79 protein-coding genes and 2 pseudogenes are annotated in these 107049 nt (G+C 61.4%); 26 read left to right on the forward strand and 55 right to left on the reverse strand.

All coding sequences use genetic code 11. From position 1 onward, the window contains the following. Nucleotides 1–235: pseudogene (locus THIDRDRAFT_RS14160) on the reverse strand (transposase); the annotation flags it as partial. Nucleotides 236–749: 514 nt separating this feature from the next. Further along, nucleotides 750–1352: a biliverdin-producing heme oxygenase gene (locus THIDRDRAFT_RS14165; RefSeq protein ID WP_139058744.1), complete on the reverse strand. Its 603-nt coding sequence runs from the start codon at nt 1350–1352 to the stop codon at nt 750–752. Between the two features lie 208 nt (nt 1353–1560). On the opposite strand from THIDRDRAFT_RS14165, the gene THIDRDRAFT_RS14170 reads away from it, so the two are divergent. After that, the gene (locus THIDRDRAFT_RS14170) at nt 1561–5424 is read left to right on the forward strand and encodes a PAS domain S-box protein (RefSeq protein ID WP_007041550.1); all 3864 of its coding nucleotides are present in this window, start codon (nt 1561–1563) and stop codon (nt 5422–5424) included. Nucleotides 5425–5601: 177 nt separating this feature from the next. Here the strand turns inward: THIDRDRAFT_RS14170 and THIDRDRAFT_RS14175 are convergent, their stop codons facing one another. The 6 genes and pseudogenes from THIDRDRAFT_RS14175 to THIDRDRAFT_RS14205 all read right to left on the reverse strand — a co-directional run bounded on the left by THIDRDRAFT_RS14175 (nt 5602) and on the right by THIDRDRAFT_RS14205 (nt 10745). Continuing rightward, on the reverse strand, nt 5602–7707 hold the full coding sequence (locus tag THIDRDRAFT_RS14175) for a heavy metal translocating P-type ATPase (RefSeq protein WP_007041551.1): 2106 nt from the start codon (nt 7705–7707) through the stop codon (nt 5602–5604). Nucleotides 7708–7858: 151 nt separating this feature from the next. Beyond that, nucleotides 7859–8236 (reverse strand): hypothetical protein, encoded by a 378-nt coding sequence (locus tag THIDRDRAFT_RS14180; protein WP_007041552.1) that lies wholly within the window; start codon nt 8234–8236, stop codon nt 7859–7861. Nucleotides 8237–8410: 174 nt separating this feature from the next. Further along, the gene (locus tag THIDRDRAFT_RS14185) at nt 8411–8788 is read right to left on the reverse strand and encodes a magnetosome protein MamC family protein (RefSeq protein ID WP_007041553.1); all 378 of its coding nucleotides are present in this window, start codon (nt 8786–8788) and stop codon (nt 8411–8413) included. Then, nucleotides 8785–8985 carry a hypothetical protein gene (locus tag THIDRDRAFT_RS14190; RefSeq protein ID WP_159105416.1) on the reverse strand — a complete coding sequence of 67 codons (201 nt, stop codon included), beginning with the start codon at nt 8983–8985 and terminating at the stop codon, nt 8785–8787. The genes THIDRDRAFT_RS14185 and THIDRDRAFT_RS14190 overlap by 4 nt, the downstream gene beginning before the upstream one ends. A 652-nt stretch (nt 8986–9637) precedes the next feature. Further along, a pseudogene (locus THIDRDRAFT_RS24675) lies at nt 9638–9847 on the reverse strand (IS256 family transposase); the annotation flags it as partial. 529 nt (nt 9848–10376) lie between these two features. Further along, nucleotides 10377–10745, reverse strand: coding sequence for an HMA2 domain-containing protein (locus THIDRDRAFT_RS14205; RefSeq protein WP_007041556.1), 369 nt, complete (start codon nt 10743–10745; stop codon nt 10377–10379). 1374 nt (nt 10746–12119) lie between these two features. On the opposite strand from THIDRDRAFT_RS14205, the gene THIDRDRAFT_RS14210 reads away from it, so the two are divergent. The 5 genes from THIDRDRAFT_RS14210 (at nt 12120) to THIDRDRAFT_RS14230 (ending at nt 18444) form a co-directional block, all read left to right on the forward strand. After that, nucleotides 12120–13382 (forward strand): LbtU family siderophore porin, encoded by a 1263-nt coding sequence (locus THIDRDRAFT_RS14210; protein WP_007041558.1) that lies wholly within the window; start codon nt 12120–12122, stop codon nt 13380–13382. 268 nt (nt 13383–13650) lie between these two features. Continuing rightward, nucleotides 13651–14592, forward strand: a complete 942-nt coding sequence (locus tag THIDRDRAFT_RS14215) for a metal ABC transporter solute-binding protein, Zn/Mn family (protein WP_007041559.1) — start codon at nt 13651–13653, stop codon at nt 14590–14592. A gap of 23 nt (nt 14593–14615) precedes the next feature. Next, entirely contained in the window at nt 14616–15935 is a 1320-nt protein-coding gene (locus tag THIDRDRAFT_RS14220; protein WP_007041560.1) for an FGGY-family carbohydrate kinase, read from the forward strand. 36 nt (nt 15936–15971) lie between these two features. Continuing rightward, nucleotides 15972–17258 (forward strand): Vi polysaccharide biosynthesis UDP-N-acetylglucosamine C-6 dehydrogenase TviB, encoded by a 1287-nt coding sequence (gene tviB, locus THIDRDRAFT_RS14225; RefSeq protein ID WP_007041561.1) that lies wholly within the window; start codon nt 15972–15974, stop codon nt 17256–17258. A gap of 178 nt (nt 17259–17436) precedes the next feature. Continuing rightward, complete coding sequence (locus THIDRDRAFT_RS14230; protein WP_040844954.1) at nt 17437–18444, forward strand: NAD-dependent epimerase; 1008 nt, start codon at nt 17437–17439, stop codon at nt 18442–18444. Nucleotides 18445–18549: 105 nt separating this feature from the next. Here THIDRDRAFT_RS14230 and THIDRDRAFT_RS14235 read toward each other — a convergent pair whose 3' ends face one another. The 3 genes from THIDRDRAFT_RS14235 to ehuB all read right to left on the reverse strand — a co-directional run bounded on the left by THIDRDRAFT_RS14235 (nt 18550) and on the right by ehuB (nt 23941). Beyond that, on the reverse strand, nt 18550–19527 hold the full coding sequence (locus THIDRDRAFT_RS14235) for a recombination-associated protein RdgC (RefSeq protein WP_007041563.1): 978 nt from the start codon (nt 19525–19527) through the stop codon (nt 18550–18552). A 95-nt stretch (nt 19528–19622) separates the two neighbouring features. Further along, nucleotides 19623–23051, reverse strand: a complete 3429-nt coding sequence (locus THIDRDRAFT_RS23875) for a PAS domain S-box protein (RefSeq protein ID WP_159105417.1) — start codon at nt 23049–23051, stop codon at nt 19623–19625. A 44-nt stretch (nt 23052–23095) separates the two neighbouring features. Continuing rightward, the gene (gene ehuB, locus THIDRDRAFT_RS14245; RefSeq protein ID WP_007041565.1) at nt 23096–23941 is read right to left on the reverse strand and encodes an ectoine/hydroxyectoine ABC transporter substrate-binding protein EhuB; all 846 of its coding nucleotides are present in this window, start codon (nt 23939–23941) and stop codon (nt 23096–23098) included. 312 nt (nt 23942–24253) lie between these two features. Here ehuB and THIDRDRAFT_RS14250 point away from each other — a divergent pair, with 312 nt between their 5' ends. Beyond that, the gene (locus tag THIDRDRAFT_RS14250) at nt 24254–25528 is read left to right on the forward strand and encodes an HlyC/CorC family transporter (RefSeq protein ID WP_040844959.1); all 1275 of its coding nucleotides are present in this window, start codon (nt 24254–24256) and stop codon (nt 25526–25528) included. Between the two features lie 145 nt (nt 25529–25673). On the opposite strand, the gene radA is transcribed toward THIDRDRAFT_RS14250, so the two are convergent. From radA to THIDRDRAFT_RS14300, 10 genes are all read right to left on the reverse strand, one after another. Beyond that, on the reverse strand, nt 25674–27044 hold the full coding sequence (gene radA / locus THIDRDRAFT_RS14255) for a DNA repair protein RadA (protein ID WP_007041567.1): 1371 nt from the start codon (nt 27042–27044) through the stop codon (nt 25674–25676). Nucleotides 27045–27147: 103 nt separating this feature from the next. After that, nucleotides 27148–27603 carry an SRPBCC family protein gene (locus THIDRDRAFT_RS14260; RefSeq protein WP_007041568.1) on the reverse strand — a complete coding sequence of 152 codons (456 nt, stop codon included), beginning with the start codon at nt 27601–27603 and terminating at the stop codon, nt 27148–27150. 6 nt (nt 27604–27609) lie between these two features. After that, a complete protein-coding gene (locus THIDRDRAFT_RS14265; RefSeq protein WP_007041569.1) occupies nt 27610–28137 on the reverse strand; it encodes a J domain-containing protein in 528 nt (175 codons plus the stop codon). An 82-nt stretch (nt 28138–28219) separates the two neighbouring features. Continuing rightward, nucleotides 28220–30175, reverse strand: a complete 1956-nt coding sequence (gene yoaA / locus THIDRDRAFT_RS14270) for a DNA repair helicase YoaA (RefSeq protein WP_007041570.1) — start codon at nt 30173–30175, stop codon at nt 28220–28222. A 39-nt stretch (nt 30176–30214) separates the two neighbouring features. Then, nucleotides 30215–31057: a tetratricopeptide repeat protein gene (locus tag THIDRDRAFT_RS14275; protein WP_245535853.1), complete on the reverse strand. Its 843-nt coding sequence runs from the start codon at nt 31055–31057 to the stop codon at nt 30215–30217. A 47-nt stretch (nt 31058–31104) separates the two neighbouring features. Next, nucleotides 31105–33510: a penicillin-binding protein 1B gene (gene mrcB / locus THIDRDRAFT_RS14280; RefSeq protein ID WP_007041572.1), complete on the reverse strand. Its 2406-nt coding sequence runs from the start codon at nt 33508–33510 to the stop codon at nt 31105–31107. Nucleotides 33511–33885: 375 nt separating this feature from the next. Further along, nucleotides 33886–34539: a PEP-CTERM sorting domain-containing protein gene (locus THIDRDRAFT_RS14285; RefSeq protein WP_007041573.1), complete on the reverse strand. Its 654-nt coding sequence runs from the start codon at nt 34537–34539 to the stop codon at nt 33886–33888. A gap of 561 nt (nt 34540–35100) precedes the next feature. Next, the gene (locus THIDRDRAFT_RS14290; protein WP_007041574.1) at nt 35101–35889 is read right to left on the reverse strand and encodes an ABC transporter permease; all 789 of its coding nucleotides are present in this window, start codon (nt 35887–35889) and stop codon (nt 35101–35103) included. After that, a complete protein-coding gene (locus THIDRDRAFT_RS14295) occupies nt 35886–36824 on the reverse strand; it encodes an ABC transporter ATP-binding protein (protein ID WP_007041575.1) in 939 nt (312 codons plus the stop codon). Before THIDRDRAFT_RS14295 ends, THIDRDRAFT_RS14290 begins: the two co-directional genes overlap by 4 nt. 102 nt (nt 36825–36926) lie before the next feature. Beyond that, complete coding sequence (locus THIDRDRAFT_RS14300; protein WP_007041576.1) at nt 36927–37472, reverse strand: LEA/WHy family protein; 546 nt, start codon at nt 37470–37472, stop codon at nt 36927–36929. A gap of 32 nt (nt 37473–37504) precedes the next feature. On the opposite strand from THIDRDRAFT_RS14300, the gene THIDRDRAFT_RS14305 reads away from it, so the two are divergent. Both THIDRDRAFT_RS14305 and THIDRDRAFT_RS14310 read left to right on the forward strand, forming a co-directional pair. After that, nucleotides 37505–38266 carry a TSUP family transporter gene (locus tag THIDRDRAFT_RS14305; protein ID WP_007041577.1) on the forward strand — a complete coding sequence of 254 codons (762 nt, stop codon included), beginning with the start codon at nt 37505–37507 and terminating at the stop codon, nt 38264–38266. A gap of 73 nt (nt 38267–38339) precedes the next feature. Beyond that, complete coding sequence (locus THIDRDRAFT_RS14310; protein ID WP_007041578.1) at nt 38340–39158, forward strand: RMD1 family protein; 819 nt, start codon at nt 38340–38342, stop codon at nt 39156–39158. A 24-nt stretch (nt 39159–39182) separates the two neighbouring features. On the opposite strand, the gene THIDRDRAFT_RS14315 is transcribed toward THIDRDRAFT_RS14310, so the two are convergent. After that, the gene (locus tag THIDRDRAFT_RS14315) at nt 39183–39755 is read right to left on the reverse strand and encodes a hypothetical protein (RefSeq protein ID WP_007041579.1); all 573 of its coding nucleotides are present in this window, start codon (nt 39753–39755) and stop codon (nt 39183–39185) included. Between the two features lie 59 nt (nt 39756–39814). Next, nucleotides 39815–40846, reverse strand: a complete 1032-nt coding sequence (locus THIDRDRAFT_RS14320; protein WP_007041580.1) for an OmpA family protein — start codon at nt 40844–40846, stop codon at nt 39815–39817. A 162-nt stretch (nt 40847–41008) separates the two neighbouring features. Between THIDRDRAFT_RS14320 and mutS the strand changes: the two genes are divergently transcribed. Beyond that, nucleotides 41009–43588: a DNA mismatch repair protein MutS gene (mutS, locus tag THIDRDRAFT_RS14325; protein ID WP_007041581.1), complete on the forward strand. Its 2580-nt coding sequence runs from the start codon at nt 41009–41011 to the stop codon at nt 43586–43588. 109 nt (nt 43589–43697) lie between these two features. On the opposite strand, the gene THIDRDRAFT_RS14330 is transcribed toward mutS, so the two are convergent. The 5 genes from THIDRDRAFT_RS14330 to THIDRDRAFT_RS14350 all read right to left on the reverse strand — a co-directional run bounded on the left by THIDRDRAFT_RS14330 (nt 43698) and on the right by THIDRDRAFT_RS14350 (nt 47237). Beyond that, complete coding sequence (locus THIDRDRAFT_RS14330) at nt 43698–44477, reverse strand: PP2C family protein-serine/threonine phosphatase (RefSeq protein ID WP_007041582.1); 780 nt, start codon at nt 44475–44477, stop codon at nt 43698–43700. A 43-nt stretch (nt 44478–44520) separates the two neighbouring features. Next, nucleotides 44521–45255 carry a DsbC family protein gene (locus THIDRDRAFT_RS14335; RefSeq protein ID WP_007041583.1) on the reverse strand — a complete coding sequence of 245 codons (735 nt, stop codon included), beginning with the start codon at nt 45253–45255 and terminating at the stop codon, nt 44521–44523. A gap of 10 nt (nt 45256–45265) precedes the next feature. Beyond that, a complete protein-coding gene (locus tag THIDRDRAFT_RS14340) occupies nt 45266–45748 on the reverse strand; it encodes a YajQ family cyclic di-GMP-binding protein (RefSeq protein WP_007041584.1) in 483 nt (160 codons plus the stop codon). Between the two features lie 103 nt (nt 45749–45851). Continuing rightward, nucleotides 45852–46748 carry a site-specific tyrosine recombinase XerD gene (gene xerD, locus THIDRDRAFT_RS14345; RefSeq protein WP_007041585.1) on the reverse strand — a complete coding sequence of 299 codons (897 nt, stop codon included), beginning with the start codon at nt 46746–46748 and terminating at the stop codon, nt 45852–45854. 15 nt (nt 46749–46763) lie between these two features. Next, nucleotides 46764–47237 (reverse strand): methylated-DNA--[protein]-cysteine S-methyltransferase, encoded by a 474-nt coding sequence (locus THIDRDRAFT_RS14350; protein ID WP_007041586.1) that lies wholly within the window; start codon nt 47235–47237, stop codon nt 46764–46766. A 196-nt stretch (nt 47238–47433) separates the two neighbouring features. On the opposite strand from THIDRDRAFT_RS14350, the gene THIDRDRAFT_RS14355 reads away from it, so the two are divergent. Further along, complete coding sequence (locus tag THIDRDRAFT_RS14355) at nt 47434–47868, forward strand: YcgN family cysteine cluster protein (protein ID WP_007041587.1); 435 nt, start codon at nt 47434–47436, stop codon at nt 47866–47868. A gap of 50 nt (nt 47869–47918) precedes the next feature. On the opposite strand, the gene trhP is transcribed toward THIDRDRAFT_RS14355, so the two are convergent. Continuing rightward, complete coding sequence (gene trhP / locus THIDRDRAFT_RS14360; RefSeq protein WP_425358443.1) at nt 47919–49163, reverse strand: prephenate-dependent tRNA uridine(34) hydroxylase TrhP; 1245 nt, start codon at nt 49161–49163, stop codon at nt 47919–47921. Nucleotides 49164–49219: 56 nt separating this feature from the next. Further along, nucleotides 49220–50398 carry a ChaN family lipoprotein gene (locus tag THIDRDRAFT_RS14365; protein WP_007041589.1) on the reverse strand — a complete coding sequence of 393 codons (1179 nt, stop codon included), beginning with the start codon at nt 50396–50398 and terminating at the stop codon, nt 49220–49222. 133 nt (nt 50399–50531) lie between these two features. Between THIDRDRAFT_RS14365 and THIDRDRAFT_RS14370 the strand changes: the two genes are divergently transcribed. The 4 genes from THIDRDRAFT_RS14370 (at nt 50532) to THIDRDRAFT_RS14385 (ending at nt 55922) form a co-directional block, all read left to right on the forward strand. Next, on the forward strand, nt 50532–52625 hold the full coding sequence (locus THIDRDRAFT_RS14370) for a M1 family metallopeptidase (protein WP_007041590.1): 2094 nt from the start codon (nt 50532–50534) through the stop codon (nt 52623–52625). A 267-nt stretch (nt 52626–52892) separates the two neighbouring features. After that, nucleotides 52893–53546, forward strand: a complete 654-nt coding sequence (locus THIDRDRAFT_RS14375; protein WP_007041591.1) for a tyrosine-protein kinase family protein — start codon at nt 52893–52895, stop codon at nt 53544–53546. 105 nt (nt 53547–53651) lie between these two features. Further along, nucleotides 53652–54383 carry a hypothetical protein gene (locus THIDRDRAFT_RS14380; protein WP_007041592.1) on the forward strand — a complete coding sequence of 244 codons (732 nt, stop codon included), beginning with the start codon at nt 53652–53654 and terminating at the stop codon, nt 54381–54383. Nucleotides 54384–54458: 75 nt separating this feature from the next. Next, entirely contained in the window at nt 54459–55922 is a 1464-nt protein-coding gene (locus THIDRDRAFT_RS14385; protein WP_007041593.1) for an FG-GAP-like repeat-containing protein, read from the forward strand. A 171-nt stretch (nt 55923–56093) separates the two neighbouring features. Here the strand turns inward: THIDRDRAFT_RS14385 and soeC are convergent, their stop codons facing one another. From soeC to THIDRDRAFT_RS14420, 7 genes are all read right to left on the reverse strand, one after another. After that, nucleotides 56094–57071 (reverse strand): sulfite dehydrogenase subunit SoeC, encoded by a 978-nt coding sequence (gene soeC / locus THIDRDRAFT_RS14390; protein WP_007041594.1) that lies wholly within the window; start codon nt 57069–57071, stop codon nt 56094–56096. A gap of 72 nt (nt 57072–57143) precedes the next feature. Beyond that, nucleotides 57144–57866, reverse strand: a complete 723-nt coding sequence (soeB, locus tag THIDRDRAFT_RS14395) for a sulfite dehydrogenase subunit SoeB (protein ID WP_007041595.1) — start codon at nt 57864–57866, stop codon at nt 57144–57146. Nucleotides 57867–57951: 85 nt separating this feature from the next. Beyond that, nucleotides 57952–60849 carry a sulfite dehydrogenase subunit SoeA gene (gene soeA / locus THIDRDRAFT_RS14400; protein ID WP_007041596.1) on the reverse strand — a complete coding sequence of 966 codons (2898 nt, stop codon included), beginning with the start codon at nt 60847–60849 and terminating at the stop codon, nt 57952–57954. Between the two features lie 155 nt (nt 60850–61004). Next, entirely contained in the window at nt 61005–61280 is a 276-nt protein-coding gene (locus THIDRDRAFT_RS14405) for a hypothetical protein (protein ID WP_007041597.1), read from the reverse strand. A 409-nt stretch (nt 61281–61689) separates the two neighbouring features. Beyond that, nucleotides 61690–62775: a homoserine O-succinyltransferase MetA gene (gene metA / locus THIDRDRAFT_RS14410; RefSeq protein ID WP_007041598.1), complete on the reverse strand. Its 1086-nt coding sequence runs from the start codon at nt 62773–62775 to the stop codon at nt 61690–61692. A 260-nt stretch (nt 62776–63035) separates the two neighbouring features. Beyond that, nucleotides 63036–63887, reverse strand: a complete 852-nt coding sequence (locus THIDRDRAFT_RS14415) for a hypothetical protein (RefSeq protein ID WP_007041599.1) — start codon at nt 63885–63887, stop codon at nt 63036–63038. 172 nt (nt 63888–64059) lie between these two features. Next, complete coding sequence (locus THIDRDRAFT_RS14420) at nt 64060–65952, reverse strand: ATP-binding cassette domain-containing protein (protein WP_007041600.1); 1893 nt, start codon at nt 65950–65952, stop codon at nt 64060–64062. Nucleotides 65953–66177: 225 nt separating this feature from the next. Between THIDRDRAFT_RS14420 and THIDRDRAFT_RS14425 the strand changes: the two genes are divergently transcribed. The 6 genes from THIDRDRAFT_RS14425 to cydX all read left to right on the forward strand — a co-directional run bounded on the left by THIDRDRAFT_RS14425 (nt 66178) and on the right by cydX (nt 71359). Continuing rightward, entirely contained in the window at nt 66178–66885 is a 708-nt protein-coding gene (locus tag THIDRDRAFT_RS14425) for a Crp/Fnr family transcriptional regulator (protein ID WP_007041601.1), read from the forward strand. Nucleotides 66886–67195: 310 nt separating this feature from the next. Continuing rightward, nucleotides 67196–67603 (forward strand): DUF6858 family protein, encoded by a 408-nt coding sequence (locus THIDRDRAFT_RS14430; protein WP_007041602.1) that lies wholly within the window; start codon nt 67196–67198, stop codon nt 67601–67603. 48 nt (nt 67604–67651) lie between these two features. Next, entirely contained in the window at nt 67652–68035 is a 384-nt protein-coding gene (locus tag THIDRDRAFT_RS14435; RefSeq protein ID WP_007041603.1) for a NifB/NifX family molybdenum-iron cluster-binding protein, read from the forward strand. A 331-nt stretch (nt 68036–68366) separates the two neighbouring features. Continuing rightward, nucleotides 68367–69971: a cytochrome ubiquinol oxidase subunit I gene (locus THIDRDRAFT_RS14440; RefSeq protein WP_007041604.1), complete on the forward strand. Its 1605-nt coding sequence runs from the start codon at nt 68367–68369 to the stop codon at nt 69969–69971. A 17-nt stretch (nt 69972–69988) separates the two neighbouring features. Further along, nucleotides 69989–71131, forward strand: a complete 1143-nt coding sequence (gene cydB, locus THIDRDRAFT_RS14445) for a cytochrome d ubiquinol oxidase subunit II (protein ID WP_007041605.1) — start codon at nt 69989–69991, stop codon at nt 71129–71131. A 102-nt stretch (nt 71132–71233) separates the two neighbouring features. Then, nucleotides 71234–71359, forward strand: coding sequence for a cytochrome bd-I oxidase subunit CydX (gene cydX / locus THIDRDRAFT_RS24680; RefSeq protein WP_007041606.1), 126 nt, complete (start codon nt 71234–71236; stop codon nt 71357–71359). A 49-nt stretch (nt 71360–71408) separates the two neighbouring features. Here cydX and THIDRDRAFT_RS14455 read toward each other — a convergent pair whose 3' ends face one another. The 13 genes from THIDRDRAFT_RS14455 to nifH all read right to left on the reverse strand — a co-directional run bounded on the left by THIDRDRAFT_RS14455 (nt 71409) and on the right by nifH (nt 88352). Beyond that, nucleotides 71409–72086 carry a YiaD family glycine zipper/OmpA-like lipoprotein gene (locus THIDRDRAFT_RS14455; RefSeq protein ID WP_007041607.1) on the reverse strand — a complete coding sequence of 226 codons (678 nt, stop codon included), beginning with the start codon at nt 72084–72086 and terminating at the stop codon, nt 71409–71411. 258 nt (nt 72087–72344) lie between these two features. Continuing rightward, entirely contained in the window at nt 72345–73973 is a 1629-nt protein-coding gene (locus THIDRDRAFT_RS23880; RefSeq protein ID WP_007041608.1) for a glycosyltransferase family 4 protein, read from the reverse strand. Between the two features lie 274 nt (nt 73974–74247). Beyond that, complete coding sequence (hrpA, locus tag THIDRDRAFT_RS14465; protein ID WP_007041609.1) at nt 74248–78255, reverse strand: ATP-dependent RNA helicase HrpA; 4008 nt, start codon at nt 78253–78255, stop codon at nt 74248–74250. Between the two features lie 54 nt (nt 78256–78309). Then, nucleotides 78310–80259: a response regulator gene (locus tag THIDRDRAFT_RS14470; protein WP_245535854.1), complete on the reverse strand. Its 1950-nt coding sequence runs from the start codon at nt 80257–80259 to the stop codon at nt 78310–78312. Between the two features lie 383 nt (nt 80260–80642). After that, nucleotides 80643–81605: a hypothetical protein gene (locus THIDRDRAFT_RS14475; protein ID WP_007041611.1), complete on the reverse strand. Its 963-nt coding sequence runs from the start codon at nt 81603–81605 to the stop codon at nt 80643–80645. 33 nt (nt 81606–81638) lie between these two features. After that, the gene (locus THIDRDRAFT_RS14480) at nt 81639–82436 is read right to left on the reverse strand and encodes a 4Fe4S-binding leucine-rich repeat protein (protein ID WP_007041612.1); all 798 of its coding nucleotides are present in this window, start codon (nt 82434–82436) and stop codon (nt 81639–81641) included. 20 nt (nt 82437–82456) lie between these two features. Further along, the gene (locus THIDRDRAFT_RS14485) at nt 82457–82726 is read right to left on the reverse strand and encodes a DUF6129 family protein (RefSeq protein WP_007041613.1); all 270 of its coding nucleotides are present in this window, start codon (nt 82724–82726) and stop codon (nt 82457–82459) included. Then, nucleotides 82723–83430, reverse strand: a complete 708-nt coding sequence (locus THIDRDRAFT_RS14490; protein ID WP_007041614.1) for a dinitrogenase iron-molybdenum cofactor biosynthesis protein — start codon at nt 83428–83430, stop codon at nt 82723–82725. Before THIDRDRAFT_RS14490 ends, THIDRDRAFT_RS14485 begins: the two co-directional genes overlap by 4 nt. Nucleotides 83431–83557: 127 nt before the next feature. After that, nucleotides 83558–83758 (reverse strand): 4Fe-4S binding protein, encoded by a 201-nt coding sequence (locus THIDRDRAFT_RS14495; RefSeq protein ID WP_007041615.1) that lies wholly within the window; start codon nt 83756–83758, stop codon nt 83558–83560. Between the two features lie 52 nt (nt 83759–83810). Beyond that, nucleotides 83811–84029 (reverse strand): putative nitrogen fixation protein NifT, encoded by a 219-nt coding sequence (gene nifT / locus THIDRDRAFT_RS14500; protein ID WP_007041616.1) that lies wholly within the window; start codon nt 84027–84029, stop codon nt 83811–83813. 137 nt (nt 84030–84166) lie between these two features. Then, entirely contained in the window at nt 84167–85738 is a 1572-nt protein-coding gene (gene nifK / locus THIDRDRAFT_RS14505) for a nitrogenase molybdenum-iron protein subunit beta (RefSeq protein ID WP_007041617.1), read from the reverse strand. A 135-nt stretch (nt 85739–85873) separates the two neighbouring features. Continuing rightward, complete coding sequence (gene nifD / locus THIDRDRAFT_RS14510; RefSeq protein WP_007041618.1) at nt 85874–87358, reverse strand: nitrogenase molybdenum-iron protein alpha chain; 1485 nt, start codon at nt 87356–87358, stop codon at nt 85874–85876. A 118-nt stretch (nt 87359–87476) separates the two neighbouring features. Beyond that, entirely contained in the window at nt 87477–88352 is an 876-nt protein-coding gene (nifH, locus tag THIDRDRAFT_RS14515) for a nitrogenase iron protein (RefSeq protein ID WP_007041619.1), read from the reverse strand. Nucleotides 88353–88533: 181 nt separating this feature from the next. Here nifH and THIDRDRAFT_RS14520 point away from each other — a divergent pair, with 181 nt between their 5' ends. Continuing rightward, entirely contained in the window at nt 88534–89391 is an 858-nt protein-coding gene (locus THIDRDRAFT_RS14520) for an NAD(+)--dinitrogen-reductase ADP-D-ribosyltransferase (RefSeq protein ID WP_007041620.1), read from the forward strand. 132 nt (nt 89392–89523) lie between these two features. Here the strand turns inward: THIDRDRAFT_RS14520 and THIDRDRAFT_RS14525 are convergent, their stop codons facing one another. Beyond that, the gene (locus THIDRDRAFT_RS14525) at nt 89524–90213 is read right to left on the reverse strand and encodes a histidine phosphatase family protein (protein WP_007041621.1); all 690 of its coding nucleotides are present in this window, start codon (nt 90211–90213) and stop codon (nt 89524–89526) included. Nucleotides 90214–90675: 462 nt separating this feature from the next. Between THIDRDRAFT_RS14525 and THIDRDRAFT_RS14530 the strand changes: the two genes are divergently transcribed. Then, nucleotides 90676–92862: a methyl-accepting chemotaxis protein gene (locus tag THIDRDRAFT_RS14530; RefSeq protein ID WP_007041622.1), complete on the forward strand. Its 2187-nt coding sequence runs from the start codon at nt 90676–90678 to the stop codon at nt 92860–92862. Nucleotides 92863–93060: 198 nt separating this feature from the next. Here THIDRDRAFT_RS14530 and THIDRDRAFT_RS14535 read toward each other — a convergent pair whose 3' ends face one another. Then, nucleotides 93061–93993: an ROK family protein gene (locus tag THIDRDRAFT_RS14535; protein ID WP_007041623.1), complete on the reverse strand. Its 933-nt coding sequence runs from the start codon at nt 93991–93993 to the stop codon at nt 93061–93063. A gap of 313 nt (nt 93994–94306) precedes the next feature. On the opposite strand from THIDRDRAFT_RS14535, the gene THIDRDRAFT_RS14540 reads away from it, so the two are divergent. After that, the gene (locus tag THIDRDRAFT_RS14540; RefSeq protein ID WP_007041624.1) at nt 94307–94582 is read left to right on the forward strand and encodes a type II toxin-antitoxin system TacA family antitoxin; all 276 of its coding nucleotides are present in this window, start codon (nt 94307–94309) and stop codon (nt 94580–94582) included. Then, entirely contained in the window at nt 94579–95082 is a 504-nt protein-coding gene (locus THIDRDRAFT_RS14545; protein ID WP_007041625.1) for a GNAT family N-acetyltransferase, read from the forward strand. Before THIDRDRAFT_RS14540 ends, THIDRDRAFT_RS14545 begins: the two co-directional genes overlap by 4 nt. A 347-nt stretch (nt 95083–95429) precedes the next feature. Here the strand turns inward: THIDRDRAFT_RS14545 and THIDRDRAFT_RS14550 are convergent, their stop codons facing one another. Both THIDRDRAFT_RS14550 and THIDRDRAFT_RS14555 read right to left on the reverse strand, forming a co-directional pair. Continuing rightward, nucleotides 95430–99323: a right-handed parallel beta-helix repeat-containing protein gene (locus THIDRDRAFT_RS14550; RefSeq protein ID WP_007041626.1), complete on the reverse strand. Its 3894-nt coding sequence runs from the start codon at nt 99321–99323 to the stop codon at nt 95430–95432. Next, nucleotides 99262–100290: a right-handed parallel beta-helix repeat-containing protein gene (locus THIDRDRAFT_RS14555; RefSeq protein ID WP_007041627.1), complete on the reverse strand. Its 1029-nt coding sequence runs from the start codon at nt 100288–100290 to the stop codon at nt 99262–99264. Before THIDRDRAFT_RS14555 ends, THIDRDRAFT_RS14550 begins: the two co-directional genes overlap by 62 nt. 334 nt (nt 100291–100624) lie before the next feature. Here THIDRDRAFT_RS14555 and THIDRDRAFT_RS14560 point away from each other — a divergent pair, with 334 nt between their 5' ends. Next, nucleotides 100625–101284, forward strand: coding sequence for an ISAzo13-like element transposase-related protein (locus tag THIDRDRAFT_RS14560; RefSeq protein WP_007041628.1), 660 nt, complete (start codon nt 100625–100627; stop codon nt 101282–101284). Between the two features lie 85 nt (nt 101285–101369). Here THIDRDRAFT_RS14560 and THIDRDRAFT_RS24685 read toward each other — a convergent pair whose 3' ends face one another. Next, nucleotides 101370–106919 carry a DUF4214 domain-containing protein gene (locus THIDRDRAFT_RS24685; RefSeq protein ID WP_007041629.1) on the reverse strand — a complete coding sequence of 1850 codons (5550 nt, stop codon included), beginning with the start codon at nt 106917–106919 and terminating at the stop codon, nt 101370–101372. Nucleotides 106920–107049 lie beyond the last annotated feature (130 nt).

Consider the following 107049-nt stretch of genomic DNA (forward strand, 5'->3'; position numbering starts at 1 on the left):
CTCGCTGTAGAGGCGCTCCGGCGCACTCTGATCATCCGCAGGTTTCGCGCCCCCGTTTGGTCTCGAACAGCGTGCCGGCGTGCTCCAAGATCTCCTTCTTCCATTGCCCAACTTGAACCGGGTGCACACCGTGCTCCTGGCCAATCTCGTTGACGGTTTTCACCCCACGGATGGCCTCCAAGGCCACTTTGGCTTTGAACGCGGCGGCGTAGGTTTTGCGCTTTGCTTCACCCATTGTGATCAACCCTTTCGTGCCGGCCTGACAACTTAAATGACTGTCCGATTTTTAGGGTCCACTTTACGCAACCTGCAAGCCATGGAGGCCAGGTAAAGCGATCCAACCCATTGCTTGGGGCACCGCGAACAGCAGCACCTCGAGAAACGGTAGCAGTAAGAAGCGGGCCGGATGCGCTGTTGCCCAATTCAAAGCGACTGTGAAGAGGGGATAAGCCCTGCTAGCGCGGGCCGGATTGGTGCGATTCCAATCGTGGATCCAGTGATCCGCACGAACGGAGAGTCGATCAAAGGGATAGGTCCGGAATCTTTCCCAAGCCTTGCGCAGCCAAGATTTTCTATAGGAGACTTCTATCGTCATCGCTAGCTTTCAGTCAGAACCCGGTTGAACCGCAAGTCCGAGCGGTGGTTTACGGACCGATTGGTGCGAAAAACGGGGTGACTAAGGTCAACCCGGGGCCGACGAGCTGCCCGTGCGGCAAGTCCCAGGGCGATCGCTCTGGGATGTTTGCCTCTCACTGAATGCCAAAATGATCGCAATAGGCGTCCAGGTAACACCTGATGGCCTCGAATGTCGACACCGCACTCGCCGCAGCAACCTCCTGCTCATCGCCCGAACACTGCGCGTCGGCAAACTCCAGGAACTCGTCCCAGCGCTGGCGCGACAGCGGTCCGTAGCCCCTGAAAAATGCGGTCGGCACATTTGCTAGCGGGCCTTCCCGGAGGACGCGTGCGATGACTTGACCACCCTGCGACGCACCTTCGATGGTATAGAGTATCCCCACGAGTTCGGCCACGGATTGCGGCACGGGGACATGCGCGGCGAGCAGCACGGGCGTACGCCCGAGCACCGCCAAGTCCGCTTCCAGCGCCGGCAATTTGCGCCGTGCGCGGTAGTCGAACAGCCCTGGATGTTGGTCGAGAAACGTCAGAATGGCGGCTTCGGTATCGGTATGGATACCATGCAGTGCGTCGAGGGCGTTGGAATACTGATCCACCGACAGGTCCGGTCTGACCAGAGGAGCAAGCACCGGATGGTGATCGAGGACATGGTGGGACGATTTCGTTGCCTGTCGTAAACGGCGATGCAATGCAGAAGGTGGTGCTTCGTTCTTCATCGGCAACCCGTTATTGTGGTGACCGGCAGCGGCGCCGCTCCCGGTCATCGTTCGCGCGAACCATCGCCAGACAGCGATGAATCCACACATCAGGCTAACGCCAGGCGCGGGTCCCAGCAAGGGGCTGAAGTCATGAGTCGGCTGACCGCCGCCAGCCTCCTCGCCGTTCGCTGGCGAGCCTCTTTACAAGCCATTGAAGGTGTGCGCTATGGATCCCGAACCGGTAACGCCCCTTGACCTGTTAAGCTGTGAAAATGAGCCGATCCGCTTTACCGGTGCCGTGCAGCCGCACGGTGCGCTCCTGGTGCTCCAGCGCGAATGCGGACGCATCGAGGCCGCCAGTCAATCGTGCGAGGAACTGCTCGGGCTGTCGGCCGAGCGCCTGCTTGGGCGCCCGATCGGCCAGGTGTTCGGCGCAGAGGCTGAAACAGCCCTACTGGCTGAGCCCGTCGATGACTCGCCCCCGCTCCTGACCCTATCGCTGAACGGCCAGTCGTTCGCCGCCCGCGCCTGGCTCAATCAGGATGGGCAGGTGCTGGTCGACATCGAGCCCTGCGGACCGAAACCATCGGTCTTTCAGGGGTTGATCGAGCGCTATCGACGCGGGATCGATGGCTTGCGCCGGCTCGACGGCGTACCAGAGATCACGCAAGCCGCATCAGAGTTGGTGCGTACCCTCACCGGGCTCGATCAGGTGATGATCTATCGCTTCGACCCCGCCTGGAACGGCGAGGTGATCGCCGAAGCGCGGGCGCCCTGGGTCGAGTCCTATCTGGGGCTCAATTTCCCCGCTAGCGACATTCCCAAGCAGGCGCGAGAGTTGTTCCAACTCTGCAAGGTGCGCCAGATTCCCGATGCACTCTATACCCCGTCGGCGCTTCTGACGAACATGGATGCGCAAGGCATCGATCTGGGTCGTTCGACCCTGCGCAGCGTTTCGCCGATCCATCTCGAATACTTGAAAAACATGGGCGCGCGCGCCACGCTGGTGGGCGCACTGGTCGTCGAGGACCGCCTGTGGGGTCTGCTGTCCTGCCACCAAAAACACGAACCCAAGTGTTTCGCTCCAGCCGAGCGCGACCTCCTCGGCTGGCTCTGCGACGACCTCTCAGCGTTGATCGAGGCGCGACTGATCCGCGAGCGCCGCGCACATGAGCGCGATCTCGCCGCCCGCCGCCAGACGCTGATCGCGTCGATCCGCACGCTCGGTTTCAAAGCACTCATGCATACGGAGCACAATCCCGCTCTGCTCGGTGTCGTCAGCGCCGATGGCTTTGCTCTGATGGTCGAAGAGGCGATTCAGACCTGCGGCCATACCCCCAGTATCGACCGTATCCGTGAACTCTATCGACGTCGTCTCGCGCGTGAGCCTGACTCCACACTGTTTGCCACCAGCGCCCTGAACCACGATCTTGGTCTAGAGGCGGTTGACGACGGTGTCGCCGGGGCCTTGTTCATGTCTGTGTTGCGCAAACCACGGGTCACGATGATCTGGTTTCGCCGCGAGCGACACTGCTCAGTGAGCTGGGGTGGCAACCCGGATCGTCCACATCTCACCGACGATGCTGGACGCATCTCCCCGCGCCAGTCATTCGAGCGCTTTCTGCAAGAGATCCGTGGCCAGTCGCTACCCTGGTCGGCGGAGGAGTTGGAGTCGGCCGTCGAACTGCCCTCCTTGGTCGAGATCGAGGCGTTGCGCGAACGCGAAGCCTTCTCGCAGACCATTCTCGACTCGATGTCCGAGCACATCTCCGTGCTCGACGCGCACGGTGTCATCGTCACGGTCAACAGCTCCTGGAAACACGTTACCGAAGCCAACGCGACGTCAAACGTGGCCGAGACCCCGGTTGGAGTCCGCTACCGGGACGCCTGCTCGGCAGCAGGATTGCCCAGCGGAGACGAAGCCATCACGGCTTGGGCGGGAATCGAAGCGGTCCTGAAGGGTCAGCGCGACACCTTCACGCTCGACTACCGTTGTGACTCATCGAGCGAGCGACGATGGTTTCGGATGCACGTCTATCCGATGCTGCCACCAAGCGAAGGGGTGGTGGTGGTCCACGAAAATGTCACGCCACGCAAACTTGCCGAACAGGCACTGATCGCCAGCGAGGAACGCTATCGCGCCTTGCTCGAAGACCAGACCGAGCTGATCTACCGGTTCAAGACGGACGGCACCATCCTTTACGTCAACGACGCCTTTTGCCGGTTCTTTGGCAAACCGGCCGACACCCTGATCGGAAACCATTGGCAACCCACCGTCTGGGCCGAGGATCTGCCACTGATCAACGAGAAGCTGAAAACCCTATCGCCAACGAACCCCCTGGTCACGATCGAAAACCGTGTCCTCGACGCCAGCGGTGCAGTGCGTTGGGGACAGTTCGTCAATCGAGCCTTCTTCGATGACCAAGGCAACCTGACCGAAACTCAGGTCGTCGCGCGCGACATCACCGAGCGCAAGCAGGCCGAAAACAGACTCGCCAAGGTCTTGGAGGAACAACGTTCCATTTTGCAAAGTGAAGTGGTCGGCTTTGCCATGATTGCGAACCGCACGATCATCTGGGCGAACCGCGCCATAGCCAAGATGTTCGGATACAGCGAAGACGAACTCGTCAACCGCCCCACGCGCTGCTTCTATCAAGACGATGAATCCTACGAGGAGCTGGGCCGTCAGGGCTATGCGATCGTCACGGCCGGGCACGTCTTTCGCAGCCAGGTTCGCTGGCGGCGTAAAGATGGCTCTCTCGGTTGGTTCAACCTATCGGCCGCTCAATTGCGAGCCAATGACGAGACGTCGATCTGGGCCCTCGTTGATATATCGACGCAGAAACAAGCAGAATCGGAGCTGATTGAAGCAAAGCTCGCCGCCGAAGCGGCCAACATCGCCAAGAGCCGCTTCCTGGCCACCATGAGCCACGAGATCCGCACCCCCATGAACGGTATCCTCGGCATGGCGCAGTTGCTGATGATTCCTGCGTTGACCGAAACCAAGCGACAGGAGTACGCGCGCACCGTCCTCCAATCCGGACAAACGCTGCTGGCCCTACTCAACGACATACTGGACCTATCCAAGATCGAGGCCGGCCGCGTCGAGTTGGAATCTCTGGCCATGGACCCCGCTCAGATCCTGGACGAAACGCAGACGCTGTTTGCAGAACCGGCGCGCTGCAAAGGCTTACGCCTGACGTCAACGTGGCGAGGTCGCGTCGGACAACACTATCTGAGCGACCCCTATCGGTTGCGCCAGATGCTGTCGAATCTCGTGGGCAACGCCATCAAGTTCACCCATCAGGGCGAGATCCAGATCAGCGCGCACGAAGTCGAGCGCGCCGACGACTCGGCCGTGATCGAATTCAGCGTCTCAGACACGGGGATCGGCATTGCCGACGATCACCGTTCATCGCTGTTTCAGCCGTTCTCGCAAGTCGACAGCTCGACGACCCGCCACTATGGGGGAACGGGGCTCGGACTTTCGATCGTGCGCAGACTGGCCACCTTGATGGGCGGCGAGGTCGGCGTCGAAAGCGAGGTCGACTGCGGTTCGCGATTCTGGTTCCGTATTCGAGCCGGTCTGCTGGCATCCGGCATGGAGCGTCGAGCTGTGGAACCCCTCAAGGTCGACGATCGGCCCACCACGAGGCTGCCGCAATTGACGGGGCGGATCCTGGTGATCGAAGACACACCGATCAGCCGCCAGGTCTTAGAGGACATCTTGAACCGACTCGGTTTGACCGTGGTGTCAGTCGAGGATGGGCAACAGGGTGTCAAGGCGATCATGGACGGCGATACGGCCGATCTGGTGCTGATGGACCTGCGCACACCGGTCATGAACGGGTATGAGGCGACCAAGCGCATCCGCCAGTGGGAGGCTCATGAGCGCCGGGCACGCCGTCCGATCATTGCCTTGACCGCAGATGCAGGCGAGGACAGTCGTCAGCATTGCCTTGCCGCCGGTATGGATGGGTTTCTGACGAAACCCATCAGCATCAAGACGCTCGCGGCGACGCTGAGCCAGTATTTTCGCCCTGCCGCAGAGGATCATCCAGTGACTGCGGCAAATGCAGAAAGACCCTGATTACATCGGACCATCCTCTTGATTTCGTGATCGGCTCGAGGCGGAATTCGCCGTCGAGCAGATGCAAAATCCCGCTGTGCCGGGATGATGAACAGACGTTCCATGATCAACTCCACCGGGACCTTGGTGGAGCGGGAAGGATCTCGTGGAGGTGGGTCGCAACGGCTCGCAGGTGATTCAGGATTTCGCGATGAGCCTTGCGCGATCATCCCCCACGACACGCGCGCCACGGAGCGCATTCACGAGCACCGCCAGTGTCGTACCGTTGTGCAGAAGCGCGCTGGCGGCGGGTGAGAGCCGCCCCATCAAGGCGCCAGCCATTATGGCGGTATTGATACCGACGGTGGCGTTGAAGTTGGTACGGATGACGCTCAGGGTTCCTAGGGCGATTTCGCGGGCATCGGCAAGCGCGAGCAATCGGTCGTCGGTCAGCACGATATCGGCGCTGGCACGGGCGAGGTCCGCACCGCCCGACATGGCAATGCCAATGTCTGCCGCAACGAGCGCGGGGCCGTCGTTGATGCCATCGCCAACGAAGCCGACCCGCCGGCCGTCACGCTGCAGCGCCTTGATGAGTTCGGCCTTTTCCTCGGGCCGAACCTCGGCGTGGATGTCATCGAGCCGAAGCTCTCGCCCGAGGGAGTCCGCCTTCTCGCGGCGATCGCCGGAGATCATGACCAGCCGGTCAATGCCAAGCGTGCGCAGCTTGGAGAGGGCCGCCGCCGCATCGGTGCGCAGGGTGTCGCGCAGGGCGATCAGCCCTATGGGGCCACGCTCGTTCGCGATATAGAGCAAGATTTTGCCGTCGTTGATGAGCGAGGCAAGACGCGACTCATAGGCGTTGAAGTGAATACCCTCGTGCTCTTCGATGTAGTGCCGACTGCCGACGATGATCCGCCCGCCTTGGATCTCGGCCGAGAGGCCGTGCGCGACCAGATAGTCGACCTCGCCATGGGAGATATGCTGCAAGTCGCGCTCGCGCGCGGCCTCAACCACGGCCTGAGACAGCGGGTGACTGGCATGCTCCTCGACCGAGGCGACGAGCGCGAGCAGGGCCTCCTCGGAGTAGTCGCAACTGCGGTTCAGGACCACCACGTCGGTGACCTCAAGCGCGCTATAGGTCAGGGTTCCCGTCTTGTCGAAGACCAGGGTATCGATCTCGGCCAGACGCTCCATCGCCTCACCGCCCTTGATGAGGATGCCGCGTCTAGCCGCCTCGTAGAGACCAGACTTGAACGCCACTGGCGTGCCGAGCTTGAGCGCGCAGGAATAATCGACCAAGAACACCGACTGAACGCGCGTCAGATCGCGCGTCACCGCGTAGACCGCGCCAGCGGCCCCAAGCGTGAGATAGACGCGATTGTCCGCCAGGACATCCGCGAGGCGCTGCGTCTCCGAAGCTTGGTCGAGCGAGCTGCGGATGAAGCGCGAAATACGTGCGGCGGTGGTGTCCTCCCCCACTCGGATGGCTTTGATGCGCAGACGCCCCTCGACCAGCACCGAGCCGGCAACGACACGTTTGGGCGCCTCGCACGCAACGGGCACGTCCTCGCCGGTCACGGCGGCCTGATTGACCAGGGCGACCCCAGCGACGACCTGGCCGTCGACCGAGATGGTTTCACCGACACCAACGACGATGATCTCGCCCGTTCGGACCTGATCGCTGGCGACCTGGATGAGTTCACCGCCGCGCTCGACCCAGGCGGCCGTAGGCTGGGGACGCAGTAAGCGCCGGAGCATGCGATCGGACTGCTGTTGGGTACGAACTTCAAAATACTCGCCGAGCGTGAGCAGGAAATCCGTAACGTTCGCCGTATAAAGCTTACCCCGGCCCGCCGAGAGGCCGACGGCCAAGGCATCCAGGACCTCGACTTTGACCCCTTGATTGATGAGGGTATCGGCCCCCTTGAGAAGCTTGGTACCAATGTTCAAGAAGGTGGCGACCCGCTGAGCCGAGCTCGGCAGCAGAGGCAACAGCAGCAGGGTCAGCACGCTCCTCACAAGCGGTGTAATAGATGGATCATCCGACTCGGGGTGGAGATTTTGTTCCGTTGCGCTCTGAGGGCGGAAGGCGACCAGCCGATCCAGGATCCGCTCGCGCGGAACCTGCTGCGGATCGAACTGAATCACGAGGGTGCACGCACGCACATTGATACGAGCCTCCTCCACGCCGTCCAACATCTCCAGCCAGGAACGCAGGGTCTCGGTTAGACCGCCGCAAACGGTCGGCTGCACACGCACCCGCATCCGCCCGGGCAACTCGTGGAGGATACGATAGGGCATTGACGACATACTCGATTCCACGGTCAGCGGCCAAGGCTGCCGAATCAAAGGCTGCGAAAAGATGGTTCAACGCACACGACGTGGCAGCGCCACGTCGAAGTCCGCAGAACCATCAACTCAAACTGGAAATGGGGTGCTGGTCGCTCGCGGCTCAGCCGCCTTTTTTCTCGCTCGCGTGATGCAGCTCGGCGGCCGCGTCACCGAACTTTTCCTTCACTTCCTCGACCCCGCCCTGCAAAAGCGACCACACCTTGACGGCCCCCTTGATAGCCGTGCGCTGCACCTGCTCGTTGGTCAACAGATAGGTCGCTGCGGCACCAATCAGCATTCCTTTCAGGAACCGATCGTTGGGCAGACCGAGCGCGGAGCGGTTGGGCTGCTGATTGAACTGCTGACTGAACTGCTGGTTGGACGGATAGGCGGTGTGGTAGGGCATTCCGGGCTGAGCCTGACCGGAATAACCGCCGCCGACCGAACCACCGGGATATTGGCTTGCCCTTTGGCCCTGCTGATAATCGTTCTGGCTCATGCTGAGTCTCTCGTCGTTGCTTGAGTTGAGGGTTTGGTTTGAGGGGTCGTCGAAGCGCGTCGACCGAAAAGCCCGCGTAGAAAGAGTACCAGTGCGGCTCCAGCCAGGAAGCCACCAGCACCCTCGACCAGGTTCTTCGTCACACCGTGGCGGTGAGCCTGCCCCTGTGCAGTGTTACTCATAATCCACCTCGCCGCCGCCAAATCGGTCCTGGATGCCATAAACCACGACCGAGCCAATCAGGAACATGAGCCCTAGCCGCATCGCACCCTGCTCGGCCACACTGGAGGCAATGGCCCCAGCCGCTAAGGTCGCCAACCCAGCCGTAACGGCCGCCTTCCCGGTCTCCGCCAGCGCGGCATTCGGCATCTGTTCGCCCGCTCGAAATCGGCGGAACTGCTGCGCAGCAGCCGCACTGCCACCCACGACGGCGCCCATGGTCGCTAGGCGCATCATCGCCGAACAATCCGGTCCGGCGACCTGTTGCGGTTGAGCCGGATAGCTGGGATGGTATGGAATCAATTGGCTTTGCGCTTCATAGGCACCGCTCATTTCTCGGACTCCGCATCACCTGCCCCCTTTCCCGTCGACGCACCCGCTCGCCCGAACAGGCCCTGAAGCGAACCGCTGCTCAACACCAGCACGGCCGCCGCACCGACCAAAGCACCCTTCCAAAAATCCGGATCTTCGAAATTCAGCATCTTGGAGATCGTGGATAGACCGTTGCCGCCGTTCGCAACCTCGTTCATGAGGTCGCTCATAACCGGTCCACGGCCTGCTTCGGCCCCTGCACCAGGTCCATAACCCGGCGGATAGGAGGGAGGCTGTGCCCAATAAGGCACCTGCCCCGGAGGCATGCCAGGCACAAAGTGCGGCGGATAGGCGTGTTGGGCATAGGAGGGACCAGCCCAAGGTCCAAACTCTGGAGGCATGGGGGGCGTGTATCCATAACCGTAAGCAGCCCCCCCTTGAGCGAAAGACGGATGGGGCGATTGGTACCCGTTGACTCCGCCAGGTTGACCACTCCAAGCGCCATCATGACCCTGAGCAGCGGACGGGCCATGCCCCATACCTTCAGCTGAGGCAGAGACGCTCTCGCCATAACCGCTAGCATCACCCTGTTGTCCTGGTGCCGCGCCCCTGGCATCACGCGAATCGCCCGGTCCCTGAGAGGTAGGCCCGAGACCTGTATCTGGGGCGCTTCCTGGATGCTCACTCATTCGAAAATATCTCCAATACAGTTCAAATTGCTGGGATGGTTTTGCACGCAGAGGACTTCCAGGAAGCCCTCTTGCGGGTGCAACTGAAATGCTCCTCCTGGGCGACAAGCCTTGCTGGCTTGGCCATTTCAGTTGTCTGACGATTTAATGTCAAACCTGGGGTATGACCTCCATCAAGCGGCGATCCGATCCGATCTGACTGATCGTTCACTTGCGCTCCATCGCGGAACGGAACCTTGTTGACGACCAGTTCCAGTTTTCCAAATCCCTTGATGCGTCTCCAGTTCTCCTGCGCCGACTGGAGCAGCTTGAAAACCATCGCCAGCGTGGTCTCGCGCGCCCCGCAATTGCGGGTGCGGTTGGTGCGCAGGCGCACGGTGGTGTTGGCCGACCGCCCATCGGCCCGATCGCCGAGCTGCGTACCACCGCTCGGCGCCCATCCTCAAGACGCTGATCGGCATACCCAGCCAGAAAGCTCAGGCCAACTCTGCCTCGACGGCCTGAGCGATGAGTTCGCGCACCCAATTCCTGAGCGACGCATGCAGCGGGTTGTGCTCCTCGGTCATGGCGTATCCACCTCTGTCGTCTGTGATCTTGGTCGTGACCAGTCGACAGGATACGCCATCCCTCCTCGGGCGCCTGTACACCAGAAATCACAAGAATTCTTGACTGGCCGGTATCGCTTCGCAGGCACGGCTATTAGGCCGCAAGACCTTAAACTGCGACTGCGGGCGCGACACGGATCGGGATGATTGGCAACCATGCGGACGGTCCAAAGGGCGAACCCTTCGGTCATTGCAAGTGCTTGCCGCCACGACGCTCCGGCTTCGGCTTCTGTTGCGAGACCGAGCGACGATGGGATGTCGGAATCCAGACTCCGAGCGCACCCAAACGTCTAGCGCGGGTCCGGCGGCTCGTCGCTACAGGAAGGCGCCGACCAGTTTGAACGCCGAGCGCTCGACGGCTTTATTGATGACGGCCCCAACGAGCGCTTTCCCAAACATGGCGCCGGCCTTGCCCGCAACCGCCGACCGATTTGTCACATCGCGCTCCAGATCTGGAGTAGGACAGCCGAGCCCCTTCATCGCAGCCAGCAACTCCAGATGCGTGAGCTGCTCCGGGCTGTAGTGGACTGTAATGCTGCCGGCATGGGTGTTCAGCCGAACCTGGCGAACGCCTTCAAGACCAAGCAAAAACATCTGCGCTGCGCGCGCCTCCGCAGGTTGACAGCGAAAAGCAGCGGAGCGAACACGCAAACGTCCCGGAACGTGATGAATCGAGTGGCTCATGGCATTTTCTCGTGGTCGTGAAGCGAAAAATAATGCAACTGTTTCTCATTATATTTTTCGCCGAACGATAAATGCAACCAATTCTTATTACTTTGTCGAGACGGGAGATAAGCGAGAGCTTTTAGAGAACGATTAGCATTAGCAACAAAACCGAAAGTCACGTATCTTTACACCTCCAGGTACACCCTAACGAGTTGATTGAAGAGGCGAGGCGATGCTGTACTTACTAGGACAGTCCAGAGATACGCACTTGTTTACTGTCTGTCACCAGGTTTCCGGAAGAACCCGTCTGCGCGTGCCTGCCGTGATGCAGGATCCCAGTCTGGCGGCGCGGGCCGCCGCAGCTCTGCGTGAGTTGGAGGGGGTCTGTGAAGTGCGCGCTAACGCCGCCTGCGCGAGCCTCGTCTTGCGGCATCACCACGCATTTGCACCCTCGGCCACACGACTCGCACAAGCATTGCGGCCGGTACTCAACCAGTCGCTGCCTGAGGTCTGGAGCGACTCGGAACGATCAAAGCAACCGCCACCCATGAAGTCTGTGCAGCGCTCGAAGCAACCGCCACCCGTGAAGTCTGTGCAACGCTCGAAGCAACTGCTACCCGTGAAGTCTGTGCAGCGCTCGACCAGTGCCAGCTCGCAGCGCAAGACGCCGCCCTGTGCAATTTGCCAGCTGAAGCTTAAGGCCGTGCGCTGGCTCTTGGCAGATGTTTGGCAGTGCTGGCGCAAGTCTTGGACGCAACGCCTGCGCGAACGGACGGCCATGATCGTCGCAATGCGTAGCTCTTGAGTTCGAGTCCTGCCCGGCCCCCTGCCCGGCCCGATCGAACTGCTGGTCTATATCCGCCGCCAGAACCGGATGGCCTTGCCCGCCTTTTCCACAGAACGGCGGAACGGCCGAAACACCTGGCTCAGCGCTGACGAGACGCACGGACTCGGGCTGCGCACGATCCTCGCCCCCCTATCGGTAGCCTGATTCAACGACACCCTTCGGTGCTCGATTGACCTCGCAAGTATTACGGATTAACTTTACGTGTGATGTGGTCATTGCGAGACACTCGTGGCTTTACAGCCAAGATGCTTTTCGGTATAAATAACAACAATTATCGTTAACATCCACAGCGAGACTTGATACTTGGTTTCGAGACATCACTCGATCATGTCGGCCCTATCCCACATCCATAGGCTGACAAGTCGAGTCTCGACTGCAGGCATAAGACCCATCGCCAGTTATAACCGCTAGGCACCCGTCGCGGACGGCTGTTGCCCGATCTATTCGCGTCTTTTATACAACAAGATCCCAAACCCATCTCGTGGCAGCACCAAGCATCACGAGACCACCTGACACCAATCCTACGCATGCAGGAGTACGAAACCATGAGAATGCTGATGCTGCCAACGGCCATCGCGCTCGCGCTCGCCACCCAAAGCCCGGCTCATGCCGAAAGCGTCGAAACCCGGCTGGAACGGCTGGAGACCCAAAACAGCGCCTTGGAGGCACAGCTCAAGCGTCAGGAGGCACGGATCGCCGAACAGCAAGCCCAGTTGCAGGGCGCCCCTGGACGCGTAAAGGCGATCGAGGAGGACATGGAAGACAAGCGTCTCGCAGCCGCTCAGAGCGGCGCAAGCGCCTGGTTCCGTAACATCGAGATCGCAGGTCTGATCGAGGTCGAAGGCGCCTATATGTCGCCCTACGAGGGCGACAACGAGAGCGATTTCACCCTCGCGACCGTCGAGCTCGGCATCAGCTCCCAGGTCAACGACTGGGTCGAGGCGGGCATCTCCTTTCTCTACGAAGAGGACGACACCGACCTTGAGGTCGACACCGGCTACATCACCATCGCCAATGCCGACGTAACGCCCCTCTTCCTGACCGCCGGTCAGATCTACGTCCCCTTTGGCGCCTACGAGACCAACCTGGTTTCGGATCCGCTCACGCTGGAGATCGGCGAAACGCGCGAGAGCGCACTCCAGATCGGCTTCGCCCACGGCGATTTCTCGGGAAGTGCCTATGCCTTCAACGGCGACAACAAGGTCAAGGGCAAGAACCAGATCGACAGCTGGGGCGCAAACCTCGCCTACGCACATGAGGAGGCGGATCGAGCCTGGGCATTCGGCGTCGGCTACATCAACGATCTGGGCGATTCGGACACACTGCAGGACAGCATCAACGACAACCGCGTCGCAGCACTGGATGAAGCCATCGGGACCGGCATCGATACCAGCCACTACAGCGTCGATCCGACCGAGCGCACCGGCGGCTGGACCATCAATGCCGGGGCGAATTTCGGCCCCTTCAACCTCATCGGCGAATACCTCTCCGCTACCGAGGAGTACGACCCCATCAGTCTGAGCTTCAAGGACGGGGGCGCCAAACCCTCGGCCTGGAATGTTGAGGCCGGTTACAGCTTCTCGATCATGGGCCGCGAATCGACCGCTGCCATCGCCTATCAGGGCACGGACGAGGCCCTAGCGCTCGAACTGCCCAAGGAACGCTGGCTGATCGGCTGGTCGGTCGAGGTCTTCGACAACACCGCACTCTCACTCGAATGGGCGCATGACAAGGATTACTCCGGCAAGGACGGTGGAACTGGCGAGTCCGCCAACAGCGTCGTCGCACAGCTCGCAGTCGAATTCTGATGCCTGCCGCTGGGCGCCACCCAGGCGCCCAGCTCCCAGCTCCCAGCTCCCAGCTCCCAGCTCCCAGCTCCCAGCTCCCAGCTCCCAGCTCCCAGCTCCCAGCTCCCAGCTCCCAGCTCCCAGCTCCCAGCTCCCAGCTCCCAGCTCCCAGCTCCCAGCTGATTGTGATCGAGAATGTTATGTCATAACATTTGCCACGTTCAGAGAGCTCAAATCATCCATTCCAGGCGCGGCGATCCGAGTGTCGCGCTCCGCCAAGGGCAAACAGATGCGCCAACTCCAACAGCTGATTCTGCTTTTCATCCTGGGCCTGCCGCTCGCGGTCGCCGCCGAACCGCTGAAGGTGTTTGTCAGCGTCCTGCCCGAACAAACCTTCGTCGAGCGCATCGGCGGCGCACAGGTCCAGGTCGAATCGCTGGTGAAACCCGGCGACAATCCGCATACCTTCGAGCCGACGCCGAGCCAGATATCCCGACTAGCCGATGCCGACCTCTATCTACGCATCGGAATGCCGTTTGAATCCGCCTGGATCGACCGCATTCGCGGGGTCAATCCCGATATCCGTATCTTGGACCTGAGCGCCAACATCAAGCGGCGCACCCTGGAAGCGCACGATCACGACGATGATGCGCATCATGACCATGACGAAGAGCACGAGCACGAGCACGAGCACGAGCACGAGCACGAGCACGAGCACGAGCACGAGCACGAGCACGAGGCATCCGAACCCGATCCACACATCTGGACAAGCCCAATTCTGGTCAAGCGCATGGGACAGGCGATCGCGGCGGTTCTGAGCGAGATGGATCCAAGCCATACCGCAAGCTATGCCGCCAATCTCGCTGCCTTCGAAGCCGATCTGGACGCGCTCGACCGCGACATCCGCGAGATTCTGAAACCCATTACGCAGCGTCGTTTCATGGTCTTCCACCCTGCCTGGGGCTACTTCGCCGATGCCTATGGGCTCACCCAAATCCCGATCGAGCATGAAGGCAAGGAGCCCGGCCCCCGAAGCCTGGCCGCGCTGATCGACCAGGCGCGCCACACGGGGACTCGGGTCATCTTCGTCCAGCCCCAGTTCAGCCGCCGCGCAGCCGAGCAGGTCGCCAACGCCATCGGCGGGCGTGTCGAGTCGATCGACAACCTGGCCCCCGACTATTTCGCCAACATGAGGCACGTCGCCCAAGTCATCGCCGACGCCCAGCGATAAACGCAAGCGCGTACCATGAACCGATGAATCCCAATCGCGCATTCGTCGGGCTCGACATCGGCACATCCGGTTGCCGGGCCGTGGCGATCGACGACCAGGGCAACGAGATAGCCCAGGCCAGCGCCGCCATACCGGAGCCGCTGCGTCCTCGGTCTGGCGCGGTCGAGCAGGATCCCGAATGCTGGTGGCGAGCCGTCTGCCAGGTGCTGCGAACACTCGCCGACCCGCTGAAGGACTGCCCGGCAGCAGCCATAGGTCTGGACGCCACCTCGGGCACCCTGCTCCTCGCGAACAGTTGCGGGCTGCCGCTCGGACCGGCGCTCATGTACGACGACCGCAGCGCGGTCAAGGCGGCCGAGCGGATCGCCGAATTCGCGCCAGCCGACTCGCCGGCCAGAGGCCCGGGATCCAGCCTCGCCAAGGTCCTGGCGCTGGTCGAGCGGACCGAACCAACCTCGGAAGCGCTCGCGCTCCATCAAGCGGACTGGATCATCGGCCGACTCACCGGCCACCATGGCCTCAGCGACTGGAACAATGCGCTGAAGCTGGGATACGAAACGGAGCGTCTGCTCTGGCCCGACTGGGTCCATGCATGCATCCCGAACGGCATCCGGCTACCCCAGGTCCTGGCGCCCGGAAGCCCCATCGGCACCCTGGATCCCGCCATCGCAGAAGAGATCGGTTTCCCGGCCACAACCCAGGTACTCGCCGGCACCACGGACAGTACGGCGGCCGTCATCGCGGCAGGAGCGGCGAACCCCGGCGATGCCGTGACCTCGCTCGGCAGCACCCTGGTGATCAAAATCCTCTCCGAACGCCCGGTGACCGCCAGCCGCTATGGGATCTACAGCCACCGCTTCGGAGATCATTGGCTGGTCGGCGGCGCCTCGAACAGCGGCGGACGGGTGCTGCGCCAGTTCTTCACCGACGCCGAGATCGCCGCGCTCAGCCAGCGGATCGATCCGGAGACGAACTCGGGTCTCGACTTCTATCCGCTACCCGGCCCAGGCGAACGCTTCCCGCATCAGGACCCCCATCTGCGTCCCCGGCTGAATCCGCGTCCCTCCGACCCCGCCCGATTTCTCCAAGGGCTCCTTGAAGGGATCGCCGCGATCGAGGCCGAGGGATACGCGCGTCTGGCCGAACTGGGCGCCCCCGCGCCCACCCGTATCCTCAGCGTCGGCGGAGGTGCCCGGAATCCAACCTGGACCCGTCTGCGAGCACGTCGACTGGGCATCCCGGTCATCGCCGCCCAGCACAGGGAGGCCGCCTTCGGCGCAGCCCGACTCGCACTCGACTCGACCGCCAAGCTCGAACTGGCCAGCCATTCGGATCCCACCTAGAATCGCGTGACCAGCAGTCAATCAGGAGACAGGGGCATGGCGGTTTCTTTCACTCTGGATCGGGCACGAATCGGGATTATCGGTCTTGGCTACGTAGGACTCCCGCTTGCCGTCGAATTCGGCAAGGTCTATCCGACGCTAGGCTTCGACATCAGCAAGCCCCGCGTGGACGAACTACGCTCCGGGCGAGATTCATCGCTGGAGGTGGAGCCGGCTGACCTGATCGCCGCCACCCAACTCAGCTACAGCCTGGATGCGCAGGACCTGGCGGACTGCAATTGCTATATCGTCACTGTCCCCACCCCCATCAACGAGCACAAGCAGCCTGACCTCACCCCGCTCGAATCGGCCAGCCGCACGCTCGGCGGCATCCTGTCCGCAGGCGATGTCGTCATCTTCGAATCGACCGTCTATCCGGGTGCGACTGAGGAGGTCTGTATCCCCATCATCGAGTCGATTTCGGGACTGGTCTACAACCAGGACTTCTTCGCCGGCTACAGCCCGGAGCGCATCAATCCGGGCGACCGCGCGCATCGTCTGCCGACCATCAAGAAGGTCACCTCCGGCTCGACACCCGAGGCCGCGCGCTTCGTCGACGCGCTCTATGCCTCCATCATCACCGCCGGCACCCATCTGGCGAGCAGCATCCGCGTCGCCGAAGCGGCCAAGGTGATCGAGAACACCCAGCGCGACCTCAATATCGCGCTCATCAACGAGCTGGCGCTCATCTTCAACCGCTTAGGCATCGACACCCAGGAGGTGCTGGAGGCGGCCGGGACCAAGTGGAACTTCCTGCCCTTCCGCCCTGGACTGGTCGGAGGACACTGCATCGGCGTCGATCCCTACTACCTGACCCACAAGGCGCAGCAGATCGGCTATAACCCCGAGATCATCCTCGCCGGGCGACGTCTGAACGACGGCATGGGCGCCTATGTCGCCGGACAGGTCATCAAACTGATGACGCGCCGAGGCCGTCTCGGACCTGACTCCCGCATCCTAATTCTGGGTCTGACCTTCAAGGAAAACTGCCCGGATCTGCGCAACACTCGGGTGGTCGACATCATTGCCGAACTTCAGGACTACGGCATCCGCTGCGACGTTCACGACCCTTGGGCCAACCCGGCCGAGGCCGAGCACGAATATGGCATTCGGCCGATCGCCGAGCCCCAGGAGGCCTGCTACGACGCCATCGTCCTGGCGGTCGCCCACCACCAGTTCGCCGAGATGGGCGTCGAGCGGGTCCGTGCCCTCGGCAAGACGGATGCGATACTCTACGACGTCAAACAGCTCTTCCAGCGCGACGCGGTCGACGGGCGCCTCTGATCCTTCGTGCAGAGCATTTCGAACCGAAAAGGCGCCAAGAGCGCAAAGACACCGAAAATCAGGTAGAGCCACTCGAATGGGTCATGGTTTGGCCGAGCGGCTCATGTCCTCTCATCATCCTTCGCGTCCTTTGCGGTTCATCGCCATATCCTTCGCGATCAAAATCTACGGAGTCTCCATGAAAGTCCTCGTAACCGGCAGTGCCGGATTCATCGGATCGGCCCTGTCGCTGCGCCTCTTGGAACGGGGTGATGAGGTCATCGGTGTCGACAACCTCAACGACTACTATGACGTCAACCTCAAGCTGGCGCGGCTCGCCCGCACCCAGGATCACCCGAATTTCACCGATGCCCGGATCGACATCGAGGACGAGCAGGCGCTGAGCGAACTGTTCGCCACCCACAAGCCGGATCGCGTGGTCAATCTGGCAGCCCAGGCCGGGGTGCGCTATTCGATCGAGAATCCCATGGCCTACGTCCGCACCAATCTGGTCGGATTCGCCAACATCCTGGAGGCCTGCCGCCACAACGGCGTCGAGCATCTGGCCTACGCCTCCAGCAGCTCGGTCTACGGCTCCAACACCGAGATGCCCTTCTCGGTCCACCATAACGTCGACCATCCTCTGAGCCTCTATGCCGCGAGCAAGAAGGCCAACGAGCTGATGGCTCACACCTACAGCCATCTCTATCGCCTGCCGACCACCGGACTGCGCTTCTTCACCGTCTACGGCCCCTGGGGCCGTCCGGACATGGCGCTGTTCAAGTTCACCCGCGCCATCCTCGCCGGCGAACCCATCCAGGTCTTCAACTACGGCAAGCACCGACGCGACTTCACCTATATCGACGACATCGTCGAGGGTGTCATCCGGGTGCTGGATCGAGTCCCCCAGGGCAACCCGGAGTGGTCGGGAGCGGTGCCCGACCCGGCGACCAGCCAGGCGCCCTATCGGGTCTACAACATCGGCAACAACGCACCGGTCGAGCTGATGGAATACATCCGGGTGCTGGAACAGAGCCTGGGCCGCAAGGCCGAGATGGAGATGCTTCCGCTGCAGCCAGGCGATGTCCCGGACACCTTCGCCGACGTCGAGGATCTGGTGCGCGACGTCGACTACCAGCCGAGCACCCAGGTCGCGGTTGGCGTAGCACGGTTCGTCGATTGGTACCGAGATTTCTACAAGGTCTGATCGTCTGCGGATCGATTTCCGACCCAAGGATTCCCCGGATGAAGCGACAGCCGAATCCGGGGACTACGGAACCGGCGACCGGAAAGCCACCGCCGAACGGCGCTCTCAGAAAGGCGCATCCTGGCGGGTCGTCACAGCACTCGGCTCGGTCGGACTGGATTCGGTCGCACTGGCCGCAGCCAGACTCGCCGCAGACAGGACGAACAGCTCGTCGAAGCGGGCGATCAACTGGCGCAGCTGCAGGGCCAGGATGGCGAACTCGGCATCCAGACGCATCGCCGGGTCCAGATCATCGTCGTCGAGCTCCTCCAGCAGCGAGTCGCCAACCCGCAGACGCTTGAGCGACAGATCCTCGGCCAGAGTGAAGCTCAGACGCTCGTCCCATTCGAGGGCCAGCTTGGTCGCCCGCTTGCCGGCACGCAAATGGTTCAGGATCTCCTCGCTCGCCAGATCCTGCTTGCTGCAGCGGATCACCCCGGCATTGTCTTCCGCATCGCGCAGCTCGCAGGAATCACCCGCAACGAAATCGTCGGGCGCGGAGTCTTCCAGCAGCCAGTTCGTCATGATGGAGGTCGGAGTCTTGCTCGGGGCGGGAAGTTTCGCGGGGAGCGACTCCAGAGTCTCGCGCAGCAATGACACGATATCCTCGGCCTGTTTCTCGCTCGCAGCGTCGACCACCAGCCAGCCGGCCTCGGTGTCCACATAGAGCTGGGTGCGGCGCGAACGGGTAAAGGCCCGAGGCAGCATCTCGTTGATGACCTGCTCGCGCAGACGTCGGCGCTCGGCACGACCGATATCGCGCGCCTCGCCGGACTCCAGCTCGGCGACACGCTCATCCAAAGCCTCGGCCACCGCAGCGGACGGCAGCAACCGCTCCTGCTTACGCGCGCACATCAGGAAACAGCCGCCCACCGCATGCACCAACGCGGAGGTTTCCTCGCCGAGCGGCGAGGCCCAGCCCATCGTCGCTGTCTCGATGGGACCGCAGGGGCGGAAGCGCCGGGTCGCCAGACGCTCCTCCAGTTCGGTGGCATCCAGGCCGAAGGAGGTATCCAGACGGAAGAATCGAGCGTTCTTGAACATGGTCAGCCCCTGTCGAAAAAGGGCCGGAGTATGCCCGACTCGGCGCGAACTGCAAGGGGAAGTCGATCGAGCGCCCGCTCAATGCCGCACGAAACTCAGCGATCCAGCATCCGACGCAGCTCGATCTCCAGGGATTCGACCATGTCCGCCAGCTCGGCTGCCTGAGCGAAGGCGGCCTCCTGCCCCGCTTTGGCGGACCGTTCGGTCAAGGCGGCCTGCTCGACAATCCGGGCCGCCTCCAAATTGGCCGCCGTACCCTTGATGGAATGGGCGACGAAATCGATCTCGCCGAGATTTCCCGACGCGATTGCGGCGCGCAAGCGTCCGGGCGACTCGACAGTGACGCTCAGGGAGACACGAATCAGTTTCTCGACGAAGCCAGGCCGGCCCTCGAACCGGCGTGTCAGCCTATCCCAGTCGACACAGGCGCGCCCTGAGTCAAGCACGCATCCAGCTTCCGAATCCGGCATGCCTGCATCTTCCTGCTCGATCGCTCTGTCCGGCTGGGTCCGCGCGACATGGCCTAAAATAGCGGCCACAAGCGCATCCGGCTCGATTGGCTTGGAGACATGATCCACCATGCCGGCGCTCATGCACTTGGCACGCTCTTCGGGCAAGGCGTGTGCAGTCAGGGCAATCACCGGCAGATCGGGGGCCAGCGCGTGGATCCGACGGGTCGCCTCGTAGCCGTCCATCTCGGGCATCTGCACATCCATCAGCACCAGATCGAACCCTTGAGGTCCAGCCTTTCTCACGGATTCAACCGCCAGGCGACCGTTCTCGACCAATCGGCACCGAGCCCCCTCGTGCTCCAACAGATCCTCCAGGATCACCCTGTTCAGCTCCACGTCCTCGGCCGCGAGCACATGAATTCCGGCGAGCCGGCGTCCGGCCATTTCCGATTCGAACTTCGTCCGATCTTGAACTGGCTCGGCGATCGGCAACGACAGGCTCAACGTAAAGCGGCTCCCCTGACCCGGGGCACTCTCCACCAAGATTTCGCCCCCCATGAGCCGCGCCAGATTGCGGCTGATCGCAAGCCCCAGCCCGGTGCCGCCAAATCGGCGAGTGGTCGAGCCATCCGCCTGCTCGAACGGCGTGAAGAGACGTGCAATCTGTTCATCGCGCATCCCGACCCCCGTGTCCGTCACGTTGAATCGAATACAGGGACCGGCCACCTCAACGCGCAGACACACCTCGCCCCGCTCGGTGAATTTGACGGCATTGGAGAGCAGATTGACCAGAATTTGCCGCAGCCGTTGGGCATCGCCCATGACCCAACCGGGCAGATCGGGTGAGCACTCGATACGGTAATCCAACCCCTTGTCGCGTGCCACGCCGACTTGCAGATCCGCAGCTTTGGAGATTAGATCGACCAGCCGAAAGGCGTGAGACTCGAGCACGAAACGCCCTGCTTCGATCTTGGAATAATCCAGGATGTCGTTGATGACGCCAAGCAGATGCTCGCCGGCCATCAGGATACGCTCGAAGGTCGACCGAACCTTGAGGCCGAGGCTATCGCGCGCCCCGATTCGGGCCAACCCCAGAACCGCGTTGAGCGGGGTTCTGATCTCATGACTCATGTTGGCGAGGAACGCGCTCTTGATCCGCGCCAGGCGCTCGGCCTCGTTGCGCGCGGCGGCCAGTTCTGAGGTGCGGACCTCGACCAGCTCTTCCAAATGCAACCGATACTGCTCCAGCTCCGCGACCAAATGCTTCTGGTCCGTCACATCCATGTTGATACCGAACAGCCGCGGCAGACCCGAAGCGTCTCGCACCAGATGCCCCTTGGTGAAGATCCAACGCACCTCGCCATGCTCACGAAAGATACGGAACTCATCCTCGAAGAAGGGACTGGCGTCCGGATTCGCTAGCCAGCCCGAACGCAGACGCTTGAAATCCTCGGGATGCAGACAGGCGCCCCAATCGTCGATCCTGGAGAAACTATCCGGTGGCAAACCATAGAGCCTGTGGCACTCGGGCGAGCAATAGAGCCGATCCTCGGCCGGATCCCACTCCCAGATCCCAACCTGCGCCCCCTCCTGCGCCAACAGCAGACGCTGCTCGCTCTCGCGCAGCGACGCGAAGGCAGTCTCGGCCCGCTCGCGAGCGGCGATGGCCTCCTCCATCAAGCTGAGAGCGGCGATCTGAGCGCGTCGCTGTTCCTCGAGCGCCGCCGTTTGCTGCTCGAACAAGACGCGGTTGGCCCTCTTGCGCTCGCCGATATCGCGGATGAACACGAAGAGCCGGCCACCGGACGCAGGACTGAATGAGACGCTGACCTCCACCGGCCAAACCACCCCATCCTTGGTCCGGTGGCGGGACTCGAAGAGATCGTGACCAGAACGCTTGATGCGTGCGATACGCGGCGCGACATGTTCGGAGGTTTCCATCGCCTCAAGGTCGGCGACCCGCATCCCGAGCATTTCCTCGCGCCCATAGCCGGACCGCTTCAGATAGGCATCATTCGTCGCCAGGATGCGCCCCTCGGGATCGAGCATCCAGAAACCGTCGATTGACGTCGCGATCATGGCCTCGTAATGCAGGGTCTGCTCGGCCAGGGCGAGCTCGGCCTGCTTGCGGAAGGTGACGTCCTGCAAGGTGCCGCGCAGCGCCACGACCTCGCCCGAGCCATTGCGCAACGCCTCTCCGCGCATCGTAGCCCAACGCTGGTCGCCGTCGTGACACAGGATGCGCAGATCGCATTCGCATGCGACCCCTTCCACACGCACGCGCCTTAGCGCTTCGGAAAGAACGCCCCAACTCTCTGGATCGAAGAGATGCCGGAGCTCCACCAGCCGGGGTGCCGGAGAGGTCGGATCGAGCCCGCAGATCTCGTAAATCTCTTCGGACCAGACTGGATGCTTCCGATCCAGACTCCAGTGCCAATGGCCCAATCGAGCCAATCGCTTGGCCTCCCTCAGGTTCGACTCGCTCTCCCTGAGCGCGGCATCGCTCTGCTGGCGTGCCTGCAACCAGAGATGTTGGCGACGCACCGCCAGAATCACGATGCCGATCGTAATCATCAAGGCCAGAACCGCACCGGTCAGGGTAACGACGAAATTACGCTCGATCAGCCCATTGAGCGCGACCATGCCTTGCTCAACGGCCGCATCGGACTCCTCGGCCCGGCGCTCTAAATCACCATAGGCAACCCGTAGCGCGACCATGCGCGATGGATCGGGGGACGGATCCAGACGCCAACGATCCAGCAGATGCTCGAACTCGGAGGCGGCACGCTCGAAGGACTCCAAGGAATCTGTCGACGCGCTCCCGCGCGCCGCGAGTGCCCGTTCGAATGAGTCGATCGACTGATGCAGCAAGACGATCCCGGCATCGCGACTGAAAGGGGCGCCGGGACTGCCGGACAGGGACACCTGCAGAAAGCCCTTAGCGAGATCGATCTGGGCCTGACGCATCTCAGCGAGGCCCTGCACGACGCGCTGCATAGCCAGACGATGTTCCCAGTGCTGCCAAAAGAGAAGCACGCAGACCCCGATGGAGAGCAGAACCACAATAGGCACCGATCGGCTAAGACCGGCAGCAAAGGGTCTTGAGTGATTCGGTATCATCGGCGCGAATGAACCTCCGTATTCTGGAAACCGAATCCAAGCAGTAGACGACGATGGGCCTCGCTACCGATAAAAAAACGCTGCGCGGCATTCCAGGCCGAAACAAGCGCCCGATCCTCGAGTCTGAAGGCGAAGGCACCGACGCCATACGTATCTCCGAGCGCCAGAGTGGCGTCCTCGGCAGGAATGCACAATTGAGTCAGCCCCAATCGATGCGCGTTGGTCATCCAGCGCAACGTCGGCGCAGAAAGCATCAGGGCATCCGCAAAACCCGATTCGACGGCAACCCGTCCGGTGAGCGCATCCGGAACCCGGACGAGACGTTCCGGATCGACACCCAGTCGCTGAGACAACGACTCTTCCACCGAACCCGAGAGAACGGCCAGTCGCACGCTAGGGTCCTCGGCGATCTGACGAAATGAGTGCAGCCCGCGCGGATTGCCCTTGTAGACCAACAGATCAGGATGAACACGGAAGGTTGGGGTGGAAAACCGCACCCGACGCGCACGCTCCGGGGTGAAAAAGAGTCCGGCCGCGATCACATCAATCCGCCCGGCCTCCAACTCCGGGATCAGACTGCCGAACTCCATCTGACGCCATTGGATACGGCCGATACCCAGCGAATCCACGATCCGCTTCGCCACCTCGGGCGACTCTCCGGTGACCCGCCCGCGCGCGTCGATGAAGGCATAGGGCGGCTCGATGGCGTAACCGATACGGATGACGCCCGAACCGCGCAGACGCGACAGTGAGTCATCGCGTAGATAGGCGGCTCCGAGAAACACCAGGATGACGACCGCAGCCAGCAGGATCGCACACCAGACCCGTCCGTTCGTACTCACGCCACGACCTCGTCAGCATCGTGCGCCCGAGCGGCGGTTTTCTGGCCGATGGAGACCGGCACTCCCGTTGCTTCACCCAACGCGTCGCGACCAGAGATAACCATCGAATGCGAACCCTCGCGATGCCATCCAGAAGACTGCAGGATGTCAATATCGATCCCTACGTTCTACAAATGTAGCGTCAAACAGGGCCTCGAACCTGTGATGGCCTTGATATACCCGTCACACGCCAAAGACCTCCCCCCGCCCGATTCGCGGGCCACCGGGAGTTTCGCTAAAATGACCCCATCTTTCGCCATTGACCGGCCCCACGTGAACGATCTCCCCCTACCCGGACTCTTCTTCGCACTCTTCATACTCATCAACCTTTCGGCCTTTTTCTCTGGCTCGGAAACTGCGCTCCTGACCATCAACCGCTACAAGCTGCGGCACATGGCCGATCAGGGACACCGAGGAGCACGCATCGCCCGCCGACTGCTCGAACGCCCCGACCGGCTGATCGGGCTCATTCTGCTGGGAAACAACTTCGTCAACATCATGGCCTCCTCGTTGGCCACCATCATCGCCATCCGTCTCGGCGGTGAGGCGGCGATCGGCATCGCCGCAGGCCTGCTGACGCTCGTCATTCTCATCTTTGCCGAGGTGGCGCCGAAAACCTATGCCACGCTCCACCCAGAGCGTCTCGCCTTTCCGGCAGCCTATCTCTATCGGCCGCTGCTCAAGCTGCTCTACCCTATCGTTTGGTCCGTGAACTTTTTCACCAACGGGCTGCTACGCATGGTCGGTATCGTCCCGGAGGGCGCGCCGCCGACGGATCTGAGCCGAGAGGAGCTGCGCACCGTGGTCAGCGAGGCCGGTGCCATGATCCCGGAGCGCAGCCGTTCCATGCTGCTGGCGATCCTCGATCTGGAGCACGCGACCGTGCGAGACATCATGATCCCGCGCAACGAGGTCGAGGGCATCGACATCCAGGACGACGAAGAGGACATCATCAAGACGATCCGCAACGCGGGGTATACGCGTCTACCACTCTATGACGGCAGCATAGACAACGTCATCGGCATCTTCCACGCCCGCCACGCACTGCATGCGCTGCTGGAGAAGGGCCTGAGCAAGGAGCATCTGCGCAATTTGGCGCAGGAACCCTACTACGTGCCGGAGGGAACGCCGCTCTACCAGCAGCTGCTCAACTTCCAGCGCGGACGCCAGCAGATCGGACTGGTCGTGGACGAATATGGGGACTGTCTCGGACTCATCACCCTGACCGACCTCCTGGAGGAGATCGTCGGCGAGTTCACCACCGACCCCTCGGACCACACCGAAGAGATTCACCGCACCGAGGACGGCAGCCTCTTGGTCGACAGCAGCATCAGTCTGCGCGCGCTCAATCGGGCGCTACGCTGGGAGCTGCCGACCACCGGACCCAAGACGCTCAACGGACTCATCCTGGAATATCTGGAGACCATCCCTGAAACCGGCACCAGCCTCAAGCTGCACGACCATCCGATCGAGATCATCCAGACCTCGGACAACGCCGTGAAGACCGTCAAGATCATCCCGCGCCCCGTGCGCAAGGTAAGGCGCTGAGTTGGGGAGAGAGCCGCCAGCCGCCAGCCGCCAGCCGCCAGCCGCCAGCCGCCAGCCGCCAGCCGCCAGCGGAGAGTGTGCTGGAGTTGGGTGCGTCAGTCCCGGGCAATCGGTTGAAACCGACCTGCTCCTTGCCATTCAATCGTCAAGATACGGCGTCTAGCGCCTCGGCTAGGGTCCGCACGGCGGTGATCTCCAACCCCTCGACTCCCTCCTTGGGCACGTTGCCCTTGGGGACCACGGCCCGGCGGATGCCGTGCTTGACCGCCTCGCGCAGCCGGTCCGGACCGTTCGGCACCGGACGCACCTCGCCCGAGAGCCCCACCTCGCCGAAGACGGCCAGATCCAGCGGCAGCGGACGATCGCGATAACTCGACAGCACGGCCATGATGACCGGTAGATCGGCGGCGGTCTCGGCAATGCGCACGCCGCCGACGACGTTGACGAAGACGTCCTGATTGAACATCCCCACCCCGCCATGACGGTGCAGCACGGCCAGCAGCATCGACAACCGATTCTGATCCAACCCCAGCGCGACCCGGCGTGGATTGGCCAGCGGGCTCTCGTCGACCAGCGCCTGGACCTCGACCAACAGCGGCCGGGTCCCCTCGCGGGTGACCATGACCAGGCTCCCGGAGACCGGCGTGTCGTGACGCGAGAGAAAGATGGCGGATGGATTCTTGACCTCGCGCAGACCCTGATCGCCCATGGAAAAGACGCCCAGTTCGTTGACCGCGCCGAAACGGTTCTTGATCGAGCGTACGATGCGAAATGGACCGCCGTGCTCACCCTCGAAATAGAGCACTGTATCGACCATGTGCTCCAATACGCGCGGTCCGGCCAGCGATCCGTCCTTGGTCACGTGCCCGACCAGGAACACGACGGTTTCCTGCTGCTTGGCGAAGCGCACCAGCTGGGCTGCGGCCTCGCGCACCTGGGAAACCGAGCCCGGCGCAGACTGGAGCGCATCGGTGAAGAGTGTCTGAATCGAGTCCACGACCATGACGCGCGGACGCTCCCGAACCGCCTGTGCCAGTATCTGTTCGACGCAGGTCTCGGCCAACAGCCGGATACCACCACCGGAGAGACCCAGGCGGTGCGCGCGCAAACCAATCTGTTGCGGCGATTCCTCGCCGCTGACATAGAGGACGGACTGATCGCTCGCGAGCGCAGCGCAAGCCTGGAGCAGAAGGGTCGATTTGCCGATCCCCGGATCGCCGCCGAGCAGCACCACTGACCCCGTCACCAGGCCACCGCCCAGCACCCGGTCCAGCTCGCCGATCCCGCTCAGGATGCGCGTGCGTTCCTCTGGGCTGACCTCGGCCAGAACCTCGACCTTCGAGTCGATGACGACACCGGCATAACCACCGCCGCGATCCGAGGGACGACGCCGGATCTCGGCCGCCTCGGTCAGACTGTTCCAGGCACCGCAATCCGGGCACTGGCCAGCCCACTTGGGCTGACGCGCGCCGCAGGCATTGCAGACATAGGAGGTTCGGGTCTTGGTGGCGGCCATGGTCGTAATTACCTCTGGCCCATCGATGCGAACCACAACGACGCCAAAGACACCTTGATGCTTCGATCGGTCCGCGGCCGCACCGACCAGCACTCGCCTCCCATCAACATGGCTGGGGCACCACCTCAAGCTCGATCAGACCCTTGAGATTGACCATCATACGTTCGGAGGTCTCCTGGATCGCGCGTCGGACCATGCCCTCGAATGGTCGCAACGCACCGCTCAGATGCTCCAGCTCGAAGGTGAAGGCGATCTGGGTGCCACAGTCCAAAGGCTCGAAGCGATAGTCGATCAGATAGGAATCCGTGATCCCCTTGAAGGTGATCCGGCGGCCCGCCTCGAAGGTGGTGACACGAAACTGGCTATCGCTGCGTCGTCCGCGATCGAAGCGGATCTGACGACCGATCCAGCCGACCTGCATTGGCCCCTCGGTCACCGCCTCCAAGGAGCGGACCTCGGGCGACCAGCGTGGATAGTTACGCAGAAAATCCTCGGCGACGAACTGGAACACCAGCTCCGGTGGACGTGCGACATAGGTTTCCGCTTGGCTCGTCAACATGCGTTCTCATTCTCCCAGCAGCTGGCGTTTGGCTGCGTTGATCTTGGCTGCAAGATAATCGGATCCACCCCGGTCGGGGTGCAATCGCTGCATCAACCGTCGATGGGCAGCGCGGATGGTCTCGACCTCGGCGCCCGGCTCGACGCCCAGGATGGATCGGGCCTCGACGTCCGTCATACGTCCGTCACGACTCGACGAGGAACCGCCGGCGGATTGTTGCCCGGCACCGGCACCAGCAGCGGCCTCGCCGTTCGCCCAAGCCCCCAATCCCAGGCCGTTCAGCAGCTCGCGCAGCCCGGACACCGTGCGCAGCAGATAGACCACGCGCATCAGCGCCGGAACGGCTGCGGCCACGGCGGCGAGCAACGGATTCAGATGACCGAAAAGCACCGCGATCACCAGCAGTCCGAGGCCGCCCCACAACAGTGACTGGCGCAGCAGACGTCTGCGTCGCTCGATCGGCATGCGACGCCAGGCCTGGAACACGAAGAACATGACGGCGACCAGGATGAGCAGAATCAATACACGTGACATGGAGAGAATTCCTGAAAACCGTAACGCAAGGATTTGGACATCGAATCAGGCCGCGTCTTGAAGCGCGCCCAGGCGCACCGGATCACGGCCCAGCGGATGCCCCATGATCCAGAGACTGGGATGCGTCCGCCGAGTTCATCTCGAAGAACGCCCGCACATCCTCGATTTTGCGGGTGCGCGCCATCGGCGGCAGGCTGTCGAGAAAGGTGTAGCCGTAGGAGCGCGACAAGAGACGCGGATCGCAGACCACCAGCACGCCGCGATCCTCCACGCCACGAATGAGACGCCCTGCCCCCTGTTTGAGCGCGATCACCGCGCGCGGCAGCTGATAGTCGCGGAACGGATTGCCGCCGCGCTGACGCAACGCGTCGATGCGAGCCGAGAGCACCGGATCTCCCGGAGAAGCGAAAGGCAGACGATCGATCAGCACGCAGGATAGTGCCTCGCCGCGTACGTCCACCCCTTCCCAGAAGCTGGAGCTGCCGAGTAGCACCGCATTGCCGAGGGAGCGAAAGCGCTCCAGCAGCTCGGCGCGCGGCGCCGCCCCCTGGACCAGGATTGGATAGGGAATGCGCCCCTCCAACCCCTTCGCCGTCTCGCGCAACGCGCGGTGGCTGGTGAAGAGCAGAAAGGCGCGACCACGGCTGTAACCGATGATCTCGCAGGCCAGCTCCAGCACCTGGCGATTGTAGTCCGGCTCCGAGGGCTGAGGCAGACCGCGCGGAACGAACCAGAGCGCCTGGGTCGGATAGTCGAATGGACTGTCCCAGCGCGCAGTTTCAGCGTCCTGGATACCGAGCTGATGCGAGAAGTGCTCGAACCCCTTCCCCACCGCCAGAGTCGCCGAAGTAAAAATCCAGGCGCTGTCGTCGCGCCCGATCTGGTCGCGAAAGAGCTCCGCAACCTCCAATGGCGTCTGATGGAAGCGAAATCCGCGCCCCTGGATCTCGAACCAGCGCACCGCGTTCTCGGACTCGGGTGCGGTGAGGACATGCAGTCGTCCGAGCAAATCATTGGAACGCGCCTGGCAGGCATCGAGCCCCTTGTCGCGCCCGGCCAGTGCCTTGAGCCCATCGGCAAGGGCCGCGAGACGCCGATCCAAGGTCTCCAGCGCCCGCTTGATCGCCGGATTCTCGCCCAGTTCGCGCCAGGGACCACGTCGCTCGGAGTCGCCCAATTCCAGGCGCGCATCCTGAAGCACTCGCTTCAGACGCGCGATCCGTTCGATCAGATCCGGGGCATCCGATGCGACACGGTGGGCCTCCAACTCGGTGTCGCGGATCAGATCCATGAGCTGGCGGCTACTGAGCGAGACACCGAAGAAGTTCGAGGCGGTTCCTGGAAGCTGGTGAGCCTCATCGATGACGAAGCAATCGGCGCCGGGCAGGATCTCGCCGAACCCCTCATCCTTGAGCGCCAGGTCGGCGCAGAACAGATGGTGGTTCACCACCACCAGATCGGCGGATTGGGCCTCGCGCCGCGCGGCCACCAGATGGCAGTCCTGCAAATCGGCGCACTCCTGACCGAGACAGTTGTCGCTGCTGGAGGTCACATGAGGCCAAATGGACGCATCCTCGGGGATGCCCAGCTCGACGATATCGCCGCACCGGGTCGCTTTGGACCAGCGGGCCACCTCATTGAGCTGGGCGCGCTGATCGGCGTCCAGCGCAGCGGGATCGTCCAGCACCAGCTTAAGACGATAGCGGCACAGGTAATTTCCCCGCCCCTTGAGCAAGGCGATGGACAGCGGGCGCCCCAGCACCTTGCGGATCAGGGGCAGGTCGCGATGGAAGAGCTGGTCCTGCAGATTGCGGGTGCCGGTGGAGACGATGACCTTACGCCCCGAAAGCAGCGCCGGAACCAGATAGGCAAAGGTCTTACCCGTTCCGGTCCCGGCCTCGCAGATGAGCACACCTCCGCTGTCCATGACGGCGGCAATCCGCTCGGACATCGCCTGCTGCTGCTCGCGGTAGACAAAACCGGGGATCTGGCTCGCCAGCAGACCCTCCGGGCCGAAAACATGGGATAGGTCTGACATTGAGTCTGTAACGGATCGATCGAGGTCGCGCGCCAGCGATCAGTTGGCGTTCGCACGCTGCTCGGCGGCGCTGGCACCGGCCGCGTCGCCGGCACGCCGCTTGGCCTCGGCGATCATGCGCCAATTATCCCGCTTGACGTCCGCATCGCCACCGGCCAAGTCGTTGGAGCGCGACGCCAGATTACCCGCCTGAACCGCCTGCCCCTGCTCCATGCGTACCCGGGCCAGTCGATTCCAGAGATAGGCCTCACGCGGTGCAATGCGCAGCGAGCGTTCGAGCGAAGCGGCCGCGCCCGCGTAATCACCCGCCTGACGCTGCTGCTCGGCCTGGTTGGCCAGGGCTCGGGCGGCCGGGGCCAAACTCGGTGCAGCGACATTGGACGCGGGCAGCGGTGCCGGCGCGGGCTCCGCACTGGCGACCTGCATCGGCGGTGTCGGCGCCTCGGAGGAGGGCTGCGGCATGATCGGCGGCTTGGGCTTGGGTTTAGGCTTGGGCGGCTCTGCCTTGGCAACCGCCGGCTGAGCAGGGGCGCTTTCGGGCGCGGGCGTCCGAGCCGCCGCCTTCGGGGTCTCGGAGACAGGTGCCGTGGGACTGGATGGCGTGCCCTGAGAGGCTTGAGCTGGCGACTCTGGTTGAGCAGGCTCGGGAGGGGCTCCGGGATCCCGATAGGCATAGACCTGGGTCTCTTTCTTCTCCGGCTTGGGCGGCTCTGCCGGCTTCGGCTCGGGCGCGGGTTGCGCCGGCGTGGCGGCCGAGGGCGCGGCTGAACGCGGCGTCACCTGAACCACGGGCGCGGGCGGACCCTCTCGCGACGGCAGAGCACAGGCCGCGAGGATCAGAGTCGGAAAGAGGACCGAGAGGAATCGCAGACCGGATCGCACGAGAACGATTCGAGGCGCGACAGGACACCAATGAGCGACAGCTGACATCAGTTGTAGAAATCTCTCATGAAATGGTTGACGGGTTTGGACGGTTCCACCGGCTTGGGCTTCGGCGGAGGCGGCGGCTCCGGCCGAGTCTCTTCTTCCGCCTTCTGAGCAACGCGTTTCTCACCGCCATCGGAGGTCCGCTTGCCGGAGCCACCACCACAACCGCGTGCCGCCGCAGAGGCATCGCCGATGTAGGGAACGTCGGATCGGCCGCAGGCATCGGCGATCGTCACACCATCCGGTGGCACGTCGGGCAGCGGTTCGTTCTCCATAGCTAGCATGAACTCGCCCCAGACGCGCAGGGCTCCCGAACCGCCGGCGAGCCCCATCGGCTTGTAGTCGTCGCGACCGACCCAGACCACCGCAACCTTATCGCCCGAGAAGCCAGCGAACCAGCTATCGCGCATATCGTCGGTGGTGCCTGTCTTGCCCGCCATGGTCATGCCCTTGGGAAGCTGGCGGCCCAGCCATCTGGCCGTGCCATTGGTTACGACACGCTTGAGCGCCCAGGTGGTGAGAAACGCAGCCTTGGGATCGACCACCGCCTCGACCGCCAACGGATAGCGGTTCAAGGGGCGACCATGGGCATCCACGACTTCGCGAATCGCCCGCAGCGGGGCCCGGTAACCTCCGGCCGCGATGGTCTGATACACCTGCGCCACCTCCAACGGCGAGAGCGCCACTGAGCCGAGCAGCAAGGAGGGCACGACTCGAATCCGGCGCTGAGCACCGAGCCGGTAGAGCGTATCGGCCACCTTTGAGACGCCGACGCTTAGGCCCAGGTTCACCGTGGCGAGATTGAGCGACCGCATCAGGGCGTCGGACAGCATGACCGGGCCATTGACACGATGGTCGTAGTTCTTCGGCTCCCAGCGTTTGTTGCCGTCGGGCAGACTGACCGGCTTGTCCTGGATGCTGGTCGTCAGGGTATAGCGATCGGGCTGGGAAAGCGCGGTCAGATAGACCGCCGGCTTGACCAGGGATCCGATGGAGCGAACGCTGTCGAGCGCGCGGTTGAAACCCGCGTAGCCGGGCTGACGGCCGCCCGCGATCGCCAGCACCTCGCCTTGATTCACCGAGGTTACGACCGCAGCCGTCTCCAGGGTGCCAGGCTTCATGCGGCGGGACTTTTCGAGCTCGGCAAGCTTCTTGGGCAACGCCTTCTCGACCGTGGTCTGGACCAGCGGATCCAGCGTGGTGAAGATGTTGAGTCCCTCCGAGCGCAGGTCTTCGTCGCGGTAATCGCGCTGCAACTGGCGCCGCACCAGGGTGATGAAGTCCGGATATTCGCCGGCCGGACGCCCACCACCATCCTGGATACCGAGCGGCTTGGTCTTGGCCTCCTTGGCCTGCTCCGGACTGATGACGCCATCGCGCACCATGAGGTCTAGGACCAGATTGCGGCGTTTTAAGGCCGCCTCAGGATGACGTCGCGGATCCAGACTCGAAGGCGCCTGAACCATCCCGACCAACAAGGCCGTCTGCTGGATGCTCAGCGCGCTCAGCGGCAGATCGAAGAAGAACTGGCTGGCCAGACCGAACCCGTGGATGGCACGGCTACCATCCTGGCCGAGATAGATCTCATTGGCATAGGCCTCCAGGATTTCGTCCTTGCTGTAGCGACGCTCCAACAGGAAGGCCATGTAGGCCTCCTTGATCTTGCGCTCGAAGGTCCGGTCGGCACTGAGATAGAAGTTCTTGACCAACTGCTGGGTCAAGGTACTGGCGCCCTCGACCACGGCTCCGGCCTGGAAGTTGCTGATCGCCGCGCGCAGGATGCCTTTGGGATCGATGCCGAAGTGTTGGTAGAAATTGCGATCCTCAACCGCCATCAGGGTCTTGACCAGCAGATCCGGCAACTCTTTGCGGCGCACCAGCACTCGGTCTTCGTGATGGGTCGGATAGATGCTCGCGATCAGCATGGCGTCCAGCCGCACCAGGGCCGGATCCGGGTCCCCATCGGCCCCCTTAAGACTTGCCACCTTGCCGTCGGCAAACTGGATATCGAGATGCCGGCTCGGCTCCTGTCCGTCCCAGAAGCGGAAGGCGCGGGTCCGCACCAGAAAGCGGTCCTCCTCGCGGCGGTAGGTTCCAGGCGCACTGAGATCGGACGCCGTGTGATATCCCAAACGCTTCAGCTCATCCTCAAACTGACCGGGCTCCAGACGCCGCTCGGCATAGAGCTCCAACGGACGCGCATAGACACGCGCCGGCAAGGCCCAGCGCTGCCCCTCGAACTTGCCGCGCACCACCCGGTCGAGATGGATGCCGTAAACGACGGCCACCGCGCCACCGACGATCCCGAGCAGCAAGACCCAACCGAGGAGAAAGGGGAGAAGACGGAAACGCTTACGCCGGACCGAAGGTTTTCGGACGCGCGTGGAGGTTCGACGCTTATCGGCCACGGGTCAGCAACCGCCCGGCAGCGTCGAAACGCCACCATCCGTGTCGGACAAGGAAGGGGAAGGGTATGGATACATCCAGGGAGCTCGATCAGCCTGATTCAAAGACGGTTCAGCGGCTTATGGTCCCATTCGCGGCGCCTGGACACAACCGCTCGCAGCCGAGCGAAGACAGTGAGATGACAGAGCCGATCGCGGAAGGGAAAGACACGACGGGGTGGGATTATGGGGGCTCGGGGCGCGAACGGCAAAAGTCGCTGCGGTTTGTGATGACGCGGATGCAGCGTGGGGAAAAGACGGGAGAGACTTGCGGGAGGCCCAACCACCTCATCGGAATGAAGGCGGTCGGGACATGGATATCGATCGCTCAGGAACGGCTCAGGATACCGAAGCCACCTTCTGGCGACGCCGCCGACCGGCCCAGCCAACTAGGCCCAGACCACCGAGGAACAAAGGTGCGGCGGCCGGCACGGGAACCGAAGTGGGAGTGCAATCAAACGAAACCTTAGCCGATTTCAACGAGAAAACATTCGAAAAAAGATTCTCGCCTGTCTCATAGAACTTGAAATTCAACCCCGTATCATAATAAGTATTATGCTTATCGGACCAAGAATGATCTTCAGCATATGCAGCCAATGCCTCGACCACTTTCGCATCCAATTGCACAGACAACGAATTGCCAGTCAAGGCAATCGTCTGAACGACTGAAGAGCCATAAGAGCTAACCTCAACCTTACTCCAATTCTCTTTCCAACCATCAGTAAGCCCTCTATAACTCATATCGAGAAACACGCTCATCTCGCCATTCTTCGCGCTATTCTTCGCGGATTCCGTCCAGTCCCACTTCATTGGGGTCAAGTAACTAACACCAGACCCAATCCCAAGCAAATTTTTTTCCCAAACATCCTGCTTAATTGACACCGAGTTCTCCCAAGACGTACTCGGATCGCAATCCAAACAGGCTAAAGCGGAGCTCACTGGACCGAGCATCAACGCTACCGAACCAATAGCACCGAGAAAGAGTTTTTTCATCATCAAATTCCTTCGTTTATTAAATAAAAACTCGCAAACCAATATATTAGCGCCGAAATTCGATAAATGACCTCATTACCAATCGAATCCCGCAGCAATTGATTTCCCTGACCGGGGCACCGAGAGTCCTGTTAGCCGACGAATCTGGCGACTCTCAGCATATCTCAGGAACTCGAACCAGAAACCGGCTCAAAGGCAGATATCACAGGAATTCTTAAAGCAAAAAATGCACCACTTTCCATCAGCACAGTGAATCACATATATCTTAGGGAAACGCTGATCCATCGCGTTTCCCATCTGTGCCAAGGATGACCCGGCATTTTCAAGCAGCTAAGCGATTGAAAATGGAGCGCGCTGGAAACCGCGTTTTCGACCCGCGAGCTGATCCGATGCCAGGAAGGCATTTGATCAGCATCTCCTTATCGGCTGTTTATATCGAACACCCCAAAATCGAAGCCTCACACAACACATCGTGAATGTGACAAAAAACAGGATCCAAGAATCGAAGTGACGCAAAAAAGTTACACCCACTGCACTCGCTTTTCCCGCCCTCGATCAACCTCAGGTCTTGATTCCCACACCCCGTTGCAGTAACCGCAAACTGTAGGCAACCAGCACGACGATAAAGACCAGAATCATGCCGAAGGCGGCGCCGAGCGGGATGTCGCTCACGCCCAACAGTCCGTAGCGGAAGGCGTTGACCATGTAGAGGACGGGATTGGCCATGGAGACGGCCTGCCAAAAGTCGGGCAGCAACTGGATGGAATAGAAGACGCCGCCGAGATAGGTCAGCGGCGTGAGGACGAAGGTCGGAACGATGGAGATGTCGTCGAAGCTGTTGGCGTAGACGGCGTTGATGAATCCGCCAAGCGAGAAAAGCGTGGCGGTCATAAGACAGACCAGAAACATGACGCCCGGACTGTGGATATGGATATCCGTAAAGAGGAGCGCGACCGCCAGGACGGCGCCGCCTACCACCAGTCCGCGCGCCACGCCCCCGCCGACATAGCCGGCCAAAATGACCCAATGCGGCGCGGGCGAGACCAGCAATTCCTCGATATAGCGCGAGAACTTGCTGCTATAGAAGGACGACACCACGTTCGCATAGGAATTGGTGATGACCCCCATAAGCACCAGACCCGGGACGATGAAATCCAGATACGCGAATCCGTCCATGGTGCCGATACGATCCCCGATCAGACGACCAAAGACCACGAAATAGAGGGTGGTTGTGATGACCGAGGGCAGCACCGTCTGCACCCAGATGCGCGAGAAACGCAAGATCTCCTTGGACAGGATGGTCTGAAAGGTGACCGCGTAGCGCGTCCAACGACGTCCCAATCCATTCACGCCACACCTCCTTCGGCCGCAGCGACACGCCCGTCCACCATCTCCAGAAACAGACGTTCCAGCCGGTTCTGCTTGTTGCGCAAACTGATGACCTCGATCCCGTTGCGCGAGAGTGCGTCGAAGAGTCCGTTGATGGTGTGATCCCGGTTCATCTCGACCTCCAGGGTGCAATCATCGAGATACTGGAGCACGAAGCCGCCCAACTCCGGCAGCTCAGAGACCCGCCCCTTGAGATTGAGCACGAAGGTCTCGGTATGGAGCTTGTTGAGCAGCGCCGAGATGCTGGTCCGCTCGGCGATCAGCCCCCGATTGATGATGGCGATGTTGCGACAGAGGCTCTCGGCCTCTTCCAGATAGTGCGTCGTGAGGATGATGGTCGTCCCCTCGGCGTTCAGATCCCGCAAAAAGGACCACATGGAGCGGCGGATCTCGATGTCCACGCCGGCGGTCGGCTCGTCGAGAATCAGCAGCCTTGGCTGATGGACCAGCGCGCGCGCGATCATCAGGCGTCGCTTCATGCCGCCCGATAGCCTGCGCATCTCCTGATTGCGACGATCCCAGAGATCGAGCTGACGCAGATAGCGCTCGGCACGGATCTTGGCCTCGTGACGCGGGATACCGTAATAGCCGGCCTGATTGAGGACCACCTCGATCACCGGCAGAAAGAGATTGAAGTTGAACTCCTGCGGGACCAGACCGATGCAGGACTTGACCGCCTCCGGATCCGCGTCCTGATCGTTCCCGAACACCCGCACCTGCCCCGTGGTCTTATTGACGAGCGACGAAACGATACCGATGAAGGTGGATTTTCCGGCCCCGTTCGGACCGAGCAGAGCGAAAAAATCGCCCTCTTCGACCTGTAGGTCGATTCCCTTCAGGGCCTGAAAACCGCCCCTGTAGGTCTTGGTGAGCTGCTGGACATCGAGTGCGAACATGTGATTCTTGAGTGTCTCGAATCTGCCGGCTCGGTGCCGGAACCGGAGCCGAGCCGAAATGAGCGAGACCGGATCGATTGGACCGTCCCTCTTGAGCGACGGTCAGCGCAACGAGCCGGCCATGATTTGATGCGGGTCGAGGGTACCCGAGTAGCGGTAGGGCAAGTCGATCAGTCCGCCGGCAACGGACAGGCTACCGACAACCGTCCATTGGAGCGGGGTCTCCTGGCGCGCCAGGAGCAACAACTGCGGGGCGATCGTCAGCAGGTTACTGATGATCTCGACATCGACCGCCGCCTCGCCATGAGCCGGAATCTGGCGATCGAGTCGCGCCGACCCCTCGGCCACCTCTTGGCCCTCAAGCGCGAGCCGATAGCGCAACCCCTTCACCGGCAGCGCCCGATCGTTCGGATTCCTGACCCCCAAGGTGGCGATGAAAACCTGTCGCGCCAACCCCAATTGCTTGGGCTGCAACCCAATGAGCGACACCACCGGGGTCTGCCAAGACTGAAGAGGGCTCGCGCATGCGGCGATCAGGCCCACCAGCAAGGCGATCAGCGCGATAATGCCAACCGATCGGGTCCACGCCAAACCATAGCGGACGCGCGCCGCGATCATCACACCTCGGTGCAAATCCGCATTCGACATAGACCCACTCCGAGAAACAGAGCCTTCCGACCGTGCCATCCCTCGAACTCGCCCTCTGGTTGTTTCCGGTCGCCCTCGCGGCCGGCCTCATCGACGCCATCGCCGGTGGCGGTGGACTCCTGACCATCCCCGCGCTCCTCTGGGCCGGACTCTCGCCGGTCGAGGCGCTCGCGACCAACAAGGCACAGGCGGTCTTCGGCAGCGGGATGGCGACCGCGCATTTCGTCCGCCAGGGTTACATCGAGCCGCGCACGATGAAGGTCGCCATCGGCTTCACCTTCGCCGGCGCGGCGGCCGGGGCGCTCTTGGTGCAACTGATCGACGCGGCCTTTCTGGAGCGTCTCATCCCGCTGTTGCTGATCGCCTTCGCGCTCTACTTTCTCTTCTCGCCGCGCGTCTCCGATCTGGATTCGCATCAGCGCATCAGTGAGCCGGCCTTCGCCGTCAGCGTCGGACTGGGAGTCGGTTTTTACGATGGCTTCTTCGGACCGGGAACCGGCACCTTTTTCACCATGAGCTACATCGCCCTGCTCGGCTACAACATGCGCCGGGCGACCGCCCATACCAAGACGCTCAACTTTACCAGCAATCTAGCCTCACTGCTGTTGTTCATGGTCGGAGGACACATCGCCTGGACCATCGCGGCGGTCATGGCAGTCGGTCAGTTGGCCGGGGCCTGGATCGGTGCACATCTGGTCTTGCGGCATGGCGCGACGCTGGTACGGCCAGTCCTTGTCGTCTCCTCGCTGGCCGTCTCGGGCAAGCTGCTGTGGGACGCGATCAGCTCAGGCTAAACGGCCGATTGCTCGCCGCCCTCGAGAATGCCAGACTGCGCGCGGCGTTTCGATTCACTATGGAGAGGTCCTCGTGTCCGCCGCCCTACCCCCTTCCGTCGGCCCCACAGGGCTGACCGCGCGAGCCCTGCTGCTCGGCCGCAATCTCGATCTGAAACGGCTCGATGCGTTCGACTCATTGGCCACCAATCCGCTCCTGGTTCAGGTGAGTGGCGGTGGGCGCGCCGTGCTGCTGCGATCCGGAGCCGTCGTCCTGTTCGACGTCGACCCTCAGGCCGAGGTCGCCTTCCTGGCCTATCTGAGACCCTTCGTGCGCGAACCGCTCGATTCGCCGGAGCTGGAACAGCTCTCGATCAGCATCGACCCCGGACGCACCGAGGGGTTGGAGCACGACCGTCTGGTGATGACGGACACGGACACCGCGCGCCTGCAGGTCATCGCGGACATCCTCGGCAAGAGCGTCCTACTGGCACATCAAGAATCACGCGTCGCGCTCGCCTTCGACCGTATCGAACCGCTCGCCGATCAGCTGCGGCGATTCGGACGCGGTGCGGGCAACGCCCGCATTCTCATCCGTCACATCGGCGAGTCACTGGCGATCCAGCAGGAGATGGTGGGACGGGGCGAGGTGGGCGACAAGCCCGAGATCATCTGGGAGCGCCCGGACCTGGAGCGCCTCTTCCTGAACCTGGAGGCGGAATACGAGATTCGCGAACGACAGCTCGCGCTGGAACGCAAACTGTCCCTGATCAACGACACGGCCAACACGCTGCTGAACCTGCTGCAGAGTAAACGCAGCCTCAGGGTCGAGTGGTACATCGTCATCCTGATCGTGGTCGAGATCGTTTTGACGCTCTATGAGCTCTTCATCGTCGACCATCCTGCGCCCTGAACCGAACGAAGAGTGATGCCATGTTCAGTGCCGAGCGTCGAGCGCCGCTCGCGAGATCCAAAGAATGGCCGGCTCCTCATCCTCGCCCAGCGCCCCTTGGCGAACGAAGATCTCGCCATCGTCCACCGGGTAGATCTTGACGCCCTCCTTTGACTCGACCGCCACCGGCGGGGCCGCGCCGCGACCGCCGAGACGCCGGCCCAGCCAATCGGACAACAGGGCATGGTAGGCGTGACGATAGACGATCTTGGCGGCGCGCAGATCCGAGCCGGCGAAGAAAAAGGTGACGCTGGAGGCGGGGATCTGGTTGAAGGAGCCGATATCGGCCTTGCACAACCGATCCCCGAACGGATTGGTCCCATCGCCGCAGCGCCAATCGAGCTTGGGGAAGACCTCGCGCAGACGCGCCTCGCTCAAAGAGCCGTTGAAGGACTCCACGGCCGGATTGAACTCGGGATGCCCGAGCAGCGCCATGAGAGCCAGATCGGTCCGACGCTGACCGTCATCGGTGAAGGCCAGCCAATAGAACGGCCCCAGCACCAGGGCCAACATCAGCAGCGTTTTGTAGGTCTTGGGAAGTTTCAGGTCCTGTTTCATGGCGGCATTCTAAGCGCGGACGCCGGACACCGCCATCACCGCCCCCATCCAGCGTTGGTTCAACGAGGTACCAGCTCGATTCGACGATTACGTGCACGCCCCTCGGGCGTCGCGTTGGTGGCAACGGGCGCGAGGCTGGCCACGCCTCTGGGGGTAAGCCGCTCCCCCGGAATGCCATAATTGAGAATCAGCGTCTGAACGACCTCGGTCGCGCGCCGGCGCGAAAGATCGAGATTCCCGTCCAGGTTCCCTTGATTGTCGGTGTGACCCACGATGTAGACAGACAGGTCTGGCGACTCGCTCAGCATCCTGGCCATGGCCTCGAGCTGAGGCCCGGAATCGGGCAACAAGGTGGTGCTGCGTTCTGACTCGAAACCGATGGCATAGAGGACGGCATGCCCCTCTTCGGCCATCGATCGCGCCAGCTCCTGGGCGTCGATGACATCCCCGGTGGGCTTCGCCGTAGACCTGGCCGCCTCGACGCCCTCCACAAACACCGCGACCCGCTCACCCGCACCGGAATCGGCATAGTTGTCCTGATAGGCACCGAAGACGAAAAGATGCGCCTCCGCACCGCCCGAGCGCCGCTCGCCGACCAGGATCCAGGGATCCTTGGCCGAATCGCCCGAAAAGGCCCGCTTCAGCAGATAGGAGTCGGTCAACCTTTTCCCTTGGGCTTCCTCGGCATAGAAGTGGGCGACGGACGTGCCGCACTCGTCCTCGCCGACACAGGCGTAGAGCATCTCGTAGCCAGCGCGCCCCAGGACCTCTCGGTAGTGCTTCATAACCTCGCGCGACCCCACGGTGCGCGGGATGAGGTAGAGGATACGCGTGCGTCGACCGGCAACCTCGAGCGATTTCTTCCAATCGCCTTTGGACCGCCCAGCCACCCAGGGGCCGAGCGGCATGCGCGTGGACTGCCCATCCTCGACGCGATAGCCGATGATGACCGACTCCGAAAAACGCTCCACGCCCGCCGGATCCCGGGCTCCAGGCAGATCCCTGTCCAGCCCGCGCGCAAGACCCACCTGGACAGCGGCAAGCAGCAGGAGACAGAAACAGACCAGCTTGGGGCCGACATTCGGACGCATCGAGTTCCTCTCGGGTGGATTCGTAATGGCCTTGGTAAGGACGGGCATTCTAGTCTGGCATCCGACCGATATCGAATCGGACCGGGCTCGGTGCCTGCACATTTGCATCCAACCGCACTAGACTAGCGACCCTTTCGGCCCTCACCAGACAGAACGGATCGCATGTCCAACGATTTTTCCCAACACACGCCCATGATGCAGCAGTACCTTCGGATCAAGGCAGACCACCCGAACATGCTGCTCTTCTACCGGATGGGGGACTTCTACGAGCTCTTCTTCGAGGATGCCGAGCGCGCCGCACGTCTGTTAGACATCACACTGACCAAGCGCGGCCAGTCGGCCGGCCGGCCCATTCCCATGGCTGGCGTCCCCTATCATGCCGCCGAGGGCTATCTGGCCAAGCTGGTGCGCAAAGGTGTTTCGGTCGCCATCTGCGAGCAGATCGGCGATCCGAGTGCGAGCAAGGGCCCAGTCGAGCGCAAGGTGGCACGCATCGTCACGCCCGGCACCCTAACCGACGAGGCCTTGCTGGACGAGCGCCGCGAGAACCTGCTGACCGCCATCGCCGAATCGAAGGACGGGTTCGGGCTGGCCGTGCTGGAACTCTCCAGCGGCCGCTTCTCGGTATTGGAAGTGGCCAACCGGGAGGCACTGGCGAGCGAGCTGGAACGGCTCAAGCCCGCCGAGATCCTGGTCGACGAGGACAGCCGCCTGCCACTGGACCTGCGTCTGGAGCACGGCGTCACCCGCCGTCCGACCTGGCACTTCGACGCCGATTCGGCGCAACAGTCGCTGTGCGAGCAGTTCGGCACCCGCGATCTGGGCGGATTCGGCTGCGCCACCCTGCCGCTCGCCGTTGGCGCAGCCGGCTGTCTGCTGCAATACGTGCGCGACACCCAGTTCGCGGCCCTGCCCCACATCCGTGGGCTCAGCACCGAGCAGCGCGACGAGGCACTCATCCTCGACGCCGCGACCCGCCGCAATCTGGAGCTGACCGAGAGCCTGACCGGACGCCCCGAGCACACCCTCGCCGGCATCCTCGACCGTACCGCAACCGCCATGGGCAGCCGACTGCTGCGGCGCTGGCTCAACCGTCCGCTGCGCGACCTGCAGTCGGTGCGTGAGCGCCACGCGGCCATCCGCACCCTAACCGACCGGCGCCGACTCGAACCCTTGCGGGAGCATCTGGCCGAAATCGGCGATCTGGAACGCATCCTCGCCCGTGTCGCGCTGGGCTCGGCCCGACCGCGCGATCTGGCCGTGCTGCGCGACTCGCTCGCGGCGCTTCCCGCGCTGCGCGTACAGATCGGCGAACTCGACGACCCATTGCTAACGCGCCTGGATACCGAGATCGGCGAGCACCCCGAGATCCTGGATCTGCTGGTCCGCGCGATCCTCGCGCAGCCGCCGGTCCTGATCCGCGACGGCGGCGTCATCGCGCCCGGATACGATTCGGAGCTGGACCAGCTGCGCGATCTCTCGAACAACGCGGACAAATTCCTGATCGACCTGGAAACGCGCGAGCGCGAACGCACCGGCATCCCCGGACTCAAGGTCGGCTACAACCGGGTGCACGGCTATTACATCGAGCTCTCCCGTGCCCAGGCCGATCAGGTGCCGGCCGAGTACGTCCGCCGCCAGACGCTCAAAGGCGCCGAACGCTATATCACGCCCGAACTCAAACGCTTCGAGGACCAGGTACTGAGCAGTCGTGAGCGGGCGCTGGCGCGCGAAAAGGCGCTCTACGAGGAACTGCTCGGCCGGCTGACCGAACGACTGGCACCGCTACAGACGAGCGCCGCCGGAATCGCCGCGCTCGACGCCATCGCCAACTTGGCCGAGCGCGCCGAGACGCTGAATTGGTCATGCCCCACGCTGACCGAGGACAGCCGCATCGAAATCCGTGACGGCCGCCATCCGGTGGTCGAGCGGGTGATCGACGCACCCTTCGTCGCCAACGATCTGCTGATGGACGCCGAGCGCCGCATGCTGGTGATCACCGGCCCCAACATGGGCGGCAAGTCGACCTATATGCGTCAGAACGCGCTCATCGTCCTGCTCGCCCATGCCGGCAGCTATGTTCCAGCCGCATCGGCAACCATCGGCACGGTGGACCGCATCTTCTCGCGCATCGGCGCCTCGGACGACCTGGCGGGCGGGCGCTCGACCTTCATGGTCGAGATGGAGGAAACGGCCAACATCCTGAACAACGCGACCGAGCATAGCCTAGTGCTGATGGACGAGGTGGGACGCGGCACCAGCACCTTCGACGGACTCTCGCTGGCCTGGTCGTGCAGCATCGAGCTGGCGACCCGGATCGGCGCCTACAGCCTGTTCGCGACCCACTATTTCGAGCTTACGACGCTGCCCGAGGAGCATCCGGGCATCGTCAACGTGCATCTGGACGCAGTCGAGCACGACAACTCGATCGTCTTCATGCACGCACTGCGCGAAGGCCCGGCCAATCAGAGCTACGGACTGGCGGTCGCGGCCCTTGCAGGCGTTCCGTCCAAGGTAATCCAGCGTGCCCGAACGCGTCTGCGCGAGCTGGAGGCTTCGGCCCATCGTCATGCCGAGCGCGAGGCGGTTCAACTGTCGCTGTTCGCACCCGAGCCAGCGCCGGAACCGGAACCGATCCCAGACCCACCGGTGTGCGACGCGCTACGCGAGTTGGATCCAGACGCACTATCACCGCGCGAGGCACTGGCGCAGCTCTATCGTCTGAAGGAAATGGTTGATTAGCTACCAGCTACCAGCTACCAGCTACCAGCTACCAGCTACCAGCTACCAGCTACCAGCTACCAGCTACCAGCTACCAGCTACCAGCAAGATTGTACGGCTGGCGGCTGAATCAACCGATACGCTCGCCGACCTTGACCAGGGCCAGTGTGATGTTGTCGGCCCCGCCGCGCTCATTGGCCATACGGATGAGGGCGTCGGCCGCTGCGTCGAGCGAGTTCTCACCAACGACCATGAGAATCTGACGCATCCAGTCCTCCGGAACCATGCCGGTCAGGCCATCGGTGCAGAAGACGAAGACATCTCCGCTTTGAAGCTCGACCAGATCGGAGGAGACCCCGACTCCGGGGGCGGAGCCGAGCGCACGTGTCAGGATATTCTCGCCGATACCGTAACGCCGGGCATCCTCGCGCGAGGTGAAGAAGCCCTGATCCACGACTTCCTGGATGAACGAATGGTCGCGCGAGAGCTGAACGAACTCGCCCTCCCTCTGCCGATAGATGCGCGAATCACCGACATGGGCGAAGGCCATCCAATCCCAACCCAGCGACCCGACCACCACAGTCGTGCCCATTCCGGTGCACTCGGTGCGCTGCTTGCTGTGACGCCAGATGCTGATATTGGCCTCTTCGACTGCGGCCTCGACATAGAGACGTGCCTTTTCCGGGTCGGATCGTGGGGTCGTGAGGCGGCCGAAACGCTCGGAAATGGTCTCGGTCGCCAAACGACTGGCCACATCCCCGGCGCTAGCGCCGCCGACACCGTCGGCGACGACCACCAACCCCCATTCGGGGTGGACGACGACCGCATCCTCGTTACGCGATCGCACCCGCCCCTGATCCGTGCGCCAGGCGAACTCCAATTCAAATGCACTGATCGGACGACGCACCATGGTTCTCGACACTAAAAAGACAGAATGAGGGTTCGTTCCCGGATCAACTGCCGGTCCTGCCGTCGAGTTCAGCCGCCAGGCGCTTGGGATCGACATAGCCCGGAATCAGCTGACCGTCCTCGGTCACGATGGCTGGCGTACCGCGCAACCCGATCTCCTGACCAAGCGCCATATGGGCATCGACCGGATTGTCACAGGTCTTGACCGGAATCTTTGCGCCGGTCTTGGCTTTGGTCATGGCCGCGCGACGCGCATTGGCATCGCCGGCACACCAGACCGAAACCGCTTCTTCGTAGGCCGGACTGTTCTTGCCCGCGCGCGGGAAGAAGAGATAGCGCACGCGAATGCCTTCCTTTTCGTATTCGGCAATCTGGCTATGCAGCTTGCGGCAGTAACCGCACTCGATGTCGGTGAAGACCGTCACCGTATGTTTGGCGTCCGGCGTGCCGAAGATCACCATATTCTCCTCGCCGACCGAGTCGATCAGACGCTTGCGCGCCTCGGCCAGACGCGGCTCGGTCAGGTCCTTGCGGGTCTTCAGGTCGACGATATGGCCGCTCATGTAATAGCGCCCGTCGGCGGTCACATACATCAGCTCCGAGCCGGCCATCACCTCGTAGATACCCTTGATGGGCGACGCCTGAATGCTGCTGATCTCGATGTCCGGGATCACCTTCTTGAGCGCGGCGCGCACAGTATCCTCGGGCGAGGCGAGCGCCAGACTCGACACAAGGGCCAATGAACCGGCCAGTAGGGCGAAATCACGAAATCTCGGCATAGGAAAATCTCTAGTCTCTGAAATTGTTGAACTGGACCGGCAGCCCCCAATCTTGGGCGCGCAGGTGCGCGATCGCCTCCTGCAGGTCGTCACGCTTCTTACCGGTGACTCGCACCTGTTCGCCTTGGATCTGGGCTTGCACCTTGAGCTTGCTGGCCTTGATGGATTTGACCATCTTCTTGGCCGTGTCGGAATCGACACCCTGCTTGAGTAAGACCTCCTGGCGGGCGGCATTGAGCGAGGAAACCGGCTCCTTGGGATCCAGGCAGTCGAGATCGACTTTCCGTTTGACCAGTTTCTGACGGAGGATATCCATCATCTGCTGGAGGTGGAATTCCTGTTCGCCGACCATGAGGACCTTGTCGTCGGTCAACTCGAAACTGGCATCGATCCCCTTGAAATCGAACCGCGTACCGATTTCGCGATTGGCCTGATCGACCGCGTTGCGGACCTCCTGAAGGTCGATTTCAGAGACAATATCGAAAGATGGCATGAATAAATCTCTCGCTGGAACGCCGAAAGCGCCTAACTATAACGCGTTCGGACGTCCGGTGTGCTCGCAACGAATGGCATCGCGAACAGGAACAGCGCATGACTCATCCTCTCGGATGGTGCCGCGCATGCAGCTGCTTCAACCGCTCACGCGCCACATGGGTATAGATCTGAGTGGTTGAAAGGTCGCTATGCCCCAGCAGCATCTGAACCACCCGGAGATCGGCGCCGTGGTTGAGGAGATGGGTCGCGAAGGCATGGCGCAACGTGTGCGGAGACAGCGGCTTCACGACCCCCGCCTGGATGGCGTAACGCTTGATCAGCAGCCAGAATGCCTGGCGCGTCATGCAGTCGCTGCGTCCGGTCGGGAAGAGATAGTCACTGACCCGCCCACCGAGCAGATCCATGCGCGGCCCCCGAAGATAGTCCTTCAGCCAGGCGCAAGCCTCCTCCCCCAAGGGAACCAGGCGCTCCTTGCCGCCCTTGCCCATGATGCGCACCACCCCTTGGGTCAGACTCACCTGACTCGGCGTCAGCGTCACCAGTTCGGTAACGCGCAAACCGCTCGCGTAGAGCACTTCCAGCATGGTGCGGTCGCGATGACCGCGCGGATCCTGGGTATCCGGCGCGCCGAGCAGCGCCTCGACCTCGGACTCGCTGAGACTCTTGGGTAGCGGACGACCCAGCTTGGGCGAGTCCACGCGCACGCTTGGGTCCTCCGAGATCAGACCGTGGCGCAGCAGGTGCTGATAGAACTGTCGCAGACACGAGAGCAGACGCGCCGTGGAACGGGGGTTGCGACCCTGTTCGGCGAGCAGCGCCAGATAACCCAGTAGATCGACCCGCTGCGCCTGCACCAGGCCATGCCCACGCTCGCGGACCATCCAGACCGCAAAGGCACGCAGATCCGACTGATAGGCCGACAGGGTGTTCTGACTCAAGCCACGCTCCATCCAAAGCGCATCCGCGAACCCCTCGATCACCGCCCGATCGTCCGCCATCAGCGCTCACCCCGATCAGACATAGGCGACACCCTCGTGACGCAACAGCCAGCGCTTCACCTCCAGCCGACGACCGCTCGTATCGCCCGCGAAGCCGCCCAAGCCCTGCTTGGCAACCACCCGATGGCAGGGCACGACGATCGGACAGGGATTGGCGCGACAGGCCTGGCCGACCGCACGCGCGGCGCTTCCCAGCTCATGCGCCAGGTCGCCATAGGTACGGGTTTCGCCGACCGGGATCGCTCGCAGCACCGACCAGACGCGCAGCTGATAGGGTGTTCCAGCCAGCGCCAGGGGAAGATCGAAGCGGGTTTCGGGACGCGCGAAATACGCCTCCAGCCGCCGTGAGATCCAGTCAGGCAATGACGCCAACGGACTGGAATCTGCGGGGCCGAGACCCAGTGGCTCCAGGTCGATCCCGGTCAGGGTCTCGCCCTGCCAATGGACCGAGATAGGGCCGAGGGGTGTATCGAAAAGAGAGGATGGCATTGGACATGACCCCGGAATCGACAGAGACACCGACATTCCCGCCAGAGCCCAAATCGACCGGACTCCGTGCGTATGGACTCCGAGTATAACCCTAGCCGCATGCTTCAGCGGCGAGCCCCACCAACGGCCTCGCCCTTCCGCTATACTCGCCCGCCTGCGATGAACCACTGACGATGCACGGGCGGCGACAAGCGAGATGAACGAACCATTCTGGGAAACGACTCCACTGACAGAGATGACGGCCGAGCAGTGGGAGTCGCTCTGCGACGGCTGCGGCAAGTGCTGCCTCGAAAAGTTCGAGGACGACGACACAGGCCGCATCATCTACTCGCGCGTTGCCTGTGCGCTGCTGGATCTGGACAGCTGCCGCTGTAGCGACTACAGCAATCGCGCCCGCTCGATGCACGACTGCGTGACGCTGACTCCGGAAACCCTCGAGACCCCCTCCTGGCTACCCGAGACCTGCGCCTACCGGCGGCTCACCGAGGGAAGACCGCTCCCGATCTGGCATCCGCTGCTGACCGGCGATCCAATGTCCGTCTTCGAGGCCGGTCAAAGCGTGCGCGGTCGCGTCATCAGCCCGGACACGGGGGCAAATCCGCTGATGAACCTGATCGACTGGGTCGAGTGACGGCTGGGGTCTCGGAATCGATAGGATCCACAGGATTCCATCCGAACCGATCAAGAGGCATCGAGCACGCGCGCGAGCAGCGACATGGACGCGGGCCGCTCGGGCAGTGGAATACGGACGCGCCAGCCGGCGCCGGGGGCGACCTCCAGGGGGCCGTTTTCCAAATCCAGCATGCGATCGAGCCGAAAGCGCCGATTGCCCTCGGGAGACATGAGTTCCAGTTCGTCGCCGACGGCAAAGCGGTTGCGGACCTCGATCTCGACCCAGTCGCCCTCGCCCGGAGCCACATCCCCGACGAACAGTAGACGCTGGTTGCGCGAGGCACCGTCGGCATAGTTCTGCAGATCGGACGCTGCGGCATGGCGCCGGTAGAAGCCTTCCGTATAGCCGCGATTGGCGAGCCCCTCCAGATCCCCGATCAGTTCGGGACGGAACGGACGGCCGGCGAGTGCGTCATCGATGGCCGCGCGATAGACCTGCGCGGTCCGAGCGGCATAGTAATGCGACTTGGTGCGTCCCTCGATCTTGAGACAGTCGATCCCCATCGCGACCAGACGCCCAACGTGCGCGACCGCCTGTAGGTCGCGCGAGTTCATGATGTAGGTGCCGTTCTCGTCCTCGAAGACCGGCAGATACTCGCCCGGACGCTTGGCCTCCTCCAACAGGTAGACCTCGTCCGCCGCCGGATGGCGACCACCCTCGGATGTTTCGATAACCGGCGAGACGGCACCCAGCCGATAGTCCCAGCGACAGGCATTGGTGCAGGATCCCTGATTGGCGTCGCGGTGATTGAAATAGCCCGAAAGCAGACAGCGGCCCGAGTAGGCGACACAGAGCGCACCATGGACGAAGACCTCCAGCTCGATATCCGGACAGGCCTCGCGGATCTCGGCGATTTCGTCGAGCGAGAGTTCGCGCGAGAGGATGACACGCGTCAGACCCTGTCGCTGCCAGAAGCGCACCGACGCGGCATTGACCGTATTGGCCTGGACCGAGAGATGGATGGGCATCTCGGGCCAGCGCTCCCGGACCAGCATGATGAGCCCTGGATCGGCCATGATGAGCGCATCCGGCCCCAGCGCCAGGATGGGCGCCATGTCGTCGAGAAAGGTACGTAGCTTGGCCCCGTGCGGCATGAGGTTCGCCGCAAGATAGAAGCGCCGGCCATGGGCGTGCGCCTCGGCGATCCCAAGCCCCAGGTTCTCCAGGTCGAAGTCGTTGTTGCGCACCCGCAGACTGTAGCGCGGGAGCCCTGCGTAGACGGCATCGGCGCCGTAGGCAAAGGCATAGCGCATGTTGAGCGGGGTTCCGGCCGGCGACAGCAGCTCCGGCCGGCGATCGAGAGACGTCGTCAATGCAGTTCAACCTCAAGGGTCAAGCGTTGGTCGCCGCCGACCAAGCGTTTGCGCAGCACCTCAACGGAGAGACGCCGTCCAGGCGGGGCATCGAGCAGCGCGATACGGATGTCGGCGTAGCGGGCAATCGGCTGTCCCTCAATGCTCAGGATCCGATCGTCTTCCTGCATCCCGGCCAACTTGGCCCCGCTGCCCTCGCCGATACCGACCACCCGGACGCCCTCGCCCGGCGTGTCTTCGTCAAGTTGGATACCGAGCATCCCGGAGGGCGGCAGCTCGACCGGGGACGGGAATAGAAAATAGTCGGCGGCCTCTCGATCCAAGGAACGACCAGTCCCGTTGAGAACGACGGCGGCCGGCGCCGGAACGCGGCGCAGCAGACGCCTGGGAATCCCTTGTCCATATTCCAGATGCCCGGCCCCGGCCAGCACCACCAGAGTACGATCTGGATGCGATTTCAAATACTTGGCGGCGCGCTCGGCCATGCCCTCGTCCCACAACAGCTGCACTTCCAGGAAATGCTCGAAGTTGCGATGCTCGGCGCCCGGATGCTGATCGAAGACCGCGCGGAGACGGTCGCGATAGGCGGGATCCTCGCGCTCGATCTCGGCCGGAACCGACGTGCGATCGGCTGCGTCGAGTCCCTCGATTCCGACCTGGCCGACCTTGCTGGTCAGCTCGGCGGGCAGATTGAGCGCGATCAACGGAATTCCCTGGGCGCGCGCATAGCGCAGGATCGGACGGTAGAGCCGATAATCGTAGCGCCAGCGGTCGAAATACTGGGTCCGGCGTAACAGCTCGACCTCGTCGATCCGACCGGCGACATAGTCGTTTAGGGCGTCCTGAAAGGGCTGCTGGAAGAACTCCATGCCGATCGCGAGGGTCTTACCCCGCGCGACCAACCCCTGAATGATGGCCAGCTGGTTCAGATGGTCGGCGTAACGGTCGTGGCGCTCGCCGACGAAAACCAGCCGCCGATCGGCCAGGCGCCCGATCAGCCAGTCCATACCCAACAGTCGCGCCGACTCGACCACTCGAGTGTCGTTAGCCACCAGCGCGTCCATTGCATTGTGGGAAGAGGTCGTCCGATCCGCCATGCTCGTCGAGCAGGCCAGACCACCGAACCCAAACAATGTGGCCGCGAGGACCATGGCCGAATGTGTGTTGTGAGACACGCGTTCTCCCAGCCGCCGTCGAAGCGGGCGGCCTCTTTAGGTTGCGGCATCCATAGTTGGTTGCCTGTTCTTGAATCGTTCCCATCCCTCGGCCATTCTCATCCAGAGACCGCCGACCCCGAAAGGATATTTAATGTTCCCGCACAGACTCCAAGCACTCCAGTTCGCCACGCCCCTCGTCCTCATAGCGCTCGCGCTCATGCCGCCTGTCGCGCAGGCGAGCGAAGCACAGGTCATTGAACACCGGCTGAGCGTCAATCTCGACCCGGCCGCAGGTCACATCAGGGTCCAGGATCAGATGCGGTTCCCGGAGGGCCGGGACGCATGGACGCTGTTGCTCCATTCGGGGCTCGATCCAACGGTCGCATCGAACAATGCCGAGCTGATCCCAAACGGCCACTGGCGACACCTGGAACGCTTCATCCTGAAGCCAAACCAAACCGGTCCCGTCACTCTAACCTATGGGGGCACCATCCAGCACGGCCTGCAGCCGATCGGCGACGGCATGGGTCGCGCCCGGCACGCCTCCACCGGCACTATCCAGCCGAATGGAGTCTTCCTCGACAGCAACAGCGCCTGGTATCCGCTGGTGCCGGACACACTGCAGCGCTTCGCGCTCGACGTCGAGCTTCCGACTGGCTGGATCGCCGTCTCGCAAGGCGAGGGTCCCGGCGACCCTGCATCCGGACATTCGGTCTGGCGAGAAGCGCAGCCACAAAACGACATCTATCTGGTCGCCGGCCCCTTCAAGTTCTACCGCAAGCAATCGAACGGTCTCGACGCCCAGGTCTATCTGCGCCACCCCGACCCCGAACTGGCTCGGCGCTATCTGGATGCGACGCTGCGCTACGTGCGTTTCTACTCCGACATGATCGGCCCCTACCCATACGCCAAGTTCGCACTGGTCGAGAATTTCTGGGAAAGCGGCTACGGCATGCCCTCCTTCACCCTCCTCGGCCCCCAGGTCATCCGCCTGCCATTCATCATCCACACCTCATTCCCGCACGAAATCCTGCATAACTGGTGGGGCAACAGCGTCTATGTCGATTACGCGTCAGGGAATTGGAGCGAGGGCATCACCAACTATCTAGCCGACTACTGGATGAAAGAACAGAAGGGACAGGGTACCGAGCAGCGTCGAGACATGCTCAAGGACTATGCCGACTACGTCCGCGCCAGCCAAGATTTCCCATTGACGGAATTTCGCGCCAATCACGGATCGACCTCGCAGTCGATCGGTTACAACAAGGGGGCCATGTTGTTCCATATGCTGCGACGCCAACTGGGCGAGGAAACCTTCAAACAGGCGCTGCGCCGCTTCTATCGCGACAACCGCTTCCGCGCCGCCAGCTATGCCGATTGGCGCCTGGCCTTCGAGTCGGTCAGCGGACGCGATCTCGGCAAGTTTTTCTCCACCTGGACGCAACGCACCGGCGCCCCGAGGCTTGAGCTGAGCGACGCCAAGAGCCGGCGGACGAACGCCGGATTCGAAGTCACCGGCACCATCCTCCAAACACAACCTGAAACGCCCTTTCCGCTCCAGATTCCAATCCTCATCGAACAGCGCGACGGAGCGCCCGTGCGATTGAAGATCGCGAGCGACAGTCGCGAAACGGCCTTCACCGCCACACTGGACTCGGCGCCGACCCGAGTCGCGGTCGACCCAGAGTTCGATCTTTTCCGCCAGCTGCTTGCAGGCGAAACACCCGCGACCCTGAGCAATCTATTCGGATCCGAACAAGGCACCGTCATCCTGCCGACCAGGGCATCGAAGGCGCTCCTACAAGGCTATCGCCAGCTCGCCGAAACCTGGGTGAAAACACGCCCCGACTGGACGATCCGCAACGACGCGGAGGTCTCCGAACTGCCAAACAGTGGCCCCGTGCTGCTGCTCGGCTGGGAGAATGCCTTACTCGACAGGTTTACCGCCGATCCCAAGGGCTTCGTGCTGAATCAGGCATCGGGCCACCTCATGGTCGATGAAACACCGATCGATCCGAGTTCGGATAGTCTGGTGCTGACTCGTCTGCAACAGGGTCGCCCAGTCGCCTGGCTGGCAACCGAGGACGCGCAGACGCTACCAGCCCTCGCGCGCAAGGTGCCGCACTATGGTCGCTACAGCTATCTCGTCTTCGCCGGCCCGGAGGCCACCAACCGCCTCAAGGGGCAGTGGCCATCCGGCGACTCGGCGCTCGCCCATCGCTTCACCGCCCCCAAACCGCACTGACTCAAGGCGCTTACGCGACGCCTCAGATCGACCGATTATCCTAAACTCGGATAGGCACCCATAAGGCCACCAATCATGCCAACTGCGACGGATGAAGACAGCACGAAACGACCTTCCGGCTGAAAGTACGGCGTCACGCGCGAGTTAAGAGCCGCTGCCACCAGACTCTAATGAACGGCATCGAATCCGTGATCAGCATTGACACCAGCTCCAAATCATTCTGACCGAATTCAATCAAGCTATAGCGAAAAATGGGGATTATCGAATATGACCGAACTTGATAATAATAGCCGCAAAGCACTGGAGCAAATCGCCGAGGTTAAGCGAGTGCTCGTTGCGATCGAGCATGCCTTGAAAGGGAATCGACCAACCACGATTCTGTGCACGAGCGCAACCACCGGGGAGGGCAAGAGCCTACTCATGTCCTCTCTCGCCACCACCTCTGCACTCATGGGGCAATCCCGTGCAATTCTCATCGACCTCAACTGGTACAGGCCCGCAATACATCGCTTTTTCGGTGTGGAGCTGATGCATCCGCTGGAACGATTCCAAAACGCAGACCTCGCGGACCTAGCCTTGCGACCCGACGGTTATGAGTTAGACGTGCTACTGGCCCCAACCGATCATGAAACGCATGAGCGTACGAGCAGCGAATTGCTTCTAATCGGACAGCGACTGATCGAACAGGCGAAAGAGCGTTATGACCTCGTGCTGATCGACGGCGGCGCAATCTTCCCGACGAATCGGATGATGATGGACCCGGTCATGCTCGCGCGTATGGTCGACGGCGTTATCATGGTCGTCATGAGCGGAGTAACCGCACGGCAGAGCGTGAAAAAGGCGTGCAAGGCACTGGAGATTTCCGGAGTGAATATCATCGGAGCGGTGACCAATCAGCGCGGCCTATCAAAGAACCATTAAGGAATCGCTCACGAAATATCAGTCACGCTTCCCTGAAATTAAAATCCTCTCATAGCGCGCGAGAGCCGCATCGCTTAGGCCACACCAAATACGGATAACGACATCATGCACTTCAATGTAAAACGCCTTTTGACCGCATTAAACGCCAACCGGAAATGGCTGCCCTTAGCCTTACTCCCGCCACTCATCTATTTAGCCGCAGCGGCCTTATCGGATCGCACCGTGACCGTGGCGCAATCTTTTTCGTATTCCGGGAACGTACTCATCGCGAAAAACCCAGTGATTTCGATCGATCTCAACGAGTTGATCGCGAGCCCGGACCTATTGTTTCAGGAGGGTTTCGCCCTCACGGATTTATCAAGAAAGGCCGAACTCCTACAAAAAGCCAACTTTGCGACCGACGACACAACAGAACTCCGCCGACTCGTCTATAAATCGCTGCACCTGTCGAGCGTTGGCGATTCTGAGTTGCGACTCGCTTATCAGGGATCCCAAGAGGCGCTGGGGCGTTACTTGGTCGATTATTATAGCGATCGCCTCATGGCCAGACATCAAGAAGCCGCACAGCACACCAAGCAATCGATCGGAGCGACTCCCAGCCTCGACAAGGGCGCACTCACGATCACCTCCCGCCTGGTTATTTGGGACGCCAACCGACTGTTACCCGCATTTTGGGTGTTGATCGTCTCGGCGTTAGCGATCATGACGGCGATCGCGATCCGCGAATTCTCGGATCCAGCATTCAAATCAGAACGTCAAATCGCACGTTATCTCGGCTTGCCTATTCTGGGATCACTTCCAGACGCCGAGCCCCTGACAAAAAGACTGAATCATTAACACCATGATCGCGTTACGCCAAAGCCCAGCAATCAGAGCGCGTGATCAAATCGCGATTTCTGATGGAGTTCAGATATGAACAATCGAGCGAATTACCTGCAGTTGACATGCTTCCTGACCACCGCACTGGCATCCACCATCGCCGCAAGCCAGTCCAACTCGATTACCCTCGAATGGGATCCCGTCGATGACGCGCGCGTAACGCACTACGAACTCTACTATGGAACGCAAACCGGCGATTACGAAAGTCCACCCATCGAATTAGACAAAAACACGACCACCTATATTTTCTCTGATCTCGATCCGTTCCAAGTCTATTATTTTTCCATCAAAGCCACGGACGGGCAGAATGAAGCATCCGATTTCTCGAACGAAATCACATCCGGAGAATTCCGATATGTTCTTGGCGCAAAAGCCGGCGATGGAGAGGCCGGATGGGTCGAGATCGACGACAAGCACAAGGAACTGGAGCGCACACTGTCCGTCACCTCCCAGAGACCCCTTCAAATTGAAGGTGACTCGAGAGTCGCGGTCGGCGATATCGATGGCGATGGTCGCGATGAGGTGGTTATTGGCTATGCCGCTCGGGACGGGAGAACCCCATTGGAGGGTTCATTCCAGGTTCTCGACGATGACTTTTCCGTTCTGGCCTGGGGAACAGTCTCTTGGCCAGAATACAATTCAACGAACGGCGAGACATATCCGGCGATCGGCGACATCGACGGCGATGGTCGCGACGAGATCGTCATCGGCCTCGGAACCGGCGGCTTGGGCATGATGGAAGTGTTCGATTATAAAAACGGCGCCTTGACGTCGATTGGCTGGACGACGGTTGACTGGCCCGAATATTTCGCGGCTGGAGGTAAGACATTTCCAGCCCTCGGTGACATCGATGGCGATGGGAAGGACGATCTAGTCGTTGGATTTTCGGAGATTGAAGGCAACCCAGATATGATGCCTGGGGGAGTCTTCGTCGTTCAAAAGGGACTTTCACTGGACGAGAGTGCATTGACCGCCCCCGCACCGGCTCAGGGTGTCGCTCAGAATCGATTACTCCAGGCGTCAAACATGGTCAGCGGTGATCTGACCTGGAGCAGCTATGCGTCTCGGATCGGCGAAACCCGCCCCACACTCGGCGACATTGATGGCGATGGTCTCGATGAGATCATCATCGGACTCGCGCCGGCTGGAGACGGACTCGTGGAGATCTTCGACTATCAATCCGGCACACTCGTATCCATCGGCGCGGTCGGAGTCGCCATGCCCGATTATAACCTCGTGAACGGCGAAACCCGTCCAGCGGTTGGTGATGTCGATCTGGATGGAAGAGGCGAAATTCTCGTCGGCCTGGGAACAGGAAGCCACGGAATCATCGGGATGCTAGACGACGCCAAACAAGGCTTCGTTTCTATGGACAGCTTTCAGGGAAACTCATACTCCGTCGGGTACGAGGACGCAGGGTTCTGGCCCGTGCTCAAGCGTGAGAGGACGGAGACACCAGCAAAAACGACGACCACCCAGCCCAAACTCCGCCAGTAACCCGTTGAGCCTGTTGATCGGCTAAGACATCCCGCCCCGCAGCCCTTCCGGACCCGGGCGAAGCGTCCGCCAACGCGACTGAGCGAAGGCGGCCCTACCCAGCACCGAGAGAGCAGCAGGAGCGATCTCAGAACCACGACTCCGGGCGATCCTTTCGATCGGGTTCGAGACTCAGGCCACCGACTGGTAGTAAAGATTCTGCGGATGGCGCGCTTCGGCGAAAAAGGACCAGCGCTCCAGCATCAAACCGACGAACTGGATGACGAAGGCCAAAATCGGAAGCGTCGAGGATTCGGTGACATAGGCGGCGCCGATCAGCAGGATGGGAACCGGGAAGACCAGGATCAGGAAGCCATAACGGATCAGAACGAGGAGCCTGGAATCCCCGCCATGGAAGAACTCGCGGGTGTTGAAGCTCCCACCGGTCGCCCCTTGGGCTCTCTGGGTCAAGGCCGTGTGGCGCACGCCGATGGCCGTTTGAACGGTGCTTTTGTGCTTGATGCGGGCATTGCGCAGAAGATGGGCGAGACGCGAACCCAATGCGACGAGGGTCAGAATGGCCGCCCAGGTGCCGTAGAAGGTCACCAGCGGATTGCCGACGTAGGCTGAATAGGCCGCAGCCAGCATGAACCCGGAGGCCGCGCCGAAAAAGATGAAGTTGGTCACCGTCAAGGGGGTGTGCCACTCCTCAAGGAATTTGACTCCGGCATAGACCATGGCAGTGCAGACATAGAGTGCGAAACTCGCGACCGTTCCCAGCAGACCGAGCAAGAGCGTCACATCGACATCGAGCGACTGACCGACCCGAAACAGCGGCTGCGTCCAGTCCAGCAGGTGGGCGATGCCATAGGCGAAAACCAACGCCATAACCAACGGAAGCACGATGACCTCGCGTGACAGCCAGGATGTCTTCCACTTGGCGGCGGCGCGCCAGGCGCGTTCGGGACGCCCCAAATGGAAGAAGGACGCAGCCAGGCCAGCGACCAGCAAAACCAACGCGACCAGACTGCCGATCGCGTAGAACTGCTCCTCCTGCCGTGGCAGAAAACGGGCAACCGCATACAACTGCCCCGTAACCATGGCCAGATAAAGACCCTGACCGGCACCGATCAACGTGGTCAGGAAGATGACTGAAAAGGCTGGATGCATGGGGATGGGTCCTGGTAAATGTCCGATGTCCGGGGTGTGCGCGGAGAAAGGCGCCGAATCGGCGACGCTGGCCTACCAGGCCACATCATCGAGCGTCTCCTCGCCCGTGTAGCTGGTCAGGTCTTCCTTGCGCAACGGGTTGTCGACGCGGGTAAGCTCGTCTGGATCGATATGTATCCGGGTCTTCTGCCGAGGCAGATAGTGATTCGCCGGCTTGGTCCCCCATTCAGGCATCAGTTGATAACCGCCTCGCTCGCGGATCGCCACCGAGACCTCCGAATCCGGATCGTGGACATCCCCGAAGAGCCGTGCGCTCGTCGGGCATGCCAGCACGCAAGCCGGTTTGCGATCCCGTTCGGAGAGCTTGGCGTCGGTGATGCGATCGATGCACAGCGTGCATTTCTTCATCACCTTCTGTTCGGCATCCAGTTCACGTGCGCCGTAGGGGCACGCCCATGAACAATATTTGCATCCGATGCATTTGTCGTAGTCGACCAGCACCACACCGTTATCGGCACGCTTGTAAGAGGCCCCCGTCGGGCAAACGGGAACGCAAGGCGGCTCCTCGCAATGCAGGCAGCTCTTGGGGAAATGCACCGTCTCCGTATCGGGAAACGTCCCGACCTCGAAGGTCTGCACGCGATTGAAAAAGGTGCCGTTGGGCGAGGCGCCATAGGGATTCTGGTCGACCATCGGTCCGGCCCATCCGGAGGTGTTCCACTCCTTGCAGGATGTGACGCAGGCATGGCAGCCAACACAGACGTTGAGGTCGATCACGAGCGCGAGTTGAGTCATTTCTTAGCCTCCAGCCACCAGCATCCAACCACCCGCTCGGAAAACGATTGCGGTGGTCGAAAGCGGCGGGCTGGTCGTTGGAGGTTCATTTCTTGCCGAAGACACCGGCCACGTAGGACTGCCATTTGCCGCGCTTTTTCTCTTGTCCAGGCAGACGCGGCATCGCCTTGAACTGCGGCGAGGTCATCTTGGTCTCGCCGTCTTCCGCCTTATAGACCCGTACCCGCACATCGAACCAGGCCGCCTGGCCCGTCACAGGATCGGAGTTGGAGAGATGATCCCCCGACGCACTGGGCGGAAGCTCCTCGGCGATGACATGATTCAAGAGGAAACCCTTGCGCGACTCGTCCGCGTCGGCGCTCAATCCCCAGGCACCCGATGCCTTGCCGATGGCATTCCAGGTCCAGACGGTGCCAGGCTCGACCGCCTCCGAGAAGCGGCACATGCAGCGGACCTTGCCATGGGGCGACTCGACCCAGACCCAATCGCCATCCCCAAAGCCGTTCTCGAGTCCGACTCGAGGACTCATGAACAGATAATTGTGACTATGGATCTGGCGCAGCCAGGCGTTCTGGCTATCCCAGCTGTGATACATGGCCATCGGGCGCTGGGTTAGGGCATTGAGCGGATAGCGCCGGGTGTCGATCAGCTGAGACTCCAGCGGATCGTAATAGAAGGGCAAGGGATCGAAGAAGGTCTCGACCCGCTCGCGCAGACGCTCGGGCGGAATCCGTCCCGGCCACTTGCCCTGGGCGGCGAGCCGGAACTTCTGCAGTACCTCGGAATAGAGATGCAGATTGATCGGCTCGGCATAGCGGATCATGCCGTGTGCACGCGCCCAGTGCAGATAGCCCTTGTTCCAGTTGCGCATGTACTGGTAATTGCGCGGCAGCTCATAATGGAAGACGCAGCCGTTCTGGGCATACATCTCCCATTGGCGCGGATTGGGCTCGCCCTTGAGCACCTTGTCGCCGCTCTGACCGCGCCAGCCGGCCAGAAAACCGATACCCGAGCCGGGCGAGGTCTCGTAATTAACCACGAAGTCGGGATAGTCGCGGTATTTACGGCTGCCGTCCTCCTTGGTGAACGCCGGCAGCTTGAGCCGCGAACCGAGCTCGACCAGCACATCCTGGAAGGGCTTGCAGTCGCCCTTGGGCGGCAAGACCGGAATCCGCACCGCATCGACCGGCCCATCGAATTCGGAAATGGGACGGTCGAGCATGGACAACGCATCGTGGCGCTCCAGATAGCTGGTGTCGGGCAGCACCAGATCGGCGAAGGCCACGGTCTCCGAGGCGAAGGTGTCGCACACCACCAGGAAAGGGATCTTGTAGTCCCCATTGGGATTCTTGTCGACCAGCATCTTGCGTACCTCGACCGTATTCATGGTCGAGTTCCAGGCCATGTTGGCCATGAAGAGGAAGAGCGTGTCGATCGGATAGGGGTCTCCGCGCCAGGCATTGGTGATGACGTTGTGCATCAACCCATGCACCGAGAGCGGATACTCCCAGGAGAAGGCCTTGTCGAGACGCACCGCCTCACCGTCCGCATCGACGAAGAGGTCGTCGGGCTTGGCCGGCCAACCGAGCGGCATGCCATCGAGCGGGGTGTTCGGCTGCACCGCCTCGGGACCATGCGGCGGCTTGGGGCAAGGCGGAATGGGACGCGGAAATGGCGCCTTGTGTCGAAAGCCACCGGGACGATCGATGGTCCCGAGCAGTGTCATCAGGATGCCGAGGGTCCGGATCGTATGGAAGCCATTGGAATGCGCGGCCAGTCCGCGCATGGCATGGAAGGAAACCGGATTGCCCGTGACCGACTCGTGCTCGTTGTCCCAGCAATCGGTCCATTTGATCGGCAGCTCGATCTTCTGATCGCGCGCCGTGACGCCCATCTCGTGGGCCAGACGGCGGATGGTCTCGGCTGGAATTCCGGTGATCGGTGCCGCCCATTCCGGGGTATATTGCTCGACCCGCTCCTTCAGCAACTGGAAGGATGGCTTGACCGGCGTGCCATCCGGAAGCACGTAACTGCCCATGAGACGCGGATCGGCGCCAGGCGTATGGGTGCTGATGGGCCCGTTGATGTCGCGATCCCACCAGAGCTTGTTCTGCGGGTCAAAACAGCCCTCCTCCACGTGCATCTCGGCACGATAGAAGAGACCGTGATTCTCACGCTCCGGGTCATCCACGACCAACTCGGCCGAGTTGGTGTACTGAACCAGGAACTCGCGATCGAACAGCCCCTTGCTGATGATTTCATGGACGATGGCCAGCAACAGGGCGCCATCGGTGCCCGGCTTGATCGGTACCCACTCGTCGGCGATCGCCGAGTAGCCGGTGCGAACCGGATTGATCGATACGAAGCGCCCGCCGCGTCGCTTGAACTCGGAGATGGCGATCTTGAGCGGGTTGGAGTGATGGTCCTCGGCGGTGCCGATCATCACGAACAGCTTGGAACGCTCGAGGTCCGGCCCGCCGAACTCCCAGAAGGAGCCACCCATGGTGTAGATGAGACCGGCGGCCATGTTGACCGAGCAGAAGCCACCATGCGCCGCATAGTTCGGCGTCCCGTACTGCTTAGCGAAGAGGCCGGTCAGGGCCTGCATCTGATCGCGACCGGTGAAGAGTGCGAATTTCTTGGGATCCTCGGCGCGCAGCTTGGCGAGACGCTCTTCGAGCATCCCGAACGCCTCATCCCAGGAAATCACCTCGAAGGCGCTCTCGCCACGCTCGGCACCCGGCTTGCGCCGCAGCGGTTTGGTGATCCGCCCCGGCGAATACTGCTTCATGATCCCCGAGCTGCCCTTGGCGCAGATGACGCCCTTGTTCAACGGGTGCTTGGGGTTGCCATCGATGTAGCGGACCTCGCCGTCGCGCAGATGGACACGGATGCCGCACCGACAAGCGCACATATAACACGTCGTTTCCTTGACCTCGACCCGGCCGATCGTGCTATCCGAGTGGCTGACTGGATCCTGCATGGGGACACCTTCTGGCGGAATGCGGCGATAGATTTACCGCATTCTAATATTCGCGCAGTGAATGTTTCAAACCCACGCAATACTCGGCATTGATTTCGTAAAAAAAGAAAAGGGCCGCAAGCGGCCCTTATTCGAGATCGATGAGCGGCATGGCCTTAAGCGGCAACGCGATACTCAACCGGCAGCCAGCTGCTCAAACGCTCGCGCTCCTGATTGAAATCCAAGGTGAAGAAGTGGTTCAGCACCTCCAGCGCCTCGTCCAAATCCTCGCAGGGCCACTCGTTGGTGACCGTGCGGCAATTCCAATCCTCGACGTGGAAGCAGCAGTGACCGCCCTTCGCGGCGCCTTCGGCGTCGAAGCGCAGTTTGAATCCGGTCGATGTGCGGGGATCCCATTTGTAACGGATCGCGTTTTCGGTTGCATCAAACATGTCTGGACCTTCTCGGAATCTGGTTCATGAAGTCGGTAGTCCCACCCGAGACACCGCCAGAGCTGCCATCAAACCCCCGCCGAAACAAACAAACAACACGCTTGTATCATTTAGGCTGCATGCAGCATCTCATGGTTTAATTCTAGTACCAAAACGCAACAGTTGACAACCGGGATCAGCCCCCACTCACGAAAAAAAATGTGATGGATTAAGTATTATTAAGAACCCACGCTCAAAGGCTGGATGAACGAACTGCGCATCGACCGCCCAGATACCCGTATCCATTTCACAACAAAGTGTGTGGTAAAAGCATACGCAACCCTGACAACACAGCCCCCCCGCCCCAAAACCGAACCGACGGACTCATCGACTTCGGCCTTTCTGTTGCGAGAAAGTGTTTTTTTAGCCTTTAAAAGCAAGCACTCGGCCAATCTAAACCGAGCGGGTCATCCGGATTCACGTGCGACATGAAGTTCCGGGCGCGATCATGATGGGTGACCTTGTAGACGAGCCCCATCCAGTTTCCAAGCACCCCTTCGGCCGTGTCGTGCCAGGTATTGTGAAGTCCCTGGAGGATGAGTTCCTCCGGAAACTCGGGTATTTCGCACCCTTGACCTAGGGCCGCAAGCACATGGGCTCGGTGCTCGTCGAGAATGGCGCCTGCCTGCACTCCGAAATAATTCTCCGGGAACGGTGGGTAATCCGGTCGCGCACCGACGGCAAACCGCCGGACCTCGCGCTTATATTCCTTGAGCAGCGAGACGGTGTCGTATTCAGGATGCCCCTGAAAAAAGACCTGCCGGAAGCCGTCGGGGCTCACCGCCAGATGAACCCCGGCCTCATCGCTTCCGGCGAGCACGCACAAACCGGCGGACTCGAACTGCTCGCGACTGACGTCGTTGAAACGCGAATGGGGTACGTCAAAAAGCGTGTTCACGTTGCCGACCAACGGATGGGTACGCGCCAAGACTCGGTGCGTAAAGACGCCCCAACGCTTCTGGGGCAACCGCCGACGACGCTGTTGATAGCGGAACTGCATGACGGCATGGGTGGCGAGACAAGAGCATAGGGTGGAACAGACGTTTTCGTAGGCCCAATCGACCACCTCGATCAACGGCTGCCAAAAGGGCTCGTCGGCGAGTTCGGGACCCGAGACATTGGCGCCCGTGATGATGAGCGCATCCAGCCCCTCCGCACGGACCTTCTCGAACGGCTCGTAGAAACGCGCGATATGGGCGCCCGCCTCCGGGCCGCGCTCGAGACCGCTCAGGGTGAATGGATGGACGTAGAACTGCGCGATCTGGTTGCTTTGCCCAATCAAGCGGAAAAACTGACGCTCGGTCGCGGCCAGGGCCGCGTCGGGCATCATATTGAGCAGGCCCACGTGCAATTCCCGAATGTCCTGCTGCAACGCCAGATCGGGAGGAAGGATCTGCTGCCCCTCCTCGCGCAGACGGGCAAAGGTGGGCAGGTCGTTGTGGGCGACGATCGGCATAGTCTTGGCGTTCCTCTATTTTCATGCTCTGGAACCGTCCAACAAGTGACCTCCCAAGTCTCGTGGACGCGCATGTATACGCATCGCCAAGGCTTCAGGCGCGAAAAATCGCGCGGCCACGCCGGGTCGCCCTGTTCTTGAACGCCAGCCGCACCCAGAGACCGGGAAGCAATCGATGGACACTCAAAATATAGAGAACGGCGTTCTCTATCACAAAATAGGGCGCCATCGGCGATAGCCGATGGCGATAAGGGTCACTATCAGGCCGTCCCGGCCTTTCCGATCGCCGACTCGATCAAGTGCAGGAAGTCTTGCTCGTCACGGACCTGGGCCACGTCCTCGGACGACACCGTATAACCATACGGACGTGCGATCGCCTCGTATCGAGGCACCCGCGAATGGAAGAGACGCGGAAAGACCCAGCGCGTGAAGTCGTTCGGATCGATTTCGGCGACATAGTCGAGCGACTTGAGGGCGAGATAATCCTTGACGGCGGCCTGAAGGAACTCGCGACGATAGTAAAGCGGCTTAGGGTCGGCCTGCGCACGCTGGATGAGCTTGATTTCGTCCGCCTCCGGCACCCGGATATAGAGTATCAAGCTGTGCTTGGCGAGCATCTCGATGACCCTTGGCTCGTCGAGCTCGCACAGACTGCCGCCCACATCATTGACCAGATGGGCATAGCTGTAGATGTCCTGCGCCTTGCGCACGAAATCAGGGAGATCGAGCATGGCGGCGATCTCGGCCTCGCGATAGAGCGCCTGACGCCGGTTGAACTCGTCCAGCGGCAGGCCGCCCTGCTCCGGATTGCCGAGCTTGCCGATGAAACTCAGCACGGGCCCCAAATCGGTGACCTTGATATTGTTGCGGATTGCGATCCAGTCCCGACGCAGTAGTTCGCGCAGGAAGGGCTCGCGCATCGCCTGGGCCTTGATGAGGTCGAGGATCGGCTCATCCAGATAGCGGGTGCCGATCCGGTAGTCCCCCGAATAGTGGAACCAGTCGTTGCGACGCAGCATCGCCGACAGATAAGTCTTGCCCACCCCGGACATGCCGAGCAGGGTCACGCATTTGTGCTTCCAGGCGCGGAATTCGTCGACCGAGAACTTCAAGGATCAGGACTCCATTAGGCGATGATTGGGATGCCGGACAAACGACCGTGAACCTCGACCGACAGTTGCCGAGCACACCGGGACCAGCCAACCCGAGAAGGATTGATGGTAATGCAGCACGCGCCACGCTGACCAGAGACGCCACCCCAGAAACGCCTGGCGGTCGACCCACTCAACGCCGCGCCTCCAGCGTCTCCCAGCGCGCGTAGGCGTCTTCCAGAATCGATTCGACCTCCGTCAGACGCTCCTTGACCCGCACCACCTCGCCCGAATCTCCCTGATAGAGCGCAGGATCGGCCATGCGCCCCTGCAGTTCGGACTGCTCCGATTCGAGCGATTCGATGCGCGCCGGCAACTCGGCCAGCTCGCGCGTCTCCTTATAGCTGAGCTTATCCGATGCCCGCTTGGGATTGACCGGCTCGACGGTCGGCACCGCCGCCTTCGACTTAGGTTCGAAGTGCGGCTCCGGGGCCGGGCGCTGACGCAGCCAATCCTCGTAGCCACCGATATAGTCGCGCACTAGACCATCGCCCTCGAACACCAGGGTGCTGGTCACAACATTATCCAAGAGTGCGCGATCATGGCTGACCAGCAGCAGGGTGCCGTTGAACTGGACCAGCAGTTCTTCGAGCAGTTCGAGCGTCTCGGCGTCGAGATCGTTGGTCGGCTCGTCGAGCACCAACAGATTGGCCGGACGGGTGAACAGCTTGGCCAGCAGCAGCCGGTTGCGCTCGCCGCCCGAGAGCGCCTTGACCGGCTGACGCGCGCGCTCCGGGGTGAAGAGAAAATCCTTGAGATAGGAAAGCACGTGCCGGCTGGCACCCTCGACCTCGATTTGGTCGCTACCGCCCGCGACATTGTCCTGGACGCTCTTCTCCAGATCGAGCTGGTCGCGCATCTGGTCGAAAAAGGCCACCTGCAAGTTAGTGCCGCGCCGGATGAGACCCTGCTGCGGTTCCAAATCCCCGAGCAACAGCTTGAGCAGCGTACTCTTACCCGCACCGTTCGGACCGATGATGCCGATCTTGTCACCGCGCAGGATCAGCGTATTGAGACCGCGAATCACCGGACGCTCGCCCCAGCTGTAGCCGACGTCCTCGGCCTCGGCAACCAGTTTCCCAGAGCGGTCGGCCTCGGTCATACGCAGCCGCGCGGTTCCCTGCAATTCACGCCGCTGAAGGCGCTCATCGCGCATCGACTTGAGCGCGCGGACACGCCCCTCGTTGCGGGTTCGCCGCGCCTTGATACCCTGACGGATCCAGACCTCCTCCTCGGCCAGCTTGCGATCGAACTGCTCGGCCGCCAGCGCCTCGGCATGCAGCCGCTCCTCGCGGCGACGCAGATAGTTGGCATAGTCGCCGGGCCAGTCGGTAATACGACCGCGATCGAGTTCGAGGATACGGGTGGCGACGCGCTGCAGGAACCGGCGGTCATGGGTCACGAACAGCAGCGATCCGGAAAAGCCGAGGAGGAACTCCTCCAGCCAATCGATCGACTCGATGTCCAGATGGTTGGTCGGCTCGTCGAGCAGCAACAGATCCGGCTCGATGACCAGGGCGCGCGCCAGCAGAACGCGACGCTGAAGACCACCGGAGAGTGATTCGAATCGGGCCTCGGCATCCAGCCCCAAGCGCGAGATGACGCGTTCGGTGCGCTGCTCGATTTCCCAGCCGCCCTGGTCGTCGAGCTGGTGCTGAAGCCGCGCGAGATGCGCCAACTGCTCTTCCGTGGCATTGGCCCCGAGCGCGTGCGACAGCTTGAAATACTGCTGCACGATCGCGCCCAGCTCGCCCAAACCATCGGCCACCACCTCGAAGACGCTCGCCGTCTTGCCGCGCGGGACCTCCTGCGCCAGCGTGGCGATACGCATCCCCTGAGCACGCCGCAATTGGCCGCCGTCGGCCTGCACCTCGCCCGTGATGATCTTGAGCAGAGTGGATTTTCCCGCACCGTTGCGGCCGATCAGACAGATCCGCTCTCCCCGCTCGATGGTGAAGGAAACCCCATCCAAAAGCGGAGGAAGACCGTAGGACAAACTGACCGTGTCGAGACTGAGCAATGACATCTGAATTCCAGGAAATTGAACGTGCGATGGAGCAAGGGGTCTGAGGCCGAGATCCGGTCGAGAGTAGAGAGCGCGACCGGGTGACGCAACCTCAGCCCAATCCCGCGCCCTTGCGATATGTCAATGACAGGATTCGCCCGGACGCCATTCGGGGCAAATCGGTTACTATTCACAGATCGCGCGCGCCAAATAAGACGCGCATGCCTAAGGGATCAAACTAACCCGATGACGAAGAGTGTGACTTTACGGGACGCCTGGTCGGGCGAAGCCAATTGTCTGAATTGTTCCCTGCGCACATCGGTCTTGTTCGCCGGTCTGCAGGAACGGGACTTCGAGCGTATTCACGATCCCATCGATCAATTCACCCTCAAGCCCGGCAACAATCTCTACCACGCCGGCGACCGGGGTGACTACATGTTCACCGTGCGCACCGGCGTGCTCAAGCTCGTCCAGTACCTGCCCGACGGCGGTCAGCGCATCGTGCGCATCGCTCGCCCGACGGACGTGCTCGGACTGGAAGCCATCCTGGACGACGCCTATCACCACGATGCCGTCGCACTGCAACAGACCGAGGTCTGCCGCTTTCCCGCCCGGTTGGTCCGCGATCTGGGGGCGGAGACTCCGGAGTTGCATCGCGAACTCATGTCTCGCTGGCAACGCGCGCTCAACGAGGCCGACGCCTGGTTGACCGAACTCTCCACCGGATCGGCGCGCCAACGTGTGGCGCGACTGCTGCTGCGACTCGTCCGCGACCGCGAAACGAGCGAATGCCATCTCTTCAGCCGCGAGGACATGGGCGCCATGCTCGGGGTCACGACGGAGACCACCAGCCGCACTATCGCCGAGTTCAAGCGCCAGAGCCTACTGGTCGAGACCTCACCCAACCTCTTCCTGCTGGATATCCCCAACCTACGGCGTATCGCCGAGGACTGAGGTCGCACGCAGTCACTTCTCACCCGAGGCGCCCAGCGCACCTCGGTGACTGCGCCTCTCAGCCTCTCAAATGGCACGGACGCAAAACACCTCGGCGGCTTGACTGATTTCAATGCCCGAGACGGACGCGACCGCTTAGTCTGCCACCCTTCCGTCGCAATCGGCCGTGACGTCTCGGCCGTCGCGGGAATCATGACCCTGAGTGGACCTGAGAGCGCCACGCATCCGCATCGCTCTGATGTTGTACCGGCCCCGGCCATCCTCCTGCCGCGCGACTCCATTGTCACCATACTCGCCGCTGGAGCCCGCCATGAAACAGACGCTCTCAACCACAGAATATCCTGTCTTCACACTGGAATTTTCACGAAACGAGACCAGTTTCGATTCGGTGGATGCCATCTGCGGTTATTTCAGGGCCTGTATCGAGGCGCACAGGGCCGCAGTCTTCATCGCCGAGTTCGACCACCTCGCGCATACGATGCGTCTGCCCGAGGGGCAGATCGGGGATGGGATACGGGCGGCCAAGAACGTGGTCTTCTGTTTCGGCATCGCCTTACCCAGTCCACAGGCACTCGCCGGCCGGCCCCGTTCCATCGGGGTGGCCGAGAGCGAGCAGGGCTTCACGGTCACCTTCCTGGAGGCCCCCATGCCGATCGCAAACGCCGCCATGGAGGACTGGGCCAATGGCCTGCTCAAGGTCCAGAGCGCGGTCGCCTGATGTGACGGAACCACCCATTTCATCATCCTTCATTTCGTGGAGTACGCGATGCGTATTGCTGTCACCAGCCAAAACTTCCGGACCATCACCGGCCACGCGGGCAAGACCCGGCGATTTCTCATCCTGGAAGCCGACGGCCGCTCGGAGCCGATCGAAATCGACCGACTCGACCTCCAACCCAATATGTCGATGCACGATTACCAAGGCAACGATCACCCGCTATTCGACTTGGGCCTCGATGTCATTATCACCCAGAGCGCGGGACGCGGCTTCACCGAGCGTATGGCCCAACGCGGCATCCAGGTCCATACCACCAGCCTCACCGACCCGCGCGACGCGGCCACCACCCTGGCCGCAGGCCGCCCCCTACCCACGGCACCAGCGCACACGCACGCGCATGAGCCGGTCCAACTGAACGTTCAAAACAACTAACTGCATCATCGATTGCCCCGCAGCACTTGCGATTGCGGGGCACACACCCCATTTGGCTCTCCGCCTGTCCCCCTGAACCGCACCAGCCGTTCGGCACCCAGGCAACCGGACCTATTCGCCATTCGTTGGATCCGTCCCGTTTCGCGCGGGCACACGAGTTCCTATGTGTTGCGGTAGGTCATTTTTGATGCCCCCCGACTCATTTAGTCTGGACGCGAGCGCTGGGCAACCGGACTGCCATCCCAGACCCATGCCAGTCGGACCGCAGGGCCTCGGCACTCACAGCTGCACCATCCGCAAATCAGGTTTTCGTTCTCCAGGAGAATCGCTCATGCTCGACAGTTCCATGATCGAACTCTCGCGATGGCAATTTGCCGCCACGGCGATGTATCACTTCCTATTCGTTCCCCTGACACTAGGCCTCTCCTGGATTCTGGTGATCATGGAAAGCGTTTATGTCATGACCGGACGCGAGATCTACCGGGACATGACCAAGTTCTGGGGCAAGCTCTTCGGCATCAATTTCGCCTTGGGCGTCACCACCGGACTCACCATGGAGTTCCAGTTCGGCACCAACTGGGCCTATTACAGCCACTATGTCGGAGACGTCTTCGGCGCCCCATTGGCGATCGAGGGCCTGATGGCCTTCTTCCTGGAGTCGACCTTCATCGGTCTTTTCTTCCTCGGCTGGGAACGCCTCTCCAAGCGCCAGCATCTGACCGTCACCTTCCTCACCGCATTTGGCTCGAACCTGTCGGCACTCTGGATCCTGATCGCCAACGGCTGGATGCAGAACCCGGTCGGCTCCGAATTCAGCTATGAAACCATGCGCATGGAGATGACCAGCTTCGTCGATTTGGTCTTCAATCCGGTCGCTCAGGTGAAATTCGTCCACACCGTCGCCGCCGGCTATGTGACCGCCTCCATGTTCGTCCTCGGCATCAGCGCCTGGTACATCCTCAAGGGCCGCGACCTGGCATTCGCCAAGCGATCCTTCTCGGTCGCGGTCGGCTTCGGCCTCGCCTCGATCTTCTCCGTCATCCTGCTCGGCGACGAATCCGGCTACGAGGTCGGCGACGTACAGAAGGTCAAGCTCGCCGCCATCGAGGCCGAATGGGAGACCGAACCGGCACCCGCCGCCTTCACCATTTACGGCCAACCGAGCAACGACGAACAGGAAACGCGCAACGCGATCAAGATCCCCTGGGCACTGGGCCTGATCGCGACCCGCTCGCTCGATACCCAGGTAACCGGCCTCAAGGAACTCATGCGCGAACATGAGGTTCGCATCCGCAGCGGCATGATCGCCTATCAGTATCTCGAACGTCTGCGCGGCGGAGAGGACACCCCGGCGAATCGCGGACTCTTCGAGGAACACAAGGAAGACCTCGGCTATGGACTGCTGCTGAAGCGCTATACCGAGAATCCGGCCGAGGCCACCGAGGAACAGATCCAAATGGCGGTGAAAGACTCGATCCCCGAGGTCGCCCCACTGTTCTGGACCTTCCGCATCATGGTCGGCGCGGGCGTCTGGATGCTGCTTCTGCTCCTGCTCGGCTTCTACTACAACGCCAGACGCGTCATCCAAGAGAAGCGCTGGCTGCTACGTCTGTTCCTCATCAGTATCCCCGTGCCCTGGATCGCCGCCGAAACCGGCTGGTTCGTCGCCGAATTCGGCCGTCAGCCCTGGGCGATCGGTGAGGTCCTGCCCACGAGCATCGCCGCATCGAGCCTCACCGCGAACGACATCATGCTGAGTCTCTCGGCCTTCATCCTCTTTTACACCGGGCTATTCATGATCGAGATGTTCCTCATGTTCAAGTTCGCCCGCCTCGGCCCCAGCTCTCTGCACACCGGGCGCTACCACCACGAGCGCGGCGACCTCCACGCCGGAGGCATGTCACCCGCGACCGCCCCTCAGAAACCGGCTGAATAAGCCCAGGAGGAAACATCATGATCCTCGACTATGAAACGCTGAAATTCATCTGGTGGGTTCTGGTTGGCGTGCTGTTCATCGGTTTCGCCGTCACCGACGGACTCGACATGGGGGTGGGCGCACTGCTCCCATTCCTCGGCAAGAACGACCTGGAGCGGCGCGTCATCATCAACACGGTGGGACCGCACTGGGACGGCAATCAGGTGTGGCTGATCACGGCCGGAGGCGCCATTTTCGCCGCCTGGCCGATCGTCTATGCCTCGGCCTTCTCGGGCTTCTATTTCGCCATGCTGCTGGCGCTGTTCGCGCTCTTCTTCCGCCCGGTCGGGTTCGACTATCGGAGCAAGATCGCCGACCCACGTTGGCGTAACGCCTGGGATTGGGGCCTGTTCGTCGGCGGCGCCGTGCCTGCGCTGGTATTCGGCATCGCCTTTGGCAACCTGCTCCAGGGCGTCCCCTTCCATCTGGACGGCATGTTGCGCCCCTACTACAGCGGCGGCTTCTTCGGCCTGCTGAACCCCTTCGCCCTACTGGCAGGCGTCGTCAGCGTCGGCATGCTGGTGATGCATGGCGCCATCTGGCTGCAAATACGGACGGCCGACCCCGTGTCGAGCCGTGCCAAGGTCGCGGCGAAAAGGGCGGGCCTGGTGACGATCGGGGCCTTCGCATTGGCCGGTGTGTGGCTGAGCCTCGGGATCGACGGCTTCCGCGTCGTCGCCATGCCTGCACTCGACGCCACGCCCAACCCGCTGACCAAGGAGGTCATTCAGGAATCGGGCGCCTGGCTATCCAACTATGCCAACTATCCTTGGACACTGCTCTTCCCGCTCCTGGGATTCGGCGGACTGGCGCTTGCGATTCTCGCCTCCATGTCGAACCGTCCCGGCCTCGGCCTCGTCGCCAGCAGCTTAGGCCTGACCGGGATCATCGTGACTGCGGGGGCCGCCATGTTCCCCTTCATCATGCCATCGAGCACCAATCCCAATAGCAGCCTGATCGTCTGGGACGCGGTGTCGAGCCACCTGACGCTCACGGTGATGTTCTGGGCCGCGATCATCTTCGTGCCACTGATCATCGGCTACACCACCTGGACCTATACCAAGATGTGGCGTCGCGTGACGATCGAGGAGATCGAGTCGCAGGACCATCTGGCCTACTGAAACCGGATCCGGGTCGCCGTCGCGGCGAACCCGGCCTTCGCGGTCGGGGCGCCGGACGGACGATAGCCCTGGGATCACCGCAGATTGAGAGAGGAAAACGCGATGTGGTACTTCTCGTGGATCTTGGGCGTCCTTCTGGCGCTCGCATTCGGCATCGTCAACGTCATGTGGTACGAATCGGAGCAGTTCGCCGGCCCCGCATCGGATGACGATAACGCCCCAAGTTGACGCCTGAACAGGTCGGGCGGACGTACGCCCGACCTTATCGAATCGAAACTCAGTTCGCCCGAATGGGGATGATGACGATATCGACGCGGCGATTCAGACGCCGCCCCTGCTCCGTGTTGTTGCTCGCCACCGGCCGCGTCATTCCATAGCCACGCGACTCCATACGCCCCGGATTGACCCCACTGCTCGCCAGATAATTCTCGACGGAGGCCGCGCGACGGCGAGAGAGGTTCATGTTGTACTCGGCGCTCCCCGTGTTGTCGGTGTGACCCGCAATCGCCAGCTGGGTCTTGCCGTACTTGTTCACCACGTTAGCGATCTTATCCATGGTGCTGTAGAAGGTCGGTTTGATCCGGTCCGAATCCACCTCGAAGCTCGTGGCGCCGGTCATACCGACCAGCAACTGATCGTCGGGCAGTTTCTCGACCCAGATCACGCCACTCGCGATCTCCGGGGCGAGCACCCGCTCGAAATCTTGCCGTTGCTGATCCATGTAGGACCCCACGGCCGTCCCAAGCAGCGCCCCGCCAACGGCCCCGATCAAGGCGCCCTTACCCGCATCGGCGCTCAAGGAGCCGATCAGCGCCCCCGCAGCCGCACCACTTGCCGTACCGATCGCAGCGCCCCGGCCGGTCTCGGTCATACCAGAACCATCGGCCGCGCAACCAGAGACGAGTACGGCGACAGTCGCCGAAACGATCAGGCGTTTCGAGATAGCAGGACTCATTGATGCCCCCTTCAGTAAATTAGGATGAGTGATTGATCCAGAGCTGAACAGCACAACGAGACGCCGCACAGACGCTGGAGCAGCCCGAAATAGGACCTAGCCCAATGACGACGGGTGCTCCCAGCATCATAACTGATGTCCGCATGACTCAGCGGCAAGAACTGACGACGACAGGCGCGACCCAGCTACCAGCTACCAGCTACCAGCTACCAGCTACCAGCTACCAGCTACCAGCTACCAGCTACCAGCCCCAGGATCCTATAAATCCGCCAACCCCTTCAGCGTCAGGATCGCCAAGGCGGCCACGACGCTCGCCCGGAGCAATCCATTTCTCGATGCAGTGTCAGACATCAGCACCTCGATGGCGTAGAAGAGAATGATGGCGCCCAGCGCCAGCCAGCCGAAACGCTCATACAAGGGTGCACTGAGATTGGGTACGACGACGGCGACGACCAGGATCAGGACATCGAGCGAGTTGATCTGAAAACCGGTCTTGGAAAACCGCACCCAAATCGCCGTCAACCCACCAAACACAGCGAAGACCGCGAAGGCCCAGGATTTATGGGATTCAATCGCGGAGATGCTCGACATGAAATAGACGACGGCGACTGCAATCACATAGGCGGCCAACCGCTCGGCCCAGAACCGCCAACTCGGCGGCAACCAGAACCCGAGCAGCAGTAATACAAGCAAAAGACCCGAGAGGGTCGCCACATCCGAACCGACATCCGGAGCGATCACCGCGCCGACGACCAGGGTCGAGGAGACCGCGACACCGAGGAGCCGAGAGGACCAGGTTGCCAGATATCGGCTGACCAACTCCATCGATCGGCGGCCCTGCCAATCTACGGCCGGGTCTGCCCGATCATGATCCAGCCCCGAATATGACAGGCGTGCCGACAAGACCCAGAGGATATAGAGCAGGCCCGCGGAGAAACCGGCATAGACGGCCAAGATCACCAGGTCGGCACTAAAGCGCAACACATAGGCCAGCAGAATGAGAAATAGCTGAGCGCCATAGATGCTCACGACCGCCTGGTACTGATTCCACCCCAAGCCCAACAACCGGTGATGCAAATGCAAGCGGTCTGGCGAAAAGGGCGATCGACCATCCAGGATGCGGCGAACCATGACCGAAAGCGTATCCAGAATCGGCAGACCGAGAATCAGAACCGGGACCACCTTGCTGACCGCCGTGTCGGGACGCTGCGTCACGATCAGTGCGATCACGGCGGTACTGAACCCGAGAAACTGACTCCCAGTGTCCCCCATGAAGATCTGGGCCGGATTGGTGTTGAAACGCAGAAACCCGAATGTCGCCCCCATGATGGCAAAGGAGACCATGAGCGCCGACGAATCCTCGCATTCGTAGGCGAGGACCGAGAGCGCCCCCAGCGCAAGCAGACTCAAACCGCCCGCGAGCCCATCGAGACCATCTGAGAGATTGACGGCGTTGGTCAAGCCGACCAGCACGAGCAAGGTCAAAGGAAGCCCAACCCAACCCGGCAGTGGATCGAGCCCCAAGAAGGGAATCCGCTCGATCAGCACCCCGCCCAGCAAAACCACGACGAGCGCCGCCACCAACTGTCCCAGCAGCTTCAGCCTGTAGTCGAGATTGAACCGATCATCCAAGACCCCGAACCCGAAGATCACAATCGCACCCAGCACCCAGGCCGACAGATCGGGTCGCATCGGCACCCATAGAAGAACCGGTATCAAGGCCCCGATGACGATCGCAATCCCACCCGTTCGTGGAATGGCGCCGCGATGAATCTTCCGGTCGCTCGGCTGATCCGTCATACCGAACAGACCGGCGAAACGCGACAGCGGTGGGACCAACAGCATCGAGATGAACAAAGCCACGAGCAATACGTAGATGGCTTGCATATTCAGATAGGCATCAGGTCGCCTTTCACCTCCGAATGAGGAACGATGTATCCAGAAGCCGGCCTGTCTCAGCGCCGACACCGATATGACGGCCAGGTGTCGAAAACGCACGTAAATGGCAACATCCCGACCGATCCGATGCCCTGGCGGCGGAGTCGGTCGCGGTCCATTATAGCCGGAGCATTAGCTTCAACTCATGGACGCACACGGATCGTCACCAGTCAGCGAGCCTGTTGCGATGTGAGCGTTCGCACCACCACTTCAACGTTGGTTGTCACAATCCCAGTTCGCGCCACCGCCCCTGCAGTCGCTTGATCGACACCGGAACGGGCGTTCCAAGCTGCTGGGCAAATAATGAGACGCGTAACTCTTCGAGCAGCCAGCGGATCTCCTCGAGACGGGGATCCTGGCGTCCCGCCGCCTGGGCCGCCTTGTCGCGCTCGCGCCAGCGGGTGTGGACCTCGGCCATCTCGGCCATCCACTGTCTATCTCGACCGGGGGCATGACCCAACCGCTCGATGCGTTGTTCGATCGCCTTGAGATAGCGCGGATACTCCTTGAGACGCCTGTAAGGCACCCGTTGCGTGAAACCGCGAAAGACGAGCGCGTCCAGCTGATCGCGCATATCCATCACCGATGGCATCCAGTTGACCTGGGTGATCGTGGCAAGCCGCTTGCGCAACGACTGATAGCTGGCGAGGATGCCGCCGATCAGGACGCCAACCTCCTTAGCCGTCGCGAAGAGGTGCGACTTGCGCCCCGCCAGTCGCTGCTCGAAGACGGACTGCCCCCGAATCGGGTGCAGATCCTCGACAAAGGTCAGGTCCAGCGCGAGCGCGACCAGTTCGTCGGCCAGGTCCGGCTCCTTGCCGCCACCGGAAGACGCCGTACTCACACCCCCGGGCGGCTTGGGTGCCTTGGCATACTGCAAGCGCATCCGATCGAGATTGGGCAGATCCTTGCGCAGCCGACGCAGATCCGGGCCGAGATGCAGCATGAACAACCGTCTGAGTCCATCGCGCTGAGCTAGCGCGGCACTCTCGGCCGAATCCAGCACCTGGATCGCAACACAATCCCCACGATCGACCAAGGCCGGAAACCCGCGCAACCGGATACCGGCTCGGGTCAGATCCACATGTTCGGGAAGATCGCCAAAATCCCAACGGGTGACGCCCTCACGCTCCAGCCCGCTGGTTGGAATGTGGGCAAAACCCTCCTGGGCCTGTTCGCCGAACTGGCGCTTGAGCCGGACCGGATCGTCGCCAACGGCGAGACGCTTTCCCGACTCGTCCACGAGCCGGATCTTCATTCGCAGATGCTCCGGAATATCGCTTGCATCCCAGGCGTCCTCCGGAATCTGGATCCCGGTCATGGCCTTGACCTCCTCGCCCAGCGCCTGGATCAGCGGACGATCCGACGGCACGAGCCGCGCCGCCAGCCGCGCGGCCGTATCCGGGATCGGCACGAACGACTTGCGCAGCTGCTTGGGCAGACCACGCAGCAAGGCGATGATGCGTTCCTCGATCAACCCCGGCACCAGCCATTCCAACCGATCCGGCGAGACCTGATTGATCAGCGGCAGCGGAACCACCAGGGTCACGCCATCGGCCGTATGACCCGGATCGAAATGGTATTCCAGAGGCAGTGCGGTCGCCCCAACCTGGAGACTGTCGGGGAACGCCTGCTGGGTGATGTCCGCTGCCTCGTGGCGCATGAGGTCGGACATACGCATGTGCAGGATCTTGGGATCCTTCCTGGATGCTGTCTTCAACCATTGCTCGAACAGCGGCTTGGAATAGATACCGCTCGGAACCCGTTCGGCATAGAAGGCGTAGATGGACTCCTCGTCGACCAGGATGTCGCGGCGGCGCGATTTGGCCTCCAGATGATGGATGGATTCGACCAGTTCGCGGTTATGACGCCAAAAAGGCGCGCGGGTATCGAAGTCACCCTCGGCCAGAGCGAAACGCAGAAAGATCTCGCGCGACTCGGCCGGATTGATGGGACCGTAGTTGACACGCCGCTTGGGCACCAGAGTCACGCCATAGAGCATCACCTTTTCGAAGGCCGCGACCTGCCCCGACTTGGCCTGCCAATGCGGTTCGGAATAGCTGCGCTGAATCAGATGTCGGCCCGCCTCCTCCACCCAGGCTGGCTGGATCTTGGCGGCAATACGACCGTACTGGCGCGTCGTCTCGACCCGCTCCGCGACCATGACCCACTTGGGCGGCTTGGCGAACAGGGCCGAGCTGGGATGGACGAAGAAGCGACTGTTGCGCGCACCCTGGAACTCGCGCTCGGCCTCGCGGAAACCGATGTTGCCGAGCAACCCGGCAAGCAGGGCGCGATGGATCTTTTCTGAGCTGTCGGCCTCCAGCTTCCAGTCTCCAGCTTGAGCCTGCAGCTTCTGAGCTGGAGGCTGGTGGCTGGCAGCTGAAAGCTGAAACCCCATCTCCAGCATCTGTTCGCGCAGTTGGGCATGGATGTCACGCCATTCCTGCACCCGGTTCCAGGACAGAAAATGACGCTGACAGAGCTTGATGAACTTGTTGCGCGAGAGCGCCTTGCGCTCCTGCTCGATGAAGCGCCAGAGGTTGAGATAGGTGAGGAAATCCGAGTCCTCGTCGGCGAAGGTGGCATGGATCTCGTCCGCCGCCTGCTGCTTGTCGAGCGGACGCTCGCGCGGATCCTGAACGCTGAGCGCGGCGGCGATGACCAGCACCTCCTCCAGACAGCGGTGCTCGGTCGCGGCCAGCAGCATGCGCCCGATCCTCGGGTCGACCGGCAGCCGCGCCAGCTGCCGACCCAGCTGGGTCAGATCGCCCTTGTCGTCGATCGCCCCCAGCTCTTCGAGCGTGCGGTAGCCGTCCGAGACCAGACGCGTGTCGGGTGGATCCACAAACGGGAAACGCTCGATGGCGCCGAACCCCAGCAGCTTCATCTGCAGGATGACCGAGGCCAGGTTGGTGCGGGAGATCTCGGGCTCGGTGAACTCGGCGCGGGAGGTGAAATTGTCCTCGCTGTAGAGCCGGATACAGATGCCCGAGGCCACGCGTCCGCAACGCCCCTTGCGCTGGTTGGCGCTGGCCTGCGAGACGCGCTCGACCGGCAGCCGCTGGACCTTGGTGCGATGGCTGTAGCGGCTGATGCGCGCGAAGCCCGGATCGATCACGTAGTGGATGCCCGGCACCGTGAGCGAGGTCTCGGCCACGTTGGTGGCCAGCACCACGCGCCGGGTGCTATGCGAATGGAAGATGCGCGCCTGCTCCTGCGGCCCCTGACGGGCGAACAGGGGCAGGACCTCGGTCGAGGGCGGATGGTGCTTGCGTAGTGTCTCGGCGGTCTCGCGGATCTCACGCTCGCCCGAGAGGAAGACCAGCACGTCGCCCGGCCCGCTGTGTGCCAACTCACCCACCGCGTCCGAGATCGCTTGCTGCATGGCATCGTCGCGCTCGGCCGCACTCTCCTCCTCAGGCGGACGGTAGCGTACCTCGACCGCATAGGTCCGGCCCGAGATCTCGATGACGGGGGCCGGATCGCCCTGCGCACCCGCAAAGTGCCGAGCGAAGCGCTCGGGATCGATGGTCGCCGAGGTCACGATGACCTTGAGATCCGGACGCTTGGGCAGAATGCCGCGCAGATAGCCGAGCAGGAAGTCGATATTGAGGCTGCGTTCGTGGGCCTCGTCGATGATGAGGGTGTCGTATTCGGTCAGGAAGCGGTCCTGCTGGATCTCCGCAAGCAGCATGCCGTCGGTCATCAGCTTGATCGCCGTCTCGGGCCGGACCTGATCGTGAAAGCGCACCTTATAGCCGACCAGACCGCCGGTCTCGGCCCCCAATTCCTGGGCCACACGCCCGGCGAGCGTGCGCGCGGCGATCCGCCTCGGCTGGGTGTGACCGATACGCCCGGCGATCCCTCGCCCCAGATCGAGACAGATCTTGGGGAGCTGGGTCGACTTGCCCGAGCCGGTCTCACCGCAGAGGATAACCACCTGGTGGCGCTCGATCAGCTCGGCCACCTCGTCGCGGCGTTCGCTGACCGGAAGTTCGGGCGGATACTGGATCTCGGGTATCGAGGCGCGGCGCTGCTCCAGAATCGAGCGGGATCGCTGGATATCCTGCCACAGCTTGGCCAGGCCCTGATCGAAGGGCTGACCGGCACGCTGGCGTTTGCGCAGACCGCGCAGACGCGCCCTTGCGCCATGTCGATCGCGAATCAGACAGGCATCGAGATCCGCCTCGGTGGGAAACTGGGAGGCGTCGGGTAAAACGGCAGTCATCGAAGGAATACACCGCAGGCCGCGAGCGCAGCACCCGCGGATGTGAAGATAAAATCAGGCCTCGGCAACCGTGAAATCGAAGCCCATCTCCGGGCTGGGCGGCTGCACGTAAGGCCCCTGAATCAGATCCACGCCCGCCCCATAGAGACGTGCGATGGTAACGGGTCCGTCCACGCCTGTCGCGATCACCTTCGCCCCGGACGCCTTGAGCGACTGAATCAGCCAGGCGATCGCATCCAGCTCCGGCCCCTGCACCACACGTCGTTTGATCCGCACGAAGCTCGATGACAGCGCCTGCAACACCCGCGTGCTCTGTTCGCTGAAATCGACGCCATTGAGACAGACCCGAATACCGAGACGTGCGAGCTGGCGGGTGCGACGAATGACCAGTTCCAGATGTCGGTCGGCATCCGCCACCTCGAACTGCAGAACGGGACGCAGCCGAATCAGATCGCGCGCATTGATCTGATCGCGCAGCCAAACGACCCAGTCGTCGTCTGCGATTCCCGCTGGAGACTGGTGAATGAAGAGCTGTACCGGGCGTCTCTGGTCGAGTCGCATCTTAAGCGCATCCAGTCCGGCGAACAGAATCCTGCGATCGAGATGCGCGGACAGCTCCGCCTTGGCCGCAAGCGAGATAAACTCGCCTGGCCCGAGCAGTTCGCCATCGCCGATCAAAAGACGCGGCGTCAGCTCATAACGCTCCCCCATCAGACCGGTCAGCGCGACCATGGGCTCATAGAGCGGCTGTAACTGTTCCAACCGGATCGCCTCGACGACCAGAGAGGGCCGGTCGGGTTCTTGCGTAGACGCCTCTGGCGAGCCGTACCGCCCCAGCGTCCTTGCACCATCCTGTAGCGACCAATGCGCTGCCTTGCTCGCGCGCGACAGCAGGGTGACCGAATCCGGACAACCATCCGTCAGCGGATACCAGCCGGCGCCCAAGTGGGCCTCGGGGATATTCCGACCGAGCACCTGCCCGATCTCGTAGGCGAGATGCTGGGCGAACTCGGCGAGCGACAACGCATCCTGACGATGGATGAGCACGGCGACGGCCTGATCGGCGACCCGCGCGGCGACATCCCCGGGGCCCATCTCGGCGGCCAGGCTGGCCGCGACCAGTTCAAGCGCGGACGCATCTCCGTCGACCTCCAGATAGACCAGAGCCCGCTGCACGCCAGGGTATTGTTTCCCGAGCCGTCCACCCTCCTTGGCAATCGCCCCGGATTGGACCTGCCCGACCAAACGATCCAGTTGCCGCAACAGCCGGTCTCGCGTTCCCAGACGCGTCAGATCGTCGATGGAGTCCGGCGCATGCACCGAATGTCGACGGTTCCTGACGCGCGTCAGACGCCCCTGCACGCTGGCAACCAGCCGATCCGGGGCCACCGGTTTGGAGAGAAAATCGTCTCCGCCAATGCGCAGCGCCGCCATCTGCTGATCGGGATCCAGTTCGGACGACAGAAAGATGATCGGCAGATCGGCAAAGCGCTCTTGGGTGCGAATGACGGCGGTCAGCTCGATCCCGCTCGCGCCCGGCATGTGCAGATCCATCAGGATCAGGTCTGGAGCGAAGCGGTCCAGCGCTTCCATCACGGCGAGCGGATCCAGGACACGCTCGGTCACCATGCCCACGCCCTGCAGGACACGCGCAGCAAAGAGCGCGGCGACCGGCTGATCGTCCACCACCAGGATGCGGTCCGGTCTCTGCCCTTGGATACCGAGGATCTGAACGAGCCGTTCGGCGAGATCCTCGGCTCTCGAAGAAACTGAAAGATAGGCGCTGGCCCCGGCGCGCATGGCGGCGAGACGGAAACGGATCTCCTCGGAGTGCGCCAGGACGATCAAAGGCACGTGGCTCGAAAAACCCTTCAACAGGGCCGAGGCCGTCGCCTGCAACGTCTCAGGCTCGGCAAAGACGCGCGAATCGAGCAGCAGCGCCGCCGGCCGCTCCTCCGCGCCATCCAGACTCGCGGGCGGCTCGACATAGGATCGGAGCAACACGCCGGCCCCCTCCAGTGCCTCAGACAAAGAGTCCGACAGCCTCGTATCCGACGTGACGAGATGAACGACAGCCAGAACGCGGGGATCAGAAGTCATGGATTCAGGGTCACCGGAATATGTCGCGCCAAGACTGGCCGCACCAAAAGACACGTAGTCGTATGATCGAATCTTGCCACAGCGTACACGCGAGCATCCAGGGCATGGACAGAACGAGCAGGAGACGCGCGGATGAAGATGACACCAAGGGTGTGGACGGGATTATCCGCCACGGAGACGCGAGGTGGAAGCGAATAACCATCCCTGGAAATTGGCCGCCGGAACGGTGAAGCCGATCGGGAAGAGGCGTGCGGGGGGGGTAGCCGCCGGCGGCCCCCGCACGGGAATCACAAACCGTAGGGATCCTGATACCAGTCGCGCAGCACCTTGAGATCGCGCGCGGGAAGATAATCGTAGGCACCCATGAGGTCCGCATGCACCGCCTCGGCCAGCTTGTGCGAGACCTTACGATTGGTCAGCATGTGGAAATACCAGGCGAAGGGATAACCGGCCTCGCGATCGAAACCGTGGATCTGATTCGCCAGCCCGGAGCCTCGGGCGACCTGGGAATCCGACAGCACCGGCAAGGGGTTGGCCACGACCGGTACGGGTTTAGCGGTCAGATGACCATCGCCATCGCGATCCTGGTATTCGCGGATCGACAGGACCCAATGGCGGCAGAAGCCCTCGGACTCGGCGGCCGAGCTGCGATCCCATTCGTCGAGAAAGCGCATCAGGTGCGAACCGGCATCCTGAGAATCCATGAGATCGGAGACCCGAACCAGACGCCGGAACAGCAGCCTGGGCGAACCGACCGGTTCTGGCTCCAGACGCGGAAAATCGACCGGATCGACGAAATCGGCGATGCTGTCCGGAAACCAATCGGGATCCGAGATGCAGCGATCGAGCACCTCTTGGAGCTGCTCGATCTCGATCTGGATGTAATCGCGCGCGCGCGGACCCGTCTGGGCCACCAAATAGTGCGTCTGCCCATTGAGGCGGGTCGCGAAATACTGAACGTCGGAGAGCTTGAACATCAGCTCGTCGATATCACCCTCGGACTCCGCCTCGGCCCATTCGGTAATATTGTGCGCAATCCGGTTGCCGTCCAGGTCGACCACGCCGCCAAGCCGATGCCAGCCCGAACGCGTCATCGCATGACGCACGCTCAGGTCCGGCAACACGGCCTGGATGGCCTCGATCAGGGGCGCGATTCCGTCCGTCACCTCGACGGAGCGACAGATCTCGGCAACCTTCAAGTCGAGTTCGGCTGCCAGACCTGAATCCAGGTTGCTCGCTGTCTTCGCCATAGTTATGTACGCCATTGTTCTATTCGTTGTGGTTCACGAATCACGGTCCTGGCCGAACGCGTCTCGATCCGGCTCATCCTCATCGAATCCGGCACGTTCGACCCGGTTCCGCGCGATCGTCCGCACATCCGGATCCGAATCCGCGAGCAAGTCCCCCAGCTTATCCAGCGGAAGACGCTCGGCGAGACGGGCGCGCACCCGCCAGTCGATGTCCTTGACCATGAGTTCCGCCTCGTCGAACGGAATGCGCTCGGCGACCTTGAGCCGCACCTCGGGCTCGGCATCATCACGCATCAGCCCGAGGCTTTCGAGCGGCAGCCGCTCGGCTACCGTCACACGCACCTGACGGTCTGGATCACGGATCATGCGAAACAGACGACCCGGCGCGAGCCGCCGAGCCACGTACTGTCGCACCAGATAATCGGGATCCGAGGCCAGACGCTCGACCCGGTCCGGCGGCAGACGATCGGCCACCGTCACCCGGACCTCACGGTCGGGATCGCCGATCAACTCGTCGAGCGCCTCGATCGGGAGTCGATAGGCCAGAACCCGGCGCACGACCTCATCGGGATCGCGGATCAGCGGAAGGAGTTTTCTCTGCGAGAGATAGCGCGCGGCGATCGCACGCCGCTCCCAGAAGCTGTCCCCGGCATAGTCGTCGGCCAGGGCCGGATTGACGCGGAAGAAACGCTCGATCTGACGCCCGCTCATGGCCCGGACACAGACGTCGCCAGGCGTACAGCGCCCCTCTGTCAGCAGATCCCGACGATGGGGACAGCCGCTGCAGTTGCCGACGGAAGGCCGCGTTGGCTTGACGTGATCCGAATTCATATCCGCGGAGGCGACGCGACTCAGTCCTCGTCCTCGACCTGAGCGAGGAGCAGACCGGTCGCGCCATCGAGATCGTTCGTCAGTTTCAGACAATGCGAGCGTCCGTCGACCAAATAGATATTGAAGTCCTCGTCGCGATGCACAGGCTCGCCGACACCCACATCATCATCCAGACAACTGGTGAAATGCAGGTCGGTGAAGGTTTCTCGCAGCAGTGACAGGGTCTGATCGTTGAGACCGGCGCGGCGCAGGATCTCGGCGACCTGCTTGAGACGGGTCTCCTCGATCATGCCTCGGCCTCATCGCGTTCGAAGCGGATGCGGTCCTCGGGAGCCTGACCCATGACCTTGGCCAGCCAGGGCGGCGCCTTGCCGGCGAGAATCCCCTGGAGCGCGACCATACGATCGCGAGCACTGCCGCCATCGGCGTCCTTGATGGGATGGATATCCCGTTTCACCACCTTGGCCGCTGCGGGTCCGCCGATCGAGGCGACGTAGAGCACCTGACAATCAGAGATGAGTTCGGCGCGATAGGCGTTCTTGTCATCGCCCGCCTTGGAATCGTCCACCACACGGACGTCGATCAGGCGATTCTCCTTGGCCGACACCTGATAGATGAGGAAGCAATGCGCGGCACCGAAATGGCCGTCCAGTTCCTCGCCATGATCGGAGGCGCAGGCAACCCGAATGGAATCGGGCATGTCGCCATCGGCATAGGGTTGGACCGGCGGAGGCGGATCGGCCTCCTCAAGCCCTTCACCCTTGAGGATGGCGAGTGCGGCCTTGAGCTCGGCCTGGTCAAGATGGGCGAACTCACCGTCGGCGGCCTGCTTGAGGTCCTTGACCTTGAGCGAGGCCAGGCTATCGGCGGTCGGAGGAAGACCGACGGCATCCGCCAACACCCGAATCAGTCGGGCGGGATCGGTGTCCGGAAGGGTGCGCGCGGCGAGGCCAATGCGCAGTGCGATGTCTTCGGAGAGTGTTCCGGCAACCATGGTGAATCTCCTCAATCTACGGGTCTCGGGCCGATAGGTGCAATAGGCTGGGCTATCGCACCTGACCCAGCGAGCTCAGCCTCGCGGCGGCGCCCGGGGTGTGGGCGATCCCTCGCCCCGAGCCGTCTCAGACGGACACGATACAGTCGTCTTCCATGCAGGCGTCCATGCACTGCGGGACGCCGGGCTCGCCGTCGCCCTCGCATTCGGTACAGGTCGCCGCATCGATCTTGTAGACACCCTTGAACGGGGTGATGGACATTGTCGGGCAGACCGGCTCACAGTCACCGCAAGCGGTACACAGATCACGAACGATTTTCAAAGCCATTGGACGTCTCCATTACGAAACAAACGAGGGGGCATGATCGCCCCCGCGATCATCACTCGTCGCCACGCTTGAAACGCAGCGTCGTCGGGAAAGTGGGCGGAGGACTGATGGGATCGATGTACCAGCGCGATCCGTCGGTGAGAACCACATCGCCGCCCCAGGTCTCGGGAGTATCCATCTCGACGGAGGAGATGGTCTCTTCCATGTCTTTCTTCGCGACGTAAAAGAGCAGATCTCCCGCGTCGTTCTTACGAATCATCACATTCGGCATAGGGATCTCGCTTCGTCAAGGATGCGTTCATTCGGTTCGATCAGCAAACGCGAAGAACGGCATTCTCCAGTCATTCAAAGCCTCATTGAAACGCAAGCCGCGCACCCCGCACGAGGCGGAATGCGCGGAAGCTTACATCAGCGGACCAGATCGTAGTTATAGTCGGTCACGCCCATCTCGCGGGTTTCATCATCGAGACGATCCAACACCGCGTTGACCAGGGTCGTGAGGATGTACATGGCACCCTCGTAACCCAGAGTCGTCATGCGATGCAGGTGGTGACGATCGAAGATCGGGAAGCCGATGCGGATCAGCGGAACCTCGAACTCCTTGCCCTTGTGCAGGGTGTCGCGCTGGATGAACTTACCGTAGCTGTTGCCGATCAGGAAGTCCGGCTTGTCGGTGAAGCACAGCGAACGCAGATGCCAGAGGTCCTTGCCGATGTGAACCTCGCCGCCCGCGCCGTAAGGCGAGGATGCCAGCACCTTTTCCACTTCCTTCTTCCAGCGCTTGTTGGCGTGGTTGCAGAGGATGTGGGTCGGCTCGGCGCCCAGTTCGAGCAGGAACTTGACCATACCCAGGACGTAGTCCGCATCGCCGTAGAGCGCGAACTTCTTGCCGTGCAGCCAGGTGTGGCTGTCGGTCATCATGTCGACCAGACGACCGCGCTCCTTGGCCAGCGACTCGGGGATTTCCTTGCCGGTCAGTTCGGAGACCTTCATCAGGAACTCGTCGGTCCACTCCAGTCCCATCGGGATGCTGACAGCCGGAACGTCGTGCTTCCAGGTGATCTGCGCGAACTTCTTGGTCTTCGGCAACTGCCAGGGCTGGAGCAGGATGGTATCGATGGCGTTCGGCGCATCCTTCATCTCGGAGACCGGGGTACCGCCGTCGTACATGCGGAACTGACCGTCGGCCGGGGTATCCAGCACCTCGGTCGGATCGCACAGCAGGCTGTAGCCGACGCCCATCTCCTTCATCATGCGGTGCATGACGCGATAGTTGCCGAGATAGGTCTCGAAACCGGGCACCAGGTTGATCTTGGCGTTGGAGCCGACGACCTTGTCTTCCATCTCGTTCAGCGTGAAGTAGCGCTGAATGCCCTCGAACATGTTGTCCCAGCCGGTGGTGTGGCTGCCGACAAAGCTCGGGGTATGGGCGAACGGCGTCGGGAACTCGGGCGGAATGTGCCCTTCCTTCTTGGCGTTGCCGATGAAGGCATTGAGGTCGTCACCGATGACCTCGGCCATACAGGTGGTGCTGACCGCGATCATCTCAGGCTTGTAGAGCGCCTTGGCGTTCTCCAGACCGTCGAACATGTTCTTCTGGCCGCCGAACACCGCCGCGTCCTCGGTCATGGAGTCGGAGACGCAAGCGACCGGCTCCTTGAAGTGACGGTTGAAGTAGGTACGGAAGTAGGCGACGCAGCCCTGCGAACCGTGCACATAGGGCAGGGTCTTCTCGAAGCCGAGCGCGCAGAGCACGGCGCCGAGCGGCTGACAGGCCTTGGCCGGATTGATGGTCAGGGCCTCACGCTTGAAGTTGAGCTCCTGGTATTCCTTGGTGGTCGTCCACTGGAAGACCTCTTCGATCTTATCGAGACTCTCGACTTCTTCGACGGTGTTACGCTTGGCGGCGAGATTGGCCTTGTAGTCCTCGTCGCCGAACAAGGGGTAGCAGGGTTTGATCTTATCGACTGTCTGGCTCATGAGTGTGCTCCTACCGCGCCGCTAATCTGCGGACGAACGGCATGACAAAGGGGATCGGGCTTCCAGCCGTCAGCCTCCAGCGGCCAGCTCGAAGCTGCTGGCGGCTGGCCGCTGAAGAGCTGATGGCTAATTCAATCAGGCGCTGGCGGCGACCGCCTCGGCCTCACCCTCGGCAGGCTTCTGCCAGGGTGCCTGCATGCTCTTCCAGCAGGGATTGTTGACCGTCATATCCATATCGCGAGCGAAGATGGCGAAGCCGTCGTAGCCGTGGTAGGGACCGGAGTAATCCCAGGAGTGCATCTGACGGAAAGGCACGCCCATCTTCTGGAAGATGTACTTCTCCTTGATGCCGGAGCCGATCAGGTCGGGCTTGACCTTCTTGACGAACTCCTCGAACTCGTAGCCAGTGACGTCGTCGTACAGCAGGGTGGCGTCACCCATTTCCTTGATGGTGCGGTCGTAGTCGTCGTTGTGCGCGAACTCGTAGCCCGTGCCGACCACTTCCATGCCCAGATCTTCGTAGGCGCCGATGACGTGACGCGGACGCAGACCGCCGACGTACAGCATCACCTTCTTGCCTTCGAGACGCGGACGGTACTTGGCGATGATGGCCTCGTACTCGGCGGTGTACTTCTCGATGACCTTCTCGGCGTTGGCCTGGATGGTCTCGTCGAAGAAGGCAGCGATCTTACGCAGCGACTCGGCGATCTTGGTGGGACCGAAGAAGTTGTACTCCATCCACGGAACCCCGTACTTCTCTTCCATGAAACGACTGATGTAGTTCATGGAGCGATAGCAGTGGATGAGGTTCAGCTTGACCTTGGGGGTCAGCTCCATCTCGGACAGGGTACCGTCACCGGACCACTGAGCGACGACGCGCAGACCCATCTCTTCGAGCAGGATGCGCGAAGCCCAGGCGTCACCGCCGATGTTGTAGTCACCGATGACCGCCACATCGTACTTGGTGGTTTCGAACGAGGTATCGCCGTCGCGGTTACCGATGACCCAGTCACGAATGGCGTCGTTGGCGATGTGGTGACCCAGCGACTGGGACACACCACGGAAACCCTCACAGCGCACCGGAACGATCGGCTTATCGAGTTCCTTGCCCATCTTCTTGGACACGGCTTCGATGTCGTCGCCGATCAGACCGATCGGACACTCGGACTGGACACTGATGCCCTTGACTAGAGGAAAGAGCTCATTGATCTCGGTGATCAGCTTAGCGAGCTTCTTGTCGCCGCCGAACACGATGTCCTTCTCCTGGAAATCCGAGGTGAAGTTCATGGTGCCGAAGGTGTTCACGCCGGTGTGACCGACGTAATAGTTGCGACGACCGGCGCGGGAGTAGGCACCGCAACCGACAGGACCGTGGGAGATGTGGACCATGTCCTTGATCGGACCCCAAACCACACCCTTGGAACCGGCGTAGGCACAACCACGAACGGTCATGACGCCCGGCTGGGACTTACGGTTGGAGATGATGCACTTCTTGGACTGCTCGATCGACTGATCGTTGACGGCCAAGTGCTTGGCGCGATCCTTCTTCGCCTTATCCGGATAGACCTCGAGCACCTCTTGGATGAGGTTCTGGGTCTCTTCGCGAGTCAATGTTGCCATGTTGGCTTTCCTCTATTCGGCGCCGCGGCTAATCCGCCGACAGTCACACGGTGAGAAACCTTAAAGCGATGGACGACGGCACTCGGGTGCCGCGCCCGCTGGACGATCAGAAGACGACTTAGGCCGTTGCGTCTGCAGCCTTGCCGATGATGCTCTCGTCTTCCTCGTCCATCAGACCGAAGTCCATCAGCAGGTCTTCGAGCGCATCCATGGAAATCGGGGTCGGGACGACGAACATCTTGTTGTCGATGATCTTCTGCGCCAGGGTGCGGTACTCGTCGGCCTGCTTGGCCTTCGGGTCGTACTCGATGACGGTCATACGACGGATCTCAGCGCGCTGCACGACGTTGTCACGCGGCACGAAGTGGATCATCTGGGTGCCGAGCTGACGGGCCAGCTCCATGATCAGCTCGTCTTCGCGAGCGGTGTTACGGCTGTTGCAGATCAGGCCAGCCAGACGCACGCCGCCGGAGCTTGCGTACTTCACGATACCCTTGGAGATGTTGTTGGCCGCGTACATGGCCATCATCTCGCCGGAGCAGACGATGTAGATCTCCTGCGCCTTGTTCTCGCGGATCGGCATGGCGAATCCGCCGCACACCACGTCGCCCAGCACGTCATAGAAGACGAAGTCCAGGTCGGCCTCGTAGGCGCCTTCCTCTTCGAGGAAGTTGATGGCGGTGATAACGCCGCGGCCAGCGCAGCCAACACCCGGCTCAGGACCACCGGACTCGACGCACTTGATGTTGCCGAAACCAACCTTGAGCACGTCTTCGAGCTCGAGATCTTCCACGGAGCCAGCCTCGGCGGCCATCTCCATGATGGTGTTCTGCGCCTTGGAGTGCAGAATCAAACGCGTCGAGTCAGCCTTAGGATCGCAGCCGACGATCATGACCTTCTTGCCCAGTTCGGCCAAACCGGCCACCAGGTTCTGGGTGGTGGTGGACTTGCCGATTCCGCCTTTGCCGTAAATGGCGCATTGACGCATTGCCATGGTATGGTCTCCTGTTAGCTCGCTACCGCGAGCGTTGAACGAATTCTTCACTCGACAGCTATTGAGCAATCGCTGTGCCAAACCGCGAAAAAAGACGCAAGCCATTGATTGCAAAGATAACAAAACCATTGTTGGAGACTGTTCGAGTTGGTCGCATCCCCGACAAAGCCGCAGGGGCTGTATGGATAACAACAGACAAATCGAACAAGAAACCCGACAACCGCCCCCCAGCCTGCCGCCAAACGCCCAACTGCCCATCAACCGCTGCAACCTCCCCGCCGTCATCCTCGGCAGCCTGACCTTTCAGGAGCATCCGGTCGCACTGGAGATCGACGGCATCCGGGACTTCCACGCCGGACTCTTCCGCACGCTGGACGCCATGGAGCAACGGGACGAGCGCGCCCAGCGCTTCATCGACTACATGACGGTGCGTTTCTTATTGGAGGAACTGGAGGAGGCGGGACTGACACCCGGACGCAAGCGCAAATCCAGGATCAACGCCAACTATCTAAGGATGGTACGCGGCTGGTCGTTCGACTCGGACGGACGCGAGGGCGCCATTCTCAAACGCTGGGTGGAGAGCCGCTTCGGGCTGCTCGCCCGCCATCACGCCGGGCCTCTGCTCGACCCGAGCGGCGACGCCTATCACCGCTACATCAGCGAAGGCACCCGAGGGCTCTACGCCACCAACGCTCTGGAGGCGCAGCTCGACCTGCTCTTCACCTACTGCCAGTACGAGCTGACCCGCGAGCACGGCGAAAACACGCACCTGAAGCTCTATCGCGGCATCAACCGCATGGATGAACACGAGATCCTCGAGACCCGCCCCTGCGGCCGCAACCGCGTCCTGCTCAACAACCTCAACAGCTTCACCAGCAACCGCGAGCGCGCCGACGAGTTCGGCGACTACATCCTCATGGCCCAGGTCCCGACCTCCAAGGTCTTCTTCTACAACAAACTGCTTCCAGGCATGCTCAAAGGCGAAGACGAATATGTCGTCATCGGCGGCGCCTACGAGGTGTGCATCAGCTCCATCTGAACACTCCACTGCCGACCGACGCCGAGGAGCGTTTTGTCGGAGACGCTCCACAGGTGCAAGCCGATCGCGACATGAGCCAACAAGGGTGTCGTCCATCAGCCCCATCCCGCAGACGAACACCCTCGATACGCCTCAGGCGCCGTCATCCCCCTGGATAGGCTGGCTCCACCAGCGCGACAACCGCTGCTCGGCGCAACGCCCTGGCAGCGGGTCATAGTGTGAGATGTCGTTGAACAACCGCAGCCGAGCGCGAACGTCGTTGGCGAATTCCAGAATGTTCAGAGCGGCGGGGCTCTGGTCGAGCCGATCGCGGTAACCCCGCGCATCGAACCCCAGCAGGCTGCTGATCAGGAGACGATTGGTCCCCTTGTGTGACACGACGAGCACGGACTGATGGCGATGACTCTGAACGATGCGCCGCATCACCGGCAAGGCACGCGAAAGCACCTGGATACCGGATTCGCCGCCCGCCGGGGCCGTCGTCAAAGGATCTTCCTCCCAAGCCCCATACTCCTCTGCAAACTCGCGCTCGATCTCGTCGCGCGTCCGCCCCTCCCAGCGCCCGTAGGCGATCTCGCGCAGATCCGGCTCGACCTGAACCTGACAATCGTGAGACGCGCCGACGATCCGCGCGGTCTCGATGGTGCGCCCCATGGGGCTGGCATAGATTCCGTCGAGCCGATCGCACTTCAGCCGCTCCGCCAGCGCCGCCGCCTGATGCCGCCCCTCGTCGGAGAGCGGAACATCCGTCGACCCGGCGAAACGGTCTTCGGCCGTGAGTTCGGTCGCCCCATGTCGGACGAGATAGATTCGAGTTGGCATGTTTGCTTCTCCACACGTGGTTATTCGTGCGCATTATCGTCACAGATCGTGACAAGCGCACAGACTTAACCGGATCGCTGTCTCGCTCATCCCGAACCTGGGTTCGCTGGCTGAGCGGCATCACCCAAGCCCCCGCCCGCGCCTGACCCTAGTGCCACACAGCCTTTCCCTCCGCAAGAACCGCCTAGCGCCAACACTCGACCGCACACAGGTCGCGCATTACCATGCCTCGATCGAGCTCCCAACAGGCAACCCACTCCAAATAAGCCAGGAACTGGGCATCCGCCACAATCGCCCCCAATTCGAAGCAGGCCGACGCACAGGATCAAGGTGCATCGCCAACACGCCAAAAACGCAGGCTCACAAAGAGACTGGACCAGCAGTCACCCGTTACAGCCAACAATAGGCACCGAAAACAACACCGCATCGAATCCAGTCCAACCGAGGGAGAAGGGAGAAACGATGGCCATCACATCCATCCAGCAAAAAATCGCGCTCACCGGAGGGGCCTGCCTCCTCGCCACCGCAGGCATTCTGGTCGGCTACGGCGTCTATTCCGCCTACTCCACCCAGAATCTGGTCTCCGAACGGGTCGAAACACAAGCCGAAAAGGCCGCTCTCGACAGCCTCGTGAACCTCGCTGGCAAATATGCCGGAGACATCCGCGCCAAATTCGATGTCGCCCTCGATGCGGCACGCACGATGGCGGGTATTTTCGCCGTCTCAAAGACGCAGACAGGGCTTGCGGCCGACCTCAGCCTAAAGCGGCGCGACGTCAACGCCATTCTCCTGGAGGTCCTCAAGGAAAATCCCGAATTCAACGGCACCTACTCCTGCTGGGAACCCAACTCCATCGAAGGACAAGACCTTCTGTTCACGGACGAGGGCAATGGGAATAACACCAAAACCGGCCGCTTCACGCCTTACTGGACGCGCGACCCCAACGGAAAGATCGATGTCCAGGCACTCGTCGAGTACGACAGTCTGGATACGCATCCGAACGGCGTCATGAAGGGCGGCTGGTACATCAACCCCAGCAAGACCCACAAGGAAAGCATCCAGGCCCCCCTGCCCTACGTGGTGCAGGGCAAGCAGGTCTGGCTGGCCACGCTATCGGCACCGATCCTGGTGCAGGACACCTTTCTAGGCGTCGCCGGAACGGACTACAACCTGGACTTCGTCCAGCGGATCAGCAAGCAGGTCTCCCAACAGATCTTCGACGGCCAGGGCGACGTCGCCATCGTCAGCGATCAAGGTCTCCTGATCGCGGCCAGCAAGCATCCCGAACTCATCGGCCAGCATTTCAAGGCGCTCGACACGAATGGCTGGCAGAACAGCCTGGAGATCATCCAGCAGAAACAGGCCGTCGCCAGAATCAATGAGGAGTCGCACAAGGTCGAGGTCTTCTCACCGATCCAGATCGGTCGCACGGGCACCATCTGGTCGCTCATGCTGACCGTCGATACCGACTTGGTTCTGGCCAGCGCACGCGCACTGAGTCAGGACATGGCCGAACAAGGAAAGCGTAGTGCCCTGATGCAGGTTGGCGTCAGCATCCTGGTCGTCCTGCTCGCCATGGCGGCGCTCTGGTTCGCCGCACGCTCGATCGCGGGACCAATTCGCCGTGCCGCAGACTTGGCTGGCACCATTCGGGCCGGCGACCTATCGCAACGCCTCGCGCATCGCTCGGCGGACGAAGTCGGACAACTGACCAACAACCTCGACGAGATGGCCAACAGCCTCCAGGAGCGCGCCGAGCTTGCGGAACAGATCTCGCAAGGCGAGCTCGATCTCGACGTTCGACTGGCGTCCGACAAGGACCAGCTCGGAATCGCCCTCAGCCGCATGGTTAAAAACCTCAATCAGTTGGTCGCCCAAGTCCAATCCGGCGCAGCGCTCATCACCGACAAAGCACAGTCGGTCTCGGACCTGAGTCAGAGCTTCGCCAGCGGAGCCACGCAATCGGCGGCCTCGGTCACCGAAATCAGCGCCACCATCAACCAGATGGCGGGACAGATTCGCCAAAGCTCGGAAAAAGCGGACAGGGCGAACACGCTCTCCAACAGCACCGAGCAAGCCGCGCAGCAAGGCAATACACTGATGGAGGGTCTACGCTCCGCCATGCGGGACATCGAACACTCCGGCCAGGACATCACCAATATCACCATCGTGATCGAAGAGATCGCGGCTCAAACCAACCTGCTCGCGCTCAACGCTGCGATCGAGGCGGCCCGAGCAGGCGAGCACGGACGCGGCTTCGCGGTGGTCGCCGACGAGGTACGCCGTCTCGCGGCCCGCAGCGCCGAGGCCGCCCAGCAAACGGCTCAGCTGATTCAGAAGACCGGCGAACGCACGGTCAAGGGCATGGAGCTGACGGACGAGACCGCGCACGCCCTGCAAAAGATCGTGACCGAAGCGGCGGAATCCTCCTCGCTGGTCGCGGATATCGCACTGACGTCCAACGAGCAAGCGAACGGCACCGAGCAGCTGAGTGATGCCATAGGGCAAATCGACGAGGTCATCAACCACAACAGCGACAACGCCGAGCAATCCTCGATGGCCGCACACACACTGACCGAGCAGGCCAAGCAGCTGGAGCAGCTGGTCCGCAAATTCAACATAAAAGCCGATGCTAATCGGGCAACGTAGGACCGGGTAGTTTGCGAGGACCACGTCCTCGCATCGACTCTTCCTCGACTGTACCAGGCTCGCCGAGACACGACGCCTGGTCGAAAACCGGCCATGGACGGCCATGACTGGAACCGGAACACACAAAGAACGCCACGAAAGACCGGCAAGACCAAAAGCGCTGATCCCAATCGCAGCCAGTGGCTCATCGGGGTAGGCTCAGCGAGAGGCCACGCCACTCTCTTGCAGTGACGCGATGGGCCACAGCCAAGCAGCGCCCCGCACGCCCGAAGCGTCGCCATACCTCGCCGGAAGCAGACGGGTCGAGATCTGATCGGAAAAGATCCACGCACCCCACAGCCCGGGCACATTCCGATACAGCCGTTCGAGCTTCGAGAGCCCGCCTCCGAGCACGATGACGTCGGGATCCAGCAGATTGACGACACCCGCAAGCGCGCGAGCCAGACGTCGCTCGTAACGTTGCAGCGTTTCAATGCATCCGGGATCGCCGTCCTCGGCGCCCGCCGCGATGGCCACCGCATCCAGCGCCACACCGGTATGGCGCACATGATCCAATGCCATACCGTGACCGGAGAGATAGGTTTCGATGCAACCCGAACGACCGCAATAGCAGCTCGGCAACGGCAAATCCTCCTTCTCAGGTGAAGGCAGCGGCGAATGCCCCCACTCGCCCGCGATGGCATTCGCCCCGACCAGCAAACGACCACGCACGACCAGACCACCGCCGACGCCCGTACCGAGAATGGCGGCGAATAGCGTTTCAGCCTCGGCGCCAGCACCATCGCTCGCCTCCGACATCGCCAGACAGTTGGCATCGTTGGCCAGCCGGACCTCACGACCCAAACGCGTCTCCAGATCCTTGCGCAGCGGCTGTCCAATCAGACAGGTCGAATTGGCGTTACGAATGAGCCCGGTCAGGGGTGAAACCGACCCGGGAATGCCAACCCCAACAGAGGCACCGGCCCCAAGCACACGCTCGGCTTCCTCCACCAGGTCGCAGACCGTTTCGACCGTGGCGCGATAATCACCTGCAGGTGTCGGGACACGCCGACGCCATCGTTCGCGCCCATCGGGGTCGAGCGCGATGATTTCGGTCTTGGTGCCGCCAAGATCGATTCCGATGCGAATCATGAGGGCCCCCTGAATGGATCGGTGGCATCAAGGTTATCATCACCCCACGGTCAAAAGGCGTGTGGCCTTCGCTCTCAGGGTTTCCTTTTCAGTGCTGACGGGTTCATCCCAGGACCGGTCACTGGCTCATCCAACCTGAGCGTCCGCTAAGCGCGCGTTTTCTGAGATTCAAGATCCCGCAGAAACAGTCGTTTTCGCGAACCGTGATCGCAGCACGGGCTTGCGAAATTACAGCGAAGGGATCGTTGAGCACTCTCGCTATGTACGGGGCTTTTACCGTACAATTTCATCATACTCATAGAGCGAGACGACGATGAAAACAAAGTCCAAACGTATCGAGGCCCGGGTCAAACCGGATACCCTCGTCCTGGTACAGCGGGCCGCAGAACTGCAAGGCAGCTCGGTGAGCGAGTTCGTCGTCGCTGCGGCAGAGACGGCGGCACGCAGGACCTTGGAGGAGGCGTCAACGATACGCTTGTCCGTCGAGGACCAACGCCGTTTCGTGGAGCTGTTGCTGAATCCCCCGCAGCCGACGCCTGCTTTGGCGCGTGCGCGTGCCGCTCATGAGGCACTGATCGGTCAACCATGACGGATCGCCCCTTCGAGATCGGGCTTCTCGGCAAAGAGGATCGCTCGGACTTTTGCTGCGGCAGCGAGCCGTTGGATCGCTACCTCAAGGCCCAGGCCAGTCAGGATGTGCGCCGCCGGGTCAGCGTCTGCTACGTAGCACTGGATAAGGCCACTGGACGGATCGCGGGCTACTACACGCTGTCGGCAGCCGATGTCCCGGTCTCCGATCTTCCCCTCGAGGTCGCAGGCCGACTGCCCCATTACCCCTCGGTACCGGCGGCCCGCATCGGACGGCTTGCCATCGATCAGCGCTTCCAGGGCTGCGGACTCGGGGGGGCGCTCCTACTCAACGCGGCGATGCGCGCCCTACGCTCGGAAATCGCGGTCTTTGCCCTGGTGGTCGATGCCAAGGACAACGAAGCAGCAACCTTCTACCGCCACCACGGATTCACGGCCTTCGTCTCCAATCCGCTCCAGCTCATCGCTCCGATCACGACTTTCCGTAAACTTCTCAGTTGAGCGAGGCCACGCACTTGTGAGGCCGCCCGGCGGTCAGGGTCAGATGTATTCTGCGCAGCGCATTCTTCACTGTAACCGTCCGTAGATTCGCTTTTCCTTGTGTTGCTGACGCTTTTGGTCCGATCGCAACGTGAGGATCAGGGTTCATGCACGGGCGATCCGGAGCGTGCTCGCCAGCGTCAGCAAAGCGTCCTTTGCGGTCGTTCGGCCAACGAGCGTTCGGTGACCGCCCCCCGCGTCGAAGAGACGGTCGCGTCAGCAGGCTGACCAACGCTTCGGACCAAGGAGGTTAGCAGCCCTCAGATGGCCGCAGACGCTGGGTCTACCCCTATCGTCAGCGCGCGGATTCAGTCCTCGGCCCGGAGACTGATCAACGTCACCGGATCAAGCTGATTGAGCGCTTGGTTCGCCGGAAGGGAGACGCCGATGGCCAGTCCCTCCAGCTGGATGGATCCCATCGCTTGGATCGTCTTGCGGGATCGACGCCGCCGTTCGAGTCCCGGTTCGAGGACCGCGATCAGCCGATCGGCGAACCCGGTATCTGCGATCAGCTCCGCCACCAGATGCGTGTCGTCGGGCGTCATGCCGGCCGGCCGATTCAGGCTCGGCAGTGGGGCCGGATCCGCGCGATCCCACTCGGCATAATGCCTCCGCAGCCTGACCGCGAACTGGCCGATCGGCAGCAGATCCGCCGCGCGCGTTCGGCCCCGATCGCTCTGGTGCCAGCAGGCGAGCTGACACAAGGTTGCGACGACCAGCGCGGGGCGCTGCGCGAAGCTCTCCGCAACACCCAGTACCGCCGACGCATCGGGCGCCTCCAGGAAGGAGCGCACCAGTCGACGCCCGGCCTCGAGGCAAGCGGTGCGGATCAATGTCTTGACATCGTCGGGCAGCCGGCTCCAATCCTGGCGCAAGCGTTGGTCGAGGATCTCGCGGGCGTCAGCCGGCTTGAGCAGGACGAGCCGGTTGGCCATGCGGCGGATCTCTTCATGAAAGAGCTGACGCAGGCTCGGCGAATCGCCCGCAAGGATGCGATCGACCCAGGGCGGCGGTGGGGAGAACACCTCCAAGGCCTGCGCGAGGGCGCTCCGATCCGGATCCTCCGCAGGCTGGGGCTCCACGCGGCCAAGAGACCGTGCCGCGAGATAGGCGACGAGAACGCGGCTGGCATCGGCCCGCCGCGCCTGTGCGTCTTTCCAGAGCCCGTCGGGCAGCGGTTTCTCCAGGGCCTCCCCCAAGGCATCCCAGGTCTGTTCCAGGGGTGCCGTCAGGGTCTCGGCCAGTACGGTATCGGCTGCGTCGGTGAGTGCCAGTCGCTCGCGTCGCAGATAAAGCGCCGCTTCGAGGTGCAGCGGGAGTTCAGCGCCGGTCGCTACCGGACGGGCCGAGCGCGCACTGTTGCGCTCCTTGAGCGACGGTGACGGCTCGTGCGTTTCCGCGCCCGGTATCTCGCCCCACGGCTGGCCGGTGATGGCCTCCAGACACCGCAGCAGGTGATAGCGCTCGCCACCGCCCACCAGCCGCGCGAGATAGGCTTCGGTCGCCGGGCCGGCCCCCATCCAGTTGCGCAAGGCCGCAGCCAAGGCCACCCGTTCGCCGGCGAAACCGATGAGTTGTTGCCAGCGTGGCGGGTCGCCTTTGATCAACTGCGTCGTGAGTGCACGTCCGCGCTCGCTGTAGTCGACCAGCTTCTCGGACGTCTCCCGGTCGGGATCGACCTGATCGTCAGGTCCGTGAAACAGGGTCACGAATGGCCGAATTTCGCGCTGCCACGCCGGTCCGTACAGCTTCCAGCTATCAACCTCTTTCTTGATCAGAATCATCGGCGCCATGGGCGGGGAGCCGAGAACCAGCATCGGCAGCAAATCGAGCGCCGTCCAGTCTGCGTCGGCGAGCGACCCGGCGCAGCGCTCCTGCTCGTGCGCATCCCGATTGCAGCCCAGCAGGATCGAGAGCTGCTCCCGCGCGTCCAGGTCGCCACCGGTGCCACCCTCTGCCGCGCTTGCTGGAGTGTCGGCGTCGAGCGGCGTCTGGGACCCGATCGCGGGGATTCCGGGGACGCTGAGGGTGATGGGATCCCCGCTCATAGAATGTTGAGATAGACCGATCGTCCAGTCATGCCTCGCCGGATGCCCGGTGTCGGATGCGTGCGCGACCTCGGGCACGATCGTCGCCAAGCCTGGGACGTGCAGCAGCTTGCATGTCTGCCAGGGCGCGTTCTCGGCCGTCATCAGTGGCAGCCAGCTCCCCGCCACATGCGCGAGATCGCGCATGTGGATCACCACCAGCAGCCCTTGCCCCCGGTGGCGGCGTCTTGCGAGGACATTCAGCCACTGCAGGTCCGTATCGGACAGCGTATCCACGCCCTTCAACACCACCAGCCCGAGATCCACCGAGCGCCAAGGCACGCCGAACAGGTGATGCTCGGCCCAACGCACAGCGGCCGCCTCGTCCAATCGCGTTGAAACCTTGCCAAACCAGCGACCAAGCCCCGTCTTGGCCAATTTGGGCGGCACTTCGGCAAACGCCCCAAGCGTCGCCAGGCGCACGACATCGAAGAGAAAGTGAGCCAGCGGCACGCGCACATGGAGACGCGCTGGCAGCATCAGATTCAGGATGCCGGTCCAGAACAAGACGGCGGCGACCACGGTTGCAAGCCACACACCCCGCTGGCTCCATGCCACGGTGTGCCATTGTTCCGATGCCGCCGCGATCAGCGCCTCCAGATGCACCCCGTCCCGCGCCACCAGACCCGTGAGTGCCGGGTAGCCGGCCAAGTCCCAGGTCAGCAGCCATCCCAGTCCGATGGCGAGCAACGTCAAGCCTAGGGCCTGGAGCGGTATCTCAAACGGCATCACCAGCAGCTCGCGGACCTGCTCCGCCGCGCGACGCGTCCATCGCCCCCAGCCACCCGCGCGTCCCCGCGACTCGGTGGCGGACTTCAGGAACTGCCCCTCGAACAGGTCGCGCAGCGGCTCGCGCGTCGCCGCCATACCGGTCAGATCGACGACCAGCGGGGGACTCAGAGACGGCAGGCGGGCGCTTGGATCTTGATGTTCATCGCTCCAGCCCATGACGATGGGGTCAAGGCGCGCCTCGGCGTCTTCGGCCAAAGACGTGAGCGCGGCTTCCAACGAATGGGTGTCGACGCAGACCACCGCCAGACTCCAGGCCAGTCCCGCCGGGTCGGATCCAGCGCTGGCCTTGGCGCGGTCCATGTCCTTGGTGCGCGACCACAAGTCTCCGCTGCCATCGAGCCACTCTTCGACGAACCTGTCGAACACGCCCGCTACCGAGGCGTGAGACGTCTGGTCCTCTGTCGCCGTCTGAATCGCCCGCGTGGAACTCCGGTCAGGCGCGGTGCTGGCCAGGGAGGGTGACGGCGTCTCGCCGAGTTTGAGCTGATACAGCCGTGGCGTATCCGCCGTTGCGGTCATCGGCTCTGCCCTGCTCTCCAGCGACGCTGGGCGCGTGATGGAGTCCACCGTCTCACCGAGCCAGAAGCGCACAAAGCAGGACCGGCAGCCGCTGCCCAGATAGTCGGCCAGCCAGACGGAATCGGGCGCCTCAGCCGCCATCAGGGCCTGGATCAAGGGCCCATCCGATCGCGCAGCCAGGCGCTCGATCGCCGGATCCTCGGGCGGTGGCGTCGTCGCATGGTCGGTGACCCTGACCTCCGACTCCGGTAGCAAGCCGAGAGTCGGGTGATCGGGATCCTTGAAGGCGCGCTCCTCCGCTGGTCGATCTCCCCCTTGATTCGCCCAACAGCGGTTCCCGATGCAGTGTCCCGTCGACGACTGGAATCTGATGCCGGCGCCGATGTTGTGGTCGCAACGGTTGCCCAACAGCGCCACCTCCGAGGGGGCATCAGGGGACTTCGGGTCGCGCTGCGCGATGATGCCCGAATCGCCATTCCCCCAGCAGTCATTGCCCTCGGCGCGCCCTTGGGAGGAGGTGAACAGCACGCCCGCCTGCTGATTGTCGTGGCAGCGGTTGGCGAGCAGCGCCACGTCCGAGGGGGCATCCGGGGAGATCGGGTCGCGCGCCGCGGCGATGCCCGATGTGCCATTCCCCCAGCAGTCATTGCTTTCGGCGCACCCTTGGGATGAGCCGAACGCCACGCCCGCCTGCTGATTGTCGTGGCAGCGGTTGGCGAGCAGCGCCACGTCCGAGGGGGCTTCAGGGGACTTCGGGTCGCGCTGCGCGGCGATTCCCTGTGCGCCATTCCCCCAGCCAGTCATTGCCCTCGGCGCGCCCTTGGGAGGAGGCGAACCCCACGCCCGCCTCCTGATTGTCGTGGCAGCGGTTGGCGAGCAGCGCCACGTCCGAGGGGGCATCCGGGGAATTCGAGCCGCGCTGCGCGGTGATTCCCGATGTGCCATTCCCCCAGCAGTCATTGCCCTCGGCGCACCCTTGGGAGGATAAGAAGACCACGCCCGCCTCCTGATTGTCGTGGCAGCGGTTTCCGAGCAGCGCCACGTCCGAGGGGGCATCCGGGGAGTTCTCGTCGCGCTGCGCGACGATTCCAGCGCCATTCCCCCAGCAGTCATTGCCCTCGGCGCGCCCATGGGAGGAGGAGAAGAGCACGCCCGGCCCCTGATTGTCGTGGCAACGGTTGGCGAGCAACGGCGCACTGGACGGAACATCCAGCGTCTCCGGATCCCGACCCAACGCGATGCCATTTCCAACGTTTCCGAAGCACCGATTCGCCGTGCCACACCACTCGGAGGACCAGGCAGCGATACCGTTGCGGCATCCCTCGGCCACACAGGTCTCGATCACGACCGCCTTCGAGCGACGGATGGAGATGCCATAGAAATCCTCGCCGCCCTTGCGGAAGCTGCAATCCGTGACCTGGACGCCATGGCTGTCGAGGATGAGCAGCAGGGCCTCATAGATGCGGTCAGAAGAGTCGTCCTGGTCACCGCTGGGTGGTCTGGATGCCCGGATTGCGATCCCCTTGATCGCGACAGCCTCCCCCTCGACCTGGAGCGCCGAGCCGGTCCCGGTCCAGAGGAGGCTGGCCCCCGGATCCGCCTCGAGCGTCACCCCGGTCGGCACCCGAAGCGTCACCGCGCCGTGGTAATCCCCGGCGGCGCAACGGATGCGATCGCCGGGACCGGCCGCCGCCAGGGCCTCGGCGAGGCCGTCCCAGCCAGTGTCTGGGGTGCATACAACGACAGCATTCCGAGACCGTTCCGAGTGCATGATGTCCATCCAGGACGCTGAGCGGGAAGGATCGATAGGTTACAGGATCCACGCTCCTTGAATCGAGCGACTCTCGGGCGGAGGACACGGCCCCATGGCGTCTGGCGATCTTCGCCTGCTTCCAGGCGAAGCCCACACCAGCCCGGCTGGCAGGTGCGCGAGGATGCCCACAGGTGACGTCGCGCCGCGCGAAGTGGCGCCCATGGCGGCCCCGGCCTGACGCGCCTGCATGCGGTGACCGCCCCGATCGCTGAGCCGTTCCACGCCTGTTCCACGCCTCGCCGGGGTGGATTCCCCTCGCCTCCCCTTCCCGCCCCGCCCGAGCGCTCAGTCCTTGTGCCGTCTTGATCCGCGCACACCCCGCACGCGCTCGGCGCGCCGAGCGCCCCCCGTCTCGCAGGCCTGCAGGGGCCATGTTCCACGGCGAGCCTGGCCGAGGCGCCCCGCTGGACCCGGTTGCGGGGTCCGCCAGATCAGTGACGATAGTGTCGGCTTCCGCACCCTCGGCAATTCGCGCGAGGCCAGCGCCTTCGTCTGCGATGCTATCGCCTTGGCCTGGGAGCAGCAGTTCCACGCCCGCTATCCGACGGCCACGGAGGTATTCTTGACCTTTGATGCCGGCGGGGCCAATGCCGCGCGCTCCTGGCGCTTCAAGGAAGACCTGGTCGCACTCAGTCGGCGCCTCGGCATGCGTTTGCGCATCGCCCACTACCCGCCATACACCTCGAAATGGCATCCCATCGAGCATCGCCTGTCCAGTCAGGTCGAGCACAGCCTGCGCGGACAGATCCTCGATACCCCTGAGACGGTGCTCAAGGCGGTGGAGCGCACCACCACCGACACCGGACTGCGCGTGACGGCCTGCCTCCTTGATCGCGTGTATGAGGCGGGGCGTAAGTGCTCTGAGATCTTCCGCGCCATCAAAGACCAGTTCATTCATCATGATGAAACGCTCGGAGCATGGAACTATGTTGTCGACGCCAATGGAGTTTGAGGGAACTCATCCATTCAAATGCACCATTTGTTAGTAAACAGCCCCTTATGAACAGATCAGCGGAGATGTGTGTAAACGAGATGCCCTAAAGCGAATCAAGCAGGTCCGGAATGCTTGCAATGGCTGTAGAACGCGTCTCGTTGTCCGCTGTGACGACCATTAAGATCTGGGCCCCTAGCATCCGCAGCCTGGTTTGTTGTTCCTCGCTTAATCTGCTATAGGCAATCTCGCGTACTGCCTGCTCAGCGGCGAAGGCCAGACCCACTTTCACCTGGTTGCCGAAGCGCGCCATATCGTCAACAGCATCCGGATTGGCCCATCCTCCCTCGATTAAAGTGATAATCATTTCATTACGCCGTACCAGCCCGGCGTTCAACTGTTCAAGCCAATAGGCCTTACCGTCCGCGTCTGCAGAACGTCCGAATATGTTTTGATACAGGGCTTCTATGAGCTCCTCATAACCCAAATCATCGGGATACTTCTCTTTGACGAGTGGTTGATCAAAAAAACTTTGTGCCACGGCAGTTGGAGTCCAACCTGCATCGTCGATGTTTCCGATCCAATATTGCAGACCTTCATTGTCAGGAGAATACCCCATTGTCGCGATGTATATCTCTGTAGCACGCCAAGCGGTATCACGCTGCACTTGTTCAATCTCGTCTGTCGAGAAAAAGAACGTCCGCCCCCCCACTGATAAGGTCGCTTGCACATTGGGATCCGCAAAATCAGATTCGGCCACTCGAACCGTGACAGACTGACCACTCTGAACAATCCCAGGCTCCGTCGTGAAAGAAACGTCGTCGATACTGTACTCACCATTGGCGATCGAAATAGAAACCGGCACATTGATTCCACTGACCACAGCCGGATTGGAATAGACCCATTGCGGTATTGACTGAGAATCACTCGGCGCTAACGCGATGTCGTCGGGCGATTCGAGGCTTCGCGAACTGACTATGCTACTGACGAAACTCTCCTTACCGTTTGCATTGATCGCCACAATCACATACTCGCGCGCCAATGCGCTACTACCGCTTGCAACCGCTGGGGTGTTGTCGGTATAGCGTGTGAGTGTTCCAGCAAGCTCCTCATCGAGCTGAAAGTTTAGGCTACCTTCTTCACGACTGAAGATTCGGTAACCGGTCACAGTCGTATCGGCAGGCGCTACCCAAGTCAGGATCGTCTCAGACTGGTCTTCAGAATAAGAAACACTGAGGTCTATCGGGCGTTTTGGCTGATCGACAATCGACAAGGCACCATCGTCGGAGAGATCAAAGGAGATCTCATCTACGCCATCGGTTTTCAATACGCTGGCACGAAGCGTCCGCATCTCCCCGTTAACTCGGGTTTCGAAATCAATGAAAAAGAGCCGATCTTCAAAACCGATTCGCGGATGGATTTGAATACTGTAGCGCCCCGCATCAAAATCCCTGAGCAACAACGAGGTGGCGTTTGACTCGGTCGAGAACTCACCATCAAGAAGGCTAGTGTCAGATTCCTCGCTAGCGTTGCCGATGGTTCCTCCCGGCCCTGTCAGCATGAGCGGTAACGCCTCCCACACCTGAACACGTATTTCAGATGTTTCCACAGCCTCTGCTGACTGGGCACTTGTTAATGCAAGATCTGAGCTGAGGTTACCTACCATGCTAGCAGATTCTAATGACGCTCTTCCTGCTTGGAGAATTTCAAAAATTTTCTCTTGAATGACAGGATCATCCGGTTGGGTGCCGTGATCGTTGTTACCAATCTCAAGAATGCAATCGTTACCAGCAGAGTCCAATGCCTCAAGTCCCATTTTTGCAAGATCAGTAGGAACCGTGCCATCACCATTAGCAGATTCAAAAACAAAGTTGTTTGTTGAAGAATCGGTTTGTGGCCAATAGTTATCGATATCATCGCTACATGTGCTGGATTGGCATGCCGGATTATAGACAAAAGCATAGCGAGGCATATGCGCCTGTGGTTTATCCGTCAAGATCAGCCATGTTTCTATCTTGTCTGGACTTAGTGGATTCTTTAAGCCATCAGCACTCAAAGGATTGCAGATAAGATTCCTATCCCTAACCGCATACAATCTCTCCAACTCGTAGTTTTCTTCTGTAGTGTGGCCATACCGCAGTGGGCCAAAGATCTTAGCGTTACTCAATGGCAGCAATGCGTTACCGCCAGGTGCGAGCGCTCTGATTGCACGACGCCGAAGACGTGTATCGCCGCGCCACTTGTCAGTGTAGCCATAGACCCCGCCCCCTTCATCTATATTCGCTTCATCATCAAGATTGTTTCTACTGTCACGCAACAACGCGGATCCAAACGCTGCAATAAAAAGATTGTTGGCAGTAGACGAGTAAAATAGGGGTGCAATGACCCTGCCAGCCAAGCCCAACTCCTCAGTCGATATGTCAAGGCTCAAGGGATCTGCAGCTGACAAGAAATAATAGGTCTTTACCGATCCGCCGTTGGGGGTTCCAATCATAATAAAACGGTCAATTTGGTTAGCTTGCAGTTGACCTGATAATTGAATCAAATACCGCGTCAGAAGTCCGCCCATGGAATGGGCGATGATATCCACTTTTTCATACCTGGAATTTCGATTTTTTGCGTCATTCAGCGCATTATCGATGGCAGGAATGAGATAATTATAGACGTTATCATGTAAGGTTGCGCGCCAATCCCATGCCACTCGATAGACTACAAATCCCCTTGCTATTAGATCCGACTCGAGATCAGTCCATCCTGTCGGATCCATTCCAAACACCGGAACCTGCGGCCCCCAAGTAGTAAAAAACTCTAGGTTATCGCAATCCGGATCATTGAAAGCCGCATCCCGCCCGCCTTGTGCTTTCTGACAAATCTGTTTCGGCATCCTTGGGTATCTGGCACTCCTCGCACCTAGTGTACTTCCAAAGATTCCATGAACCAACAACACAGGCCGCCCTTGATTTACGAAGACGGGTTTCGCAAAGAGTCCTTTCGATGGGACTGTATAACTTGTATTGCCGTGATCACAAGCAGTATGGGTATATCTATACTGATACTCACTACTATTATCAGTATATCCAGCCGTTATCCAAGACTCATCGAGCTTATATCTGATATCTATTGATTTTCCAAGTTGCAAAATAGGAGTTCGGCTATTCCACTCCTCCCGTGTTGCGATGGAATAAAAATACTTCTTCTTCTCCATACTCACCCACGGTGATGTTTCCGATAACCGATATTGAAGAGTTCCAGTTATAGGTATTCCCTTTTGTGTTAGCGGGACACGCACAATAGTGTTCAGATAGGCCTCTTCACAGTTTCCATAAAGGATGCTCGATATAGGGTGCTGGCTATCCAGACTTCCGACCCCGGAGGTTAATTTAGAATCCACCCCGAGCGCCCTAGATCCTTCTGCTGTTGCCGTCATTTGACTGTCAAACACTACTGGAACTTGAACGGATAAAGCGCCCAATCCCTCCGTAATGGCTCTAAAGCCAGTGATGTAAGCCTGTCCTCCATCAAACCAAACCAACCGTCGACCGCCTGCGTCGAGACCACCTAAGGTCTCGATATCGATGCCGGTCGCCCACATCGCTGCAGGACCAGAGAATCCAGAAACGATAACTCCACTCGAATCAACCAAAGAAAGCTCTAGGGTATACGACACACCAACTTGTAATTCGTCTGGGACGCTATCCCAACGAACCGTTGCTCCAACCGGAACATGATTGCTACTTGTCCTGACGACCTTTCCCTGAACCGGATCAGCGTGTAACCCTTGCGTATCGTAGGCTTCGACTTCCCAGGTGATATCGCTACTCGAATCCAACAATGTCACACAGTCGCGCGTGCTGAAATTGATCAGGCCAGTCTCGACTGGAACCTCATAACCTGCTTTGAGATAATCGGTATGACAGACATTCCCCTTTCCATCACTAAAGAATACGCGAAGATTCTTGACTTCATCACCATCGCTATCGGTAATCATAAAACTGCCGCCAAAGAGGCTGCCTGTCGCACCGATGCTTACCTGGCTAACCACAGGTTTATTACCCGGACCCGGCTCGGGGATACCGCATGTGGTTTTTTGACTATTTTCCCATCCCGGATCGTTTGCATCGAGGAAACTAACAACTGCTGAATCCAGGGTCGATGCTTTAAGGCAATTGTCGGCCACCTTAAGAACGCTTAAAGTATTTAATTGGGCTAATCCTTTTGCAATTCCTGTAATGTTGTTATTGTTTAGATAGAGTTCTGTCAGGTTGGAAAGCTGCCCAATCTCTCCAGGAACATCTCCACTAAACTTGTTACTTTCGAGACTCAAGTAAGTTAGCGTTTCTAGATTTCCCAAGGCTGCAGGGATAGGTCCACTAAGCTGGTTGTTGTAGACGGTCAATCCCTCTATTTTGCCAAGATTCGCCAACTCTGGCGGGATAGCACCACTGAGCTGATTACCTCCAAGGTTCAACCAGATTAACTGGCCCAGATTGCCTAGTTCTTCAGGAATAGTTCCAGTAAGCTGATTGTTTCCGAGTTCCAGCCAACCTAGCTGATCTAAATTCCCCAACTCAGAAGGGATGGCTCCACTAAGCTGGTTATCGTCGAGACCTAAATATGTGAGTTTTCCGAGATCCCCCAATTCCGGAGGAAGGGCCCCACTGAGTTGGTTAAGATTGAGCTTTAGCCCCTTAAGGTGATCGAGACCTCCCAGTTCCCTTGGAATAGATCCAGTTAGCTGGTTATTCTCGATTGCAAGCCACTGAATCTGGTCGAGATCGCCTAGTTCTTTTGGTATATCTCCAGAGAGCTGATTATTTCCGAGCTCTAACCGGCCCAGTTGACCCATATTACCCAAGGTCGCCGGAATAGCTCCACTGAACTGGTTATTGCGAAGATCTAAAGTTATTAGATCAAGATTGCCCAGCGCCTCTGGAATAGTACCGTTGAATTGGTTATGCCCGAATTTGATACGTGCGAGCTGATTAAGATTCAATAGTGAAAGCGGAAAAGATCCGGTAAGTTTATTATTCTCTAGATTTATATACCGTAATTCAGTCAATTGTTCCAATTCTGTTGGTAAGCTCCCGCTCAACCTGTTGTCTGGCAATTCTAGTGAAGCTACATGTACCTGGCCGGTAGAATCACGAGAACACAATATGCCATACCAGACAGGCCAGGTGCACTCTGTGCCTACCGCACCCAACCAACCCGTATGGTCTTTCCACTGAGGGCCATTGGTCGCATTGTATAAGGCGATCAAAGCTTGTCGCTCAGTGCTTGGTATCCCCCATGTCTCTGAAATTTCAGATTTTTGAAACCAATAGTATTGCTGATCCGCCTGTTGGTGGCTGGTGTCAGTTGCTCCAACTTCAATCTTATATGAACCAGACTCTAAGCTATCGAGATCAATCGCAAAGATTGCGGTTGCTCCAGTCCCCGTCAGGTCTGCGCTTCCCTTTTGCCCGGTCGAACTACCTGAAGAGGTCTGTACGTCGTAGGTAGCCGCTACTAATCCTATATCATCAGTCACCGTAACTTCTAAGGAAAACCCATTGGTCTTGGGATTATTTGAACCGCCTCCAGGAGTATTAATTGTTACGACTGGAGGATTGTCGTTACTGGTAGATAAAGTGGACCCTAAAAATCGGACAGTCATTTAAGTTGTCAGGCCGGCACGAAAGGGTTGATCACAATGGGTGAAGCAAAGCGCAAAACCTACGCCGCCGCGTTCAAAGCCAAAGTGGCCTTGGAGGCCACCCGTGGGGTGAAAACCGTCAACGAGATTG

Origin of the sequence: Thiorhodococcus drewsii AZ1 (genome assembly GCF_000224065.1) — a bacterium.
Classification (GTDB): Bacteria; Pseudomonadota; Gammaproteobacteria; order Chromatiales; family Chromatiaceae; genus Imhoffiella; species Imhoffiella drewsii.

What these genes read in the sequence shown, in the direction of transcription:
- THIDRDRAFT_RS14165 (WP_139058744.1), bottom strand. Translation starts at nt 1,352, where the DNA reads ATGAAGAACGAAGCACCACCTTCTGCATTGCATCGCCGTTTACGACAG.
- THIDRDRAFT_RS14170 (WP_007041550.1), top strand. Translation starts at nt 1,561, where the DNA reads ATGGATCCCGAACCGGTAACGCCCCTTGACCTGTTAAGCTGTGAAAAT.
- THIDRDRAFT_RS14175 (WP_007041551.1), bottom strand. Translation starts at nt 7,707, where the DNA reads ATGCCCTATCGTATCCTCCACGAGTTGCCCGGGCGGATGCGGGTGCGT.
- THIDRDRAFT_RS14180 (WP_007041552.1), bottom strand. Translation starts at nt 8,236, where the DNA reads ATGAGCCAGAACGATTATCAGCAGGGCCAAAGGGCAAGCCAATATCCC.
- THIDRDRAFT_RS14185 (WP_007041553.1), bottom strand. Translation starts at nt 8,788, where the DNA reads ATGAGCGGTGCCTATGAAGCGCAAAGCCAATTGATTCCATACCATCCC.
- THIDRDRAFT_RS14190 (WP_159105416.1), bottom strand. Translation starts at nt 8,985, where the DNA reads ATGAACGAGGTTGCGAACGGCGGCAACGGTCTATCCACGATCTCCAAG.
- THIDRDRAFT_RS14205 (WP_007041556.1), bottom strand. Translation starts at nt 10,745, where the DNA reads ATGAGCCACTCGATTCATCACGTTCCGGGACGTTTGCGTGTTCGCTCC.
- THIDRDRAFT_RS14210 (WP_007041558.1), top strand. Translation starts at nt 12,120, where the DNA reads ATGAGAATGCTGATGCTGCCAACGGCCATCGCGCTCGCGCTCGCCACC.
- THIDRDRAFT_RS14215 (WP_007041559.1), top strand. Translation starts at nt 13,651, where the DNA reads ATGCGCCAACTCCAACAGCTGATTCTGCTTTTCATCCTGGGCCTGCCG.
- THIDRDRAFT_RS14220 (WP_007041560.1), top strand. Translation starts at nt 14,616, where the DNA reads ATGAATCCCAATCGCGCATTCGTCGGGCTCGACATCGGCACATCCGGT.
- tviB (WP_007041561.1), top strand. Translation starts at nt 15,972, where the DNA reads ATGGCGGTTTCTTTCACTCTGGATCGGGCACGAATCGGGATTATCGGT.
- THIDRDRAFT_RS14230 (WP_040844954.1), top strand. Translation starts at nt 17,437, where the DNA reads ATGAAAGTCCTCGTAACCGGCAGTGCCGGATTCATCGGATCGGCCCTG.
- THIDRDRAFT_RS14235 (WP_007041563.1), bottom strand. Translation starts at nt 19,527, where the DNA reads ATGTTCAAGAACGCTCGATTCTTCCGTCTGGATACCTCCTTCGGCCTG.
- radA (WP_007041567.1), bottom strand. Translation starts at nt 27,044, where the DNA reads ATGGCCGCCACCAAGACCCGAACCTCCTATGTCTGCAATGCCTGCGGC.
- THIDRDRAFT_RS14260 (WP_007041568.1), bottom strand. Translation starts at nt 27,603, where the DNA reads ATGTTGACGAGCCAAGCGGAAACCTATGTCGCACGTCCACCGGAGCTG.
- THIDRDRAFT_RS14265 (WP_007041569.1), bottom strand. Translation starts at nt 28,137, where the DNA reads ATGTCACGTGTATTGATTCTGCTCATCCTGGTCGCCGTCATGTTCTTC.
- yoaA (WP_007041570.1), bottom strand. Translation starts at nt 30,175, where the DNA reads ATGTCAGACCTATCCCATGTTTTCGGCCCGGAGGGTCTGCTGGCGAGC.
- THIDRDRAFT_RS14285 (WP_007041573.1), bottom strand. Translation starts at nt 34,539, where the DNA reads ATGAAAAAACTCTTTCTCGGTGCTATTGGTTCGGTAGCGTTGATGCTC.
- THIDRDRAFT_RS14295 (WP_007041575.1), bottom strand. Translation starts at nt 36,824, where the DNA reads ATGTTCGCACTCGATGTCCAGCAGCTCACCAAGACCTACAGGGGCGGT.
- THIDRDRAFT_RS14300 (WP_007041576.1), bottom strand. Translation starts at nt 37,472, where the DNA reads ATGTCGAATGCGGATTTGCACCGAGGTGTGATGATCGCGGCGCGCGTC.
- THIDRDRAFT_RS14315 (WP_007041579.1), bottom strand. Translation starts at nt 39,755, where the DNA reads ATGAAACAGGACCTGAAACTTCCCAAGACCTACAAAACGCTGCTGATG.
- THIDRDRAFT_RS14320 (WP_007041580.1), bottom strand. Translation starts at nt 40,846, where the DNA reads ATGCGTCCGAATGTCGGCCCCAAGCTGGTCTGTTTCTGTCTCCTGCTG.
- mutS (WP_007041581.1), top strand. Translation starts at nt 41,009, where the DNA reads ATGTCCAACGATTTTTCCCAACACACGCCCATGATGCAGCAGTACCTT.
- THIDRDRAFT_RS14330 (WP_007041582.1), bottom strand. Translation starts at nt 44,477, where the DNA reads ATGGTGCGTCGTCCGATCAGTGCATTTGAATTGGAGTTCGCCTGGCGC.
- THIDRDRAFT_RS14335 (WP_007041583.1), bottom strand. Translation starts at nt 45,255, where the DNA reads ATGCCGAGATTTCGTGATTTCGCCCTACTGGCCGGTTCATTGGCCCTT.
- THIDRDRAFT_RS14340 (WP_007041584.1), bottom strand. Translation starts at nt 45,748, where the DNA reads ATGCCATCTTTCGATATTGTCTCTGAAATCGACCTTCAGGAGGTCCGC.
- xerD (WP_007041585.1), bottom strand. Translation starts at nt 46,748, where the DNA reads ATGGCGGACGATCGGGCGGTGATCGAGGGGTTCGCGGATGCGCTTTGG.
- THIDRDRAFT_RS14350 (WP_007041586.1), bottom strand. Translation starts at nt 47,237, where the DNA reads ATGCCATCCTCTCTTTTCGATACACCCCTCGGCCCTATCTCGGTCCAT.
- THIDRDRAFT_RS14355 (WP_007041587.1), top strand. Translation starts at nt 47,434, where the DNA reads ATGAACGAACCATTCTGGGAAACGACTCCACTGACAGAGATGACGGCC.
- trhP (WP_425358443.1), bottom strand. Translation starts at nt 49,163, where the DNA reads ATGCGCTATGCCTTTGCCTACGGCGCCGATGCCGTCTACGCAGGGCTC.
- THIDRDRAFT_RS14370 (WP_007041590.1), top strand. Translation starts at nt 50,532, where the DNA reads ATGTTCCCGCACAGACTCCAAGCACTCCAGTTCGCCACGCCCCTCGTC.
- THIDRDRAFT_RS14375 (WP_007041591.1), top strand. Translation starts at nt 52,893, where the DNA reads ATGACCGAACTTGATAATAATAGCCGCAAAGCACTGGAGCAAATCGCC.
- THIDRDRAFT_RS14380 (WP_007041592.1), top strand. Translation starts at nt 53,652, where the DNA reads ATGCACTTCAATGTAAAACGCCTTTTGACCGCATTAAACGCCAACCGG.
- THIDRDRAFT_RS14385 (WP_007041593.1), top strand. Translation starts at nt 54,459, where the DNA reads ATGAACAATCGAGCGAATTACCTGCAGTTGACATGCTTCCTGACCACC.
- soeC (WP_007041594.1), bottom strand. Translation starts at nt 57,071, where the DNA reads ATGCATCCAGCCTTTTCAGTCATCTTCCTGACCACGTTGATCGGTGCC.
- soeB (WP_007041595.1), bottom strand. Translation starts at nt 57,866, where the DNA reads ATGACTCAACTCGCGCTCGTGATCGACCTCAACGTCTGTGTTGGCTGC.
- soeA (WP_007041596.1), bottom strand. Translation starts at nt 60,849, where the DNA reads ATGCAGGATCCAGTCAGCCACTCGGATAGCACGATCGGCCGGGTCGAG.
- THIDRDRAFT_RS14405 (WP_007041597.1), bottom strand. Translation starts at nt 61,280, where the DNA reads ATGTTTGATGCAACCGAAAACGCGATCCGTTACAAATGGGATCCCCGC.
- metA (WP_007041598.1), bottom strand. Translation starts at nt 62,775, where the DNA reads ATGCCGATCGTCGCCCACAACGACCTGCCCACCTTTGCCCGTCTGCGC.
- THIDRDRAFT_RS14420 (WP_007041600.1), bottom strand. Translation starts at nt 65,952, where the DNA reads ATGTCATTGCTCAGTCTCGACACGGTCAGTTTGTCCTACGGTCTTCCT.
- THIDRDRAFT_RS14425 (WP_007041601.1), top strand. Translation starts at nt 66,178, where the DNA reads ATGACGAAGAGTGTGACTTTACGGGACGCCTGGTCGGGCGAAGCCAAT.
- THIDRDRAFT_RS14430 (WP_007041602.1), top strand. Translation starts at nt 67,196, where the DNA reads ATGAAACAGACGCTCTCAACCACAGAATATCCTGTCTTCACACTGGAA.
- THIDRDRAFT_RS14435 (WP_007041603.1), top strand. Translation starts at nt 67,652, where the DNA reads ATGCGTATTGCTGTCACCAGCCAAAACTTCCGGACCATCACCGGCCAC.
- THIDRDRAFT_RS14440 (WP_007041604.1), top strand. Translation starts at nt 68,367, where the DNA reads ATGCTCGACAGTTCCATGATCGAACTCTCGCGATGGCAATTTGCCGCC.
- cydB (WP_007041605.1), top strand. Translation starts at nt 69,989, where the DNA reads ATGATCCTCGACTATGAAACGCTGAAATTCATCTGGTGGGTTCTGGTT.
- cydX (WP_007041606.1), top strand. Translation starts at nt 71,234, where the DNA reads ATGTGGTACTTCTCGTGGATCTTGGGCGTCCTTCTGGCGCTCGCATTC.
- THIDRDRAFT_RS14455 (WP_007041607.1), bottom strand. Translation starts at nt 72,086, where the DNA reads ATGAGTCCTGCTATCTCGAAACGCCTGATCGTTTCGGCGACTGTCGCC.
- THIDRDRAFT_RS23880 (WP_007041608.1), bottom strand. Translation starts at nt 73,973, where the DNA reads ATGCAAGCCATCTACGTATTGCTCGTGGCTTTGTTCATCTCGATGCTG.
- hrpA (WP_007041609.1), bottom strand. Translation starts at nt 78,255, where the DNA reads ATGACTGCCGTTTTACCCGACGCCTCCCAGTTTCCCACCGAGGCGGAT.
- THIDRDRAFT_RS14475 (WP_007041611.1), bottom strand. Translation starts at nt 81,605, where the DNA reads ATGGCGAAGACAGCGAGCAACCTGGATTCAGGTCTGGCAGCCGAACTC.
- THIDRDRAFT_RS14480 (WP_007041612.1), bottom strand. Translation starts at nt 82,436, where the DNA reads ATGAATTCGGATCACGTCAAGCCAACGCGGCCTTCCGTCGGCAACTGC.
- THIDRDRAFT_RS14485 (WP_007041613.1), bottom strand. Translation starts at nt 82,726, where the DNA reads ATGATCGAGGAGACCCGTCTCAAGCAGGTCGCCGAGATCCTGCGCCGC.
- THIDRDRAFT_RS14490 (WP_007041614.1), bottom strand. Translation starts at nt 83,430, where the DNA reads ATGGTTGCCGGAACACTCTCCGAAGACATCGCACTGCGCATTGGCCTC.
- THIDRDRAFT_RS14495 (WP_007041615.1), bottom strand. Translation starts at nt 83,758, where the DNA reads ATGGCTTTGAAAATCGTTCGTGATCTGTGTACCGCTTGCGGTGACTGT.
- nifT (WP_007041616.1), bottom strand. Translation starts at nt 84,029, where the DNA reads ATGCCGAATGTGATGATTCGTAAGAACGACGCGGGAGATCTGCTCTTT.
- nifK (WP_007041617.1), bottom strand. Translation starts at nt 85,738, where the DNA reads ATGAGCCAGACAGTCGATAAGATCAAACCCTGCTACCCCTTGTTCGGC.
- nifD (WP_007041618.1), bottom strand. Translation starts at nt 87,358, where the DNA reads ATGGCAACATTGACTCGCGAAGAGACCCAGAACCTCATCCAAGAGGTG.
- nifH (WP_007041619.1), bottom strand. Translation starts at nt 88,352, where the DNA reads ATGGCAATGCGTCAATGCGCCATTTACGGCAAAGGCGGAATCGGCAAG.
- THIDRDRAFT_RS14520 (WP_007041620.1), top strand. Translation starts at nt 88,534, where the DNA reads ATGGATAACAACAGACAAATCGAACAAGAAACCCGACAACCGCCCCCC.
- THIDRDRAFT_RS14525 (WP_007041621.1), bottom strand. Translation starts at nt 90,213, where the DNA reads ATGCCAACTCGAATCTATCTCGTCCGACATGGGGCGACCGAACTCACG.
- THIDRDRAFT_RS14530 (WP_007041622.1), top strand. Translation starts at nt 90,676, where the DNA reads ATGGCCATCACATCCATCCAGCAAAAAATCGCGCTCACCGGAGGGGCC.
- THIDRDRAFT_RS14535 (WP_007041623.1), bottom strand. Translation starts at nt 93,993, where the DNA reads ATGATTCGCATCGGAATCGATCTTGGCGGCACCAAGACCGAAATCATC.
- THIDRDRAFT_RS14540 (WP_007041624.1), top strand. Translation starts at nt 94,307, where the DNA reads ATGAAAACAAAGTCCAAACGTATCGAGGCCCGGGTCAAACCGGATACC.
- THIDRDRAFT_RS14545 (WP_007041625.1), top strand. Translation starts at nt 94,579, where the DNA reads ATGACGGATCGCCCCTTCGAGATCGGGCTTCTCGGCAAAGAGGATCGC.
- THIDRDRAFT_RS14550 (WP_007041626.1), bottom strand. Translation starts at nt 99,323, where the DNA reads ATGACTGGCTGGGGGAATGGCGCACAGGGAATCGCCGCGCAGCGCGAC.
- THIDRDRAFT_RS14555 (WP_007041627.1), bottom strand. Translation starts at nt 100,290, where the DNA reads ATGCACTCGGAACGGTCTCGGAATGCTGTCGTTGTATGCACCCCAGAC.
- THIDRDRAFT_RS24685 (WP_007041629.1), bottom strand. Translation starts at nt 106,919, where the DNA reads ATGACTGTCCGATTTTTAGGGTCCACTTTATCTACCAGTAACGACAAT.